The sequence below is a fragment of the Bacteroides sp. OM08-11 genome (assembly GCF_003438665.1).
In the GTDB taxonomy this organism is placed as follows: domain Bacteria; phylum Bacteroidota; class Bacteroidia; order Bacteroidales; family Bacteroidaceae; genus Bacteroides; species Bacteroides cutis.
On the sequence record NZ_QSTJ01000006.1, the window covers coordinates 143415 to 239555 of the forward strand.

The window sequence follows — 96141 nt, forward strand, 5'->3', positions numbered from 1 at the left end:
CCTTTGGTAAATCTACCGGCATTACTTATCCTTTGGGACTGGATCCCGGAGCGGATATATTTGCCAAATATGCATTGCGTAAAGCGGGTATCACCCGGAATGTGCTGATTGACAAGGAAGGCCGCATTGTTTTTCTTACCCGCCTGTATAATCCTGAAGAATTTGCTTCTTTGGTTAAGAAGATTGATGAGATGCTGAAATGAAGCATACTTCCTTTAGAATGAGAAGCATGTGCCTGCACGTAGCGCTATTACGATGTCGGTACCTTGGATACTACTTTGTTTCAACAGTTTTTTACCATAGATTCGTATTAATGGTTCCAGAAAGACTTTGAAACGGGAACTGACCTTGTAAGATGTCTGTACTCCCAACTCTCCTCCCATGAATAACTTGCTTTTATTCATGTCTTCGTCAGACACTTCGTCTGACGGAGCTAACCTCATGGAAGCTACCAAGCCCGCCAATAGTTGTACGTCGTACTTTCGTTCGGCATCGAATCCCATCATCAGATTACTTAAATTCAACAGATAGTCTACACTACCGCTTACCATATTGTAACTGGCTGCTCCCCCCTTCATGTCTACGGACAACGGACTAAAATCTACCGCCACCCGTGCCGATGAGATAGGAGTGAAGATACGTCCTGCCGCCAACATTGCCTGATAATTGAAATGACGTTTCAATTCGTAACGTTTAGGTTCCACCGGGATGGTAAAGCCTGCTGAACCACTGACGAAGAAAGAAGGTTTAAAGTCTTCTAAAGATAGCGAACGAGCCATCCGGCTTTCTTCATTCGACCTGCGTATTTCAATACCTATATTGATATTGAACAGATTATCCGTATATTTCTTTGCCAAATACCTGTTCTCCACTTTTTCATTGGTTTTTAAAGAATATGAAGCCATTGTGGTACGCGGTTCTATGAACAACGATACATCGTTGAACAGCTTGTACTTCAACTGCATGCCACCCGTGATACCCGTATATCCCCCTTTGGCGGGATGATATCCGCTTTCTTTTCTGATAAGTCCCAGTTCTCCACCAGCCAGCAGATTTATAGAGAACTTGGGGTCGGTTTGGCGTCCATTGAAGAAATATGTGGCATCCAACATGCCTTCCAGACGTCCACCCATATACGTTGACATTTCATAGAATTCTTCTTGAGGAGTGGTTTCGGTGGCTACAAGTACCTTTTTATGCCATGTATCGGCTGATTTAAAACCAGATAACCTTAGGCCAAAAGCAGGTATCAGCCACTTTCCCACGGACAGGCTGAAATGTGGCCCGATGGAGTTCGTCAACCCTATTTCGTCAGTTAAGCGTGATGCCTGTATTTGTCCGCCGGCAGCGAAACTGATGAATGTGTTATCTGGAAATTTATCTCCTTCAAGTGTACGTATTTTTCCGAAAGGTTTCCATGCCTTGAAACGGTAATTCATGCCCACTATGGCACCGTAGGTCATATCATATTTATGCCAGTTTTTTTGGAAAGAGTGATCTATTCCGTCACTTAAAACGGTGAAACGTGGCTCTATAAAAAAGTCTACTTGCGCTGTGGGGTGTAGCTTCAGTTGTATGCCCAGATGTAATTCACCTACATGTTCCGCATTACCTGCCAGTGAGGAATATTGGTAGCCGATACCTGCCACGGTCAGGAACTCAAAAAGGCGTCCGGGATTATAACCGCTTGTATAAGTGGTTACATTCAGCAAGTAGTCCAGTTGCAAGCCGAACCGCCGCAATGTCTCGTTGTCTATTTTCCGGGCGAGGTTCCCGGCAAGTAGCGATGCTCTCACAGTGTGTGAGGGTGCAAACTGCCAGTTAGCGGCAATGCCGCCGATGGGACCTGTACTGAAGTCGGCGCTACCGCGCGGTACCATCTTATCCATACCTCCGAACAGGGAAATATAGACATTGTTTTTCCATAATGTGTCAAAAGGTACGGCATCGGGATGGCGGTAACGTTTGGAAAATATTTCCTGTGTGGCGTCGAAACCGGTATTGTCCGTACTTGTGCTGTCACGGTGCTGTTCGGATTGCGTTTCCAGTTGTTTTTGCTTCTCCGGTGATATCGGCTCTTTCGGTTGTTGTGCAACAGCGGGTATTGTTCCCGTCAACAACATTCCGCAAAATAATGCGATTAGTTTCCCCATCCTCCCCAATATGTTTTTATGTTTCATATCTTATACTTCAATCTTCACGTTTAATAGAGTTTCCATCCTCCCTCTTCAAAATAATCCATGAATTCCTTACTGATTTCACCGTCATTGGTAGCTATTTTGTGGAACTTCTTATCTTTCTGGATAATGGCGTCCAGTATTTTACACGCTTCGTCAAAATCCAATGCATTGTCGTAACTCCATTCGTATAGTTTCTTGCTTCTTATGAAAAGTACCAGTTTCAAGTATTGCTTCAGTGAACTGTCGGGGATGGAGTCCAGAGCTGTTTCAGCTTCCCGGTTGTATGGGTCTGTCTCCATGGCCATACACATTACGACATTGTTCATGGGTGAGGAGTTTTTTACTTGTTGGAATACCTTTTTCCGTTCTTCAGATTCTTTTATATTGGCTGCTCCCCGGTAATCATAATATCCACCCAGACAGTTGGCAAAAGCCTTGATCATCTGGAAACGTTCGGTGTCGGGCAATTTGTCGGCCAGGATACTGGCATCTTCAAAGTTGTAGGCACGTATGTACATTGCCAATTGGTTGGCGACGATTGTTTCGGGGTTTACTTCTGTCTTTATCACACTGATACCGTCGTTGAAAGTATCTATCATGTTCACTTTGCGGGTGATGTCTATCAGCGGTTTCAGTACATCCACGTCGAAAGTGTCGCGCCGCAGAAGCGCCACGGCAAGATTGTTGGCGGCAAGTATCCATGGCTTTTCTTGCCCTTTCAGGTCGTAAGCCATAGTCTCCCTGTAAGCACGCCTGAATATCTTTTCCGCTTCTTTCGGATCTTTCACCATCTGGAAGAGGTGCCAGTATTCGTAGCGGGTAAACGACTTCTTGCCGTCCCGGTAGTCAGGGTCATTTTTGTAACGTTCCAGAATTTCGTCAGGATTCAGTTCACGGAAGATCTCATGCTTGTATTCGTATTGGACGGTACGCAACTTAGGTAACCGGTCTTTGATAACGGTGGCGTAGTAGGGGAGTCGTGATACAGCTGCAAACTGTGCGTCCGGATTTTTGTATTTTTGAGTGATCGCCCTGATGTCGGCGGCTTCGGCCTTTAAACTGTCTTGTTCCAGCAAGTCCGCCACTTCGTCCCAAGTGGCTACGCGTGTTTCGTTGGGATGTTTAAATACCCGTTTCCATTTCTCGGGTGGAATAACGGAGGTGATTTGCTGCAGGGCGTATGCGGTACGTCTTCGGGCAAGATCCAGGTTACTGGCATAACGTCCTTCGGGAGAAGATATACCTGTAATCTTGAATTCTTTCAGGGTGGTTCCTTCTCCATTGACAATATTCATCAAATCGGTTTGCAGTTTCTGCATCTGGGCGATATTGGTAGAGTCTTCAGGATCAAGTTCCGCCTTCCCCACAAGGAAAGTAAGTGATATGTTTCCGGCAGTGTTGCGTCGTTCGCGCCGGGGAGTTTCTTTATATTTATCGGGGTCTAGTTCAAAGTCGGGGAATGAGAATTCCAGAAATTGTAGAGGACGCTTTATCTTGCAAGTCGTCAGTTTCCATTCGTCCATATAGGTGGGGTGGGTGTAGTCGGCAATGATCACTTTGGTGAGTACGCTGTATATGCGTCTTGGATCGGGTATGGGTACTGAATCTTTCACAGTCAGGTCGAAACGTTCTTCGTTGAGGGTACGACGTTGGCTGATGAAGGCGGCGAGTTTATCGTTTTTCATATTATAGGCCATACGTCGGTCTTGCGTCAGGCCATATTCTTCACCGTCTATCACGGTAGGTTCGATATAACTTACCGTGTCCTCCGTAGTGCAATCCACTACGTATGGTTGCATGATAAGCCGCCGGTTGGGTGCTCCGTAGTTGCTGGGTATACCAATGGAATTATCCACAATGAGTTTGTTACCTACAATTTTGCCTGCTACAGGTTTGGGTTGCGGTTTCTTGCTTTCAGCTACAACTTCTACCTCGTCCAGGGCGATACCACCGTCAATGGAAAGATCGATCGTTTGTTTGTAGTTCACTTCGCGCAGTTCGCTTTTCATCGCTACGCGGAAGATGAGCGCACCGGTTTCGGCCACGCGTATCTCGTAATATCCATCGGCTCCTGCCACGGCATCAGCATCAGACATCATAGTACCTCCTCCGCCTTCCAGTTGTTTCAAGGCGTCGCGTGCGGCAGCCACCGTATTGAAGGCGAATACATATACCTTTTCTGTTACGGGAAATGGCCGTGCTTTCTTTTCGCCTTCGGGCAAGTTCAGTACTTTACCTGAAACAATGGAGATTTCTTGCGCCACCGTTGTTTGAAGCGTAACAAAAGCCATAGCCATACAAAATAGAATTTTACCCAATTCCTTCATATCCTTTTATATTTTTTAGCTCATAACTCTCACTGTTCTATTTACAGTTACTTTAGTATGTACGAAATTGACACTCCCAGCTTTATTGGCAACAGTTTATATCCGTTGGCGTTGGCTTGCGTCACGCCGTTTTCAACATAATCGTCCAGATTGTCGGTTTTGTAATGTTGTTTCTGATTGAAGTATACGGCACCGAAGCCTCCGTAAAATTCCACATTGAGACGTTTGTTCAAATTGAGTGCATAACCAAAAGTAATACCTGCGCCAAAGGCGTCACCTTTATAAACTTGTTCTCCCCATGTGATGTCGTAGGTGGTACCCAGAGCTGCTATACCTACATATTCGCGAGTCATGGGACGACCGTTGAACCAATAGCGGTATTCGGGTTGGAACCCCAGTATCTTGGCTTTGTTGCCATAGATGTTGACAGAACCGAAAGCGGACAGGTCGATACTGCTTCGTTCGCCCACAACAAATTCACAACCCGCATTGGGTGCCATAGCGGCAAGCATCAGTCCATTGGTCTTTATCGCTATTTGCTGGGCATGCAGGGCAGGGGCGGCGCAGAGCAAGAGCAGCGTGGCAAACACCAGTTGCATGGAACGGAGGAGGATCTGTTTCGGTTTCATTTCTTTCTATCTATTATAATCAATATCTTGATTTACATCATTATCCCAATCTATCAATGAAGAATGGGCCTGATTATCAGGGTTGAACTTGATATGTAATGTTTTTTGCATACCGGCTGTCAAGGTGATGACGGGACCGCTTGTAGCTTCATACACGATGTATTCCGTACCATTGGCGGTTATTTTTATTTCTTCTATGGCATTATCGGTAATCGTGGCGGGTGGAATTACGATGTGAGAAAACTGTGCTTGATCAGTGGTGTTACTGATTATGGTTTGTGACGGATCATAACCTACGGTAAAAGTCTTTGTTGAAGAAGCTTCGGGGGTTATTTTACCATCTGTCAGGTTCATGTAGCCATACTGTCCGTTACTGAAGGTCACGGCGATGGAGTTCAACTGATAGCTTTCAGTAGCAGAAGAGGTAGATACCAGAATGTTCAGCTTTGCCAAAGCATGCTTGAAAATGAAATAGGCATTTTCATTGAGAGGATTATCGGGAAGGGGCAGTCTGTAGTGATGAATAGGGTCATCGTAAGCATAGAGCAGGTCGGTGGCTGCATGTGTCCAAGGCTCGGTATTCCAAGGACTCTCAGTAGGGTTGTCGGCAAGATCGCTTTTTACGGGGATACCTACCTTACCATCCGCCATCACCTTTACCGATGTTGTATAGGGGCTGTAGGCATAGAGAAATGCCTGTTCCCTTCCGGCAGGAAAGTAGACTTTGGCGTGATCCGGATTACTCATTGCTCCATCTGCGTCTGTAACAAACTCCCAGTTATCGATGTAGGGATTGTTTCCTGGCAAGTCGCCGGAATTTCGCATACCGTATAAACCTATCCTACTACCATTGGGCATCAACATAGTGGCATCGGCGCGCGTCACCTCCACACTTATCTCTGCCAGACTTGCGTTCAAGCGAATCTCCACCGGTTCCTGCTCCCCGTTACCGGGGAGGGGAACCAATGAAGTTTCTTGTCCGCATCCTGACAACAGGAGCATGAAACTTAAGAGAGAGGATATGTTTACTATTTGTTTACTCATTACTTGATAGTTTGTTCTCTTTTATTCTACGGGAATGTCGATTGTTTCGTCAGCACCCCAAGGAATCAGTTCAGCGGTAGCTTCTACTTCCTGCAGGGCGTAGATGCCGAGGCGGATATTGTAGCTCTTGCCTTTTTCGAAGCCTTTTCCAACATTTTTCAGTTCCACATCGAATGTCTGGCTTTCGGGCTGTACACCATTGTCGCTTGCTTTGGGAACTACGGTCAGGCTTACGGTGTAGGTTGTATGTGGCTGCACGAGCAGATAACCTCTTATGGTAGGTGTTTCTGTTTGTTCCGGTACAAAAGCTTCGGTAACAACAGCATCGTTGTCGGGGTTGAGTATCGGTAAGTCTTGGGTTCCGGATCCCCATACCAGTCTGTTGGCATTTTCTGCCTGTAAGTCCAAATCCACAGTGGTGGGATGGGCCTTCAGCTTGATGTCCTTTACCGTTAGTTGTCCGGCAACTGCGGCCTTGTCGGCATCGCTTTGGTTTTTAGCCACTACTACGGAGAATTTCAACCATACCAGTTGGTGTTCGAAGGCCAGGTTGGGAATCCAGGGGTAGTCTTCTTTTCCGGTACTGCCACCCGAGTTCAGCTGTTTGTGGTACTTCAGTTGGCGGATGTATTTGGCGTTATAACCTTTCAACACCTCCGTGTTCATGGTTTGGGAGTCGTCTGTATAGATGGCGCCCGCCGGTATGTCCTGTGCCGAAGCTTTGCAGAACATGATATCCTGTGAACCATTGAAGTTCGTATACGAAATCTTGGAATCTGTTGCACTCACGCTTTCGCCTGTCACATAAGGTGCATATCCGTAGAAGTCGTAGTTATATTTTATTTTCATTGGGTAGTAGTACACGCCGCCCCATGTCGTTTTTCCTTTCAGCGTGATTTTGTTGAGTTGGTCTTTTTGGGCACCGTCTGCCTTCGATTTCTTCTCGGTGCTGCCGATACCTTCGATGTTGTTCAGCAAAATGCCGTAATTGTCTGTATCGCTCCATCCTGCCTTGTCCGAGGCCAGTGCAAGGATACCTACGGTGTTGGGATTTGTGAGGGAACCGGAAAGGTCGTAGAAGAAGTTGCTTCCGTCATCCTTTATCGGTGCACGTGTGATGATTGCATCGGCTGCCGTGTTGTCCGTACCGCCCAGTTGTATTACTACCTGTCCGTCCGGACTTATCCAGTCGTTGTCGGTGACTTCTTGTTTCGGTTCTTCACCGACGGGGTCATTGTCTTGCGAGCAGGCTGTCGTCAATGTGGTGGCTGCCAATGCCCATATCCAGATGTTCTTTTTCATAATCTTGAGTAATGAGTTTATTAGTCGTAAAACATGTGTTTTTTATCTTCTGTTAATAGAAACCCGCGTTTCCTCTTGCAGGGAACGCCCGTTTCTTCGAAGGGAAACTCCCGTTTCCTTAAGGAGAAACTGTCGTTTCCATAGAGGGAAACTGTCGTTCCCACAGTAAGAAACCGTCGTTCCCTTTAGGGGGAACGGAGTTGCCGTTGGTGGAGAACGTCATTTCCCCATAGGGAATACTTGTTATCTTTGAAAAAGGGTGTTGTCATATCGGGCGGACGAAGTTCTCTTCTCCCTTGATTGCGCAGGGAGAAGAGGGACTCCGGCTACGCCCGTTGTGACATGAATAGTTTCCGTGCTATGCAGGAAAATGGCAGGGATTATTCGGCGTCAATGTCGAAGTCGCCACCTGATACCCATTTAGCAAGTTCTGCTGTAATATCGATTCTTTCGAAAGAGAATACTTTGATATTTACGTTGTAAGAGTATCCGGCTGTGAATACGGTTTGTTCTCCTACTTTATTTTGAACACTGCTGAATGGCAATGTATAATTTACGGTACCTTCTTTAATTTTGTAAGTTTTGTTATCTCCAGTGGGATATCCTTCTGTATCGACAACTTTCTGCCGGAGTTTGATTTCCAGTGTCAATTCAGTGTCTCCTTCCGGAATCATCAAGCTTTCTCCTACCGGAGTCTTGGTTGAATACGTGTCGGCTCCTCCAGGGAAAGAACCTGAGTGGTCTTCACCTGAAGCGTCGAAAGCAACGGGAGCGGTGGCTGTCAAGGTTTGCATGGCATCTCCACTACGTTCTTGCAAAGCTAAATCTGACGTAGCTGATTCTGTTGTAGCGGCTGCATACGGATATGTTTTTCCCCCTTCTACTCCGTCAAGAACAATATTCATACCTGTCTTGACGTTTTTGATGGCGATACTTACAACTTCAACGGCAGTGCTGGATTGATCTTCAGCTTGTGCTTCTGCTGATTTGTTCTCTACCCATGCGCCTGAACCTCCGCCAGCTGTTGCATCCCAATAGTATTTTGCTGCGTCGGCTTTTGCTGCGGTAACAGAGAAAGTCAGTCGGGTGAGCAAGTGCTTGAACTCCAGAATAGGCTGTATGCCTCTACGTGCAGCCCATGCGCTGAAGCCTCTTTCCGGATCGGCTGCATTGAATGCGGTGATGTCACCTGCTTGTACACCGGGATAATTGGCTTCGCTTACTTCTTTGGTTTTTGCACCCAGCAAGTCCTCGGCTCCTGTAATGGTAATTCCAGTTACAGTTTTGGTAGCGTCGTCAAGGTTAGCTGATAAATCGTCTATATGATACCCGTAGAAGTCCATGTTGCCGGTAGGGTTGTAATATACGGCTTGGATGGTGCTTTGGTCTTTTAGGATATAGATACTTTTACCGCCTTGCAGTTCATTTCCTGATTGAGTTCCATCCCATGTCTGGGTCGGTGCCTTGAAAGTCAGATTATTAAAGATATACTCTTTCGGTTCGGTTGTACTTTCACTGTTTGTTGTCTTGTTGGTCGTTCCTTTGTCGTAAGCCACGACATGCAAGGTCTGCCCTTTCCACAGATTGGTTTGGTCCGTCATACCGCCTACCGTACCGCTGGAACGGGTGTTTACACTTACCGACGGGGCGTTGATGCCCAGTTCGATGGCTGCCGGCTTGGTGTTGTTGTCATCCGGATTGGGAGCTACCGCCGGATCATTGTCCTTAGAACAGCTGCTCAATACTGCGAGAGCCATTGCTGCATAGAAAAAATGCTTTTTCATAATCACATAAATTAAAATTAATAATAAAAAAGATATCTAATTCTCGAATTCTCCTTCTCCTATGTCGATGTCGAAATCTCCACCGTTTACCCACGAAACGGGTTGTACGTCTATCCGTATGTCCTGCGAACCGTGTACGCTGGCGGTGATGGTGTATTCCCGGCTACGCATAAATCCGTAGTTCAGGAAGTTACCGGTGTTGTCTTTGTTAATGATGATGTCTTTCAGGTTATGTGTCACAGTCGCCTTTACCGGTGGTACGCTTTCATCCCCGTCGCGGTAGTACTCCGTCTCTATGATGAGGCGGGCATTGTTTCCCGGTGGCGCCAGAAAGGTTCCCCCTTCCAGTTCGGTAGGCTTGTTCGTTTCTCCCTCTTCCACAGGTGGGTGCTTGGGGTGGTAGAGGGTGCCGTTTTCGTTCGTCCAGGTCTTTACCCGCCAGGCCGCTTCACCGTTTTCGCCTTCAGAGGGGTCACGGGCAAGTAATTCCGCACGTTCACCGTTTTCGGGAAAGTGGGCACCGAGTTGGTTGAGATCATAAGCTGCTACAGTGAAAGTTCCTTTGTGTACTGTTTCCAGCCGTACGGATTTAATACGTATAAAGTCGGAAGTTCCACCATTCAATACAGAACGGAACTTCACTTTCACGTATGCCATCTGATGTTGCATGCGTATGATAGGCCAAAGATTGAAATAGGCGGTATAGGTACTGTAATAATAAGTCTTTACTGTCTTCAACTCGTCGGGGTGCAATTGTTTCAGGCGGTTTACCAGTTCCTGATAGTCTCCGTAGTTCTTGTCGGGAGTCTTTTCAATCTCACTGATCAGTGTGCCCAAGTTGGTTGCGGAGGCGCACATCAAGTCTTGGGAACCGTCTACGGTGACGTCGAAGCTGATGCGGTCGGTAGTGCGTTGCACATCGCCTATCTGGGCATCGTCATAGCAGTAGGCGAAGAAATTGAACGGGTCGAGTTGTTGCTGTGTACTGTAGTAAGGGGCATTGGTGGTACTTATCCAGTTGACGAACGAACCGTTTCCTGCATAACGGGCACGCTTGCCGTGCTCCTTGCATTGTTCGGGACTGAGGTAGGGGTAACCGTTCTTGTCCCTTTGGGGATTGGCGGCATCTTGCATCATAGGTTCGTCGCAACTGCCGTCTACTAAACAGTAACGTTGATTTATGTCGTCAAGGCGGTGGGTGGTATAGACATTGTCACCGGCATTGTCGCGTCGGAAAGCATAGATGAAAAACAGGCCTTTCTGCATTCGTTTGCCGTAGTTGTCGGTGTCGGTGGGATCGATGACTCCTGTACCACGTGTCAATACATTGTAGACAGGGTCGCAGAAGGCCACCATCACAGGTATCTCGTTTTTGTCACCGGGAAAATCCGGTTCATCGGGGAGGACAGGTGTTTCGTCACCGGTGTACAGGTTGCCGCAACTGTAAAGGGTCAGCAACAGTACAAATGGCAATAAGAAACGAATTCTCATTGTATTGAGTGGGCTATATGTAGGTGATAATCGGTTTATCATATTTCAATGTCAATGTCTCCATCCGGATTAGTTGGGTCAGCGGGAATCCAACCCATACCATTGTCGTCGGGTACTATCTGGTCTTTCTCTATGATCAGTGGGAGATCCACTTCTACATTCACGTCATCTTTGCTGTAGCGCATATAGGTCTTGCCGTTGCGTATCTCGACAAGGCGTTCCGCTATCAGTTCATCCCGTATGTTGATACCGGCGTAGATATAGCGTCCAGTTCTTTTGGGACTTCCTGTTTCGTCTAATACCTGGTTGCCCTTGTCGTCCAGCAGGTCGGACCATACCTTTACGGCTACCTGTACGATGCCCGGACCGTTGAGATGGTTCTTGCTACCGCTGGGAATTACTCCCAGTGTGTTGAAGCGGGCGGTACAACGGTAGGTGTCTTCTGACTCTTTCACAAAGTCTTGTTGTGTGTCGTCTTCTCCGGTGCGAGGTTCTATGTCTTGCTCGTTTTCCGGTTTCACTATCTTGTACGCCATGCGGTAGAGCTTGGTGGTGTCCAGATAGGCTTCGCTGATGTTGAAACGTCCGCATATTCCGGATAACTCTACGATAGGGGAGTCAATGTCGTCTATGTCTATCTTTTCTCTATTTTTATTTGCTTTTAGTTGTATTTTGAAAGTAATGTTTACCTTCAGACTGATACGTTGCATATCGAAGTCAATGATGGTTTCTTGTCCCGAATTGACATTGACCCCTTTCTTCACGGCATGATAAATGGGTGTGGTAATATTTTCCAAATATTCATAGTTGGGATTGAAGTCTGGCAGGTCATTGTCATTTACGATGTCAGGTTTCTTGTTCCCCATACTTTTGATATGTAGGTAGAGTTCGTTTACCCTGGTTTGAGTATTGTTGATGTAGTTTTCTAAATTGTCTATCTCAATAGCAGTTCTTTCCGCTGTTTCAGGTTCAGATATAGGGACTGTACCTTCTCCCTTAGTATTGGCTGATATTTTCTGGTTATTGATGGCGAAGATATTGTATTCTCCACCCCGCAAGTAAAATGTATGGTTACTATTTGCTTCACTCTCTGAAAGTTTGGAGGAGCTCTGTTGATAGGTGATATTGTTTTCTTTAGTGGGGTCCTTAGAAGTATCAGCTATACCGTGAGTACGCCAAGTGTTGATGATACGACTTGCCACAATGTTTACTTCGTCGGGAATATCTGCTTTATTGACGTTATTCCAATTGAAACGTGCACGCACATTTGCTACGTGCGGATGTTCTACTTCCGGACAAAGTTCTACAGAGGTACAGGCTGATATTCCACATAGCGTGAAAAGTAGCGTCAGGAGATATGTAAGATACTGTCGCTTCATTCCATGCCCTCCTTTTCTTTAGTTCCTGTTTCGATGGGAGAAATGGTATCGTCTTTTGGTTTTACAGCCTCATTCGTTGTAGTGGATACATCGTCTTCTTGCTTTGTATTCTTTCCGTTTTTGTTCTTTTCCTCTTTCTTTTCCTTATTCTTATTCTTATTTTTTTCCTTATTGGCTCTCCGTTTTACTTTTTCTGCTTCTTTGGCTGCCCGTTTTATTTGTTTGGCAGTATCTTGTAATACGGCCTGCCGTTTCAAGGTTTCCTCGTATTCTTTCAGAGTTTTGCGCAGGACTTTTTCTTGTTCGGAACTCAGTGAGTCGGACAGTTGTATTCCTAATGAGTCGGCTACATGTTTACGTAATTTCTCTGCAGCTTCTTTCTCTGCTTGCTGTATACGTTCTTCCTGCATAAGTTTCCATTGCTTCAACTCTTCTTTGTTAAGTAAACTGTCAGGACTACTTCCGCCTTGCTTGCGTATGGCATCGGCAATGGAGTCAATACGTAGACGCATTGCATTAATTTTAGCATTGATGGCATTGCGTTTTTCGCTGCGTATCTGTATGCGGCGATAAATAGATTCTTTGTATTTGTCTCCAGCTGATATAAAGCGATAGACAAAAGCAATACGTAAGTCGGTCGGTACAGGAAATGGTACAAGGTGTCCTCCTTTACTTTTATCGGTGAGGTGTGGATAACAATTACTTTCAACGTCATGGATATAAACATCGTATGATGTATAGAGCAGACCGATGGAACCACCTAACTCTAAATCTATGTAGTGATTGCGGTATCCATAAAGCGGAGCGGTATAGCCAACACTGATACCTGCACCATAGGCGGTACCTTGTTTACCTTCCTTGCCTATCTTGAAATTATAGCTTGAAGCATTGGCATATACTCCCCAATAATAGGCACGATTTTGACGGGGCTGTTTACGTTGAGTGGTAAATACAGTCTCTTTGAGACGTGTCATCAAGTTGGTATCTTTCGTGACTCCACCACGTTGACGAGTGCGGAAATATTGTCGCCATTCCACACGAACGTCAAAAAGATTGAATACTATTGCCGGTTTATATTTTTGGCTTGTGTTCCAGTTCCATTTCAGATTGGTGCTGATGGTACGCTTGTTTCTGATGGTATTACCTAAATCAAACTCTACGCCAATATTAGGTATTGTCAATAACCAGTCGACTGCGTTTGTTTTAATCCCCCAACGGTTCTTGAAAGAGATGACTTCGGCTTTTGCATCTTCTTTTTTACCGCTCGTTACTTGCGCATATACGTCGTTCAAAGTTATTGATAAAAGAAAGCATACTACTATAGTTTTAGTTAAAAAAAAGTAGAGCCCTTTTTTCTTATATTGTGATAAAATCACTTTTTTTAAAATAAGTTTTTTTGTTCGTTTGCGGCATCAAAAATAAATGCTTTATTAGTATATGCAAAACTTTAGATTAACTTTTTTTGAGGGAAATGCTTTTTTTAACGTTCTATATGCAAAAAAGTGTGTTGATTGAATAAATTTGTCACTGTTTTCCGTGACAAATTTATTAAGGTAATAAAAAGAAAAGTGTAAATCCTATTCTAAGAATTTACACTTTTCCATTAAAAAAATATTTTTACTTTCCTTTATGCCGATTTGCACGTTTCTTACGGATTTCTGCTTTCATCTTTGCGGCTCCAGAGCCGTGCAGACCGGTGATGTAGGTCTTCTTTTTGGCTTTAGTTTTTATTTTGTTTTCTTCTTTAGGCTTGTCTTTCTTACCTTTGAAAACAATACCGCCCATCATTGCTTCTTCTATACTCATTATGAATTGGTTGATCGTTGATAATTAATGATTAGGCCACCGTTACTTTACCGGGAGGATTTCAATCCAATAATCATCCGGATCATTGATGAAATACAATCCCATGGTAGTATTTTCAAAACATACCCATCCATTTTCTTTGTGATATTGATGCACGGTTTCGTAGTCACCGGCTACACGGAAACAGAGATGACTTTCATTTTCTCCGAGCTCATAGTTCTGCGGATGATCTTTCAAGTAGGTTAGTTCTAATAGGAATCCTGTGTTACCATCGGTTAGATAAACCAACGTAAAAGAGCCGTCGGACGACTCTTTTCGGTGGTGTTCCTTGAGCCCCAATGCTTTTTCGTAGAAAGCAATGCTACGTTCCAGATTGGTGACGTTGATATTGAAATGATCAAATTTACTTTTTATTTCCATACTGTAATGGGAATTTATTTAATGGTTGCTTTTATTATTTCACCTACGTAGGTTCTCGGCATTCCATCCATGGCGGCAGGTGAAGGAAGTTTCTTGCATTCTAAGATAACGGATGGCTCGTCTTTTCCGGTAGGATAGAAACGTATAGTATACTTCTCAGCATTCTCCATTTGTTCGTAAGGTTGGTCGGGTGACAAGATACTGAAGACAACAGGTTTATCGTTGACTTTGCCCAATGAACCACCAGAGTTGGCTGTCATCATGGTCATGTTGAACGGTTCATTACCGATAACAATTACCAGTTTGCCGGCTCCTGTTTGAATAGCGTCAGCAGATAACTCGCTGGGAGCAATAACCTTATATTCAGCTGAGGTGGTAGGAGCAGCCGGAGTAGCAGGTACAAGTGGAGTAGCAGGAATAACTTTCTTTTGAATAATTACCGTTGTTCCGGAGTTTACTATCGCTTTTTCTGCTTTCTTTTCTTCTACTTTTTCTTCTACCGGAACTGTTTCTGTGGAGGTACTTAAAGCTTCAGCTGCACTTAAACAAAGCTCATCAACAAAATCCACCGTTTTTCTACGCCATTTGGCAAGTCCACGTACTAATTTGGTTTTGGCTTTATTTAAAGCATATTTATCGGTGATCCATTCTTCAGCTGTATATTTCTCTTTTCCGTCTCGATAACTAAAACGGATTTTTTCTATCTCGAGGATACATTTTTCCGGTAAAGCAATGATAGATGCAAAATAGTTAATTTTAGTTCGGTCTAGTGATAGAGCGCTGGAACTAAATACAATCCATTCATCGCCAGTTCCCACGATTAATCCTTTCTCCTTATCAGTATAAACGATGCGACTGGTATTTTCATTTTTAGCTAACCGGCCAGTCAGCCATTCCATCATACGGTTGTAGATTTCTTCCTGAGACATTCCAGGGATACTGAATTCTTTACTGAATACTACTTTACCGTCTACTTCGGGAACGGCTCCGGCTAAATATTTACTGTCGTCACGATCTGCATAGAGCATAGTGGGTAAACACAGGCAAAACAATGCCAAAAGAAGTTGTGTCAAATTTTTCATAATAGATATGTTTTATTTTAGTGATGAATTATAAACTTATGTTATTTCGGGAAAGGAAGCTCAAAACCCTGTCCCCGGTGGGATATTGTTAAGAAATGGCAACCGTGATTTTCAGCAAATGCACGAAATGCGTTCCCTCCCTGATAGTTCTCGCTAAAATGCATAGGCACAAAGATAGTATTTTTTATTTGTTCCACGAATTGTTCTGCGCCACGCATATAATCTTTTCCCATACGGTCGTCTACCGGAAACATGGTTACATCTAGTTGTGAAACTGTTTGTTGCAACAACTTCACCTCAGCAAGAAAATCACTTTCGGCCTTGTGTATTTCCTGCGGGGTAGATTCTTCACTCCAATGCCAGTTATTCAGGTCACCTGCATGAAACAGGCGGACATCTTGCAAGTCTATCAGGAAAGAAATGCCTACATCTGTAGAACCAAAAGCTTGAATACGGATATTGTCATCCTCATAGATGTCACCTTTATTGATATAGGTAGCATCTTCTGCTGATGCGCGCCGATGCTTCATTATATCTTTAGAGAAGATATAATGAATATCGGGTCGTTGGGTTTTCCATAAAAGAACTTCGCGGTTGAAGTGATCAGGATGAAAATGAGAAGAGAGTACATAGAGTACACCCGGTTTCTCCAGTAAATAATCATGTACGATTCCTTTGCCGGGCTCCTCTTCCGACGAGTCTTTATAGTAATCGATAATGACTGTCACTCCCTCCGCTTCAATCGCAAAACCACTATGATAAATGTAATCAAGTTTCATTTATGAGTTGAATTATAGTACAATATTACAAAAAACGCTACACATACTTCTGGTTTAGACTGTTATTTTATGTAAAAGTCTTACATAGGAACTTCAATTAGGAGAATATGCGCATCTTTCAAAATTTCCAGTTCAAAGCTGTTTGTCTCGTACACACCCATGCCGTCGCGACGGGAAAGCACCGTATCATCTATCTTGATTTCTCCTTCTATCAGGAAGATATAAACTCCGGCATGGGATTGATGCATGTGATAGCCTAACTTTTTGCCGGCTTCTATTTCTCCGATAGAGAACCAAGTTTGTTGAAGCAGTTTGGCAGGTGCATCGCCATCGGGTGATACGATGAGGGTAAGTTCATTTTTATGTAGGTAAGGGCGGATATCATAATCTTGATAAGCCGGAGGTGTATTCAGTTTTTCCGGCATTATCCAAATTTGAAGGAAGTCTACCGGATCGGTTTCGCTTCCATTCACTTCACTGTGATAGATACCTGTGCCTGCACTCATAGTTTGAATGTCACCTACGGTAATGGTACGGCTGTTTTGCTTACTGTCTCCATGTTTTAGTTTCCCTTTTAGCGGAATGGAGATAATTTCCATGTTTTTGTGAGGATGAGTTCCGAAACCTTTACCCGGAGCTACACTATCATCGTTCAATACACGCAGGGCTCCGAAGTTCATGCGGCGTGGGTTGTAATATTCATCAAAACTAAAGGTATGATGGCTGTCAAGCCAGTCGTATAATGAACGTCCACGGCTGTCAGCCTTGTCTATTACTTTTTTCATAATTCTGTGGTTTAAAATGGTTATTTTATATCAGTCGTAACAATCGGCCGATATAAAAAGATGCCGGAGCTTTATAATTTAACTTCATTCTCTAGCTTTTTATGGTTTATAAAGTCTTTGATATTCTGCAAAGTGGTAGAGGCGATGTTTGCCAACGCTTCACGTGTGAAGAAGGCCTGATGGGACGTAACAATGACATTATTGAATGAAAGCAGGCGTGCCAGTGTATCGTCGTCAATAATTTTGTCTGATTGATCTTCATAGAAGTATTCACTTTCTTCCTCATATACATCCAGTCCTGCCGAACCGATTTTTTTGTTCTTCAATCCTTCAATCAGAGCGTTGGTATGAATTAATTGTCCGCGTCCGGTGTTGATAATCATAACACCGTCTTTCATTTTACTGATGGAATAATCGTTGATGAGGTATTTGGTTTGTTCCGTCAGAGGACAGTGCAGGGAGATGATGTCAGAGTTATGATATAACTCATCCAACGTGGTGTATACTACTTGGTTTTCTCGGGCGAAGTTATAGTCAGGATATAAATCGTACGCAAGGATGTTCATACCGAAGCCACGCAGGATATGGATTAATTTTTTGGCGATCTTACCCGTACCGATGATACCTGCCGTTTTACCATACATATCAAAACCCAGAAGACCGTGCAAAGAGAAATTTCCATCTCGTGTGCGCCATGTGGCACGGGGGATTTTGCGATTTAGTGACAACATCAGGGCAACGGTATATTCTGCTACTGCATAGGGCGAATAGGCAGGTACACGTACTACTGTAATGCCATGTTCGGTAGCTGCTTTTAAATCTACATTATTATATCCCGCACAGCGTAAGGCGAGTAATTTAACGCCATTTTCCGCCAACTGCTGGATAACTTCTGTATCGGCAGTATCGTTTACGAAGATACAAACAGCATCTACGCCTTGTGTCAACATGACGTTATGTTTATTTAGATGTCCTTTATAATAACGGAGTTCAAAACCGAATTCTTGGTTTTTGTCATTGAATGAAGTCTCATCATAAGGTTTGCTACCGAAAAATGCAATAGTATATGCCATGATTTTCTTATTTTTAGAATTTTCTTATTCTTAAAGTAACGTATGTAAAGACGATAAAGTTCATTGAAATAATAGATGGTTTTCAATCCGCAAAGAAGAAACGTTTCTCTTGAAACAATTGATGTTTTCAATTAATTATCTTTCTATTATAAATAAAATGCACAAAAAAGTTTTTCATGTGCAATATTATTGTACCTTTGCGCCCGAAACAATTAAAAAAGATTTAGATGAGAAAAATTTCCTTGATTAGCATTGTGATGTTAATCGTTTCAATTCCAACTTTTGCAGGAGGCCTCCTGACGAATACAAATCAACACCCCGCATTTCTTCGTATGTTATCCCGTGGCGCAAATACTACCAGTGTAGATGCTGCTTTGTCTAATCCAGCGGGTTTGGCCTTTTTACCGAAAGACGGTTTTTATACGTCTTTGAGCATTCAGAGTGCTTTTCAAACAAGAAATATCGATGCTTCGTGTGAGGCTTTAGGTTTGGATAAGTATTATGAGGGTAAAGCGTCAGCGCCTGTTATTCCCAGCGTATTTGCTGCTTATAGGAAAGGAGACTGGACGATTTCCGGCTTTTTCGGTATTACAGGTGGTGGGGGAAAGGCTTCGTTTGATGACGGTCTTTCTATGTTCGATGCTATGGTAATAGCAGGATTGGCTGGCAATAATATTCCGAGCAAGACCTATTCGCTGAATAGTTATATGGATGGTAAACAGTACATTTATTCCGTACAGTTAGGTTTGACATATAAAATAACAGATTGGCTTTCTGCTTTTGCTGGTGGTCGTATGAACTATTTCAGTGGCGGTTATAAAGGAGCACTGAATGCCAGCGCTGCAGTTGATTTGTCCGGAGGAGCCATACCTGTTGGAACCGAACTTATTGGTATCGATTTGGATTGTAGCCAGACCGGTTGGGGATTTACTCCGGTCATCGGTTTAGATGCTAAATTGGGCAAACTGAATATTGGTGCAAAATATGAGTTCAAAGCTAACCTGAACATTGAAAATAACACTAAATTGAATTCGTTCCGGATGATAGGTGCTCCTGAAAGTGAATTAGAGGCTTACAAGCATGGTGTAAATACTCCGAACGATATTCCTGCCATGCTTTCAGTAGCAGTTGCCTATGAGTTTCTTCCTGTATTGCGTGCATCGGTAGAGTACCACTTTTACGATGATAAAAACGCTGGTATGGCTGATGGTAAACAAAAATATCTGACTAAAGGAACCAATGAGTATCTGGCAGGTATAGAATGGGATGTAATCAGCAGATTGACTCTGAGCGGTGGGCTACAGTTTACAGATTATGGTCTGTCTGATAATTATCAGTCTGATACCAGCTTCTCATGTGATTCTTACTCTTTGGGTATAGGTGCAAAATTGCAACTTTCGGAAAGAGCTGATTTGAATGTAGGTTATATGTGGACCAACTATGACGATTATACAAAAGTCTCTACAAATTACAATGGCACTGGATTGTCCGGTACAAATGTATACAGTCGTACTAACAAAGTTTTCGGTCTTAGTATAGACTATCGTTTCTGATATTTATTTCATAATCCGACCTTTATATAGAGAGAAAGCCGCTTCAAACACTATTTTGAAGCGGCTTTCTCGTTGTTAATCCGTTTTAGAACGAATACTGTACCAATAGATTTATGCGATTGGCATGATGTGTGGAGTTGTCGAAATTATTACGCCAACCACGGAGGTATTCTGCACCGACTTGCATGTTGGAAGTTACATTCCAGAACATGTTGGCTACAAAATATTGTCCATAATGATAAGTACTACCTACTGCATCGGGATAACCATTATCTGAGTAAAGACGGGACATACTATAAGTACTTGAAAGAAAAACTTTCGGACAGACATTATATTGTAAACCCGCATACCATCCTAACATCGGCAGTGCTTGCATCTTACCTTCTTTATCAGGATCGGGAACGATATCTACATTCAGATTACTGATATCGTTCAGATATTGCCCGATACCTTTTCCATACGTAGCTTGGCCAAATACTTGCCATTTCTTGCCAACATTGAATGTAGTAGAAGCCTGTACGCCGAAACCTGTAACGGAAGATGCTTTGTCACAGAATGAACTGGTATATGTCATACTACGAATAAGGGCACCTACACGCAGGTGGCTGCTATTATTCCAACCATACTGTGCGTAGGCGGTAAAATCCGGCATGCGTTGTTGGTTAATATTCAGATCACTGTTGGTAGTACCATCCACGGAAGGCATTTCAATTGATGCGTTGAAACGGAAGTTTTTCAAACCTTTGTATGTATAAGCTAATTGGGTAGTACGATAGAATGTTGCTCCGTTGGGACCTTGGAAGTCAATGGTGGAGGGTAGTGCACCCAAGTCCATAAAACCGCCGTAAGTATAACCTACTGTTATATCACGGAAAGATACGTATGCATTTTGTAGTTGGAAACCCTTGTTGGAACCATTTCGGAAATTACCTGCAGTATAAACGATAAAATCTCCTAATAGTTTGGTGTGCCCGACTAATTTCAGGAAAATTGTGGAAGTATTGGCGTCCATTTGGAACTGATTTTTGATTTTGCTACTATTGGGGATGAAAGCAGGAATAAAGTCAATATCATCGACAATGCCGCCGAAGTCATATTCGGCAGTAGCACGTACATAACCTCCGATACCCAGGGCAAATTTTCCTTTTCTGTCCATTAACAGAAAACGAGGGGCCTGTGGTTCATGAATGTGGGGTAATTGTGACTCGTTCATGATACGGATAATTTCGTTGCCTGCTTTATCCATGGTAACCAGAACAACTCCCTTGGAAGATTCGTCTTCGATAATCACTTTTTTCTGTGCATGGGTTGTGGACGTTGATAACCCGGCAATGCATAATAGAAACACTGTTTTTAAGATTGTTTTCATTTAAGTTAGGTTTTGGTGAATGTGCTTTCAACAACTTAATTTTAAAATGGTTTTGTGGTCACTGAAAGAAAATGTATCTTTGTAACCGATTTAACGATTGGAGAGTACTTCATTGCAGATAAGGTTATATAAAGATTAGCTTTGATCGTACATCGTTAATAGTTAAATCATAAATAAGTATGATGCCGTGAATAGCGGTCGTGTATTCTAGAACACCACGTAAAAAACAGGAATATGAAGCAAAAAGTATCTGTACCTTTCATGCTGTTGGGCATTTTGTTTAATGTCTGTTTGATAGCAGCCAACCTTCTTGAAACCAAAGTTATTCAGGTTTTCGGTATTACTGTAACAGCTGGTCTTTTGGTATTCCCCATTTCCTATATCATCAATGACTGTATAGCTGAGGTATGGGGATTTCGTAAAGCACGTTTGATCATCTGGAGTGGATTTGCCATGAACTTTTTTGTGGTGATGCTTGGTTTGATTGCTGTAGCATTGCCTGCCGCTCCTTTCTGGGATGGAGCAGTTCACTTTAATTTTGTTTTTGGTATGGCGCCACGTATTGTGATTGCCAGTTTGTCGGCTTTTCTGGTAGGTTCGTTTTTGAACGCATACGTGATGAGCCGGATGAAGATAGCAAGTGGCGGACGTAATTTCTCAGCTCGTGCTATTTGGTCTACGGTAGTGGGAGAAACAGCTGATTCGTTGATTTTTTTTCCGGTAGCCTTCGGTGGTATCATTGCAGGACGTGAATTACTGCTAATGATGTGTATCCAAATCGTTTTGAAGTCTATGTACGAAGTGTTGATTCTTCCTGTGACTATTCGGGTAGTAAAGGCAATTAAGAAGATAGATGGAAGTGATGTTTACGATGAAGGTGTATCTTATAAGATATGGAAAATCGGAGATATTTAGGAAATTGAAAATCGGAATTTAATTTGATATAATGAATAAGATGAATAATGAAACTGCGCTGGTTGTATTCAGTGGTGGGCAAGACTCTACTACTTGTTTGTTCTGGGCGAAACGTGAATTCAAGGAAGTATATGCGCTGAGTTTTCTCTATGGACAGAAACATCAGAAGGAGGTGGAATTGGCAAAGGAGATTGCCCGTAAGGCAGGAGTGGAGCTTAAGGTAATGGATGTTTCCTTTATCGGCCAGTTAGGGCATAATGCTTTGACAGATACCAGTATAGTGATGGATCAGAAAAAGCCTGCTGATAGTTTTCCGAATACATTTGTACCGGGGCGTAATCTTTTTTTTCTGAGTATTGCTGCTGTATATGCTCGTGAACATGGGATTAATCACATTGTGGCTGGAGTGTCTCAAACAGATTTCAGTGGTTATCCTGATTGTCGTGATACCTTTATCAAATCACTGAATGTTACGTTGAATCTCGCAATGGATGAACAGTTTGTTCTTCATACCCCTTTAATGTGGATTGATAAAGCTGAAACTTGGGCGCTGGCTGATGAATTGGGAGTACTTGAACTTATTCGTAATGAAACCTTGACATGCTATAATGGTATTCCGGGTGATGGTTGTGGGCATTGTCCGGCATGTAAGTTGCGACGTGAAGGATTGGAGAGATATTGGGGGATAAATGAAAAAAAACAATAAGAATATGACTGAATTGAAAAAACAACTTTCCCTTTTGGGAAGAAAAACAGAATACAAACAGAATTACGCTCCTGAGGTATTGGAAGCATTTGATAATAAACATCCTGATAACGATTATTGGGTACGCTTCAATTGCCCCGAGTTTACCAGTCTTTGTCCTATTACCGGGCAACCTGATTTTGCGGAAATACGTATTTGTTATATTCCTGATGTCAAGATGGTGGAGAGTAAGAGCCTGAAACTTTATCTGTTTAGTTTTCGTAACCATGGTGCTTTTCACGAAGATTGCGTAAACATTATAATGAAAGACCTTATTCGCTTAATGAATCCTAAATACATCGAAGTTACCGGACTGTTTACTCCTCGTGGAGGAATTTCCATTTATCCATACTCCAATTATGGACGTCCCGGAACCAAGTTTGAAAAGATGGCTGAAGAACGTTTGATGAGTAGGGAATAACTTTTATTTTTACCTATAAATAGCGATTGCCGCATATACTTATCAGAGTATTTGCGGCATCTTTTTTACCTGCATATAGCGATTGTGTGGTTTTCTTTTTATATAGACCTTTGTAGTGGTATTATTAACAATATAATAAACATTGTAAATTGAAAACAGCTACATTAAAAATCGTTCTTTTATTTTTCTTTTTATGGATATCTTTTTCTGTGTGCGCCCAACGGAATGATGGGATAATATCGGGGCGGATTATATCTACAGAAAAAGAAATTGTAGACTTTGCTACAGTCTATTTAAAAGGTACCCATTATGGAGGAACCACTAATCAGGAAGGTATTTATCATTTGAATGCTCCAGCTGGTAACTATACCTTAATTATTTCTGCCATTGGTTATAAAACAGTAGAACATTCTGTGATTTTGACAGCTGGTCAGAGAATCAAGCAAAATATAACAATTACTCCGGAAACTCAATTATTGGATGAAGTAGTGGTTATTTCTAATGGAGTGAGTCGGGTAAAAAAATCTGCATTCAATGCAGTGGCAGTTGATACGAAGGAATTACAGAATACAACAAAAAATTTGAGTGACGCTTTGACTAAAGCACCAGGTATGAAATTACGTGAATCGGGTGGGGTAGGTTCGGATATGCAATTAATGTTGGATGGTTTTAGCGGAAAGCATGTCAAAGTGTTTATTGACGGTGTGCCTCAAGAAGGGGTAGGTAGCTCTTTCGGGCTTAATAATATCCCTGTGAACTTTGCAGATCGTATTGAAATCTATAAGGGAGTCGTACCTGTAGGTTTTGGAACAGATGCCATCGGAGGAGTTATCAATATTGTAACAAACAAGAAACGTCGTCGTTGGTTTCTGGATGCTTCTTATTCATATGGTTCATTTAACACACATAAATCTTATGTTAATTTCGGGCAAACCCTCAAGAATGGTTTTGCGTATGAGATTAATGTTTTCCAAAATTATTCGGACAATGATTATTACATAAATGCTTCGGTAGAGGATTTTACTACAGGAGCGATTGACAAGGATAATAAGCTACGGGTGAAACGTTTTAACGATACTTATCACAATGAAGCCATCATTGGAAAATTAGGATTTATAGATAAAAAATGGGCAGATCGGTTGATGTTGGGATTTACTTATTCAAATATGTATAAGGATATACAGACCGGTGTACGTCAAGATATTGTTTACGGACAAAAACATCGTAAAGCTCATTCATTGATACCTTCGTTAGAATATAGTAAGCGTAATCTGTTTATAAAAGGACTTGATGTGGTACTGACTGCCAACTATAACAGGAATATGACGACCAATGTGGATACAGCTTCTTATAAATATAATTGGTATGGAGAGAGATATCCGTTGAATTCTCCGGGAGAACAATCTAACCTATATTCGCGGGCAGATAATAATAATTGGAGTGGTACGATGACCGTAAATTACCGTATTAATAAGATACAGACGTTGACTTTCAACCATGTACTGAATGCTTTTAAGCGTACCAATACCTCTTTGTTGGCCAAAGAAGAGCAGACAGAGTCTATTGCCAAGGAAACGCGTAAGAATATTTCCGGTTTGTCATATCGTCTGATGCCTTCCGAGCACTGGAATTTATCTGTATTTGGTAAGTACTATAAACAGTTTGTGGCAGGTCCTATAGCTACCTCGTCTAATCAGAGTGAATATGTCCGTACTACTCGAAATATAAGTTCCATGGGATATGGAGCGGCAGGAACCTATTTCATTATATCGGGATTACAGGCAAAGCTATCCTACGAAAAGGCATATCGTCTTCCCACTGTCGAAGAAATGTTTGGCGATGAAGATCTTGAAATGGGAGATATGGGTATCAAACCAGAGAATAGTGACAATTTGAATTTCAATTTAAGTTATAACCAGGTATTCGGCAAGCACTCCGTATATTTGGAAGGAGGATTGATCTATAGGAATACAAAAGACTATATCCAACGTAACATAACCGGTTTGAGTGGTGGAAAAAAAGCTGCAACTTATATAAACTACGGAAAGGTATTGGCGAAAGGGTATAGTATCTCCGCCCGATATGTTTTGGGGAAATGGCTGAGTGTGGGAGGAAACTTTACCCAGATGGATGTGCGTGATAATATGAAGAAATCCATATCCGGCAATACGGATAACTTGGTTTATGGTGAACGTATGCCGAACTTACCTTATATGTTTGCCGATTCGGATGTGACTTTTTATTGGCGTAATTTGGGGGAACAAGGAAATGTATTGACGATATCATATGATAATCAATACTTACATAGTTTCACATACTATTCGTCTAAAATAGGCTCGAATAAGGGAGACTATGTGGTCCCAAACCAATTTTCACACAATTTAGCCCTTTCTTACAGTTTGATGGACGGACGCTACAATGTGGCATTGGAATGCCGTAATCTGACAAACGAGAAGTTGTATGATAACTTTAGCCTTCAGAAAGCAGGCCGGGCTTTTTATGGAAAAGTACGTGTGTCTTTTTAATCATAGATGTGATATTAGTTTAATTTTAAAGGTAAAAACAAATGAAGAAAAATTTCTTATTGACCGGACTTTTCGCTACTGCGATGGCCGGAGTAGTATTGACAGCTTGTACAGATGTTGATGACCCAAGTAATGGTAGTGCTAATGAAGGTAAAGGAGAATACGTGATAGCATCTTCGGTAGAAGCGTCGGGAGGTAATAGTACCAATGTACTGTTGACTTCCGAGACACTGGATGGTGGAACAATTACTACTGTAAACAATGGTTTGGTGAATGATGGTGCTACTCAATGGGTGTTTTATAAAAAACAATATCTGTATGCTTTAACGTATAATCAGGGTAATGCAGGAACAACTCGCTCCTATATAATGAATGTGCGGAATGAGTTACAGGCCCGTTCTAAGGAGTTTGCGGTGAAACGATTCACTACTTATGGTACTTATAGTAAATATATCATGACTTCTTCTTCAGGAGACGGACCTACTGCATGGGCTGATAATAATGGATATGTACCGAAAGTTTTTCTGCTCTCTTATTTGGACGTGATGGCTGAAACATTTACGACGAATGATACACAAGACAAATCTTATTTGTCTGAAAACTTTCTAGGCAATGGTGAATATGTGACATTGGCTGGTCTGCTGGAACACGATAACAAGATTTTCAGTGTAGCTGTACCAATGGGGCTGAGCCAGTATGGAGTGAAGTATGAAGACGGTAAATGGGTGAAAAAGGGAAATGAAGATTTGGTTAAAACAGAATCTGGAGGTAGTGGTAGCAGTGCTTATAATAAGGATGAACTACAGTGGACACAATATCCGGACGAATGCTGGGTGGTTATCTTTAAAGATGAAACTTTAAAAGAGAAATCACTCATTAGGACTAATAAAATCAGTTATGCCTGCGGACGTTATAAGTCTCAGTATTATCAAACTATCTGGGCTGCAGATAATGGAGATATATATGTATTCTCTCCAAGCTATGCCAAGACAATGGGTGATCCTCGTCAACAAACTACTTTACCTGCCGGTGTGGTACGTATTCCCGCAGGGAGTGAGAATTTTGATGATTACTATTGTAATCTCGAAGAACAGACAAATGGAAAATCTTTCTTGCGTTGCTGGCATATAACAGGAGATTATTTCTTGTTGCTGATGTATGATCGTCCATTCAGTCAGACAGGGTTTACAGCCAATCAGCTTGCCATATTTAAAGCCGGTTCTAAAAAACTGACTTATGTGGATGGATTACCTTCTGCTGACCGGATTTCTTCTTTTGGTAATACACTATATGCTGAAAATGGCAGTGCTTATATAGCAGTGACTACTACAGATGCTAATCCCGCCATTTATAAAATTGATCCGGTAAATGCTACTGCGACAAAGGGGCTTAGCGTAGAGGCGACTCAAGTAAGTGGAGTAGGTAAGTTGGTACAGGTCGGTAAATGATGAAGAAAGTTTTTCGTAACATACACTTGTGGCTATCGGTTCCCTTCGGATTGATAATAACTTTAATATGTTTTTCGGGTGCCATGTTGGTATTCGAGAATGAAGTAATGGAGTTATGTCATCGTGACCTTTACTATGTACGGAAAGTAAAAGCCCGGACTATTCCGATGGATGAACTGATGGCAAAAGTTTCCGGTATATTGCCGGACAGTGTTTCTATAACGGGCATTAGTATTTCATCCGATCCGGAACGTACTTATCAAGTCAGTCTGTCGAAGCCACACCGAGCTTCCCTATCTGTAGATCAATATACGGGTGAGGTCAAAGGTCGTTCTGGACGTACTCCGTTTTTTCTTGCCATGTTTAAATTGCATCGTTGGTTACTGGATAGTATGAAACCGGATGGTGGAATATTTGTGGGGAAAGTAGTTGTGGGCACATCTACATTGATGTTTGTGTTTGTTCTGATATCAGGTATTGTTATTTGGTGGCCTCGTACAAAGAGGGTACTGAAAAACAGTCTAAAGATTACAGTAGGAAAGGGGTGGCGACGTTTTTGGTATGACTTACATGTAGTAGGGGGAATGTATACTCTTGTTCTACTTTTAGCAATGGCAATTACAGGATTGACATGGTCTTTTTCTTGGTATCGCACGGGCTTTTACAAAGTATTGGGGGTAGAGCTGTCCAAGCAACCCCACAGTAAGAATAAAGAAAACAGTCGGGCAAACAGTGTATATGGGCATACTGAAGGGCAGCGTTTGACACTGTATGCAAATTGGGAAAAAGTGTATGACAAATTGAAAACACATAATCCAGATTATAAACAAATCACCTTCTCTAAAGGTACTGCGACTGTATCTTTCAATCGGTTGGGAAATCAACGTGCTGCTGATCGTTATACTTTCAATCCGCATAACGGAGAAATAATCGGAACAACATTCTATGAAGATACGGATAAAGTTAGTAAAATTCGTGGTTGGATATATTCGGTTCATGTAGGAAATTGGGGAGGCCTGTTTACTCGTATACTAACATTTATAGCAGCCTTAATAGGTTGTACACTTCCGTTGACCGGATATTATTTATGGTTACGTCGGTTGAGACAGAGACGCGGTAAAATGTTGTATAAAAGGACAGGAACAGAACAATAAAATAAATGATGATAACGATATCTTCCGAATGATGGCAATAAATGAATAGATAAGCAAGGTTTATTGGTTAATTTCCATTTTCTTTTTACTTTTTTGTGATTCGATGTAACATAGGTTACCGTTTGCGCAAGATAAAACTTTCATCTAAGAAAAAGCAAGTATAAACTTTAAAATGTATAGAGATTATGGAAATGAATATGTTTTGCTATCAATGTCAAGAAACGGTTAAAGGAACAGGCTGCCTATTTGGAACATACTATGCGGTTGGGGTTTAATGATGAAAAATATTCATATTTTTATGCAACGTACATTGCCATTATCTATCGATTATCCTCTTTATCTCTTCTTCTGTACCACAGAATGGTCCGTGTGACTGAAGTTTGATTGTACACATGGCAGCTGCAAAACATCCTGCTTCTTCACAAGAGGTACCTCTATTACGCATATATAGATATCCCACCATATAAGTGTCACCACATCCCGTTGCATCTACTATTTGCATGGCAGGGTAGGCAGGTATTTCATAGAATTGCCCTTTAGTGTATATCAGTGATCCTTTATCTCCCAATGTGATCAATACTTCTTTCACTCCCCAATCCGCAATTAATAATGCAGCTTCCCTAGGATCGGAACAATGCGTGAGAACTTCCATTTCGGACTCGTTGGCTTTCAATATATGAATATATTTAAGGGCTTCTCTTTTTTCAGACCAGTCTACCGGTAATACTTTTTCATTGTCTACTTTTCGCAGAAAGCCTTGTACATCAACAGAAAGTAGTCCTTTCTTTGATAAAAACTTGATGAGCTCTAATGAAAAGTCATCGGCTAACAAGCTACCTAAATGAATGATTTTTGCATTAATATTCTGTAATCCCTCTACTGTAAACGGGTCGGCTTTGGCCGTTACGCGTTGGGTACGTTCATTCTGATTTTCTCCATATATATTTTCGAAGCATACAGAATGAGTGCTAGGTAAGATTTTTACTTCAATTCCTTCTTTTTTAATCTCCTCTATGACATTCATATCAGCATCAGCCAAAGCGGTTACTAATAAAAAATCATCTGCATTTAGATGTTTGATGGCATGGGCGAAATAGAAAGAAGTACCGCCTGGCATATCTACTGTACTATGGGGGGTAATAATCTTATCTTTAGTGATATACCCTATACAACATAAACTATGTATATCTTTTGTTGCTTTTTCTTCTGTCATAATTGTTTTTCTCATAATTAGGCTGCGAAGATAATGATTTATTGTAATAATATCTGTATCTTGTATACTTGTGAACTAAAAAAGTTAGGCTACATTTGTGCAGAATTAAAGTGGTTGGAAATATGAAATTCTCCATAATTTGCATCCTACTTTGATGATGACTTCGAGAAAAGGACGTTTGGGTACTATGTGGGATTTCTTATTCAAGAAGGAGGAAAGTATACGTCCTGATAAAGAGATTTCTGTTATCAAAACTGATCTTAAGAAGATTGCTGAGGATGAAAATGTTCTCGTATGGTTTGGGCATTCTTCTTGTTTTATTCAGATTGATGGTAGGCGAATTCTTGTAGATCCTGTATTTTGTACAGCTGTTCCTGTTTCATTGATTATCTGTTAATCACACACGATCATTGGGATCACCTTGATTATTATGCTGTCTTGAATGAGAGGTTTCCAGGTATCAATTTAGCCATTCTGGAGAATGGACAGTATAATGAAGATTGGAAGTATATCCATACATTACCAAAGTACTTGGGACAAATTGCCCGTGATTTGAATGTTGAAAAAGTACTGACTGTTCATCACTCTAAATATGCATTGGCGAGACATCCTTGGAATGAACCACTAAAAAATGTAATAGACTTGGCAAAGAAAGGTTTATTGGATGTTCTGATGCCGATGATAGGTGAGGTGGTCCGATGGAATTGATTTTAGAAAATTAGCGGGATTACCCCGCTAATTTATCATTTATTATTTTCTACTATTTTTTTTCATTGTTTCATTATATTTTTTTCATCGCTTACTTTTTTCTTCGGCTGCTGTATAAGCATTCTCAGGTGTATACTCTTATCTATATCACCGAGCCTACTATAGTATCTCTGTCTACATAAATCCTTTAAAACGAACGTCCTTTGAAAACACTGGATTGAGATAATGGTACCAAATTACCGTTCAATGTTAAATTATTGGAATGAAAGTTCGGACTAATTCTTGCTGACGCGCTATTACTGCCACGAGTCAATGTAATATGGACTTGCGCTGATATTCCAACACCTTGTACATTAAAACTACAGTTCATATTTCCTTTTTTGTCAGTAGATATTTTTAATCCTCTTACATTACCGTCTACAGTAATTCCACCTATTCCGTTAGGCCCGGCAATAGCACTATTGGAAGCTACTTGGATTGATGCGTGATTATCATCCATCATTACGAAATTTGTGATTGATGAAACAAATGCACTTCGTCCTCTTTTGAAAACCAGCTGGTCTGCCTCCAACACAAACTTTCCATCGTGCAATGCTTGTGAAGCCATTGCATATGCACGCTCTTCCTGGGCTTGGATACGCGCCTTCTCAGCATCACGCTGTGTTTTACGTTCTATACGTTTTACTTCACTACTGCTTTGTGCATAGCTCACGGTCGATAAACTTACTAATATAAATGTTAATAATGTAATAATTTGTTTCATAATTGTTCTTTTTTTATTGGTTCAAACTCTTTGGATAGTTAACAATCTGGAAGTAAAAAGTATGCAATAGTATTCTTAAATAAATGTAAGAGTTTACGCTTCTATATCAAATTCTATCAAAATGTTTTGGAAAAAAAAGTTTTAACTTGTTTTCTATTATTGTTTTTCTTATCTTAGAAACGTAATTATAATATTGGGGTACTAAATAAGTCCTGCCCCACAGGCAACGATTATGAGAATACAATTTGAGATCAAAGAAAAGCTGTCAGACATTGTTGATGAAATTCTGCAGTGTGACAGATGGACGACTGTTATAAAGGAAGAACTCTCGGGTAGGAAAGTGGTTGTTATCCGTGATAGGGATTACGACTCGGAAGCATCCGTCGAGATTTATGCCCGTGAGATTAATATTAAAACAGCATGGTCCAGTTATACGTACCGTTTGTTTACGATTGGAGATTGTGTTTGGTGTGAGTATAATGGTGCTTATCGCGGGTTGTTGGAACAGAAACTGTTACCTTCAATTACCCCTAAAGAAAGCCTGTTGGATTCTGAAGTATTGGATAGTTCTCTGTATGGGCGCGAGAAAAAGAAATTAAGGGAATATGCCGAAGATAATGTAAAGTTAAAACAGTTTCGTCGTCAGAACTTTAACGAGGATAGGATAGGCGTTGCTCCGTTCGATCATCCTAAAAAAGTGTATGATGAATTTATTAAGGAAGATTATATTTCTCCGTTGAAAGATAAAGAATAAACCAAAAAGCTCTGAAATTGTTTTGAATTTCAGAGCTTTAAGCGGTGCGTACGGGACTCGAACCCGTGACCCCATGCGTGACAGGCATGTATTCTAACCAACTGAACTAACGCACCATAATTTCATTTTATCATTGCCATCTCTCTCGATTGCGGTTGCAAAGGTAGGTATTTCTTTGAAATCTGCAATAGTTGTGATGAACTTTTTTTCAAGAAAAATAGCTGTATTTGTTTTATAGTCTCATTCTGAGAATATTGTAAAATAAAAAAAGTTTGTGATTGCAAACTGCCTTTTCTATTGCATGTAAGTGTACCACGATAGAAACTGAAAGATACTTTTTGAAGAAAACGAAACTTTTTAAGCCTTCTTTTAAACTTCTTGCTCGAAAACTTCGTTCTTTTGCAATAAATCGTTATTTTTGCGAACTCAAAACGAGAATGTTGTAATTAGATAACGATAAAAAGAGATTTTAGGATGATGAAAACAGCCAAACTGTTGCTTCACTGTCCCGACAAGCCGGGTATATTGGCAGAAGTGACAGACTTTATAACGGTGAATAAGGGTAATATTATCTATCTGGATCAATATGTAGACCATGTGGAGAATATCTTTTTCATGCGTATTGAGTGGGAATTGGAGAAATTTCTGGTGCCGCAGGAAAAAATAGAAGATTATTTTGCGACATTGTATGCTCAGAAATACGGAATGAGTTTCCGCCTTTACTTCTCAGATGTAAAACCACGTATGGCTATCTTTGTATCAAAGATGTCCCACTGTCTGTTCGACCTTTTGGCGCGTTACACTGCAGGTGAATGGAATGTGGAAATTCCTCTTATAATCAGTAATCATCCCGATTTGCAACATGTGGCAGAGCGTTTTGGTATTCCTTTCTATCTTTTCCCGATAACAAAAGAAACCAAGGAGGAACAAGAACAGAAAGAAATGGAACTTCTGGCTAAGTACAAAGTAAACTTCATTGTGCTGGCGCGATATATGCAAGTCATTTCGGGGCAGATGATTAATGCCTATCCCAACCGTATCATCAATATTCATCACTCTTTCCTTCCTGCATTTGTGGGAGCGAAACCCTATCATGCAGCTTTTGAACGTGGTGTGAAGATTATCGGTGCCACCAGTCACTATGTAACTACCGAACTGGATGCCGGGCCTATCATTGAGCAAGATGTAGTTCGGATTACTCATAAGGATACGGTACAGGATTTGGTGAATAAAGGCAAAGATCTGGAGAAAATAGTGCTTTCGCGTGCCGTTCAGAAACATATTGAACGTAAAGTTTTAGCCTATAAGAACAAAACCGTAATATTTAATTAATGGATAACTGATAATGGATAATTCATTGTTGTTTATTATCAGTTGTTGATTATCGATGATTAATTGTTAAAATGAAGGTTGCAATCGTTAAATATAATGCAGGTAATATACGTTCGGTCGATTACGCTTTGAAACGTTTGGGGGTAGAAGCTGTGATTACATCGGATGAGGCAGTGTTGTGCGCCGCTGATAAGGTAATCTTTCCAGGTGTGGGTGAAGCGGAAACAACTATGAATTTTCTTCGTTCCAGTGGTATGGACGTGCTGATAAAGACATTGCGCCAACCGGTTTTGGGCATTTGTTTGGGCATGCAGTTGATGTGCAGGCATTCAGAAGAAGGGGATGTGGATTGTCTTGGTATTTTTGATGTTGATGTCAAGCGATTTGTTTCCCGACGGCATGAAGACAAAGTGCCTCATATGGGTTGGAATACATTGAAAAAGACCAATAGTGAACTGTTCGAAGGTTTCACAAAGGAAGAGTTTGTTTATTTTGTCCATAGTTTTTATGTTCCTGTCAATGACTGTACGGCTGCCGTCACAGATTATATATTACCGTTCAGCGCTGCCTTGCACAAGGATAATTATTATGCCACGCAATTCCATCCCGAAAAAAGCGGGAGTGTAGGCGAACATATATTACAAAACTTTCTGGACCTATGATAGAACTTATTCCCGCTATTGACATCATCGACGGAAAATGTGTACGCCTTTCCCAAGGTGATTATGACAGTAAGAAGGTGTATAATGAAAACCCTGTCGAAGTGGCCAAGAAATTTGAAGACCATGGTATCCGTCGTCTTCATGTGGTTGATCTTGATGGCGCTGCCTCCCATCATGTGGTAAACTACCGTACGTTGGAACAGATTACTTCCCGCACTTCCTTGATAGTAGATTTTGGTGGTGGGGTAAAGAGCGATGAGGATTTGGTAATAGCTTTTGAGAGCGGAGCGCAGATGGTGACGGGCGGCAGTGTAGCCGTTAAGAACCCCGGACTCTTCTGCCATTGGCTCGATTGCTTTGGTGCGGGAAAAATCATTCTTGGTGCCGATGTAAAAGAGTATAAGATTGCCGTTAATGGCTGGAAAGATGAAAGCCCCTGCGAGTTGTTCCCTTTTTTGAAAGACTATGTAAACAAGGGTATCCGCAAAGTTATCTGTACTGATATCAGTTGCGATGGTATGCTTCAAGGTCCTTCGCTTACATTGTATAAGGAGATATTGGAAAAACATCCGGACCTTTACCTGATTGCCAGTGGAGGAGTGAGTTGTGCCGATGATATCCGTAAACTTCAGGATACAGGAGTGCCTGCCGTGATCTTCGGTAAGGCTTTGTACGAGGGACGTATCACCTTTAAAGATTTAGAGGACTTTTTATGATGTACAAATCATAATCTTAAACGATAAATAAATTAAGAGTGTTAGCAAAGAGAATTATTCCCTGCCTTGACATCAAAGATGGGCAGACCGTAAAAGGAACCAACTTCGTGAACCTGCGTCAGGCAGGTGATCCTGTGGAATTGGCGCGTGCCTACAGCGAGCAAGGGGCCGATGAGTTGGTGTTTTTGGATATCACTGCCAGTTTTGAAGGCCGTAAAACTTTTGCTGAACTGGTAAAGCGTATTGCCGCCAATATAAGTATTCCTTTTACTGTAGGGGGCGGTATCCATGAACTGGGCGATGTAGACCGTCTTTTAAATGCCGGTGCCGATAAAATCTCTGTCAATTCTTCCGCTATTCGTCGTCCGGAGTTGATAGACGAGATAGCCAAGAACTTCGGCTCTCAGGTTTGCGTGCTGGCGGTAGATGCCATGCAGACTGAAAAGGGGTGGTGGTGTTATCTGAACGGCGGTCGTGTGGAAACGGATAAGGAACTCTTTTCGTGGACAAAAGAAGCCCAGGAACGTGGTGCAGGAGAAATTCTTTTTACCAGTATGAACCACGACGGTGTAAAAACAGGATATGCCAATGAAGCTCTGGCAAACCTTGCCGACAGACTTTCCATCCCTGTCATTGCGTCAGGTGGAGCAGGTACTAAAGAGCACTTTCGTGATGTCTTTCTGCAAGGAAAAGCAGATGCTGCCTTGGCAGCCAGTGTTTTTCACTTCGGAGAAATTAAAATTCCCGATTTAAAATCGTATCTTTGTGCCCAAGGAATTGCGATGAGAAAATAATAGAGTAAATCGTAAATAGTTAAATCGTAAATAAAATGGATTTTGACAAAATGAACGGACTCATTCCGGCTATTATACAAGATGCAGACACCGCTAAGGTGCTGATGTTGGGTTTTATGAATCAGGAAGCATACGATAAGACGGTAGAAACCGGAAAAGTGACTTTCTTTAGCCGTACGAAAAACCGTCTTTGGACGAAAGGTGAGGAGAGTGGCAACTTTCTGAATGTGGTTTCCATGAAAGAGGATTGCGACCAGGATACATTACTTATTCAGGTACATCCTGTGGGACCTGTCTGTCATACCGGTACAGATACTTGTTGGGGTGAGAAGAACGAGCAACCCGTCATGTTCCTGAAAACTCTTCAGGATTTCATTGAAAAACGTCACCGTGAAATGCCCGAAGGGTCTTATACCACCAGTTTGTTTCAGTCGGGTGTCAACAAGATGGCCCAGAAAGTAGGCGAGGAGGCTGTTGAGACTGTTATCGAGGCCTGCAATGGTACAGACGAGCGTTTGATTTACGAAGGTGCCGATTTGCTTTACCACCTTATTGTGTTGCTTACTTCCAAAGGTTATCGCATTGAAGACCTGGCACGTGAGTTGGAAGAACGCCATAGCGTAAACTGGAAGAAACACTAAATTAAGGTATAGATCTATCATGATGGACGATACGCTGATAAGATATAAAGACGTAGATATACACCAGCAGGAGTTGTGTGTACTAAACGGTGTGAATCTCGAACTGCACAAGGGAGAGTTCGTATATCTCATTGGTAAGGTTGGTTCCGGCAAGACGAGCTTGCTTAAAACTTTTTATGGAGAACTTGATATAGCTTCGGGCGAAGCCTGTGTGTTGCACTATGATATGTTGCACATCAAGCGTAAGCATATTCCCGAGTTGCGACGCAAGTTAGGCATCGTATTTCAGGACTTCCAGTTGCTTACCGATCGCACGGTGTACGATAATCTTGAATTTGTACTTCGTGCTACAGGTTGGAAGAACAAAGGGGAAGTCAAAGATCGTATTGACGAAGTGCTACAGTTGGTGGGAATGGGTAATAAGGGATATAAGTATCCCAACGAACTTTCGGGTGGAGAACAGCAACGTATTGTGATTGCCCGTGCCGTGCTCAACTCTCCGGAGATTATTCTTGCCGATGAGCCTACGGGAAATCTGGATGTGGAAACCGGATTTGCCATCACCCAACTATTGCACTATTTGAGCGCTGCCGGTTCGTTGGTGATCATGACTACCCATAACATGCAGTTGCTTTGGGAATATCCGGGTCGGGTATACCGTTGTGCCGACCATCAGATAACGGATGTAACGGATATGTATACCACACCGGGAACAGCAGAAGAAAAATAAATAAATTTATATAACATTTTAATACAGGAACGAAAATGAAAGTTTTAAAGTTTGGAGGTACTTCAGTAGGTTCGGCTCAACGAATGAAGGAAGTGGCCAAATTGATTACCGATGGTGAACGTAAGATTGTGGTTCTCTCTGCCATGTCGGGTACCACAAACACATTGGTTGAGATTTCGGACTATCTGTACAAGAAAAATCCGGAGGGTGCCAACGAGATTATCAATAAGCTGGAGACTAAATACCGCCAGCACGTTGACGAACTCTATGCTACACCGGAGTATAAACAGAAAGGTCTGGAACTTATCAAATCTCATTTTGATTATATCCGTTCTTATACCAAAGACCTCTTCACACTGTTCGAGGAGAAAGTAGTATTGGCACAGGGTGAGTTGATATCTACCGCTATGATGAACTACTATTTACAGGAATGTGGTGTGAAGTCAATCTTGCTTCCGGCTTTGGAGTACATGCGTACTGATAAGAATGCCGAACCCGATCCTGTATATATCAAGGAGAAACTTCAGGTTCAGCTTGAGTTGCATCCCGATGCCGATATCTACATCACGCAAGGTTACATCTGCCGTAATGCATACGGTGAGATAGATAATCTGCAACGTGGTGGCAGCGACTATACCGCTTCTCTGATCGGTGCGGCTATCAATGCTTCCGAAATTCAGATTTGGACTGACATTGATGGTATGCACAACAATGATCCGCGTATTGTAGACAAGACGGCTCCCGTACGTCATCTTCATTTTGAGGAAGCGGCGGAGTTGGCATACTTCGGCGCAAAAATCCTGCATCCCACTTGTATTCAGCCTGCCAAGTACGCCAATATCCCTGTACGTTTGCTCAACACCATGGATCCTAAAGCTCCGGGTACACTGATCTCGAACGATACGGAGAAGGGCAAAATCAAGGCGGTAGCTGCTAAAGATAATATCACTGCCATCAAAATTAAATCCAGCCGGATGTTGCTGGCACATGGATTTTTGCGTAAGGTGTTCGAGATTTTTGAAAGTTACCAGACCTCTATCGACATGATTTGTACTTCCGAGGTAGGAGTATCCGTATCTATCGATAACACCAAACATCTGAATGAAATCTTGGATGATCTGAAGAAATATGGCACTGTGACAGTAGATAAGGATATGTGCATCATTTGTGTGGTAGGTGACCTTGAATGGGAAAATGTAGGTTTTGAGGCTAAAGCACTCGATGCGATGCGTAACATACCTGTACGTATGATTTCCTTTGGCGGTAGTAACTACAATATTTCTTTCCTAATTCGCGAATGTGATAAGAAAATAGCGTTGCAGTCGTTGAGCGATGCGTTGTTCAACGGAAAATAAAATATCTTTTGATCTTTCGGGCACGGATTATGTATGCAGATTTCACATGGATAAAGAATGAAAAGAAACTGTGAAATCCGTGTAATCCGTGTCTGAAAGAAATTATAAATAACTTCTTTCACACCCTTTTTTACTAAACAAAGATTACATCCTGTTATATGAAAGGAACATTCCCTATTGATAAATTCCGTGAACTGAGTACCCCTTTCTATTATTACGATACAAAGGTATTGCGTGATACCCTTTCTTGTATTCGTACCGAGGTTGCGAAGTATGAAAATTATTCGGTGCATTATGCGGTGAAAGCCAATGCCAATCCTAAAGTGCTCACCATCATTCGCGAAAATGGTTTGGGGGCTGATTGTGTGAGTGGTGGAGAAATCCGTGCTGCTATTAAAGCTGGTTTTCCTGCCGGAAAAATAGTGTTTGCCGGAGTAGGTAAAGCTGATTGGGAAATTAATTTGGGTTTGGATTATGATATCTTTTGTTTCAATGTAGAGTCCATTCCTGAACTTGAAGTCATTAACGAACTGGCGGCAGCCAAAGGTAAAGTTGCCAATGTGGCTTTCCGTATCAATCCCAATGTCGGTGCCCATACCCATGCCAACATCACTACCGGATTGGCGGAGAATAAGTTCGGTATCAGTATGGAAGATATGGATCATGTCATCGATGTAGCTCAGGAAATGGGAAATATCAAGTTCATCGGTTTGCACTTTCATATCGGTTCGCAAATTCTTGATATGGGCGATTTTGTAGCCCTGTGTAATCGTGTCAACGAGTTGCAGGATAAATTTGAAGCGCGCCGCATCCGTATCGGGCACATCAATGTAGGCGGTGGTCTCGGTATAGATTATGCTCATCCCAACCGTCAGCCTGTTCCCGATTTCAAAAAATACTTCTCTACCTATGCCGAGCATCTGAGACTCCGCTCTTATCAGACGCTTCATTTTGAATTGGGGCGTGCGGTAGTGGGGCAATGCGGTTCTCTCATTTCGCGTGTGCTCTATGTGAAGCAGGGTACCAATAAGCAATTTGCTATTCTCGATGCCGGCATGACAGACCTGATCCGTCCTGCTCTTTATCAGGCATTCCATAAGATAGAGAATATCACCTCCGATGCTCCGGTGCAGACTTATGATGTGGTAGGTCCTATTTGCGAGTCCTCCGACGTTTTTGGTAAAGCCGTCGACTTGAATGCCGCACAGCGTGGCGATCTTATCGCCCTCCGTTCCGCCGGCGCATATGGTGAGATTATGGCTTCGGGTTATAATTGCCGCCAGTTGCCGCAAGGCTATACTTCGGAAGAACTGGTGTAATAGGATAATGATTATCCCTATACTTGCTATTTGTGATGAATAATCGTACATTCGGATTTTAATTCTTGAATTCTCAACTGTTTTGTAATCATGTTGCGAAGATACGGCACGGTAAACGCAAGATTGTCTGTTTTTGTCTGTTTTTGTTCGTTAGGGTTCGTTATAGTTGGATAAATGACTGAAGAAGACTGAAAGTATAGAGGGTACGATGGTTAAGCACTACGGTTCTAATGTTCTACTTGGCAGTTCTAATGTTCTACATTAGAACCGTGAAGTAGTACTCTATTTTCCGAAAAAATGCAGTAAATGCAGAAAATGCAGTGTACTCCTTTCCTCACACACACGCGCACGCGTATATATATAATAGCTGCTATTCAACAGGAGTATCTCGGCAGGAGTATTTCATCAACTTTTACAGTAATGGTCTTCGCTTGCCGTTTCATATGTTTCCTCGTGTCCTGACAGGCGGCACAGCCGATCGTTCCCGACCATTTGTCTTCATCCGCATTAATAATGTACGCGCGTGTGTGTGAGGAAAGGAGTACACTGCATTTTCTGCATTTACTGCATTTTTTATGTTTTGAACAAGATGTGCTTACTTAATTATTGAAGAGATTTATTTCTGTAAAAAATGTTATAGAACGAACAATTTAAAGACATCTTTGTTACATTTGTAATCATTTCAATTTACTTAATAAATACAATTATGATAACAGAAAAATTACAGAATGCAATTAATGAGCAGATTACGGCTGAGATGTGGTCATCTAACCTTTATTTGGCAATGTCTTTCTATATGGAGAAAGAAGGTTATTGCGGTATGGCTTCCTGGTTGAGAAAGCAGTCATCCGAGGAGAAAGACCACGCTTGCGAAATGGCATCTTACATCATTAAGCGTTGCGGCAAGGCCAAATTGGATAAGATTGATGTTGTTCCTAACGACTTCGGTACTCCGTTGGAAGTATTTGAACAGGTGTACGAGCACGAATGCCGCGTATCAAAAATGATTGATAATCTTGTTGATATTGCCGCTGCTGAAAAAGATAAGGCCACTCAAGATTTCTTGTGGGGTTTTGTTCGTGAACAGGTAGAAGAAGAAGCTACTGCCGCCGGCATCGTAGATATGATTAAAAAAGCCGGTGCTGCCGGAATTTTCTTTATAGACGCAAAACTGGGCGAACGTAAATAAGAATAAAAAGTGATACAATGATAAGGTGATAAAGTGATAGAGTAATATCGTTTTATCACCCTATCACTTTGTGTATCTATATTACTCTTGTTTATTTCAGCACTCCCAATTCTTTTCCTACCTTGATAAACGCCGCTATACACTTATCCAAATGTTCTTTTTCGTGTCCGGCAGAAATCTGTACACGGATGCGTGCCTGATCTTTGGGAACCACGGGGTAGTAGAAGCCGGTAACGTAGATACCTTCTTCTTGCATGCGGGCGGCATAGATCTGAGACAGTTTGGCATCATATAGCATAACGGCGCAGATGGCGCTTTGGGTAGGTTTGATGTCGAAGCCGGCAGCAGTCATCTTATCACGGAAATAGTTGACGTTCTCCATCAATTTGTCGTGCAATGCATTGCTCTCCTTCAGCATTCTGAATACTTCAAGGCTGGCGCCGATGATGCCCGGAGCCAATGAATTGGAGAACAGGTATGGACGGCTACGTTGACGCAGAAGGTCTATGATTTCCTTACGACCGGTGGTAAATCCACCCAAGGCGCCGCCAAAGGCTTTTCCTAAAGTTCCGGTGTAGATATCTACACGGCCGTATGTCTTATACAGCTCGCTTACGCCGTGTCCGGTAGGACCTACCACACCGGCAGAGTGAGACTCGTCCACCATGACCAATGCATCATATTTCTCGGCAAGATCGCATATCTTATCCATTGGGGCAACATTACCGTCCATAGAGAATACACCGTCCGTTACGATAATACGGAAACGCTGTGCCTGGGCCTCTTGCAGGCATTTTTCCAGTTCTTCCATGTTGGCATTGGCATAACGGTAGCGTTTTGCTTTGCAAAGACGTACACCGTCGATGATGGAAGCGTGGTTCAATGAATCGGAAATGATGGCATCCTCGTCGGTGAACAACGGTTCGAATACGCCTCCGTTGGCATCGAAACAGGCGGCGTAGAGAATAGTGTCTTCAGTTTTGAAGTAATCGGAAATGGCAGCTTCCAGTTCCTTGTGGATATCTTGTGTTCCGCAGATAAAGCGTACGGAGGACATTCCGTATCCGCGGCGATCCATCATCTTTTGAGCGGCGGCAATCAGGTTGGGGTGATTGGATAAACCCAGATAATTGTTTGCGCAGAAGTTCAGAACTTCTTTGCCTTTCACTGTGATAGCAGCTTGTTGTGCACTCTCGATAAGGCGCTCTTCTTTGTAGAGTCCGGCCTCTTTAATTTCAGCAAGTGTGTTGCTGAGGTAGTCTTTCATTTTACCGTACATAGGATTTAATATTTAATGGTGATACATGTTTATAACATGCTCTGCAAAGGACACTATTTTTATTGGAATAAACAATATCTTTTTGATAGAAAAATGAAAAAAAAGTGTGTATATTTGCGCCTTAGTAATTATAAACACCTTATTTATAAGTCGAATGAAAAATATTTTGGTAATTGGAGCCACCGGACAGATCGGTTCGGAACTCACGTTGGAACTGCGTAAACGTTATGGTAATGATCATGTTATAGCCGGATATATTCCGAGTGCTATGCCTCAGGGGGAGTTAAAAGCATCAGGACCTTCGGCCATTGCCGACGTGACGGATCGCCAGTCTATTGAAGTGGTAGCAAGACAATTCAAGATTGATACAATTTACAATCTGGCAGCATTGCTTTCGGTTGTAGCCGAAAGCCGTCCCGCCATGGCTTGGAAAATCGGTATAGATGGCCTATGGAATGTGCTGGAAGTGGCACGCGAATATGGTTGCGCTGTGTTCACTCCGAGTTCTATCGGTTCGTTTGGAGAGTCTACGCCACATGTGAAGACACCTCAAGACACTATTCAACGTCCACGTACCATGTACGGTGTAACAAAAGTGACTACTGAATTGTTGAGCGATTATTACCATACGAAATATGGCGTGGATACCCGTGCGGTGCGTTTTCCGGGAATTATTTCCAATGTAACTCCTCCGGGTGGCGGTACTACCGACTATGCAGTGGATATTTTCTATTCGGCTGTGAAAGGCGAGAAGTTTGTGTGTCCTGTGAAGGCAGGTACCTATATGGATATGATGTATATGCCTGATGCCCTGAATGCGGCTATTACGCTGATGGAGGCTGCTCCGGCACGTTTGAAACACCGGAATGCATTCAACATCGCTTCCATGAGTTTTGACCCGGAAGAAATTTACCAAGCTATCAAGAAGCATGTGCCCGGCTTTGAAATGGAATATAACATCGATCCCCTGAAGCAATCGATTGCTGATAGTTGGCCTGACAGTCTGGATGACTCTTGCGCTCGCGAGGAGTGGGATTGGAAACCCGAGTTTGATTTGGAATCTATGACGGTGGACATGCTTGAGAAGTTAAGAGCTAAACTAAATAAGTGACCATAGAGGTCCGTAAAGGATGAAAAAATTAGTAATGGGATTTTTGTTACTCGCTTTATGCGTTTCTTGTGGAAACCGTAAAGTGAAAATGGATCCCTTCTCTACTATTACTGAAATGGTGGATTCGGCCAATCATAAGGTCGATACACTACAACAGGTAGAGGTAAAGGAAGAACCGAAACCGCTGGAAGCTGACGAGTTGTTTGATGATTTTATCTTCAACTACGCTACGGACGATACCTTGCAAAAGCAAAGGACGGTTTTTCCTTTGCCTTATTATAACGTTGATACCCCATCGAAAATCGAAAAGAAGTATTGGAAACATGATTATCTGTTTGCGAAACAGAACTATTATACATTGCTTTTCGATAAGGAAGCCGATATGGATATGGTGGGGGATACGGCGTTGACATCTGTACAGGTGGAATGGATTTACCTCAAAACCCGTATGGTGAAGAAGTACTACTTTCAGCGTATCAAAGGAATGTGGATGCTTGAAGCAATCAATCTGCGCCGGATAGAAAAGGGGGAAAATGAAGACTTTGTAGACTTTTATACCCGTTTTGCTACAGATAGCCTGTATCAGAGCCGGCACATTAGTGACCCATTGCAATTTATCACCATAGATCCTGATGATGAATTTGCTATCCTGGAAACTACGCTTGATGTAAACCAGTGGTATGCTTTCCGCCCGTTGATGCCTGTTGATAGACTTTCCAATATCAATTACGGACAAAAGAACGAAGACCGGTCGACCTCCAAAATCCTGAAAGTGAACGGTATCGGCAATGGTTATTCCAACATTTTCTATTTCCGGAAACGGGGAGGGGAATGGGAAATGTATAAATATGAAGATACAAGCATTTGATTTTAATAAAGAATTTGATTAATAATGATTTGCAGAAGAAAGAATATACCTAACACATTTGGATTTGATGTGAAAGCCGCCACTTTTGTGGAGTATGGTTCAGTAGAAGAATTAAAAAAACTGATTGATAATGGGTATGTTACTTCTCCTTTTCTGCATATCGGGCAAGGCAGTAATCTGTTGTTTGTTGGCGACTATAAAGGTACGGTGCTACATTCGTGTATACATGGGGTGGAAGTAACGGCGGAGGATGAAGTCAGCGTATCGGTGCGTGTAGGAGCCGGTGTGGTGTGGGATGATTTTGTGGCTTGCTGTGTGGAACACGGATGGTATGGTGCCGAAAATCTTTCGTTGATACCTGGTGAGGTAGGAGCGAGTGCGGTACAGAATATCGGAGCTTACGGTGTGGAGGTGAAAGACCTGATTGCTTCGGTGGAGACTGTGAACATTCAGGGTGATAAACGTGTTTATTGTGTGGACGAATGTGAGTATGCTTACCGTAAAAGCCTTTTTAAACGTCCGGAAATGAAGTCGGTATTTGTCACCCATGTCAATTTTCGATTGAGTAAAAAAGAACAGTATACGTTGGACTACGGTACTATACGTCAGGAGTTGGCGAAGTATCCTGCAGTTGACCTGAAAACTTTACGTAAAGTGATTATCGATATCCGTGAGAGCAAGTTGCCCGACCCGAAGATACTGGGTAATGCCGGGAGTTTTTTCATGAATCCTATTGTGTCTCGTGCCCGATTTGAGGAATTGTTGCGTCAATATCCGGCAATGCCCCATTATGATGTGGATGCCGGCCGTGTGAAAATACCTGCGGGGTGGATGATAGATCAATGTGGCTGGAAAGGTAAGGCGTTGGGATCTGCTGCCGTTCATGATAAACAGGCATTGGTACTGGTCAATCTGGGTGGGGCGGAAGGAAAAGATGTGGTAGCCCTTTCGGATGCTGTGAGAGTGTCGGTGAAAGCGAAGTTTGGTATTGAAATTTATCCGGAAGTTTGTCTGATTGAAAGTTGATAATGGATAATTGATAATGAACAATGAAACTGAGAATATTAGGGAGCGGAACTTCTACCGGGGTGCCGGAAATAGGTTGTACGTGTCCTGTTTGTACTTCTGCTGATCCTCGTGATAACCGTTTGCGTGCATCGTCTCTGCTGCATACGGATGATGCGGTGATATTGATAGATTGTGGTCCCGATTTTAGGGAACAGATGTTGCGTACCTCTTCTTATGAGAAGATTGACGGTGTGCTCATTACACACGAGCATTACGACCATGTGGGCGGTTTGGACGATTTGCGCCCTTTCTGCCGTTTCGGGGAAATACCTGTTTATTCGGATACTTATACGGCTACTCATTTGCGGGCAAGAATGCCCTATTGTTTTGTGGATAAAATATATCCGGGAGTACCTCGTATTTATCTTCAGGAAGTAGAGGCGGGTAAATCATTTTATATTCATAATACGGAGGTGATGCCTTTGCGTGTGATGCATGGTAAATTACCGATATTGGGATATCGTATTGGCGGATGTTTGGGATATATCACGGATATGCACACGATGCCCGAAGAAGCTTATGAACAATTGAAAGGATTGGATGTTCTCGTAATGAACGCTCTGCGTCCTCAGCCGCATCCCACACATCAAAGTATATCCGAGGCGCTGGTAGCTGCGGAACGGATTGGAGCGAAAGAAACCTACTTCATCCACATGAGCCATCATGCCGGACTGCATGCTGAAATCAGTAAGCAACTTCCGTCTCATGTTCATTTTGCTTATGATGGCCTTGAAATAGTTTTCTAAACTTTTTAAAACATTTGTTTTGTTTTATTAGTAGAAATGTTTATTTTTGCCAGATGTTGATGAATTGAATACCATGAAGCTCCGACTCCTTATACGAATAGCAGTCATTGTATCCGTACTTTTATTATGTACGGGTTTCGGTGTGTATTCGTTTTATCGCTTGAATGCAGTAGATAATCAAAAAGATTTCAATCTTTATACTTTAGTTCCGCAGGATGCTGTTGCTGTACTCGAAACCGATCGGGTATCAGATTTGGTAGAAGATATCAATCAGCTGAATTGCAGTAAGGACAATCATTTCTTATATGTATCCGAACTTTTTGTTTATCTGAAGAATTATCTGCATACGTTGGCTGGAGATATTCCGCATGGACTTAGTAAACAGATGAATAAGGTACTTATAAGTTTCCATGAGCCTGATACACCTTTGAACCAAGTGTTGTATTGTAGTTTGGGATCGGGCGATTACGGGTTGGTTGAGTCATTTATTCAGAAATATTGTTCCAGTACATTCCCTTCTAAATACTTCGACTACGGGGGCGAGGAAATACGTATCTATCCAATGAATGACGGACGTTTTCTTGCTGCATATTTTACTGAAGATTTCTTAGCCATCAGTTTTCAAAAGCGTTTGATAGAACAGGTTATCGATGCCCGTCATTCTAAAAAATCACTAATGGATGTTTCTTCTTTTCGTACTATGCATGCCGGCAAGAATAGTAATGTGGCAGCCACCGTTTATATGCGTATGAAGGAGGTTGATATGGGTAAAGATACAGATGGTATCCGTGCTCAAACTCATCTGGGTAGTTGGGCGGAATTTGACATGAAGTTTAATGAGGGGGCTATCTATTGTTCGGGCGTCAGCCATGGGACGGATAGTACTCAGACGTTTATCAATGCGCTGCGTAAACAAAAACCAATAGAAGGCTTTCCGGGTGAATGGTTGCCTGCATCTACTTTCTTTTACGACCAGTGGGCTATTTCGGATATGGAATCGATGTTTAACTTCACTGCGCGGCAGGAATATGCAAAGGCCACGTATTCTGATTATATCAAGCAGAGAGATGAAGAGTGGATGCATTTTTTTAAGGAATATGCTGGAGAAAATATCATGTCCTGTCTTTTTCAATCGAAAGATACAACGGATGTCCATCCTTGTGCGGTGATGAGTATTCCGGTGAAAAATGAGAGTAGGGCGGAGCATCGCCTGCAAAATTTATTGTATGTAACTCCGAAAGAGGAAGATGCTCCGACTGTACCTAAATCTTTGCCGAAATATGCCTTGTATCCTCACGCAAGAAGGTTTCAGCAGTATTTGTTACCTCGGAATACGATGTTGACACAACTCACAGGTATTACAAAATCCGCTCTTTACACTTATGCTTGCTTCTATCGGGGGAACTTACTGTTGGCGCCAGATGCGCAGAGTCTTTCGGCCTATATCGATGCGATAGAAAGTAATGAAATTTTGGATGGAACTTCAGTTTACGAAGAAAGTGCAGGGAGTCTTTCACCGGTTTACAACTTTGCAATGATGGTGGACATGGAGAAAATGATGGACCAGCCTGAAACTTATGTACGGTTAGTGCCTAATTTCTTTTTTCGTCAGGCAAAATTCTTTCGTCATTTTATGATTGCCGTACAGTTTACGTGTGTGGAAGGAGTGGTTTATCCGAATATCGTGTTGCTTTATAAGAACTGAAAAAGGATAATGTAATCTATATTATCCTTTTTCAATTATCAGTTAAAACGGCAGGTCGTCCTTGACGTCTCCAGCCAGAAATTCCGGTGCGGCAGTTGGTGCCGGCGGTGGAACAGGAGCGCCTGGTGCAGGTGCGGCGGCGTTTACGCGTTCTACTTTCCATGCACGGATACTGTTGAACCAGCGATCTTGCCATTGGCGTGCATCTACGTCGAAAGAAACGGTCAATTCTTCACCCATCTGGATGTTGAATTGATCAATTTTGTCTGCTCCGAAAACATCGAAACACATTTTGCGGGGATATTGACCATGATCTTCAATCACGTATTCCTGTGCCTTCCATTCGTTACCCGTCTTTGAAACTCCACCTCTGGGCTGGAGTATAGCGATAATCTTTCCTGTAAATTCCATTGTTCTCTTTTTTAATGATGCGGCGAAGTTACAATTTTTTAGGAATATGAGACGAATAAACGACTGTTTTTTCTTGCTATTTCTTTGTCATAGGGAATTCTTTTTTTAACTTTGTCCGTTAGTTAACAAGAAGGATAAAATTAAAACTTAAATATACAGAATATATGAAATTTATCGTTTCGAGTACTGCGCTCTCCAGCCATTTGCAGGCTATCAGCCGCGTGATTAATTCAAAAAATGCGCTGCCTATTTTGGATTGTTTTCTATTTGAACTACAGGATGGAACTTTGTCAGTAACTGTTTCCGATAGTGAAACGACCATGGTTACTACGGTTGAAGTGAACGAAAGTGATATGGACGGACGTTTTGCCGTAACTGCCAAGACATTGTTGGACGCTTTGAAGGAAATTCCTGAGCAACCGTTGGCATTCGACGTTAATCCGGAATCATTGGAAATAACAGTACAGTATCAGAATGGTAAATATAGTCTGGTGGGGCAGAATGCTGATGAATTTCCGCAATCAGCGATGTTGGGTGAAAATGCCGTACGTGTGGAAATGGATGCACAGATTTTGTTGGGAGGTATCAACCGCGCCGTATTTGCTACGGCTGACGACGAACTTCGTCCGGTGATGAATGGTATTTATTTTGACATCACGACAGAAGATATTACGATGGTAGCTTCCGACGGCCATAAGCTGGTACGTTGTAAAACGTTGGCTGCCAAAGGTAACGAACGTGCTGCTTTTATCCTTCCCAAGAAACCGGCTTCATTGATGAAGAATCTGTTGCCGAAGGAACAAGGTGCGGTAGTTGTTGAGTTTGACGAACGTAATGCGGTGTTTACGTTGGCAAGCTACCGAATGGTGTGCCGCCTGATTGAAGGACGTTATCCGAACTATAATTCCGTAATTCCGCAGAATAATCCTTATAAGGTGACGATAGACCGCCAACAACTGGTTGGTGCATTGCGCCGTGTATCTATCTTTTCTTCACAGGCAAGCAGTCTTATCAAGTTGCGTATGCAAGAGAACCAGATTGTAATTTCGGCACAGGATATCGATTTCTCTACATCCGCTGAAGAAAGTTTGATGTGCCAATATGCGGGTAATCCGATGAGTATCGGTTTTAAATCTACTTTCCTGATTGATATTCTCAATAATATTTCTGCCGATGAAGTTGTTATCGAATTGGCCGATCCGTCACGTGCCGGTGTCATCATTCCGGTAGAGCAGGAAGAAAATGAAGATTTATTGATGCTGTTGATGCCGATGATGCTGAATGATTAATAATAATTTATCATCACAAGGACATTAGTTCATTGAACCACAGATTATACAGATTTCCACAGATTATTTTCCAAATATATGATTTATCTGTGCTAATCTGTGTAATCTGTGGTTTCAAAGTTTTCATGTACTTGCAGTGAACTTATATAAAGAAATACATAATGAAATTAAACTTGAAGAACCCTATTGTCTTTTTCGATTTGGAAACTACGGGTACCAATATCAATACAGACCGGATAGTAGAAATTTGTTATCTCAAGGTATATCCCAACGGTAATGAGGAGTCCAAGACTATGCGTATCAATCCCGAAATGCATATTCCTGCCGAGGCATCCGCCGTTCACGGTATCTATGACGAGGATATAGCAGATTGTCCTACTTTTAAGGAAGTGGCGCGAAACATAGCGAATGACATTGAGGGATGTGACCTTGCCGGTTTCAATTCCAACCGTTTCGATATCCCTGTGCTGGTCGAAGAGTTTCTGCGTGCCGATGTGGATATTGATATATCTAAACGTAAATTTGTGGATGTGCAGGTTATTTTCCATAAGATGGAACAGCGTACTTTGTCTGCCGCTTACAAATTTTATTGCGGTAAGAACCTGGAAGATGCCCACACTGCGGAAGCCGATACCCGTGCTACCTACGAAGTACTGATGTCACAGCTTGACCGTTATGAGGAATTGCAGAATGATATAGCTTTCCTTGCAGATTACTCCAGTTTTAATAAAAACGTAGATTTTGCCGGTCGTATGGTCTATGATGAAAAGGGTGTGGAAGTCTTTAACTTCGGCAAGTACAAAGGTATACCCGTATCGGAGGTGTTGAAGCGTGATCCCGGTTATTATAGTTGGATACAGAACAGTGACTTTACACTGAACACCAAAGCTGTGCTGACCAAGATCCGTTTGCGTGAGATGACTCAAAAATGACAATTTTTTATCTTGGTAGCATTTTTACATCAATTGAAGACAGTTCACGCAATTAGTAATTAGTAATCACATAATTTTCATGGCAAATACTCTGAAAGGAAAGAAAATCGTATTGGGTATCACAGGAAGCATCGCCGCATACAAGGCCTGCTATATTATTCGCGGACTGATAAAACGGGGAGCAGAAGTGCAAGTTGTAATAACCCCTGCCGGTAAGGAATTTATTACACCTATCACTCTGTCCGCCCTGACCAGCAAACCTGTTATTAGCGAGTTCTTTGCACAACGTGACGGTACTTGGAACAGCCATGTGGATTTGGGACTGTGGGCAGATGCCATGTTGATAGCTCCTGCAACCGCTTCTACTATCGGAAAAATGGCAAATGGCATTGCCGACAATATGTTGATAACCACTTATCTTTCGGCAAAGGCTCCTGTATTCGTTGCTCCCGCCATGGATTTGGATATGTATGCCCATCCCTCCACACAGAAGAATTTGGATATGTTGCGTTCTTACGGAAATCATATCATTGAACCGGGTACGGGCGAATTGGCAAGCCACTTGGTTGGTAAAGGACGAATGGAGGAACCGGAGGTTATTATCCGTCGTTTGGAAGAATACTTCGCAAAGACAGAAGGTGATTTGTTAGGAAAGACCATTTTGATAACTACCGGACCGACTTACGAGAAAATTGATCCGGTACGTTTCATCGGTAATTATTCTTCCGGTAAGATGGGGTTTGCACTTGCCGATGAATGTACCGGCAGAGGCGCGAAGGTTATATTGGTGACGGGTCCTGTCCAGCAGCAGACACATTATCCGGTTTTTATGAGGCAGGATGTGGAGTCGGCAGAACAGATGTTCAATGCCGTCACTTCATTGTTTGGCAATGTGGATGCCGCTATCCTGACCGCAGCTGTAGCCGACTATACACCGGAACAGGTGGCAGATCAGAAAATCAAACGGGAAAAGACAGGTGAAATGACATTGAACCTGAAGCCTACGCAGGATATAGCTGCTTATCTGGGAAATCTTAAAGCGTTGTATCCGGAGAAAGTATTGGTAGGTTTTGCTCTTGAGACAAATGATGAACAGCATAATGCGGAAGATAAACTGAACCGGAAAAATCTGGATTTTATCGTACTCAACTCTTTGAATGATAAGGGGGCGGGTTTCCGTTGTGATACCAATAAAGTAAGTATCATAGACCGGAAAGGTAAGACGGACTACCCTTTGAAATCCAAAGTTGAAGTGGCTGCTGACATCATAGACCATCTGGTAGAGGTACTGAAGAGTAAATGATCAATTAGTATATCATTAAATTGTAAATGTAGCCATGTTGTGTTCACTTTACATACAGAATTACGCTCTTATCGAGAAACTCGATATAAACTTCGGTAGTGGTTTCTCCGTGATAACAGGAGAAACAGGTGCCGGAAAATCTATTATTTTGGGTGCCATCGGTTTGTTGCTGGGACAACGTGCCGATGTAAAATCCATCCGTTTGGGTGCTTCAAAATGTGTGATTGAAGCTCGTTTCGAGATAGGCGCATACGGCATGCGTCCATTCTTTGAGGAGAATGAACTGGAGTATGAAGACGAATGTATTCTTCGTCGTGAAGTTTATGCTTCGGGCAAGAGCCGTGCTTTTATCAACGATACTCCCGCTTCATTGGTGCAGATGAGGGAACTGGGTGAACAACTGATCGATGTCCATTCACAACACCAAAATCTGTTGCTGAACAAAGAAGGCTTCCAACTCAATGTGCTGGATATATTGGCGCACGATGAAGAAGCCTTGTCGGCCTACCAGTCTCTCTATCGGGAGTGGAAGCAGACGCAGCAGGATTTGGAAGAACTGATTGCACGAGCCGAGCAAGATAGGGCGGATGAAGATTATGTCCGTTTCCAGTTGGAACAGTTGGAAGAGGTACATTTAACTGCTGGTGAGCAAGAGGAACTGGAACAGGAAGCCGATACCTTGAGTCATGCAGAAGAAATAAAAGCAGGTTTGTATCGTGCCGACCAAATTATGATGTCGGACGAAGGAGGATTGCTTTCTGCTTTAAAAGAGTGTCTGAACACGATGCAAGGTTTACAAAAAGTCTATCCGTCGGCAGAAGAACTTGCCGAACGGCTGGAAAGTACTTATATCGAATTAAAAGATATTTCCCAGGAAATTTCCGATAAGGGAGAAGAAATAGAGTTTAATCCTGTCCGTCTGGATGAAGTGAATGACCGGCTTAATTTGATTTATTCGTTGCAGCAGAAACACCGGGTATCTACGGTAGGCGAGCTGTTGGCTTTGTCAGAAGAATATGCAGCCAAACTTTCTAACATTACGTCTTCGGATGAGCGGATAGAAGAACTGAAAGCCCGTTGCGAATCTCTATATAATAAAGTGAAAAAACAAGCTGCCGTATTGACAAAAGCCCGTACTGCTGCAGCCTGTGAAGTTGAGAAGCAAATGGCGGCGCGTCTGATGCCGTTAGGCATGCCCAATGTCCGTTTCCAAGTAGAAATAGGAGTGCGTAAAGAACCGGGTGTGCATGGTGCGGATACAGTGAACTTTTTGTTCTCCGCCAATAAGAACGGAACTTTGCAGAGTATCTCCTCAGTGGCTTCCGGTGGTGAAATAGCCCGTGTGATGTTGTCAGTCAAGGCAATGATAGCCGGAGCGGTGAAACTGCCTACTATTGTGTTCGATGAAATAGATACCGGAGTCTCCGGTGAAATTGCCGACCGTATGGCAGATATCATGCAGGAAATGGGTGATCATGACCGTCAGGTTATCAGTATTACTCATCTGCCGCAGATTGCTGCGCGTGGACGTGCTCACTATAAAGTGTACAAACAAGATAATGAGACAGAGACAAATAGTCACATCCGTTGTTTGACCGATGAAGAGCGGATAGAGGAAATAGCCCACATGCTAAGTGGTGCTGCTTTGACCGAAGCGGCTTTGAATAATGCGAAAGCTCTGTTGAAAATCAAGAGTTAAGAATTCATCGTTGAAAAGAGATTGGAGTTGGTATTAAGAAATAATCCCAATCGTAAGTTGTAAATAGTAAAATCATAAGTAAAAAGATGACAGATAAAAGTGAAATGATTTTCGGCGTTCGCGCTGTGATTGAAGCCATTCAAGCAGGGAAAGAGATAGACAAAATATTGGTTAAGAAAGATATCCAAAGTGATTTATCCAAAGAGCTGTTTGCTGCTTTAAAGGAAACTTTAATTCCGGTGCAACGCGTTCCGGTAGAACGTATCAACCGCATTACACGTAAGAACCATCAGGGAGTGATAGCCTTTGTCTCGGCCGTTACTTACCAGAAGACGGAAGATCTGGTTCCGTTCCTTTTCGAGCAAGGCAAGAACCCCTTGTTTGTTATGTTGGATGGTATAACAGATGTCCGTAATTTTGGTGCCATTGCCCGTACGTGTGAATGTGCGGCGGTGGATGCGGTGATAATTCCGGCCAAAAATAGTGTGTCGGTGAATGCTGATGCGATGAAGACCTCGGCAGGTGCGTTGCATACATTGCCCGTTTGTCGTGAACAGAACCTGAAAGACACCTTGCAATATCTCAAAAATAGCGGTTTCCATATTGTGGCGGCTACTGAAAAAGGAGATTACGATTATACAAAGGCAGATTATACCGGTCCCATGTGTATCATTATGGGGGCTGAGGATAAAGGTGTTTCATACGACAATCTGGCATTGTGTGACGAGTGGGTGAAAATTCCCATGCTCGGTTCCATAGAGTCGCTTAATGTGTCTGTTGCAGCAGGTATTCTGATTTATGAGGCTGTGAAACAACGTATTACGGTCTCTTAGAAATAGATGATGTAAATACATGATACATTTACTTCAAGTGTATATACGATATAACAATGAATGAAATATGAGAAAAAAAGTATTCTTGATGCTTGCCCTCTGTCTCTTGGCTCAGTGGAGTGTAGCTCAATCGCCCAAATGGGTTGAAAAAGCCAAGCGCGCCGTTTTTTCGGTGGTGACATACGATGAGAATGATAAAATACTGAATACCGGAAACGGTTTTTTCGTCACGGAAGACGGTGTCGCTTTGTCCGATTATACACTTTTCAAAGGTGCGCAGCGCGCTATAGTAATGAATTCGGAGGGTACGCAGATGCCGGTAGTTTCTATTATGGGAGCAAATGATATGTATGATGTTGTCAAGTTTCGTGTAGGTATTACTTCCAAAAAAGTTCCCGCACTGGCCTTGGCAACTGTAAATCCTCCTGTTGATGCCACTGTGTATATACTTCCATATTCCACACAGAAAGACCGTTCTTATACTTCCGGCCAGGTGAAAGCGGAAGATAAGTTTTCTGATAAATACTATTATTACACGCTCAATGTACATCTGAAGGATAAGATGGTAAGTTGTCCTGTGATGACTGAAGAAGGGCAGGTGTTTGCATTAACTCAGAAATCCTCCGGTAAAGATACTGCCACAATATGTTATGCGGTAGATGCTAATTTTGCAATGGCACAGGCTGTGAATGCATTCTCCTTCAGTGATATGTCTTTGAAGAATATCGGCATCAAGAAAGCTTTACCCGATACCGAGGAAACGGCTTTGGTTTTCCTTTATATGGCTTCTTCACAGCTTTCTCCTGAAAAATATTCCCAATTGCTGGATGATTTTGTCGCTCAGTATCCGAATAGTGCGGATGGCTATGTCCGTCGTGCCACGCAGCAGATATACGTGTCCCAAGATGAGGCTTCCATGGCTAAAGTGGTAGCTGATATGGACAAGGCTTTGGACGTGGCAAATAAGAAGGATGATGTTTATTATAACCGTGCCAAGTTGATTTATAATTATATACTGGGACAGCCGGAAAAGGTATATAAAGATTGGTCCTATGATAAGGCTTTGGAGGAAATAAAGAAAGCAATAGCCATTGAGGAACTTCCGGTCTATGTTCAGTTGGAAGGCGATATCGAATTTGCCAAACAGAATTATGCTGCAGCACTTGTGTGCTATGAGAAGGTAAACCAAACTAATCTGGTATCGCCGGCTACTTTTTTCAGTACTGCCAAGACTAAAGAACTGATGAAAGCTCCCGTTCAAGATGTGTTGGCTCTGATGGATAGCTGCATGTCACGTTTCACAGAACCGTATACCACCGAAGCTGCGCCTTATTTATTGGAACGTGCGAGAGTTCGTATGGATGCAAATCAAGCCCGGGGAGCGATACTTGATTATGACGCTTATTATAAAGCCGTGAAGGGTAACGTGAATGATGTATTCTATTACTATCGCGAACAAGCTGCTATGAAAGCAAAGCAGTTCCAGCGTGCGTTGGATGATATGGCGAAAGCTATCGAGCTAAATCCGAAGGAACTGACCTACTATGCCGAATTGGCAGTAGTTAATATGCGTGTAGGACGTAATGAAGCGGCCTTGAAGGCTTTGCAAGATGCTTTGGCAATAGATCCTAAATATGCCGAAGCTTATCGTCTGATGGGAATTGCCCACTTGCAGATGAAGAAGAAGCAAGAAGCTTGCGAAAATTTTGCCAAAGCGAAAGAACTGGGTGATCCTAATGTTGATGAGTTGATTCAAAAACATTGCAAATAAGAAGAGAAAGTATAAAAAAGATAAAGGCTCTGTTTTCGCAAGCAGAGCCTTTATGTGGGGAAACTCCCCCCTACTGAAATAAAAGTTAAGTCTAGGTATAACAGGTTATGAGTGAAATTTCTTTTGTGTATTTGTATAGTAAATGCACGGATTTCATGAATACTGCATCTATTGACAGATTTTTTTTGAATATAGTGAAAAATGTTTTTGAGGTATAGCATATTGGCTTTTTACTGTAGTCAAAAAAATATGATATACCTGATATGAACCGATAAAAGAATAAAAAGATTATGAAGAAAGTAATTTGTAGCCAAAAGGCACCGGGCGCAATAGGCCCCTACAGTCAAGCGATTGAAGCTAATGGTATGGTGTTTGTATCCGGTCAGTTACCTATTGATGCGGCGACAGGAGTGATGGCGGAAGGAGCCGAAGCACAAGCCCGTCAATCTTTAGAGAATGTGAAGCACATTCTGGAAGAAGCAGGACTGAGCATGGCAAATATCGTGAAGACTACCGTTTTTCTGGCGGATATGTCTTTGTTTGCAGATATGAACAAGGTATATGCCACTTATTTTGACGGTGCTTTTCCCGCTCGTTCGGCTGTTGCTGTGAAAACGCTTCCGAAGGATGCCTTAGTGGAGATTGAGTGTATCGCGGTTCGCTAACAAATCCGCAACAATAAAACTGCTGCCTCCTACAAAGATAAAATCTTCCGGGAGGCTTTTTTCTTGTGCAGCCTGTACGGCAGAAGGTACATCCGGATAGCAATCTCCTTGTAATCCTACATAAGAAGCAAGTTTATACAACTCATTTTCGGGTAACGCACGTTTTACACTGGCTTTGGTGAAGTAGTAGGTAGCATCCCGAGGCAGTAACGCCAGCACGCCACTGATATCTTTATCATTCACCATACCTATTATAATATGTAAGTGACGGTAAGGCTGTTGTTTCAATTGTTCCACGATATATGTAATCCCTCCGACATTATGACCGGTATCACAAATCAGGGTAGGAAATTCCTGTAACTTTTGCCAGCGTCCCATCAACCCCGTCAATTCACAAACCCTGGCAAATCCGTTGCGTACGATTTGTTCATCGATACGGTAACCTGCTTCTTTTAATAAAGGTAGGGCAGTGAGGAGAGTACGGGTATTTTTCTTCTGATACAAACCTTTCAATTCGCTTTCCACACCGGGATAATCTTCACGGTCATTTTCTTCAGCGAGGAAAATCGGTGCGTTTACCTCTCGCGCTTTGTTCAGGAATACAGGTTTGGTTTCAGGAGTGGTTTCTCCGATAACTACTGGAATACCACTTTTGATGATGCCTGCTTTCTCTCCTGCAATCTTGGCTAATGTATTTCCTAAGTATTGCGTATGGTCAAAACTGATATTGGTAATGATACACAAGTCCGGCCGGATAATATTAGTACAATCCAGTCGGCCTCCCAATCCTACCTCAATGATGGCTACATCTACTTTCTCATCAGCGAAATAACAGAATGCCATAGCGGTGGTCAGTTCGAAGAAGGAAGGATGGAGCGGTTCAAAGAAACTACGTTCATTCTCTACGAATCGTACGACGTATTCTTCCGGAACAGGTTGTCCATTGATGCGTATCCGTTCGCGGAAATCTATAAGGTGAGGAGAAGTATAAAGTCCTACACGGTAACCTGCTTCTTGTAGTATAGCCGCTAATGTGTGCGAACAAGAACCTTTACCATTGGTGCCTGCCACGTGAATACTATGGAATGAGCGATGGGGATGTCCGAAGTGTTCATCTAGTACCTTGGTATTTTCCAATCCTTCTTTGTAAGCAGAGCCACCCACTTGCTGGAACATAGGTACACTGTTATATAAGTAAGTTAAAGTGTTCTGATAGTCCATGTTTTATGAAAATTAACAAGAAAGCAATCTTTTCTTTCTTTTAAATTGTTATCTTAGGAGCAACAAAGATATAAACAATTTAAATCTAACGAGTATGGGAACAAAGAAAAACTTTGTGATTGATACAAACGTTATCCTTCACGACTATAACTGTCTAAAGAATTTTCAGGAGAATGATATTTATCTTCCCATTGTAGTACTTGAAGAGCTCGACAAATTCAAGAAAGGCAACGAACAGATCAATTTCAATGCCCGTGAGTTTGTTCGTGAACTCGACCAGATTACCGACGATAGTCTTTTTACGAAAGGTGCTCCGTTGGGTGAAGGGTTAGGACGTCTTTTTGTTGTTGCCGGTGCCGTAGATTCTCCCCGTGTACACGACTCTTTCCCTGAGCGTATTCCCGATCATCAGATATTGTCGGTTGTAGATTGGCTCACTGAAAAGAAACCGAAAATGAAATCTATCCTTGTCACCAAAGATGTCAATCTGCGTATGAAAGCACGTTCTATCGGACTTTTGTGTGAAGACTATATAAATGATAAGGTAATCAATGTAGATATATTCGAAAAATCCAATGAAGTGTTTGAAGGTGTGGATCCTTCTTTGATAGATCGTATCTATTCATCCAGGGAAGGGTTGGATATCAGTGAATTTGACTTTAAAGATATTCTTCATCCTAATGAATGTTTTGTATTGAAGAGTGACCGTAGTAGTGTGTTGGCGCGTTATAATCCTTTTATTCATTCTGTATGCCGTGTCAATAAGACAAAGAATTACGGGATTGAACCTCGTAATGCTGAACAGAGTTTTGCTTTTGAAGTGTTGAATGACCCCAATATTAAATTGGTTGCTCTTACGGGGAAAGCGGGAACTGGTAAAACTTTGTTGGCTTTGGCTGCTGCGCTTGGTAAATTGACCGATTATAAACAAATTTTGTTGGCACGACCTATTGTTGCTCTTTCCAATAAAGATTTAGGCTTCTTGCCCGGTGATGCTAATGAAAAAGTAGCTCCTTATATGCAACCATTGTTCGATAATTTGAATGTCATCAAGCATCAATTTGCATCCAATTCAAGTGAAGTGAAACGTTTGGAAGATATGCAGAAAAGTGACCAACTCGTTATCGAAGCATTAGCTTTCATTCGTGGACGTAGCTTGAGCGAAACTTATTGTATTATTGACGAAGCACAAAATCTTACTCCACACGAAATCAAAACCATCATTACACGTGCGGGAGAGGGTACTAAAATGGTATTCACGGGAGATATCCAGCAGATTGACCAACCTTATCTGGATAGCCAGTCCAATGGACTTGTCTATATGATAGACCGTATGAGAGATCAAAATTTATTTGCTCATGTAAATTTGGTAAAAGGAGAACGTAGCCAGTTGAGTGAATTGGCAAGTAATTTAATGTAAAATTTTATCTATTTCTTATTCGCTTTGATAAAAATAGTGTATCTTTGCGATGCCTAAAACAAAAACTGTCAAACGAAATGAAGCGAAACTTTTTTCATCGGTACCTTTCCGCGAAGGTATTGCCGATATGGACTGTTCTATTGATTGATGTACTTATTATTGTTGTATCCAGTTTATTGGCCTATGCGCTGCGATATGATTTTAGGAGTCTTTTTATGGAATCATCTTCCATAGATACAACGATTGTATGGACTGTCATTGTCAATTTAATCTTTTTTAGGGTATTTCGTACATACTCTAATGTTTTGCGCTTCTCATCGTTTGTCGATATCATGCGTATTTTTGTATCTCTTACGGTATCTTACGCTTTGCTGTTGATATCAAGTGTGCTGGTTAAGAGTTTTATGGGAATAACATTTGCACCTGCTACGGTATTGTTTATGTCCTATATTATCAGCTTTGCTATGATGGCATGTTCTCGCGTTGTCGTAAAGATATTTTTCGAAGCTTTGAATTTTGATGGTTCACATAGTGCCAATGTTTTTATTTATGGAGCTAAAGAAGCCGGAGTAAATATTGCAAAGTCATTGCGTGTCAATTTGCGTAACCACTATCGTTTACGCGGTTTTATAGCAGATGAGTCGGAACTGGTTAATAAAGTGATGATGGGTGTCAAGGTCTATCCTAATGACGATACATTGATTGACAATCTGGAAGATCGTGATGTTCATACTATAATCGTATCTCCTGCCAAGATGGAAGCGTTGAAAAAGTCTGATATGGCAGACCGCTTGTTGGCACACAATATCAAACTGCTGACCGCTCCTTCATTAAGTGAGTGGAACGGTCAGTTGTTGAATCGTACCCAGTTGAAGGAAATACAGATTGAAGATCTTTTGCAACGTAATCCCATTGAAATAGATATTCATAAAGTTGCTTCCCATTTGGAAGGTAAGCGTGTGATGATTACCGGTGCTGCCGGTTCCATTGGTAGCGAAATCATGCGTCAGGTAGCTTCTTTCAATCCTTATAAGCTAATTCTGGTGGATCAGGCAGAAACTCCTTTGCATGATATACGTTTGGAGTTGCAAGATCGCTGGAGGGATATAGATGCTGCAACTATCATTGCTGATATTTCCAATGCAACTCGTATGGAAGATATTTTCAAGGAGTTTAAGCCGCAATATATTTTCCATGCCGCGGCCTACAAGCACGTACCGATGATGGAGGATAATGTATCGGAATCCATTCAGGTGAATGTTTTTGGAACACGTACAGTGGCTGATTTAGCTGTGAAATACGGTGCGGAAAAATTTGTAATGATTTCTACGGATAAAGCGGTAAATCCTACCAATGTGATGGGGTGCTCCAAACGTATCTGTGAAATCTACGTGCAGTCATTGGCAAAGAAGTTACAACAGGAGGGAAGACATGCTACTCAGTTCATCACTACGCGTTTTGGGAATGTATTGGGTTCTAATGGTTCTGTTATTCCTCGTTTTCGTGATCAGATACAACGTGGTGGTCCTGTGACCGTGACTCATCCCGAAATTATAAGGTATTTTATGACTATTCCTGAGGCTTGTCGCTTGGTACTTGAAGCCGGAAGTATGGGGAATGGGGGAGAGATTTATATTTTTGATATGGGTAAACCGGTGAAGATTGTAGAACTTGCTAAACGGATGATTAGTCTTTCGGGACGTATGGATGTGAAGATTGAATTTACAGGTTTGCGCCATGGTGAAAAGTTGTATGAAGAATTGCTTAACGTAAAGGAACTTACGAAACCCACCTACCATGAGAAGATTATGATTGCCACCGTGCGTGAGTATGATTATGATGAAGTGAAGGAACGTATCCAAAAATTGATTGATGTCAGCTATACTTATGATCAGATGAAGATTGTGGCTGCTATGAAAGATATCGTTCCCGAATTTATTAGTAAAAATTCTTGTTTCGAGGCGTTGGATAAAAAGAATTGATAAGATGTTATTATAAGGAAATCACTTATAAATATAACGCCCCGTAACAATATTATGTTACGGGGCGTTGCTTTATTTTTTAGTCTGCTTCTTATTTGTGTGATGAGAAATATTTCAAGAATTGTGTACGTTCGAATGTATTTATACCATTCAGGTCGTTTACATTCAACATTCCCTTAAATTGTTTGATATTCTTCATGCCTTTACGTTCCATCCAGTCATTTAAGAAATGGATAGTTTCGTTAATAGTACCGTATGAATTTTGGTATAGTACACTACAAATCTCCACAGCTGATGCACCTGCAAGTATAGCTTTTACAACACCTTCAGGGCTGTGTATACCCCCTGATGCTGCATAGTCCAGTTTATCCACAGCGGCTGAGGCAATACCTATCCAGCGCAAAGATTTAGCTAAATCACTTTCATTGCTGAATACATTACCTGAAGTCTGAACTATTTTTTCAATATCGATATCAGGTTGGTAAAAACGGTTGAACATGACCACTGCTGCAGCTCCATTAGCGTATAACTGGTCAATGAGCGCAATCGGATTAGTCAGGTTGTCACCCAATTTCATGATAACGGGGATATTGATTGTTTTTTTGATATGACTGAGTATATCAATATGGCGTTGTTCAAAAGTACCGTATGCATATTGTATGTCAGTTTGCAAGGCAAGTATATTAACTTCCAGGGCATCTGCACCGGCTTCTTCTATTTTCTTGGCAAATTCAATCCAGTCATTATTCTGATAGCAGTTGATACTGGCAATAATAGGAATATCGCAAACCTTTTTGCTTTCCTTAATCAATTCCAGATATTCGCCCAGCTTATGTTCACGGATGTATCCCACCAGATAATCACTGCCTTCCGGATACATATTGGGATCACCAAGCCAATCGGCTTCCAACATGATTTGCTCTTCAAAAAGAGATTTTAGTACGATAGCTCCTGCACCTGACTCATAAAGTCTTTGATTCTTCGCAGCACTGTCGGTCAGTCCGGAACTGCTGATAATAATCGGGTTTCTAAGTTTTAACCCGGCAAAAGTAGTTTCTAATGTTGCCATGATAATTAGGTTATTAATAGTTTCTTTCTCCAAAAATCTTACTTCCTACGCGTACCAATGTACTTCCGGCGGCAATAGCTTCATGGTAGTCGTGCGACATTCCCATAGATAATTCACAAAAAGTCTTTTCGTTGATGAACCACGTGGACTTTACTTCATTGAAGAAGTTACTTATAGAACAAAATTCAGCTTTGATTTGTTCTGTATTATCCGTATTTGTAGCCATACCCATCAATCCACATATCCGAATGTTTTTGAGCTCTTTCCACTCTCCGGTTGTCAGCATTTTCCTGCATTCGTCAAAGCTGAAACCGAATTTAGTTTCTTCCTGAGCGATATGTAGTTGTAACAGACAGTTTATAGTTCTGTTTACTTTCGCAGCCTGTTTATTAACTTCTGTGAGTAGTTTATAGGAATCAATACCATGAATCAGACTTACATATGGCACGATATATTTAATCTTGTTGGTTTGCAGATGCCCTATGAAATGCCATTCAATATCTTTGGGCAGACTCTCATACTTGGCAGTCATTTCCTGCACCTTACTCTCTCCGAACACACGTTGCCCGGCACGATAGGCTTCCTCTATCGCCTCGTTAGGGTGAAATTTGGAAACAGCAACCAATCGTACCCCTTCAGGCAATTCGCTCAATACTTGTTTTAAATTCTCTGCGATCATCTTATTAAGGTATAAAGCATGAGGGATGAAGTATAAAGTATAAGTTGTGAAGATGTATTAAGTCATAAATTGTGTGGTATACATATACACTACATCGCAATTCATACTTTATACCTCATATCTGCTCTTAAACTTCCGGTTTGTCATTAGGTTCCGCACTATACGGGTATACATCCATGATGGCTGTTTCAGCTACCGATGCAATCTGATAATCAGCCATTGTACCCTTCATACCCTCATCCAGTTTCTTCACTGCATCCCGCAAGTCGGCAGCTTGTACAAGTACTTGGGTAGATGTTTTCTTTTCAGCCCCACTCTTCTCGTCCAAAGTGATGAACACCAGTTTGCATTTAAACCAGCGGTCGGCAGCATCTTCTTCTGAAGGGAACAACTCACTGTAATTAGCCCGTTTGATATCCGATACCGTAAATTCACCGGAGATAAACGGTGTCATTTCTTCTATAATACGTGCTTCTGCTTCTGTAAAGCTGAGTGCATCTACTAAATATGGTTCGGTAACTTTCTTGTTCATTCCGTTTTCCATTGTTTTCTCATAACGGATTTTACACTCAAACCAAGTATGCATTGCCATAATCTTCTGATTTTTAATTAATAATGTTTGTTGTTTTTTGACATATAAGATTACTTCTCCTTGCTTGAAAATGACAGTTCCATCTATCATGCTGAACTTGTCGAAGCATCTTCTTCTTTCTTAAATCAAGAATGAATGTACAAAGATAAATGAAAAAGAGGAAAAAATACTTTTTCTGTATAAAAGAAGATTATGTTTTTGAAGAACTTTTTGTTGGGTGCCGGGTATTAAAGTTTAATTCATAATTGATACTGATAGGCATTACCTATCATTCCTATTTTTTTATTATATTTCCTAATTCAAAATTGAGTAAACGAAAAACACATCCTTAGTTCTGAATAATCCGACGGGACTATACGTTGGCGTTTTTGTCGGAATAACCGTTCTTTGGCGGCGTAAAACCAATAAAACAACAAAATTATGGCAGTAGTCGCTTATTTAAGAGTGAGCACGGAAAAACAGTTCCTGGAAAACCAACGTGCAGAGATTTTACGTTTCGCAGATAGAAACGGTTTGATTATCGACAAATGGTACACTGAGACAGTCAGTGGAAGTGTGAGTAGTAAGAATCGAAAATTGTCGGGAGTACTGGATCGTATGAAACCCGGTGATTCGTTGATTGTAACTGAAATTTCGCGTTTGAGTCGTACATTACTTGAGATTATGACTATCCTTAATTCTTGTATTAAGAAAAGAGTGGTATTGTATAGTACCAAAGAAGGATACATCTTTCAAAATGATATCAATAGTAAAGTACTTGGATTTGCTTTTGGATTAATGGCGGAGATTGAACGTAATCTGATTTCTATGCGTACAAAAGAAGCTTTGGCACGCAGAAAGAAAGAGGGGGTATGTCTGGGACGTAGAAAGGGGGATGCGCCAAAGATGAATATGCTCATCGATAACCGGCGTTTGGTGATGATGGAACGAAGAAGGGGAGCATCCTGTTCTGCTCTCGCCAAACAAATGGGAGTGTCTAGAACAACGATGTTCCGCTTTCTGCACAAAAGGTAAAACGTGATTGTTATTCGGGCGAATTATTATTCGCCTGAATTTTATACAACCGGTATTTCTTTGTCATCTTTTCCCATTTTGTATTTTTCTGTTACTCGTTTATGAAGGTTTTTCAGTTCAAAGGAGAGCATGATGCGGAAGAAACCGATAATCAGGAAAGCAAACGAAATCATATAAACTGCATAGATAGCGCCTACTGCCGGTTGCCACAGGATAATGAATGAACAGATGATGGCAAGGATACCGAATGCGATATACCATCCCCAGTCTTTGGTTCCATATCTTTTTAAATCCATAGCATAACCTACAGAAGAGAACCCCCGGAACATTAACCAGAAAGCGATGATAAATGGAATTACTTCCATACTCAATAGAGGATAAGCTATTAGATAGAAGCCCAAGATCATGTCTATGATACCTCCTGCCAGATACCATCCCCAACTTGATATCCGTTGCCGGTTGCTCACAGCAAAGGAAATCTCCAGCAAACCGCTGAACAACATGGAAATGCTGAACAGAACGCTCAGGATTGCATACCCGCTGAGCGGGGCGAACATTAGGCACAAGGCCACTACGATATACAGGATACCGAGAATAAGTGAAATCCACCAATTTTTCACTTCCTGTTTCATTTCATCAAAAATAGTTTTCATGTGAATTTTTAATTTTAAATGATTGTTATAAATTGATTAGTGAAGTAACAACTCATTTATAGAAAAAGTTTTTGTTGAACTTTTCCTATGTTTAATTTGTTATATTGGTATATAATTTGATAAAACTATGGCTACAACAAAATTTAAAGGTCAACCGGTAAAGGTTATCGGTGAATTTATAAAGGTGGGTAAAGCAGCGCCCGACTTTGAATTGGTAAAGACGGATTTATCTTCGTTTTCACTGAAAGAACTCAACGGAAAAAATGTAATCCTAAATATTTTTCCGAGTTTGGATACTGGCGTATGTGCAACTTCAGTACGTAAGTTTAATAAACTGGCTGCTGGTTTATCCGATACGGTAGTATTGGCTATCTCCAAAGATTTGCCTTTTGCACATGCCCGTTTTTGTACTACAGAGGGCATTGAGAATGTGATTCCATTGTCCGATTTCCGTTTCTCTGATTTTGATGAGAATTATGGGGTACTTATGGCCGATGGTCCATTGAAAGGTCTGTTGGCACGTTCAGTTGTGGTAATCGGTAAAGATGGGAAGATTGCCTATACGGAACTTGTTCCCGAAATTACACAGGAACCTGATTATGATAAAGCTATTGAAGCGGTAAAGAAATAACACTAGACTTAATGCGATAATGAAAAACGGTGAGTAAGAAATAAATCTGCTCACCGTTTTTTCGTATTGATATCATCGCTAGTTTATTTCTTTTTCTTCATCCCTTTATACACCAGAAAGGTTATAACCAACACTACGATTATTATGATGGCATAACCGATTTCATGGCTGTATTTAGTTGCCATGATGTAGACATCATTAGTCGTTTTTAGGTCTGTAAAACGATAAATAAGATAACCAAGCAGTGCAAGTATCGAATTCCATATTCCTGCACCAAGTGTTGTGTATAGCAAGAAAGGACCTAACTTCATACCGGCCAGTCCTGCCGGAATACTGATAAGTTGGCGTACTGCCGGAATGAGACGCCCCAAAAATGTAGATGCCGCACCGTGTTTTCTGAAGTATTCCTCGGCATGGTGTACCTTTTCTTCATCAATGAGACACATGTGCCCCAAACGGCTGTTGGCAAATTTGTAAACAATAGGACGACCTAACCAACGGGCTAGATAATAATTAATCAATGCCCCCAAGTCTGCACCGATAGTGGCAAAAATGATAACCAGAAATATATTCATACTCTCGTCTGCCATAGACTTCCATGCGGCTGGTGGAACAATTACCTCTGAAGGAAATGGGATGAATGAGCTCTCAATAGCCATAAAAAGCGTGACTACCCAATAGTTCAGGTTTTCTAATACCCATTTGATGAGTTCTGCTGATGATTCCATTTTTTGAATTTACTTTTTTTATTGTATTGCACTTATAATATTCTTCATCATTTTTGCCAATTCATCTTTGTCTTCCCCTTCCAGTACTTTCTCAATCTTTTTCAACTCTTCCTGGTCGAGCGGATGTTTACAAAGCTGGTTGTACTTCATAAAGTTCTCTTTATCTCTGAGGAGTACGTAGAGTGAAGCCAGTCTTTCATTAATTTTTTCAAAACCCGGTTCCATCTCTTTGACACGTTCAAACGCTAGTTTGGCGTAGCTTAATTGTCCCATTTCCATGCTGTACATCCCTATTTCATTCCAAGTATCAGCGTATGGTGCAATTTTCAAGGCTTTAGCCCATTTCTTCACAGCTTTTTCGTAATCACCATTTTCCATAAAAGCACGGCCTTCCAGCAGATAAGGATCAACCTCTTCCGGACCTAACTCATGAGCTTTTTTGAAGTACTGGGATGCCTTGCGTTTTTTCCCTAATTTAAAAAGGCAGAGTGCTGTATGAGCATAGAGTGAAGGCATAATAGGAGAATCTTCTTCCTGAATTTCTAGGGCTTGTTCCAAGTGACTGTATGCTTCTTCCCATTGATTGGTAGCCAATTTACTAAGCCCCATGAACATATGTAGGAAATCTGAAGAAAGAGCGTGATGTTTTTCTGCCAGAGTATAATTCTCATATGCACTTTCTTCATTTCCGAGTTGGTAAAAGGCATGTCCTCTCATCATGTAGGCATCTGCGAATTCTTCATCCGCGACAATGGCATAGTCGCATGCTTCAATAGCTTTGTCGAACATTTGCTGGTCAAAGTAACAACGTGCCAGCCCCAGCCAATAAGAAGCCGAATAAGGATCCTTGTCAATCAGCTTATTATAAAAGATAGCAGCTTTTTCTGTCAATCCTTGTGCATAGAAACAGTCAGCGGTGACAGCGGTAAATGCTTCATTTTCCGCATATTTATCGAGTCCACGGTTTAGCCACTCCAACGCTTTTTCAGGATATCCCATATCAAGGTACATATAGGCCACGTCCACGATATTAGCCAAATCTTCCTTATCCTCTATCGTGTCAAGAAGTTGCTCGGCATCATCTATTTTACCTTCGTTCAGCATGAGGTTAGCTTTCAAAACCTTTACTTCAGGTGAATAATTATCAGAAATCTGGTCAATGACTTCCTGAGCTTTATCTTTGTTATGCGAATCCATTAAAAGATAAGCTTGTTCTACCAACAATGCCGTATTGCCAGGGTGCAAGTTTAAACCGTATTCTACGACTTCATTGGCTTGTTGTACTTTATTATGGACAGCATACCAATCTGCCAAGTCTGCAAAATCATCTGCATCCGCATAGAAAGGCTGATTGTTTTCACAGGCAGCTTCATAGTTTTCCGCCAGTTCTTGCAATTCCCTGTCTCTACCGGACAGCAGGTTTTTTTTACTCATTTATTTTTTTTACTCCTTATGCTTTATTTGTTGATTTTGCCCCAAGTATCTTTCAAACTTACTGTACGATTGAATACCATTTTCTCCGGTGTAGACTCGCGGTCCACATTGAAGTAACCGATACGCTGAAATTGCAGGTAGGTAAGAGGTTTCATACCGGCAGCATATTTTTCTATGTAGCAACAAGGTAATACATGAAGAGAGTCGGGGTTAATCATTTCCTTCATGGCAGTCAGTGCATCACAATTCTTTTCTTCACGGATGGCAGCAAGTTCATCGCGTGGATTTTCCACTTTCCACAGACGGTCGTAAAGACGTACTTCGGCCTGTAGGCAGTGAGCGCAACTTACCCAGTGAAGCGTACCTTTTACCTTACGGTTAGCTTCTGGCATGCCACTCTTGGTATTTGCATCGTATTCACAATACACTTCTTCAATCTCTCCTGCGTCGTTCTTCTTGCAACCTGTACATTTTACGATATAAGCATTCTTAAGGCGTACTTCCTGCCCTGGAGTCATACGGAAATATTTCTTCGGTGCATCTTCCATGAAATCATCGCGTTCCATCCACAATTCACGGCTGAATTCTATGATGTGGTTACCTTCTTCCGGACGCTCCGGATTATTGATAGCTTCCAATTCCTCAACCTGTCCCTCGGGATAGTTGGTGATGATAAGCTTCACCGGATTTAGTACGGCGGATATACGGGTGGCACGGGTATTTAAGTCTTCGCGAACTGCACTTTCCAACAACGCAAATTCGTTGAGGGCATCGTAGGTGGTGTAACCTATTTTATCGATAAATTTATGTATAGACTCTGGTGAATAGCCACGACGTCGGAAACCGCAGATAGTCGGCATACGGGGATCATCCCAACCCTTTACCAAACCTTCTTTTACCAGTGTCAATAGATTACGTTTACTCATCAGCGTATAACTGAGGTTTAACTTATTGAACTCATACTGGTAGGGGCGGTTGTCATTCAAATCCTTGCCTTCCTTTACCCAATCTACAAAAAGATCGTATAGCGGACGGTGGGGGACAAACTCCAGCGTGCACAATGAGTGTGTCACACCTTCAAAGAAGTCACTCTGTCCGTGGGCAAAATCATACATCGGATATGCTTTCCAAGTGGTACCCGTACGATGATGCGGATGATTTACCACACGATAGATAATCGGGTCACGGAAGTGCATATTAGGACTTGCCATATCAATCTTGGCCCGTAATACCATGGCACCTTCTTCAATTTCTCCGCTGTTCATCTTTTGGAACAGTTCAAGGTTTTCCTCGATAGGGCGGTTGCGGTAAGGGCTTTCCACACCCGGTTGAGTAGGAGTACCTTTTTGAGCGGCAATTTGTTCGGATGTCTGCTCGTCTATATAGGCTTTACCCTCTTTGATAAGACGGATGGCAAAGTCCCATAATTGTTGAAAATAGTCAGAAGCGTAATACTCGTTACCCCATTGATAGCCTAACCATTGGATATCTTCTTTGATGGCTTCTACATATTCCACATCTTCCTTGGTGGGGTTAGTATCATCGAAACGTAGATTACAGATGCCACCATGTGCAGCTGCAATGCCAAAATCAAGGCAGATGGCCTTGGCGTGTCCTATGTGAAGGTAACCATTAGGTTCCGGCGGGAAACGTGTCTGTACTTTACCTCCGTTTTTACCTTCTTTCAAGTCGTTTTCTACTATTTGTTCAATGAAGTTCAGGCTCTTCTTTTCACCTGTTTCTTCGTTCTTAATTTCTGCCATAGTGCTATCAATTATTCGTACGTGGGGGCAAAGATAGTGCAAATAGAGGGCAGGACAAAATGAAATCCTTCATTTTTCAATTCACGGGGATATATCCGCTCTTTTTGATGATTGCTTGTCCTGCGGGAGATAGTACAAACTGTAAAAGCGGAGTAATATTTTCGATATTTTTTTTGTTATAATAATAGTACAGCGGTCGTACGATAGGGTATGATTTATTGATCGCATTTTCAAGGGTAGGGGTGGCATAAAGTTTGCCGTCGTATGAAATGGCAAGTGTCTTGATGCGGGGAGAAATATATGCAAGTCCCACATATCCGATGGCGCCTATCGTTTGGCTGACTGACTGTATGATGGCACCCGTTGCCGGCATGGAAAGGCTGCTACTCATATAGTTCTTGTTTTTCAGTACACTTTCTTTAAAAAATTCGTAAGTACCGGAAGAAGTCTCTCGCGAATAAACTACAATTTTCCGGTCATCACCACCTACTTGTTTCCAATTCGTGATTTTCCCTCGGAATATATCTTCCAATTGTTGTCGTGTGAGCTGATTCACCGGATTGGAAGGATGAACCACTACTGCAAGGGCATCGTAGGCTATGGGTACTTCCTCCAATTCTTCGCCGGCAGTTTTGGCTTTCATCTTTTCACTGAACTTAATCCCCCGTGAAGCCATGGCGATATCAGTCGTTCCGTCCAGTAGGGCAGAGAGTCCTACTCCTGTTCCTCCACCTGTGACAGTGACACGTGCATCAGGATTTAATATCATAAACCGTTCGGCTGTCTGTTGGGCGATGGGAAGTACTGTGTCGCTACCTTTGATACGTTGCGCTTGTATATCGGCAGAAACTATTCCTAATATGAAAGTGAGGATGATAATTTTAGTTTTCATTATGTTCAACGTTTCTATTTGATAATTCTATTTCTTTTGCTTTTTTATAAAATCTCAATTCAATGATTGGTTTCTATTCATACTTAACAACCTGAACAGTATTTGTTTTGCAAAGAAAACAAATTGATGTTACATTTGTTTTACAAAACATAACAATGTGATCTTGTAATGAAAATGTAACATTTTTGAAATGTTTCTTTCAAACGGTAGTCACATCGCCTTAACATCAAGCGGTTTTCTTTGCATCAGAAAATCAATTAAGTAATTATGAAAAAGCTTTTTGAGAAGATAATAGAAGGTATTCTGGCTTGTAGCGGTTTTGTAACAAGTCTTACCATCGTACTTATCGTCTTATTCCTTTTTTCAGAGGCGTTGGGTTTGTTTAGTAGCCGTATTATTGAAGAAGGTTATGTGTTGGCTTTAAATAAGGGGAATAAGGTTTCTGAACTAACTCCTGTCCAGATAAAAAATATTTTCGACGAAGAGATAACAAACTGGAAGGAAGTCGGTGGGGAGGATCTCCCTATCCGGCTTTTTCGTTTGGAAAACATTACACAATATTATACAGAAGAACAGTTGGGGGCATCCTACGAGAATGCAGGCTCCTGCATCACGGAACTCGTAGAAAAGACTCCGGAAATCATAGCCTTTGTTCCCGGGCAATTTATAATTCATCCCGACTCTGTTCATTTGTTAAAAGATAATACCATTTCGGTGAAAGATGTTTTTGCCGGTGCCGAGTGGTTTCCTACAGCAACCCCTGCACCTTTGTTTGGCTTTCTGCCGTTAATTACGGGTACATTGTGGGTAAGTTTCTTTGCTATTCTGTTTGCATTGCCTTTTGGTTTGTCAGTATCTATCTATATGTCCGAAGTGGCAAATTCGAAGATACGTAATATGATGAAACCCATCATTGAACTATTGAGCGGTATACCTTCCGTTGTTTATGGCTTCTTCGGGCTGATTGTTATAGTTCCTATTTTGCAGAAAGTGTTCAACTTGCCGGTAGGCGAGAGCGGATTGGCGGGGAGTATCGTACTGGCGATAATGGCATTGCCAACTATCATCACGGTGACGGAAGATGCCATGCGTAATTGTCCCCGCGCCATGCGTGAAGCCAGTTTGGCTCTCGGAGCCTCACAGTGGCAGACTATATATAAGGTGGTGATACCTTATTCCATATCTGGTATTACATCAGGAGTTGTACTTGGAATCGGGCGTGCTGTTGGTGAAACCATGGCAGTACTCATGGTGACGGGAAATGCAGCAGTCATTCCTCATACTATTTTGGAACCTTTACGAACTATTCCTGCAACGATTGCCGCCGAACTGGGTGAGGCCCCTGCCGGTGGCGCGCACTACGAGGCATTGTTCCTTTTGGGAGTTGTATTGTTTTTTATCAGTCTGTTGATAAACTTCACGGTAGAAGCTGTATCTTCGGGCAAGAGAAAGTAAGCGTATGATAAATAGAAAACATCTTTCACAAAACATAGCATTCGGCTTGTTTCGTTTGCTGAGTCTGAGTGTAGTGCTGATACTCTTTGCTATTCTTGGTTTCATAGTGTATAAGGGTATCAGAGTTGTCAGTTGGGACTTCCTTACTACCGCCCCTGCAGATGGGATGACTGGAGGAGGTATTCTACCAGCCATTGTAGGTACTTTCTGCCTGATGATAGGGAGTGCGCTATTTGCTTTTCCGGTAGGAGTGATGAGTGGCATTTATATGAACGAATATGCTCCCAAAGGATGGATAGTACGGTTTATCCGCATGATGACGAATAATCTGAGTGGTATTCCTTCTATTGTTTTTGGTTTGTTCGGTATGGCGCTGTTCGTCAATTATATGGATTTTGGGGATAGCATTTTGGCCGGTTCGCTGACTTTAGGTTTGTTAAGTTTGCCATTGGTTATCCGTACTACAGAAGAAGCTTTGAAAGCTATTCCCGATAGTTTGCGTGAAGGTAGCCGTGCTTTGGGAGCTACCAAATTACAAACTATCTGGCACGTCATTCTTCCTATGGGTATGCCTAATATTATCACTGGATTGATTTTGGCCTTAGGACGTGTGTCTGGTGAAACGGCACCAATCCTTTTCACTTGTGCTGCCTATTTTTTACCACAACTTCCCACTAGTGTTTTTGACCAGTGTATGGCATTACCCTATCATTTGTATGTCATTTCTACAAGTGGTACGGATATGGAAGCCCAACTTCCAATAGCATATGGCACAGCTCTGGTATTGATAGTTATTATCCTTTTGGTAAATCTTCTGGCCAATATTTTGCGAAAATACTTTGAGAAGAAAATAAAAACAAACTGATATGATAAATAAAATAGAAACACGTGATGTAAACTTCTGGTATGGCGATTTTCATGCATTGAAGGGCATCAGTATGGATATTGAAGAGAAATCCGTGGTTGCCTTTATCGGTCCTTCAGGATGTGGTAAGTCTACCTTTCTTCGTTTGCTCAATCGGATGAATGACTTGATTCCTGATACCCGTTTGACCGGTGAGATCCGTATTGACGGACGAAATATTTATGGGAAGGGGATACAAGTTGACGAGCTACGCAGAAAAGTAGGTATGGTGTTTCAACGCCCAAATCCTTTTCCTAAAAGTATTTTTGAAAATGTGGCATACGGGCTTCGTGTAAATGGTATTACTGACAAAGCCTTTATCCGTCAGCGGGTAGAAGAAACTTTGAGAGGTGCCGCCCTGTGGGATGAGGTAAAAGATAAATTGAAAGTTTCTGCATACGCCTTGTCCGGCGGACAACAGCAGCGTCTTTGTATAGCCCGTGCCATGGCAGTGGCTCCTTCTGTCTTGTTGATGGATGAACCGGCTTCAGCACTCGATCCTATCTCTACAGCGAAAGTGGAGGAACTTATTCATGAGCTTAAAAAGAAATATACCATTGTCATTGTCACTCATAATATGCAACAAGCGGCTCGTGTCAGTGACAGCACTGCTTTTTTCTATATGGGAGAAATGGTAGAATTTGGTGATACGAAGAAGATATTTACAAATCCCGAAAAGGTAGAAACACAGAATTATATCACGGGACGCTTTGGATAAATTCACCGAAAAAGATATAGTGATTATTCAAACTTAAAATATAAAATTATGGTAAAGTTTATCGAATCGGAACTCGTCTTGTTGAAAAAAGAAATAGACGAAATGTGGACTTTGGTTTATAATCAGCTTGATCGTGCCGGAGAAGCCGTACTTACTCTTGACCGGGAACTGGCGCAACAAGTATTGGTACGCGAACGTCGCGTCAACGCTTTCGAGTTGAAGATAGATAGTGATGTGGAAGACATCATAGCACTCTATAATCCTGTTGCCATCGACCTGCGTTTTGTACTCGCCATGTTGAAGATTAATACGAATTTGGAGCGTTTAGGCGACTTTGCGGAAGGTATTGCCAGGTTTGCTCTCAACTGCAAAGAACCTGTGTTGGATGGTGAATTGGTTCAGAAGCTCCGTTTGGGAGAAATGATAGCCGAAGTACTTTCAATGCTCGAATTGGCTAAAAAGTCACTTCAGGACGAGAGTCAAGAATTAGCGACATCAGTATTTGCCAAAGACAATCTGTTGGATGAGATTAATGCTGATGCTACTGTTATCCTTGCTGATTATATTAACAGGCATCCCGAAAGTGCCCTCTCTTGCCTGAATTTAGTGAGTGTATTCCGTAAATTGGAGCGTTCCGGTGACCATATCACCAATATAGCAGAGGAAATAGTCTTCTTTATTGACGCAAAAGTGTTAAAACATAGTGGACGTACAGAAGAACGCTATTTGAATGAGGAAAAATAAGTGGATTTTTAGGATAATTTTAGTGTTTCATGGAAAATAACTCTATATTTGTCCACTGAAAACGATTGCGGATGTAGAAAAGTGCTTTGAAATGATAATAAAATCAAAAGAAATTTCAAAAAGATGTTATATGACATGTTTTTTAATTTGGTTAGTATCACGAAAAGCGCCTATATTTGCAACGTTATCCTGAAAACAATCTTTTTACCTTAAAAAAAAACTAATACCTATTGAAAACTGAAAAAGGAGGCTTTGTGAAAAGCTTCCTTTTTTTGTGCCCGTATGTGGGCGGTTTTTATCTTTTATTTCATATTTGTAAATCAGTGTGTTAACGTTTTATCGAAATGAGAGCATATTAGTGGAATACCGTTTTAGAACCATATTTAGAACCACTTTTAGCACCTGATTTAGAACGGTATGGATGAACAGATTTTTCTTGATTGGCAGGTACATTTCAATCTGCGGAAACCTAATAGCCGTAGGGCAACTCTTATTTATGCGGTGGCAACGCTGTGGGGGCAGCAGATAAAAGTCAGTACGGGGGTTAAGGTCTATGCTTCCCATTGGGATAAGAACAGACAGATTGCCCGTATGGGTGGCGGTTTGAGTGGTCTTGATAGCCGAAACAATGCCATAGTCAACACCAAAATAATGGAAGTGACTGTTCAGATTGAAAGGTTAAAACAGTATCTTTGTGAGCATGTAGAGTTGTTGACCGATGAGGCTAAGGTCAAATCTCTATTTGTAGATTGCGTTAACCCAACTATTAAGAAGACTATGGCGGCAAAGAAAAATACGAACCCACTAAAGGCAACTGCGGTGTTTACCAAAGTAATATCAGACCATTGGAATTACGAGAAACAAGGTACGAGGCAAAAGATAGCTATTGTTCGGGACTTCTGTAAGTGGTTGGAAAGTAATGGCGGTGATACACTTGAAAACGTAAGTAAAAAAACATTAGCACTCTATGAACGGCATCTGAATATTACCCCTACAACGAGGTCAAAGATAGGGGCAGAGTATAAGACCGTCAAAACCAAAATGGGGCATATAATGAGTGTAATACGTACAGCAAAGAAATTTGAAGACTTTCCAAGTAATATTAATGTGGGAGTTGAAAATTATGAACTTCAAACTAAGAAACTGAAAGATGATGATTTAAGTCGGAGTTTTGCACTGGCGTATAGTGAAGTTGAACAGTTGTATGCTTGTCAAAACTTATCGGATATTGATACGGAGATTAAAGATTTATTTGTATTGCAGTGTGAAATGGGGCAGCGTATCAGCACGATGTTACTATGGCTGAAAGGGGAGTATAAGGAAACTGATGATTTCTTTGATATGATTTCAACCAAGACATCCAAAGGGGTATCTATTCCCATTACTGCGAGAATACGCGAGATACAAGAGAAATATAAGGGCGGTATGAAGTTGATGGATAAGGAGAACGAAGATACCATTATTAATATCATAGACCGTAACATTAAGAAAATTGCCAAAGTTGCAGGATTGGCAAGATTGCACACATATCAATCGCAGATAGGTGATAAAACGTATGACCATACCGAGCCTATTTGTGATTTGATGCGCAGCCATATTGCTCGCCATACTTTCATTACCCAACGACTGCGTGAGGGTTGGACTAAAGATGAGGTGAAAATTGTATCGGGGCATGATAGTGATGATATGATAGACCGCGTATATGCCCATTTGACGAAAGAGGACAAGAAACGACAACTGACTAAGCGTATTAATAAGGTAGAAGAAACGGGTAAATGTAGCGGTACTGTCAATGTGGGGTTAGGGTGTTCTAATAGTCAAACGCTAATTGATGAGGTAAAGAGGCAGGCGGTGGATATTTACGAAAAGGAGCAGGCGATACAAGAGCAATCAGAGCGGTGTCGGCAACTGTCTGATGTGAACGCAGTGGTACAGCAACATGATGAGTATATAACAGCCCGTTTCCAAGAATTGATTGAATATGGGTCTCTTAGTGGGTTTGATGATAATGAAGTTGATGATGATTTGGATGTGGATTTATCCGATAGAGGACTGAAATAACACTGTTAGATAGGTGTGTCTTATTTAAAATTGTGCGGTTACAGAATTTATCAAAATCCCCTTTTGGCATATTTGTAGCTTGGTTTATTAGAGTTAGGAGAGGTTAAAAATGAAATAAGAATACGCAAGTATGGTACTATGTATCCTCGCTCTTAAAATTGGCGTATGTTTTAACTTATCTACCTTACAGCCGTTTGCCATGTGTATAAGATTTTTTCCAGAAAAAAAATAGTGGGGCTAAATATTGACTTTCCTACTTATCTAACTACTTATTTATATATAATATAATGAGTAGTATATGAAAGAAGAAACCAAAAAGAAAATTAGTATGCGCCTGCGAGGACGAAAGAAATCGGCAACCCATTGCAAAAACATTTCCCAAAGTCTTCAATGCTTGAAGAAGACTAAGGAGCATAAAGAACATCTTAGTGCTTCCCTAAAAGAATATCATAAAAATAACAGAGTAAAATCAGAAAGGCATGAGAAAGAAAAAGAGTATAATAAGCATTGATAAGTTGACCCTTTGCTATCGGGCAACGGATGAAGTTATAAGGAAATTGAATGAATATGATAAATTGGAAGACAGTGATAATAGTTTTACGCTTGTACGTGTGCCAAGTGATGAGGCTTTGTTTGCCAATAGTTTTCATGTAATGATTAAGTTTCCTTTCGGCGAAGCCGGACACGGCTTCGTTGAAAGGAAATTCGCTACATTAAAAACAAAACTGCGTAGCATGGGGGATGATAAAGTTAACTATGTGTGGTTATACATAGAGAATTGGGCCTTCTATGAGGTATTTGGCATATATGACAGTGGTAAATGTAATTGGTTGGCTTGTGTGGACTATATTGCGGATGAATTAGGATTAAGCCTCAACAACATTACGGATTTGCACGTGGCATTAGATACAAATATTAATTTTGCGAAGAAAATCAAACATGCGCAGTTTAATGATGATTATGAGGTGATATTAAACGGAAAGGCGCGTTTAGACAAGAAAGAAGTGTTAGATGAAATTTTGCACATACAAACGGGAGACCAATGTCGTTTAAGGACTTTAACTATTTGTATAAATCCCAAGAAACAAGACGGACTATCATTAAAAATATATGATAAGAAGAGAGAGTTGGAAAAATCAAACAAAAAGTATATACCGCAATGGAACGGGCTTAAAGATAAAGACTATCGGGTAGAGTTGACGATAAAGAATGAGCATTTGAAAGAGTTTTATCAATGGAAAGGTGAAGCTGTCCCCGATGAATTACTAATGGCTACGTTGGCATCACAATCGCAAAGTCAAGATTTGCTCTTTGATATGCTATATTATTTTTCCAATAGATTATTGCGTTTTCGCTATAATGGAAAGGGAGTATCAATTTTTCAACTTTGATACTAAGGTCGCTTTTGATGGGGGTATTAGCAAAGCCCCCTGCAAAAGTAGCCTTTCTTGATTTAATTAATTATAGATTAAAGTTTTATATGGTACAAAATGCGTAGCATTATATTATTATGTATTCAAATAATAATTGTATTCAAATAAATCTATGATGATATAAAAGAATACATTTAAATTGTATTCAAAATATTCTTTGATTAATTTGCATACAATAAAGAAAAGAACTATTTTTGTGGTATAATTAAAAAGTCAATATATGAGAGCTATAATATATGCACGTGTTAGTTCAACTACTGATAGACAAACCACCGATAGACAAGTGGCAGACTTGAAAGCCTATGCCGAATATGCTAAAATGGAAGTTGTAAAAATATTTAAAGAAAAGGTAAGTGGGGCAAAGAAAAATGCGGAACGCCCTGTTCTCGTTGAGGCTTTGGAGTATTGTCAGACGGAGCATATTGATATGCTGTTGGTGTCGGAGTTAAGCAGATTGGGACGTAATGCCTTTGAGGTGTTGGAAACCGTTAAAGGGCTTGTGGATGATAAGATAAATCTTTTCATGCAGAAAGAAAAGTTTACACTGCTTGATGATGATAAACAACCGTCCATGTTTGCGCCCATTATGCTTGCAACCTTGTCAACCTGTGCACAATTGGAGCGAGAGAACATTAAATTCCGTCTTAATTCGGGACGGCAGCAGTATATTGCCAAAGGTGGGCAGCTTGGACGGAAGATAGGCAGTACGAAAAGTGTAGACAAAAAGAAAGAAGAGTATAAAGAGGTGATTAAATTGCTTCGACAAAGCTTATCAGTGCGAAAGGTGGCGAAATTGACTGATGTGTCAGCCTCAACAGTTCAGCGTCTTAAAAAAGAGTTTGGGTTATAAAAAAAGTCTCCATTTGGAGACTTTTTGTGTTATACTTTAATCGGGAATGTATTGTATTGTTCCGTTGATTATTGTTTCGGCTTTTGCCCCATAGTTGGTAAAACTAAAGTTTTTAAGTTCAAGTGTTAAGTTTTTACCATTAATACTCTTTACGATTATGTCTCCGTTGGGCTTTGACGCGCCATAGGTTTCTTCATCACTCATGCTTCCTTCTAAAAAGTAAAATAGACGCTTTGTGGAAACAACTAAGTGAGTACCTGCTTTTAAGTCGCTTATGTTTGTAAATTCTTTGATTTGATTACTTTCTGTGTCTTTGTATTGTTCAATGTGAAATTGAAAATAATATCCCGTTAAATCATCTTTATCCTCTGAAAATACGGTTCTAAAAGTAATTTCGTTACTCGGAGCAATTGAACTCGCTGAATAGTCCATGTAATCGGCTCTGATAACATGATAGTTGTTGATTGTACCCGTAGCGGCATGTTTTACAGACACCATACTGCCATTATTATCTCCCTCTGCGTCATCATCGCTACTACAAGCCGTAAATGTCAGTGCAATAAAGGCTGCAATAGCCATAAATGACATTTGAACCACATCAATAAATTTCTTTTTCATATAAAATAAGATTTTGTGTGTTCGACAGACCCAACCGAACGATTAATATAAAAAGAAAGAGCGCAGGCACTGTTAATATATCGGTATCAAGCATCGCCAAACGCTCCTATCACAATACACAACAATAGCCCACGCCCCATATAGGTGCGTGAGCATTTAGTGTATCCTTGTGATAGTTTGAAATTGGCGATTTCGATACCAAGGATTATACTAAACGCTCTTCGTTATCTTAAAATGTTGGCACAAAGGTACGAAGATTTTTTAATATAAAAGAAAAAAACTCTATCTTTGCCATATAAACGGACACCGTTATTAGCACCATTTTTGTTAAAATATTGATTTTAAGTATAGGAATAAAAGCTTCCTTTTTTTCTTTATATGTAATTCCCTTTTTCGTATCTTTGCCAAAAGATTTTCTCAATTGTAATACAGTTCAATCATAGATAAAGTTATGTTTTCCGGAATAGTAGAAGAATGTGCTACGTTGGTGGCGATGGTTAAAGACCAGGAAAATGTGCACTTCACTTTCAAGTGCTCATTCGTAAATGAATTAAAAATCGACCAGAGTGTTTCTCATAATGGTGTATGTCTGACTGTTGTCAGCATGACGGATGACACTTATACAGTGACGGCCATGAAAGAGACTTTAGACCGTTCCAATCTCGGCTTATTGAAAGTAGGGGATAAAGTGAATGTTGAACGTAGTATGATGATGAACGGTCGTTTGGATGGGCATATCGTACAAGGACACGTAGACCAGACTGCAACATGTATTGATATAAAGGATGCAGAAGGTAGTTATTACTTTACTTTCCGTTACGCTTTTGATAAGGAAATGGCAACGCGAGGTTATATAACTGTAGACAAAGGCTCTGTAACGGTAAACGGTGTCAGTCTGACGGTATGTAATCCTACGGACGATACTTTCCAGGTCGCTATTATTCCCTATACCTTTGAACATACTAATTTCCATACTTTTAAGATAGGTAGTGTGGTAAATCTGGAGTTCGATATTATTGGTAAATATATCAGCCGGATGATTCAATATAAATAAAAAAACTTGTCTCATGACCGATTTTTTGCAATTAGCCGTCTCCCGGCAGAGCGATCGTGCTTACGATATGTCTCGCTCTGTAGAAATGGAGAAATTGGAACGCATATTGGAGGCTGCCCGTTTGTCACCTTCTGCTTGTAATGCCCAACCTTGGCGGTTTGTGGTAATTACAGATCCGGAACTTTCTGTCAAAGTGGGTAAGGCTAGTGCTGGTTTGGGAATGAATAAGTTTGCCAAAGAGGCTCCTATCCATATTTTAGTAGTAGAAGAATCGATGAACGTCACAGCTTTTCTGGGTGCTAAAATCAAGGATAAATATTTTCCATTAATAGATATAGGTATTGCTGCTGCGCATATTACATTGGCGGCGGAAGATGAAGGGTTAGGATCTTGTATCATGGGTTGGTTCGATGAGAAAGAGATAAAGAAACTCACCGGCATTCCAGTCCATAAACGTTTGTTACTCGATATAGCTATCGGATATCCGTTGAAGGAAAAGCGGAAAAAGTCACGGAAACCGAAAGACAAAGTTATTTCATATAACCACTATTAGGGTTTTATAAGTCCTTCAGTAATACCTGACTGGCGCTTTTGTAATATTCTTCCCGCGCTTTCATTAAAATATTCCATTGACCGTGGAATTCTTCATCTATATCGATCTTGAAGTCTTCCGAACCGTGTGTATCCAGCCTGTCTATAAGGAGTGCCACATTCAGTTTATTGATATCCATAGATGGTTGATAAGCAATATCTTCGCTCTTTTCATCAGTTACCACTTCGTGTATCAGGTTGATTTCCTGCAACTCATAGAGAGTTTGATTAGTCAGGCGTATAGGTATCTGGCATTCTTCGGATATTTCTTCGGCGGTATAGGGTGGTTTATCTTTTCCAAAGCGTTTAGCTATGAGTGACATGATGAGTACGGAGATAAAATCGCGATAACGACGGCTGATATTACGTGTATCTTTGTCGAAACTGAAGTTCTTGATGTTCTGTCCGGCATACGTCAGTTCTGCACCGAAAAGACAGATTGTCCAGGAAATTTGCATCCACAGCAGAAACATGGGGAGAGCTGCGAAACTACCGTAAATGGCGTTATAACGCGATACCCACAACTGGCTACTGATATAAAGGAACTGGAAAGCCTGATGTGCCGTACCGGCGAGGATACCCGATATAAGTGCATGTTTCAGTTTTACTTTTGTATTAGGCATAAAGACGTACAGGGCAGTAAACATTAACCAGGTCAACACAAAAGGAATGAGGCGGATTAAGAACTTTCCGATAGGGGCGAGTAGGGTGAAGTCTTCTACATTCTTCAACATCGTACTCATGAATATGGAAAGACCTCCGGATACTACCAATAGAATAGGTATCAACAGAAGCATGGACGAATAGTCGGTAATTTTGCGATACATGCTACGTGCTTTCTTTACTTGCCAGATACGGTTAAAGGTGATTTCCATGTTGTTAATCAGATTGAGTACTGTCCAAAACAACATGATTAAACCAACTCCGATGAATACTCCGCTTTTTGTTTGCGACAAATAAGAGTTGACGAACTGGAAAATTATCTCCGTTGTTTCCGACGGACCGCCAAAGCCGATAATGATTTGATTTTCCATCAAATTATCAAAACCGAAACCACGCGCAATGGCAAATAGGATGGCTAAAATAGGGACAATGGCAAGTAGTGTACTGTAGGTCAAAGCAGAGGCTTTGTTTACAATCCGGTCTTTCGTGAAACGGTTGATACAGAGATAAACAGTCTTGATAATATTATATAAGGAGAAGGTCGTTTTGTTGACTTCATCTTCCGTGATACGCCAAATGTCGTAAGTCAGGAACTTCCAAAGGGCTGCAATACGCTGGTTCATAGTGAAGCAAATTCAAATTACTTTAAAAGAAAAAGCAGTCGGTCTGTAAGCCGGGTTCTGTTCTTCTGTTCATAAAGATGTCTTTCTTTGGAATTATTCATTCTTAATTATTACATTCTTCATTGAAGAAGTGTCTGTCATTTATCTGAGCCGCATGTCACCATACAGGCTTTAGCGGTCTACCCTCCGACATGGAGCGAGCAACTCTCATTACGCCGGTTTACATGACCTTACAACTCCTAAGACATACAGCCCTTGTGTCACCACAAGACTGGTAGGCTCTTACCCTACCTTCTCACCCTTACCATGGCTCGAAAGCTCTGGCGGTTATTTTCTTCTATGTTACTCTGCCCTCACGGACAGCTTTCTGTTAGGAAGTAGGATGCTCTATGTTGCCCGGACTTTCCTCATACGTACGAGACGCAAGCGACAGACCGACCAACTGCTTTATGGGATGCAAAGATAGCAATTTTAGATTAGAGGACGAAAAACTTTCGGATAATTCGTGAGTTAATTCCTTACCTGCTGAGTTATCGTTGTCTTGATTTTATTAATTGTTTAAAATACTTGAAAATATGTATATCTTCCGGAGTATATTTGTAGCTTTGCTAATACTAATAACTCCAAATCAATTGAATTAATGAAAAAACTATCCTTTTTTTTCACCGTATCACTGTTTATTTCCCTTTTTGCTGTCGCATCAGAAGTTGGTGATCGTACAATTCCTGTGGAAGTAGCTCAACTTTCTGACAGTTTAAAACATAAATTCGCACCGGACAAACGTGTAGCTTTGTTTGATGTAGACTATTCTTTCTCGGGAAAGAATGTGATGTTGCGCGGTGTTACAACCTCTCCTGAGGCGAAAGCGGCTTTACTTGATGGATTGGCGAAAGCAAATTACAAAGTGATGGATTGTTTACAACTACTTCCTGATGAAAAAGAATTAGAAAGCAAAACCTATGGCATTCTCAATATATCAGTCTCCAATCTTCATATTAAGCCTGACTTCTCTTCAGAAATGGTGACTCAGGGATTGATGGGTATGCCGGTACGTATCTTGCAACGTGATGGTTGGTATCGTATTCAAACACCGGACAATTACATCGCGTGGATTCATCGCGTTGGAGTTCATCCTGTAACCAAAGCGGAACTGGCTGTCTGGAACAGTGCGGAAAAAATCGTAGTAACTTCGCATTACGGTTTTGTATATTCCCAACCCAATCGGGACTCCCAAACCGTTTCTGATGTGGTAGCCGGTAATCGACTGAGATGGAAAGGAACAAAAGGTGCTTTCTATAAAGTGGCTTATCCTGATGGTCGTGAAGGATATATCCCCAAATCTGTTTCCATGCCCGAAAACAAATGGCGTGCTAGCTTGAAGCAGGATGCCGGTAGCATCATTCGTACATCTCATACCCTGATGGGGATACCTTATCTTTGGGCGGGCACTTCTTCCAAAGGTGTAGATTGTAGTGGTTTCATACGTACCATTCTTTTCATGCATGATATTATTATTCCCCGTGACGCTTCCCAGCAGGCATATGTGGGTGAACATATCGATATAACCTCCGATTTTAGTAACCTCCAACCGGGAGATTTAGTTTTCTTTGGAAGTGAGGCAACCCCTGAACGCAAAGAACGCATCATACATGTCGGAATGTATATCGGTAATAAACGCTTCATTCATTCTCAAGGTGATGTGCATATTAGTAGTTTTGACCCGGCTGATGAGTTGTTTGATGGATACAACCTCAATCGCCTTTTGTTTGCAACACGCGTATTGCCGTTTATAAATAAGGAAGTGGAGCTTAATACAACGGATACTAATGAATATTATAAATGAGGACGCTATGTCCCTAATTTATTATTTATAATTCAATCAAGAACATGTATGTTATGCAAAACAGAAGAGATTTCCTGAAGACCACTGTCTTTGCCGCACTTGGTTCCGGCATGGTTGTTCATAATATCTTTGCCGGAGAGAATAAAGGTTCCGCTTGGTTCAATATCAACCGTAAATCCGGTGTGATACCCAAGATGAAATTACGTTTCTTCCCTTATGAATTGAAGTTACGCCATGTATTTACCGTTGCCACTTACTCACGAACTACTACTCCCGATGTGCAGGTAGAAATAGAATATGACGGTATTATTGGGTATGGTGAAGCTTCCATGCCTCCCTATCTGCAACGCGAATTGGGTACGATGGATAGCGTGATGGCCTTCCTGAAAAGAGTACAGAATCTTATCGGACAATTTTCAGATCCTTTTCAACTGGAAGATATCCTTACTTATATAGATAGTCTTTCACCGGGTGATACCGCCGCAAAAACGGCGGTAGATATTGCTCTGCACGATCTTGTGGGTAAGCTATTGCAAGCGCCGTGGTACAAAATCTGGGGGTTGGATAAAGATAAAGCTCCTTCCACTACCTTTACTATCGGTATAGATACCACTGATGTGGTACGTGAAAAAACAAAAGAATGCGCCGGACAATTCAATATTCTCAAAGTGAAGTTGGGGCAGGAGAATGATAAGGAAATGATCGAAACCATTCGTTCGGTCACCGATCTACCCATTGCCATTGATGCCAACCAAGGCTGGAAAGATAAGCGTCATGCTCTCGACATGATTTATTGGTTGAAAGAAAAAGGTATTGTCATGATAGAACAGCCGATGCCGAAAGAACAGCTGGATGATATTGCTTGGGTGACACAGCAAAGCCCGTTGCCGGTGTTTGCCGATGAGTCTATCCAACGGTTGAAAGATATTGTCGCTCTGAGAGGTGCTTTTACAGGCATCAATATCAAACTGATGAAATGTACGGGTATGCGTGAAGCTTGGAAGATGGTGACTCTGGCACGTGCATTGGATATGAAAGTGATGGTGGGGTGTATGACGGAAACATCCTGTGCCATTTCTGCGGCTTCACAATTCTCTCCGGCTGTAGACTTTGCTGATTTGGATGGTAGTCTGCTGATTGCCAATGATCGTTTCAAAGGTATGGAGGTGGTAAGAGGAAAAATAACGTTACCCGATTTGCCGGGTATTGGGGTTGTGAAATTACAGTAGTTTTTTTATGTCTTCAATGTCAGTCTTTTAACATGTCAGTAATCGTACATAAATGCTAATTTGTCAGTCCCTGCCGTTAATCGCTGTTAAGCTCTAAATATCCACTGTTAAAAGAGAACAAAAAAAAGTGACAAGCTGAATAACTGAATGATTTTTGTCGTTATTTTAACGTCGAAATGTTAAATGAAACTCGAATATTAACAGTTTAAAAAGAATAGAAGTAGTATGAAACAGACAACAAAAAACATCCTTGGAGTTGCAGCAATCGTAATCCTCAGTTCGGGGGTAGCAGGTGTCACCACCTATAAGATGCTGCAAAAGGAAAGCCCCGCTGCTTTCAGCGAAATGTTTGAGCAAAACCCCAGTGTGCGTTTGGCTTCTTATAGTGCGAGCGATGCCCAACCGGTGGATTTGACACAAGCGGCAGAAAATTCAGTTCATGCTGTTGTACATATACGCTCCACTCAGGCTTCCAAAGTACAGGAAGTAGAGGTAAGAGACCCTTTTGCAGATATCTTCGGTGATTTCTTCGGCGGGCGTGGCGGTACACAGAAGCGTCAGATACAGACTCCGGAACGTACCGGTTTCGGTTCAGGTGTCATTATCTCTAAAGACGGATATATCGTAACGAACAATCACGTGATTGCCGGTGCAGATGAAATCAGTGTAACCTTGAACGATAACCGTCAGTTCAAAGGGCGTATCATAGGTACGGATGAAGAAACGGATTTGGCTTTGATTAAGATTGAAGGTGATGATTTCCCGACAATTCCGGTGGGTGATTCGGATGCTCTGAAAGTAGGAGAGTGGGTACTTGCAGTAGGTAACCCTTTTAATTTGACCTCTACTGTAACTGCCGGTATCGTCAGTGCAAAGGCACGTGCCTTGGGTATGGGAGACAAGAGTATCGAATCTTATATTCAGACAGATGCTGCCATCAATCAGGGTAATAGTGGCGGTGCATTGGTAAATGCAGCCGGTGAGCTGATTGGTATCAATGCAGCTTTGTTTTCTCCGACGGGTTCTAATACCGGTTATGGATTTGCTATCCCTACCAGTATCATGAAAAAAGTAGTTGCCGATATCAAGCAATTCGGTACTGTGCAACGTGTTAAGTTAGGTGTAAGTGTCACTACCCTTACCGAAGAACCGGGTGATACTCAGGTTGCCGATAAAGATGGTAAGAAATGGAGCGAGATAAAGAGCGATGCCCGTAAGAGATTTGGTGTAGTAGATGGTCTTTGGGTGCGTGAAATTGTTGACGGTGGTTCTGCTGCCGGTTCGGATATCAAGGTAGACGATGTTATCATCGGTATAGACAATAAAGCTATCCATAAATTCGCCGATTTGCAGGAAGCTTTGGCTAAATATCGTCCGGGTGACAAGGTGAAAGTTAAACTGATGCGTGACAAGAAGGAAAAGACTGTAGAAGTTACATTGAAGAACGAACAAGGTACGACGAAAGTTGTGAAAGATGCCGGTATGGATATTCTTGGTGCAGCATTCAAACCCGTATCCGATGATTTGAAAAAACAACTCAATTTAGGTTATGGCTTGCAAGTTACCGGTGTTTCCAATGGTAAGATGGCAGATGCCGGTATCCGTAAAGGGTTTATTATCCTGAAAGCTAACGGCCAGCAAATGCGTACCGTAGAAGATTTGGAGAATGTGATGAAGGCAGCTGTGAAGTCTCCCGATCAGGTACTCTTCCTCACGGGTATATTCCCTTCAGGTAAACGTGGTAACTTTGCGGTTGATTTGACTCAGGAATAAAAAGTTTTACGATTTGATGATTTACGATTTGATGATTGAAGTTCGTTTTGATTTATGAAGTGTAAAGTATTAGGTATTAGTATAAAATATAATGTGGTAACTTTAATCGTAAATCGTACATCGTCAAATTGTAAATTATTCAATTGTAAATCCAAAGGGTTGTAATAATCGCAAACAAAGACGAAAAGAGAGGATGCCGGTAAAACATTTGCCGGCATCCTTTTTGTTATGGGTGATTAAGATATAAATAAGGTGAAAAAGTTAGGCTAGGATTGTTCGTATCAAAATAAATTGTCGTAACTTTGTCACCCAAATCTGTTTTATAAGAATGAGACAACTAAAAATTACAAAAAGTATCACTAACAGAGAGAGCGCTTCTCTTGACAAGTATTTGCAGGAAATCGGCCGCGAAGACCTCATTACTGTCGAAGAAGAGGTAGAGCTCGCTCAGCGCATCCGCAAGGGTGACCGTGTTGCACTGGAGAAGTTGACACGTGCCAATCTGCGTTTCGTTGTATCTGTAGCCAAACAGTACCAGAACCAAGGTTTGAGTTTGCCCGACTTGATTAACGAGGGTAATTTAGGACTGATTAAGGCTGCCGAAAAGTTCGATGAAACACGTGGCTTCAAGTTCATCAGTTATGCAGTATGGTGGATACGTCAGTCCATTTTGCAGGCTTTGGCAGAACAGTCGCGCATCGTGCGTCTTCCGTTGAACCAGGTAGGCTCGCTGAATAAAATCAGCAAGGCTTTCTCTAAGTTTGAGCAGGAAAACGAGCGTCGCCCGTCTCCCGAGGAACTTGCCGATGAACTGGAAATCCCTGTTGACAAAATCTCTGATACGTTGAAGGTTTCCGGACGTCATATTTCGGTGGACGCACCTTTCGTTGAAGGAGAAGACAACAGTCTTTTGGATGTGTTGGTCAACGACGATTCTCCTATGGCTGATCGCTCTTTGGTGAACGAGTCTCTTGCGAGGGAAATTGATAGAGCTCTTTCTACGTTAACCGATAGGGAAAAAGAAATCATACAGATGTTTTTCGGTATCGGACAACAAGAAATGACATTAGAAGAAATCGGCGACAAATTCGGTCTCACACGTGAGCGTGTCCGCCAGATTAAGGAAAAAGCAATCAGAAGATTAAGACAAAGTAATCGTAGTAAATTGCTCAAATCTTATTTGGGATAAATAAGAAATATCAGTTTTCGACAAATAGAAGAAATCTAAAAACCGGTCTGTCTTTTAAAGATAGCCGGTTTTTTTTCTATCTTTGCAACGAGTTAATATGCTGATATGTCAATGCTCGGTTGGTAATTCTGTATTGTGGCGTAGCAATTAGCACATTATCGCATCATCACATTAACACATTATTATTATGAAGTACGTAAAAATAGTATTTGCAGTAGCGCTTGTATTCACTTTGTGTTCGGCTTTCACTATGAAAGGAGGTCATAAACCGGTCTATGCTTTCGGGGTAGCGGCATCTTTCAATGATACAGTAGTGTATTATACTGAAATCCAGCAGTTGGACAGTGTTTCTTTGGATAAGAATAATTTTTTACCTAGACGTGAGATGTACAGCTATCAGCTGAAGAACTATCTGGAATATGATTTGAATAAACCTGATTATACTTGTATGATTTATTTTGCCGAAAGCAAAACTAAACTAGAGAAAGAAGCCGCGAAAGTAAAGGCAAAATATAAAAAGACTACCTTGTCTCTACAAGCTATTGATCCGGCGTCATTCACCTTTAAGAAACCTGAAGAATAATTCTTTATTCCTCCTGTTCCCATGAAGTTGCGTATCTGTTTCTTTTTGTTGTTAGGGCTGACATTTTTTCTGTCCGCGTGTGATAATGATGATCCTGAACCGGGAAAGGGGAAAGGTACGCGAACTGTTTTGGCGTATATCATGGCGGATAACAATTTATCGAAGTTTTCTGCTGATGATATCAATGAAATGATGGAAGGGATGAAACAGGTCAATGCATCCGGTTGTAATCTTCTGATATATACAGATGAACAATATTCTACTCCGGCGCTTTATCATATCTACAAGAATAAGAAAGGAATAGTACAGAAAGAAGCGATCAGGGAATATGAAGAGCAGATATCTACAGATGCCGCGGTGATGCAGGAAGTTATACAACGTGCGTTCTCGGAATATCCGGCTGACAGTTACGGGTTGATAATTTGGTCGCATGGCGAAGGTTGGATACCCAGTCCTCTGCCTGTAAAGAAGAATGTCTCTACGCGTTGGATAGGGCAAGATACCACAGATGGCACTCACTATCTGAATATAACCGATATGGCTTCTGTATTCGAAACAGTACCTCACCTGGATTTTATATTATTTGATGCCTGTTTCGGTCAGTCAATAGAAGTTGCTTACGAACTGCGTAAGTATACTGATTATATCATTGGTTCACCAACAGAGATACCGGGACCGGGTGCCTCCTATGATAAGGTTGTACCTGCTATGTTTAAGGAAGCGAATGTCGGTATAGAGATAGGAAAAGCCTATTATGAACCTTATGAAGCTAAATATACAGGAGCTATTCCGAGTGATAATTCCAACTGGACTGGTGGGGTTTCAGTTTCTGTAATAAATTGTGCCGCTTTGGAAGAATTAGCGTCCGTGACGAAACAAACCCTTACCGAAGTGGAGCGGAATACGCTTTTAGACGGCAACTTGTTTGATTATGATAAACGTAGCAAATATAGTTCGGGGTACGTAGGATACTATGATATGAAGCAGTTGATGCAATACCTTTCGGCTGATATGAATGCATGGACTTCTGTTGCTGATGATGTTATTATCTATTGGAGGTCTACCCCCAAAAATTTTTCCGGTATCATACAATCTATGTTCCCCCTTCCCCAAGAAGCTACCTGTGGTATGTCTCATTATATTCCTGTTTTCCCCACATCTGCCGCCACTACTGCTTATCGCTCCACTGCATGGTATGAAGCTGCCGGCCTTTCCAAACTGAATTGGTAATATCCCTGATTTCATTGTAAATTACTTGTTTAACATTATTTTCCAATGGAAATTATTGTATATTGGAAAATATTGTTTCCTTTGTATCATCAAATTTAAAACAAAGAAGTATGAAATATGTAATTATTGGTGGTGTGGCAGGTGGTGCAACGGCTGCTGCCCGATTAAGAAGAGCGGATGAGCAGGCTGAAATCCTTTTATTAGAAAAGGGGAGGTACATTTCTTATGCCAATTGTGGTTTACCTTACTATATAGGTGGGGTTATAACCGAGCGGGAAAAATTGTTGGTACAAACCCCTGAATCCTTTGGCAAACGTTTTCGTATTGATGTACGTGTACAGAACGAAGTAATTGCTATTCATCCGGAAAACAGAACTTTGGTTATTCGTAAGTCCGACGGACAAGAATATGAAGAGACTTATGATAAGCTTTTGCTTTCTCCGGGTGCCAATCCTGTGAAACCTCCTTTAGAAGGTATTGATTCCGAGGGTATTTTTACTCTTCGTAATGTAGAAGATACCGATCATATCAAGGCTTATATCACAAACAAGCAAGTAAAACGTGCTGTAGTGGTAGGTGCAGGTTTTATCGGATTGGAAATGGCTGAAAACCTGCACCATGCCGGTGTTACCGTCTCTGTCGTCGAAATGGGAAATCAGGTCATGGCGCCTATCGATTTTTCCATGGCCACCTATATCCATCAGCATTTGACGCAAAAAGGCGTTTCCCTTTATCTGGAAGAAGGTGTCACACACTTCGAGCGTACAGAAAAAGGAATAACTGTTTTCCTGAAAAGTGGCAAGACAATTCCTGCCGATATGGTATTACTCTCTATCGGTGTACGTCCGGCGACGGCATTAGCGCAACAAGCCGGTTTGAAACTCGGTGAAACAGGCGGAATTTGGGTAGACGAACATTTGGAAACCTCTGTAAAGGATATCTATGCCGTAGGTGATGCCATTGAATACCCTCATCCGTTGACCGGAAAACCATGGCTCAATTATCTGGCCAACCCCGCTAACCGTCAGGGGCGTATTGTTGCCGATAACATGGCATTCGGTAATACTGTTTCATACGAAGGTGCTGTTGGGACCTCCATTGCTAAAGTTTTTGATATGACTGTGGCATCAACGGGACTTGCCGCCAAGCGGCTCAAGCAATGGGGGATGGAATATCAAAGTTCTGTCACTCATTCTGCCGCTCATGCCGGTTACTATCCCGATGCGTTACCATTGACATTGAAACTTACTTTCCATCCCAAAACCGGTAAAATCTATGGTGCGCAATGTGTAGGATACGATGGGGTTGATAAGCGTATTGACCAGATTGCCATGCTCATCAAACATGGTGGAACAGTTTATGATCTGATGGAAACGGAACATGCCTATGCACCTCCTTTCTCATCTGCCAAGGATCCTATTGCCATTGCCGGATATGTAGCTTCTAATATAATCAGTGGTGCCATGCCTGTTATCTCCTGGCGCGAACTGGTAGCAAAAAAGAATGAAGTGATGTTGATCGATACCCGTACTCCTGAGGAGTTCTCATTCGGTACAATTCCAGGGGCGATCAATATTCCCCTGGACGAGATGCGTGAACACCTATCGGAAATACCTGCAGATAAACCGGTTGTATTGTTTTGCGCTGTCGGTTTGCGTGGCTATCTGGCACAACGGATTTTGATTGGACGAGGCTATAAAAACACTCTGAATTTGATTGGTGGTTATAAAACCTATTCCACAGCAGTGGCACCGGTGGAGACAGTTGAGGTTTCTCCTGTTTCTATGCCGAAAATTCCGAATAACTCCACTAAAGAACCGTTGAAGATTAATGCATGTGGCCTGCAATGTCCGGGTCCCATTATGCAGGTGAAAAAGGCAATGGACTCTATATCTGTAGGAGAACGTGTGGAAATTATTGCAACCGATGCCGGTTTTGCCCGTGATGCTTCTGCTTGGTGTGATACCACCGGAAATAAGCTGATAGAGAAATATGAGGAAAAAGGACGTTACACGGTGTTGCTCGAAAAAGGAGATAGCTCTTGTGTCTGTTCATCCGGTATGCCTTCTGCAGGAGGACGGGGAAAAACGTTGATTTTGTTCAGTGACGATTTGGATAAAGCATTGGCAACTTTTGTACTTGCCAACGGTGCAGCCGCAACGGGACAGAAAGTCACGGTCTTTTTCACATTTTGGGGATTGAATGTGTTGAAAAAAGTACAGAAACCCAAAGTAGCGAAAGATTTTTTTGGAAAGATGTTCGGTATGATGCTTCCGTCGAGTTCTCTGAAGTTGAAACTGTCGCAGATGAATATGTTCGGCATGGGTAGCCGGATGATGCGTTTTCTGATGAAAAGGAAAGGTATAGATTCTTTGGAAGCGTTACGTTCACAGGCATTGGCTCAAGGGGTAGAATTTATAGCATGTCAAATGTCTATGGATATGATGGGCATCCGGCGCGAAGAGCTCCTTGATGATGTTACTATCGGTGGGGTAGCTACCTATATGGAACGTGCGGACAAAGCGAACGTAAATTTATTTATATAAGAATGATATGGAAACTTTATGTAGGATACGTGATATTTATCGGGCTATTGCTGAGTTTGAAACGCAATTTATGCATAGCTATGATCTTTCGTTGAACGAGGGAATGTTACTTTGTACTTTACTCGACCATCCCAAACTGACTTCCAGTGAAATAGCGGAAGCGTTGGGCTTGTCGGCATCCAATACTTCCAAAGTTATTCGTTCGGTAGAGGAAAAGAAACTGGTCGCTCGTTTAGTAGGTAAGATTGACAAGCGTCAGATGCATTTTGCGTTGACACCCGAAGGCAAGGAGCGTATTATGGCAATAAAGAGTGATACTCCTGCGATACCTCCTTTATTGCAATCCATAGTCTCTTGATATCTGGGTTCATTCATGGTGATAGGGCCCCCCATTCAGTATCGTCATGGCGCGGTATAACTGTTCTACGAAAATGAGCCGCACCATCTGATGTGAAAACGTCATACGTGAAAGAGACATTTTCTCGTGTGCGGCTTCATATACTTTGGGGGAGAAGCCGTATGGCCCTCCAATGACGAAAACGAGCCGTTTGTTTACGGTATTCATCTTGCGCTTCATATAGTCTGCAAACTCTATGGAGCGCATTTCTTTTCCTCCCTCGTCCAGCAACACCACTACATCTCCCGGCTGAAGCGCCTTCAATATCAATTCACCTTCCTTTTCTTTCTGTACTTCCATAGAAAGGCTTTTAGTATTTTTCAGTTCAGGAATAACCTCCATCTCAAACGAAAGATATCGTTTGGTACGTTGTACATAGTCATTGATAGCTGTAATAAAGTGTTGCTCTACGGTTCGTCCTACGACGAGTAAGATCGTTTTCATGTGATTTTGCTTATTTTTCTGCAAAAATAGTTCTTTCTTGTGATAATTTCATTTTTAAGCATATTCAATTGCTCCATCCTATTACCGGAATGAAGTTAACTTATCTATGTGTAATTAGTTAACTCCTTACTGTCTATTAAGTTAACTTGATAGTATTTATTAAGTTAACTTCCTTACACTTATTTAGTTAACTTCCTTCCCGTAATGATGTTAACTTCCCGTTTTCTTCCTTTCCTTCACGAGTGCCGATACCATGTATTTCCCTTTGGCAATCACTTCTCCCCATCTTGTGGAGTGTATCACCTGCCATACATACCCTCTCAGCCTTCCGTAATCAGACAGCCTGAGTATTGCATTAACCTCTTCCGGGTTGGTAATACGCATTTGCTGCAGAGTGAACATCAGCCCGTCATAGTTATGGGTCTGCCTGTTGTATGCATATCCCGGCGGTGGCAGGAAAGGACTCCCTGCAGGACTTCCTCCTTCCCTGACTGCTATGCTTTCCTCTACTTTACTTTGCTTTACTTTACTTTGTCCCGGATTGTCTTCATTTGCGGGTGTATTGTCTTCATGCTGCATGCAATTTTTCTGATTTTGCGCGCATCCGTTTCCTTTTCCCTGTTTATTCCCCCCTCCGGTCTGCTTGTTTTCTTCTCCCGTTTGGTTGCCTTCCTTTTCGGTCTTGGCGTTATTATCCTCCCCTTTACCTCCGTTGTCCTTTTCAACCAGCAGATAGGGTAGGGAACCCGTCTCCCTTTTCCTCCGCTTGGTGGCCTCCATCCATATCTTCTGTATCCCCGCCGAAGTCAGTACATGCTGTTCCTCATAGCATTCCCTGTCGAAGAACCCTTTCTCCACCAGGATATTTACAATACTCCCCATGTGTTTTTCCTCAATCCCCGTCTTATGTGAGAAGAGCGTGCATTGCTCTTCCCCCCACGGGAGGTAATATCCCTTTTCCTTGTACATCTTGCACAGCAGCTTCATTACCGCCGCTTCCCCCTCGAGCCCGTATTTGGCTTCCACCAACTCGATGGGGCCGTCCTCAAAGAAATTCACATTCAACGGGAAATACATGATTCCCCCATAATTCATTGCCATACTTCAACTCTTTATTTTTTGTTTTCCATTCTATAATCCGGTTCGTTACTTTCGTCTTTCCATTTTCAACCGGCTACCTGTCTCCACTCCAGGAAGTTCTCTATCAGGAAGCTCCTCCATGCCTGCAAGTCTATGTCCCAGTATACCACCGTTCCCGTCACGTTCAGTATGTCATACTCTTTCCTGAACGCTTCCCTGTAGGGAAGCAGCGTCGCCTTCACCAGCTTGAACGTGCCGTCCTGCCTGTGGTACGCCACCAACGCGCACCCGTATTGCATGTAGTCGATGAGTTCCTCGACCCTCTGCACCATCCATCCCGCACAGTTCTCCGTGTATCCCTTTTCCGTCATGATACGTATTTTCCAGAGTTTTCTCTTTGCCCCGTGAAGTGAGGCTTTCTTTTTACTCATTGCCATTCTCTCAATTTTTAGTTGTTTATAAATCGGTCAATTAATACTTGTTTAACAGGTGTTTGGCAGTACACAAAAAAAGATGCCGCCTTGTTTTGGAAGAAGCGGCATCTTTTCTTGGTTTGGCCTTATCCCTGCAACAGTGCTGCAAAGATACGTCCCTTTCGTGACAGGTTGTCCACCGATATTTACGGGCGGTTCTATAGGTTGTTTTTGTTATTTCTTTTTATTGTTTTCCTTTGGTTTCTTACCGGTTTTTTCCCGCAGTAATTCCTTCCTTATTTCCGTGATGTCCTGCTTTATGGTGTTGTACGACAAGGGTTTCCCGTTCCTGGTCTCCAGAATTTTCAATCCGGTGAGGAACCTGCATAGCGTTGCCGTCCCATAACTTGGGTCCACTCCCATGTCCCCCGCAAGGAATGAGGCCAGGAATTCCCTCTCTATCCTCGTCCGTTCTCCGCATACTCCTGTGATATTCCCTCCCGGTGTGGGTCCGGGTCTTGTGCTAACTTTTTGTTTGACAGTTCCATTACTCTTGTTCTTTTTGTTTACAGCCGTTTTTTTTACTTGCTGTTTTCTTGATTTTCTGTTTCATTTTTAAAGTCTTTATGCCGGTATTTACCGTTGGATAAAGTGTCATTAATAACGAAATTACGGCTAATGGCCGGAATACGCAACAAAAGGGGGATTGTTTTATTGTAAAAATCTTGTAAGATGTTGTATTATAGGATGGTATGTGCTAAATGCAGGGGTGTCTTTTAAACGTTCATTTAAAAAACGTCAGGATATTTCAATAAAAAGAGAGAAAAAAAACTGATAAAGAAATGGAAACCGGGGAGAATATTTTTAGATACATATATTGTTATATATCAATTATTTACAACGAAATATTAATTGCGATAAAAATATTTTTATTAAACATTTTGCACAGTTCGGAAATACCCCGTATCTTTGTGGACATTAAATGAACGATTAAAAAACGTTTTTCCGTTTCAACTCGTTTGTTTACAGTAATTTACCCATGTGGTAATGTACAGTTACAGAAACTCAGTTGGCAAGAGGGGCTCAATACTTGCCGTATTTTACATGAGGTGTCCGCAAGTGATTGAAATTCAAGCTTATGCAAGTGTTTCAAAGCCCCGAGAGAATACCCTTTTCTGAAATAATCCGTATTGGTCATTATAATGGACGCAGATAAAGAGACCGCACTATGGTATGCCATGCGTGCCACCTACCGCCGTGAGTTGGACGCCGTTCGCCTGCTCGAGAAGGAACATTTGGGATGTTTTGTTCCTATGCAATATAAGGTATGTATCAAGAAAGGTCGTAAAGTGCGTATTCAGGTTCCGGTAATCCGAAACTTGATTTTTGTTCATGCCTGTTCCTCCGATTTGAAGCGTGTCAAGTCCAAGGTCGGTTATTTACAATATATCACTGATACCCGCAGTGGTCAGAAAATTATCGTTCCCGATGTCCAGATGCAACGTTTCATAGCCGTTGCCGGTACTTACAACGACCATCTCCTGTACTTCCAGCC

General features: G+C 41.5%; 88 protein-coding genes, 1 tRNA gene, 1 other RNA gene and 1 pseudogene (1 of these 91 cut by a window edge). 54 read left to right on the forward strand and 37 right to left on the reverse strand.

Annotated elements, in window-relative coordinates; translation table 11 throughout:
- On the forward strand, positions 1-203 hold the 3' end of the coding sequence (locus tag DXC10_RS12000; protein WP_101543234.1) for a TlpA disulfide reductase family protein. It extends 325 nt beyond the left edge of the window; the window shows 203 of its 528 coding nt (coding positions 326-528); the start codon falls outside the window, past its left edge; the stop codon is at positions 201-203.
- Between the two features lie 12 nt (positions 204-215).
- Here the strand turns inward: DXC10_RS12000 and DXC10_RS12005 are convergent, their stop codons facing one another.
- From DXC10_RS12005 to DXC10_RS12075, 15 genes are all read right to left on the reverse strand, one after another.
- The gene (locus DXC10_RS12005) at positions 216-2180 is read right to left on the reverse strand and encodes an outer membrane insertion protein (protein ID WP_233519937.1); all 1965 of its coding nucleotides are present in this window, start codon (positions 2178-2180) and stop codon (positions 216-218) included.
- Positions 2181-2203: 23 nt separating this feature from the next.
- A complete protein-coding gene (locus DXC10_RS12010; RefSeq protein WP_233519939.1) occupies positions 2204-4507 on the reverse strand; it encodes a hypothetical protein in 2304 nt (767 codons plus the stop codon).
- 47 nt (positions 4508-4554) lie between these two features.
- On the reverse strand, positions 4555-5136 hold the full coding sequence (locus DXC10_RS12015) for a DUF3575 domain-containing protein (protein ID WP_233519940.1): 582 nt from the start codon (positions 5134-5136) through the stop codon (positions 4555-4557).
- A gap of 6 nt (positions 5137-5142) precedes the next feature.
- A complete protein-coding gene (locus tag DXC10_RS12020) occupies positions 5143-6180 on the reverse strand; it encodes a fimbrillin family protein (protein ID WP_101543235.1) in 1038 nt (345 codons plus the stop codon).
- Between the two features lie 21 nt (positions 6181-6201).
- The gene (locus DXC10_RS12025) at positions 6202-7482 is read right to left on the reverse strand and encodes a fimbrillin family protein (protein ID WP_117737926.1); all 1281 of its coding nucleotides are present in this window, start codon (positions 7480-7482) and stop codon (positions 6202-6204) included.
- A 380-nt stretch (positions 7483-7862) separates the two neighbouring features.
- Positions 7863-9266 (reverse strand): fimbrillin family protein, encoded by a 1404-nt coding sequence (locus tag DXC10_RS12030; protein WP_117737927.1) that lies wholly within the window; start codon positions 9264-9266, stop codon positions 7863-7865.
- A gap of 36 nt (positions 9267-9302) precedes the next feature.
- Positions 9303-10799, reverse strand: a complete 1497-nt coding sequence (locus tag DXC10_RS12035; protein WP_233519942.1) for a hypothetical protein — start codon at positions 10797-10799, stop codon at positions 9303-9305.
- Entirely contained in the window at positions 10796-12136 is a 1341-nt protein-coding gene (locus tag DXC10_RS12040; RefSeq protein WP_117737928.1) for a hypothetical protein, read from the reverse strand. The genes DXC10_RS12035 and DXC10_RS12040 overlap by 4 nt, the downstream gene beginning before the upstream one ends.
- On the reverse strand, positions 12133-13512 hold the full coding sequence (locus tag DXC10_RS12045; protein ID WP_117737929.1) for a DUF3575 domain-containing protein: 1380 nt from the start codon (positions 13510-13512) through the stop codon (positions 12133-12135). Before DXC10_RS12045 ends, DXC10_RS12040 begins: the two co-directional genes overlap by 4 nt.
- 241 nt (positions 13513-13753) lie before the next feature.
- The gene (locus DXC10_RS12050; protein ID WP_101543241.1) at positions 13754-13942 is read right to left on the reverse strand and encodes a hypothetical protein; all 189 of its coding nucleotides are present in this window, start codon (positions 13940-13942) and stop codon (positions 13754-13756) included.
- A 42-nt stretch (positions 13943-13984) separates the two neighbouring features.
- Positions 13985-14362, reverse strand: coding sequence for a VOC family protein (locus tag DXC10_RS12055; protein ID WP_101543242.1), 378 nt, complete (start codon positions 14360-14362; stop codon positions 13985-13987).
- Between the two features lie 14 nt (positions 14363-14376).
- Positions 14377-15444, reverse strand: coding sequence for a DUF4468 domain-containing protein (locus DXC10_RS12060; RefSeq protein ID WP_117737930.1), 1068 nt, complete (start codon positions 15442-15444; stop codon positions 14377-14379).
- Positions 15445-15485: 41 nt separating this feature from the next.
- A complete protein-coding gene (locus DXC10_RS12065; RefSeq protein WP_117737931.1) occupies positions 15486-16223 on the reverse strand; it encodes an MBL fold metallo-hydrolase in 738 nt (245 codons plus the stop codon).
- Positions 16224-16303: 80 nt separating this feature from the next.
- Entirely contained in the window at positions 16304-17008 is a 705-nt protein-coding gene (locus DXC10_RS12070; protein ID WP_101543245.1) for a pirin family protein, read from the reverse strand.
- Between the two features lie 71 nt (positions 17009-17079).
- Positions 17080-18081 carry a 2-hydroxyacid dehydrogenase gene (locus DXC10_RS12075; RefSeq protein ID WP_117737932.1) on the reverse strand — a complete coding sequence of 334 codons (1002 nt, stop codon included), beginning with the start codon at positions 18079-18081 and terminating at the stop codon, positions 17080-17082.
- Between the two features lie 227 nt (positions 18082-18308).
- Here DXC10_RS12075 and DXC10_RS12080 point away from each other — a divergent pair, with 227 nt between their 5' ends.
- Positions 18309-19634 carry an OmpP1/FadL family transporter gene (locus DXC10_RS12080; protein ID WP_101543247.1) on the forward strand — a complete coding sequence of 442 codons (1326 nt, stop codon included), beginning with the start codon at positions 18309-18311 and terminating at the stop codon, positions 19632-19634.
- 85 nt (positions 19635-19719) lie between these two features.
- Here DXC10_RS12080 and DXC10_RS12085 read toward each other — a convergent pair whose 3' ends face one another.
- Positions 19720-21003 (reverse strand): porin, encoded by a 1284-nt coding sequence (locus DXC10_RS12085; RefSeq protein WP_101543248.1) that lies wholly within the window; start codon positions 21001-21003, stop codon positions 19720-19722.
- Between the two features lie 234 nt (positions 21004-21237).
- On the opposite strand from DXC10_RS12085, the gene DXC10_RS12090 reads away from it, so the two are divergent.
- The 6 genes from DXC10_RS12090 (at position 21238) to DXC10_RS12115 (ending at position 28211) form a co-directional block, all read left to right on the forward strand.
- Positions 21238-21918 (forward strand): queuosine precursor transporter, encoded by a 681-nt coding sequence (locus tag DXC10_RS12090; protein WP_101543249.1) that lies wholly within the window; start codon positions 21238-21240, stop codon positions 21916-21918.
- A 40-nt stretch (positions 21919-21958) separates the two neighbouring features.
- The gene (gene queC / locus DXC10_RS12095) at positions 21959-22624 is read left to right on the forward strand and encodes a 7-cyano-7-deazaguanine synthase QueC (protein WP_101543468.1); all 666 of its coding nucleotides are present in this window, start codon (positions 21959-21961) and stop codon (positions 22622-22624) included.
- Positions 22625-22628: 4 nt separating this feature from the next.
- The gene (queF, locus tag DXC10_RS12100) at positions 22629-23084 is read left to right on the forward strand and encodes a preQ(1) synthase (RefSeq protein ID WP_101543470.1); all 456 of its coding nucleotides are present in this window, start codon (positions 22629-22631) and stop codon (positions 23082-23084) included.
- 233 nt (positions 23085-23317) lie between these two features.
- Positions 23318-25609: a TonB-dependent receptor gene (locus DXC10_RS12105; protein WP_180949204.1), complete on the forward strand. Its 2292-nt coding sequence runs from the start codon at positions 23318-23320 to the stop codon at positions 25607-25609.
- Positions 25610-25650: 41 nt separating this feature from the next.
- Positions 25651-27057 (forward strand): DUF4374 domain-containing protein, encoded by a 1407-nt coding sequence (locus DXC10_RS12110; RefSeq protein ID WP_101543253.1) that lies wholly within the window; start codon positions 25651-25653, stop codon positions 27055-27057.
- Positions 27057-28211, forward strand: a complete 1155-nt coding sequence (locus tag DXC10_RS12115; RefSeq protein WP_101543473.1) for a PepSY domain-containing protein — start codon at positions 27057-27059, stop codon at positions 28209-28211. Before DXC10_RS12110 ends, DXC10_RS12115 begins: the two co-directional genes overlap by 1 nt.
- Before the next feature lie 316 nt (positions 28212-28527).
- Here the strand turns inward: DXC10_RS12115 and DXC10_RS12120 are convergent, their stop codons facing one another.
- Positions 28528-29424 (reverse strand): PfkB family carbohydrate kinase, encoded by an 897-nt coding sequence (locus DXC10_RS12120; protein ID WP_101543255.1) that lies wholly within the window; start codon positions 29422-29424, stop codon positions 28528-28530.
- A 136-nt stretch (positions 29425-29560) separates the two neighbouring features.
- Here DXC10_RS12120 and DXC10_RS12125 point away from each other — a divergent pair.
- Positions 29561-30132 (forward strand): annotated as a pseudogene (locus DXC10_RS12125) (MBL fold metallo-hydrolase); the annotation flags it as partial.
- Positions 30133-30319: 187 nt separating this feature from the next.
- Here DXC10_RS12125 and DXC10_RS12130 read toward each other — a convergent pair.
- Positions 30320-30895, reverse strand: a complete 576-nt coding sequence (locus DXC10_RS12130) for a DUF4251 domain-containing protein (RefSeq protein ID WP_101543257.1) — start codon at positions 30893-30895, stop codon at positions 30320-30322.
- Positions 30896-31127: 232 nt separating this feature from the next.
- On the opposite strand from DXC10_RS12130, the gene DXC10_RS12135 reads away from it, so the two are divergent.
- Positions 31128-31649: a hypothetical protein gene (locus tag DXC10_RS12135; RefSeq protein WP_101543261.1), complete on the forward strand. Its 522-nt coding sequence runs from the start codon at positions 31128-31130 to the stop codon at positions 31647-31649.
- Positions 31650-31691: 42 nt separating this feature from the next.
- Here DXC10_RS12135 and DXC10_RS12140 read toward each other — a convergent pair.
- Positions 31692-31765 (reverse strand) — tRNA-Asp (locus DXC10_RS12140).
- 358 nt (positions 31766-32123) lie between these two features.
- On the opposite strand from DXC10_RS12140, the gene purU reads away from it, so the two are divergent.
- From purU to DXC10_RS12185, 9 genes are all read left to right on the forward strand, one after another.
- Positions 32124-32981 carry a formyltetrahydrofolate deformylase gene (purU, locus tag DXC10_RS12145; protein WP_101543264.1) on the forward strand — a complete coding sequence of 286 codons (858 nt, stop codon included), beginning with the start codon at positions 32124-32126 and terminating at the stop codon, positions 32979-32981.
- Positions 32982-33052: 71 nt separating this feature from the next.
- Positions 33053-33643 (forward strand): imidazole glycerol phosphate synthase subunit HisH, encoded by a 591-nt coding sequence (gene hisH / locus DXC10_RS12150; protein WP_117737933.1) that lies wholly within the window; start codon positions 33053-33055, stop codon positions 33641-33643.
- Positions 33640-34359 (forward strand): 1-(5-phosphoribosyl)-5-[(5-phosphoribosylamino)methylideneamino]imidazole-4-carboxamide isomerase, encoded by a 720-nt coding sequence (gene hisA, locus DXC10_RS12155; protein ID WP_101543270.1) that lies wholly within the window; start codon positions 33640-33642, stop codon positions 34357-34359. The genes hisH and hisA overlap by 4 nt, the downstream gene beginning before the upstream one ends.
- Positions 34360-34397: 38 nt before the next feature.
- Complete coding sequence (gene hisF / locus DXC10_RS12160; RefSeq protein ID WP_101543272.1) at positions 34398-35153, forward strand: imidazole glycerol phosphate synthase subunit HisF; 756 nt, start codon at positions 34398-34400, stop codon at positions 35151-35153.
- 35 nt (positions 35154-35188) lie between these two features.
- On the forward strand, positions 35189-35794 hold the full coding sequence (hisIE, locus tag DXC10_RS12165) for a bifunctional phosphoribosyl-AMP cyclohydrolase/phosphoribosyl-ATP diphosphatase HisIE (protein ID WP_101543274.1): 606 nt from the start codon (positions 35189-35191) through the stop codon (positions 35792-35794).
- 19 nt (positions 35795-35813) lie between these two features.
- Positions 35814-36524, forward strand: coding sequence for a cell division ATP-binding protein FtsE (locus tag DXC10_RS12170; RefSeq protein ID WP_180949202.1), 711 nt, complete (start codon positions 35814-35816; stop codon positions 36522-36524).
- Positions 36525-36559: 35 nt separating this feature from the next.
- Entirely contained in the window at positions 36560-37879 is a 1320-nt protein-coding gene (locus DXC10_RS12175; RefSeq protein WP_101543277.1) for an aspartate kinase, read from the forward strand.
- Between the two features lie 158 nt (positions 37880-38037).
- On the forward strand, positions 38038-39198 hold the full coding sequence (lysA, locus tag DXC10_RS12180) for a diaminopimelate decarboxylase (RefSeq protein ID WP_101543279.1): 1161 nt from the start codon (positions 38038-38040) through the stop codon (positions 39196-39198).
- A 706-nt stretch (positions 39199-39904) separates the two neighbouring features.
- Positions 39905-40387, forward strand: a complete 483-nt coding sequence (locus DXC10_RS12185; protein ID WP_101543281.1) for a ferritin — start codon at positions 39905-39907, stop codon at positions 40385-40387.
- 91 nt (positions 40388-40478) lie between these two features.
- Here DXC10_RS12185 and kbl read toward each other — a convergent pair whose 3' ends face one another.
- Positions 40479-41666, reverse strand: a complete 1188-nt coding sequence (gene kbl, locus DXC10_RS12190) for a glycine C-acetyltransferase (RefSeq protein ID WP_101543283.1) — start codon at positions 41664-41666, stop codon at positions 40479-40481.
- 154 nt (positions 41667-41820) lie between these two features.
- Here kbl and DXC10_RS12200 point away from each other — a divergent pair, with 154 nt between their 5' ends.
- From DXC10_RS12200 to DXC10_RS12220, 5 genes are all read left to right on the forward strand, one after another.
- The gene (locus tag DXC10_RS12200; RefSeq protein ID WP_101543287.1) at positions 41821-42777 is read left to right on the forward strand and encodes an NAD-dependent epimerase/dehydratase family protein; all 957 of its coding nucleotides are present in this window, start codon (positions 41821-41823) and stop codon (positions 42775-42777) included.
- Positions 42778-42796: 19 nt separating this feature from the next.
- The gene (locus DXC10_RS12205; RefSeq protein WP_101543288.1) at positions 42797-43645 is read left to right on the forward strand and encodes a DUF4348 domain-containing protein; all 849 of its coding nucleotides are present in this window, start codon (positions 42797-42799) and stop codon (positions 43643-43645) included.
- Between the two features lie 24 nt (positions 43646-43669).
- Positions 43670-44671: a UDP-N-acetylmuramate dehydrogenase gene (gene murB, locus DXC10_RS12210; RefSeq protein ID WP_101543290.1), complete on the forward strand. Its 1002-nt coding sequence runs from the start codon at positions 43670-43672 to the stop codon at positions 44669-44671.
- 23 nt (positions 44672-44694) lie between these two features.
- Complete coding sequence (locus DXC10_RS12215; RefSeq protein ID WP_101543292.1) at positions 44695-45459, forward strand: MBL fold metallo-hydrolase; 765 nt, start codon at positions 44695-44697, stop codon at positions 45457-45459.
- Positions 45460-45532: 73 nt separating this feature from the next.
- A complete protein-coding gene (locus DXC10_RS12220) occupies positions 45533-47164 on the forward strand; it encodes a DUF3352 domain-containing protein (RefSeq protein WP_101543479.1) in 1632 nt (543 codons plus the stop codon).
- 42 nt (positions 47165-47206) lie between these two features.
- Here the strand turns inward: DXC10_RS12220 and DXC10_RS12225 are convergent, their stop codons facing one another.
- Positions 47207-47575 (reverse strand): DUF3127 domain-containing protein, encoded by a 369-nt coding sequence (locus tag DXC10_RS12225; RefSeq protein ID WP_101543295.1) that lies wholly within the window; start codon positions 47573-47575, stop codon positions 47207-47209.
- Between the two features lie 164 nt (positions 47576-47739).
- Between DXC10_RS12225 and dnaN the strand changes: the two genes are divergently transcribed.
- The 7 genes from dnaN (at position 47740) to DXC10_RS12260 (ending at position 56067) form a co-directional block, all read left to right on the forward strand.
- Positions 47740-48864 carry a DNA polymerase III subunit beta gene (gene dnaN, locus DXC10_RS12230; protein WP_101543297.1) on the forward strand — a complete coding sequence of 375 codons (1125 nt, stop codon included), beginning with the start codon at positions 47740-47742 and terminating at the stop codon, positions 48862-48864.
- 161 nt (positions 48865-49025) lie between these two features.
- Positions 49026-49796: a 3'-5' exonuclease gene (locus DXC10_RS12235; RefSeq protein WP_101543298.1), complete on the forward strand. Its 771-nt coding sequence runs from the start codon at positions 49026-49028 to the stop codon at positions 49794-49796.
- 79 nt (positions 49797-49875) lie between these two features.
- Positions 49876-51099, forward strand: coding sequence for a bifunctional phosphopantothenoylcysteine decarboxylase/phosphopantothenate--cysteine ligase CoaBC (gene coaBC, locus DXC10_RS12240; RefSeq protein ID WP_101543300.1), 1224 nt, complete (start codon positions 49876-49878; stop codon positions 51097-51099).
- 34 nt (positions 51100-51133) lie between these two features.
- On the forward strand, positions 51134-52798 hold the full coding sequence (gene recN, locus DXC10_RS12245) for a DNA repair protein RecN (protein WP_117737934.1): 1665 nt from the start codon (positions 51134-51136) through the stop codon (positions 52796-52798).
- A gap of 86 nt (positions 52799-52884) precedes the next feature.
- Positions 52885-53631, forward strand: a complete 747-nt coding sequence (gene rlmB / locus DXC10_RS12250; RefSeq protein WP_117737935.1) for a 23S rRNA (guanosine(2251)-2'-O)-methyltransferase RlmB — start codon at positions 52885-52887, stop codon at positions 53629-53631.
- A 67-nt stretch (positions 53632-53698) separates the two neighbouring features.
- On the forward strand, positions 53699-55402 hold the full coding sequence (locus tag DXC10_RS12255) for a tetratricopeptide repeat protein (RefSeq protein ID WP_117737936.1): 1704 nt from the start codon (positions 53699-53701) through the stop codon (positions 55400-55402).
- Between the two features lie 290 nt (positions 55403-55692).
- Positions 55693-56067 (forward strand): RidA family protein, encoded by a 375-nt coding sequence (locus tag DXC10_RS12260; protein ID WP_117737937.1) that lies wholly within the window; start codon positions 55693-55695, stop codon positions 56065-56067.
- Here DXC10_RS12260 and DXC10_RS12265 read toward each other — a convergent pair.
- The gene (locus DXC10_RS12265) at positions 56035-57288 is read right to left on the reverse strand and encodes a folylpolyglutamate synthase/dihydrofolate synthase family protein (RefSeq protein WP_101543310.1); all 1254 of its coding nucleotides are present in this window, start codon (positions 57286-57288) and stop codon (positions 56035-56037) included. The two genes, DXC10_RS12260 and DXC10_RS12265, sit on opposite strands and share 33 nt — an antisense overlap.
- 94 nt (positions 57289-57382) lie before the next feature.
- Here DXC10_RS12265 and DXC10_RS12270 point away from each other — a divergent pair, with 94 nt between their 5' ends.
- Together DXC10_RS12270 and DXC10_RS12275 are read left to right on the forward strand one after the other, a co-directional pair.
- Entirely contained in the window at positions 57383-58708 is a 1326-nt protein-coding gene (locus tag DXC10_RS12270) for a PhoH family protein (RefSeq protein ID WP_101543312.1), read from the forward strand.
- 77 nt (positions 58709-58785) lie between these two features.
- Positions 58786-60690: a nucleoside-diphosphate sugar epimerase/dehydratase gene (locus tag DXC10_RS12275; protein ID WP_101543315.1), complete on the forward strand. Its 1905-nt coding sequence runs from the start codon at positions 58786-58788 to the stop codon at positions 60688-60690.
- Positions 60691-60781: 91 nt separating this feature from the next.
- Here the strand turns inward: DXC10_RS12275 and DXC10_RS12280 are convergent, their stop codons facing one another.
- The 3 genes from DXC10_RS12280 to DXC10_RS12290 all read right to left on the reverse strand — a co-directional run bounded on the left by DXC10_RS12280 (position 60782) and on the right by DXC10_RS12290 (position 63030).
- Entirely contained in the window at positions 60782-61759 is a 978-nt protein-coding gene (locus DXC10_RS12280; protein WP_101543318.1) for a dihydroorotate dehydrogenase-like protein, read from the reverse strand.
- A 13-nt stretch (positions 61760-61772) separates the two neighbouring features.
- Positions 61773-62438, reverse strand: a complete 666-nt coding sequence (locus tag DXC10_RS12285; RefSeq protein ID WP_101543322.1) for a YggS family pyridoxal phosphate-dependent enzyme — start codon at positions 62436-62438, stop codon at positions 61773-61775.
- A 127-nt stretch (positions 62439-62565) separates the two neighbouring features.
- On the reverse strand, positions 62566-63030 hold the full coding sequence (locus DXC10_RS12290; RefSeq protein WP_018668061.1) for a DUF4494 domain-containing protein: 465 nt from the start codon (positions 63028-63030) through the stop codon (positions 62566-62568).
- Between the two features lie 420 nt (positions 63031-63450).
- On the opposite strand from DXC10_RS12290, the gene DXC10_RS12295 reads away from it, so the two are divergent.
- The gene (locus DXC10_RS12295; protein WP_101543326.1) at positions 63451-64044 is read left to right on the forward strand and encodes a master DNA invertase Mpi family serine-type recombinase; all 594 of its coding nucleotides are present in this window, start codon (positions 63451-63453) and stop codon (positions 64042-64044) included.
- A 41-nt stretch (positions 64045-64085) separates the two neighbouring features.
- On the opposite strand, the gene DXC10_RS12300 is transcribed toward DXC10_RS12295, so the two are convergent.
- Positions 64086-64697 (reverse strand): HdeD family acid-resistance protein, encoded by a 612-nt coding sequence (locus tag DXC10_RS12300; RefSeq protein WP_101543328.1) that lies wholly within the window; start codon positions 64695-64697, stop codon positions 64086-64088.
- 127 nt (positions 64698-64824) lie between these two features.
- Between DXC10_RS12300 and tpx the strand changes: the two genes are divergently transcribed.
- Positions 64825-65328, forward strand: a complete 504-nt coding sequence (gene tpx / locus DXC10_RS12305; RefSeq protein ID WP_101543330.1) for a thiol peroxidase — start codon at positions 64825-64827, stop codon at positions 65326-65328.
- A gap of 83 nt (positions 65329-65411) precedes the next feature.
- Here tpx and DXC10_RS12310 read toward each other — a convergent pair whose 3' ends face one another.
- From DXC10_RS12310 to DXC10_RS12325, 4 genes are all read right to left on the reverse strand, one after another.
- Positions 65412-66056: a DedA family protein gene (locus DXC10_RS12310; RefSeq protein ID WP_101543334.1), complete on the reverse strand. Its 645-nt coding sequence runs from the start codon at positions 66054-66056 to the stop codon at positions 65412-65414.
- Positions 66057-66074: 18 nt separating this feature from the next.
- Positions 66075-67490 carry a tetratricopeptide repeat protein gene (locus tag DXC10_RS12315; RefSeq protein WP_101543337.1) on the reverse strand — a complete coding sequence of 472 codons (1416 nt, stop codon included), beginning with the start codon at positions 67488-67490 and terminating at the stop codon, positions 66075-66077.
- Between the two features lie 23 nt (positions 67491-67513).
- Positions 67514-69253 (reverse strand): glutamine--tRNA ligase/YqeY domain fusion protein, encoded by a 1740-nt coding sequence (locus tag DXC10_RS12320; RefSeq protein ID WP_117737938.1) that lies wholly within the window; start codon positions 69251-69253, stop codon positions 67514-67516.
- A gap of 76 nt (positions 69254-69329) precedes the next feature.
- Positions 69330-70145 (reverse strand): PstS family phosphate ABC transporter substrate-binding protein, encoded by an 816-nt coding sequence (locus DXC10_RS12325; RefSeq protein WP_101543343.1) that lies wholly within the window; start codon positions 70143-70145, stop codon positions 69330-69332.
- Between the two features lie 267 nt (positions 70146-70412).
- Between DXC10_RS12325 and pstC the strand changes: the two genes are divergently transcribed.
- The 8 genes from pstC (at position 70413) to DXC10_RS12365 (ending at position 78310) form a co-directional block, all read left to right on the forward strand.
- Positions 70413-71600, forward strand: coding sequence for a phosphate ABC transporter permease subunit PstC (pstC, locus tag DXC10_RS12330; protein WP_101543347.1), 1188 nt, complete (start codon positions 70413-70415; stop codon positions 71598-71600).
- Between the two features lie 4 nt (positions 71601-71604).
- Positions 71605-72465, forward strand: a complete 861-nt coding sequence (gene pstA, locus DXC10_RS12335; protein WP_117737939.1) for a phosphate ABC transporter permease PstA — start codon at positions 71605-71607, stop codon at positions 72463-72465.
- Position 72466: 1 nt separating this feature from the next.
- Positions 72467-73222, forward strand: coding sequence for a phosphate ABC transporter ATP-binding protein PstB (pstB, locus tag DXC10_RS12340; RefSeq protein ID WP_101543351.1), 756 nt, complete (start codon positions 72467-72469; stop codon positions 73220-73222).
- Between the two features lie 48 nt (positions 73223-73270).
- A complete protein-coding gene (gene phoU, locus DXC10_RS12345) occupies positions 73271-73966 on the forward strand; it encodes a phosphate signaling complex protein PhoU (RefSeq protein ID WP_101543353.1) in 696 nt (231 codons plus the stop codon).
- Positions 73967-74383: 417 nt separating this feature from the next.
- Positions 74384-76027 carry a tyrosine-type recombinase/integrase gene (locus DXC10_RS12350; protein WP_117737940.1) on the forward strand — a complete coding sequence of 548 codons (1644 nt, stop codon included), beginning with the start codon at positions 74384-74386 and terminating at the stop codon, positions 76025-76027.
- Between the two features lie 298 nt (positions 76028-76325).
- A complete protein-coding gene (locus DXC10_RS12355) occupies positions 76326-76538 on the forward strand; it encodes a hypothetical protein (protein WP_117737941.1) in 213 nt (70 codons plus the stop codon).
- On the forward strand, positions 76507-77418 hold the full coding sequence (locus tag DXC10_RS12360; RefSeq protein WP_147331306.1) for a hypothetical protein: 912 nt from the start codon (positions 76507-76509) through the stop codon (positions 77416-77418). Before DXC10_RS12355 ends, DXC10_RS12360 begins: the two co-directional genes overlap by 32 nt.
- Before the next feature lie 262 nt (positions 77419-77680).
- Positions 77681-78310 (forward strand): recombinase family protein, encoded by a 630-nt coding sequence (locus DXC10_RS12365; RefSeq protein ID WP_117737943.1) that lies wholly within the window; start codon positions 77681-77683, stop codon positions 78308-78310.
- Between the two features lie 36 nt (positions 78311-78346).
- On the opposite strand, the gene DXC10_RS12370 is transcribed toward DXC10_RS12365, so the two are convergent.
- Positions 78347-78928: a hypothetical protein gene (locus DXC10_RS12370; protein ID WP_117737944.1), complete on the reverse strand. Its 582-nt coding sequence runs from the start codon at positions 78926-78928 to the stop codon at positions 78347-78349.
- 451 nt (positions 78929-79379) lie between these two features.
- On the opposite strand from DXC10_RS12370, the gene DXC10_RS12380 reads away from it, so the two are divergent.
- Positions 79380-79982 carry a riboflavin synthase gene (locus DXC10_RS12380; protein WP_101543355.1) on the forward strand — a complete coding sequence of 201 codons (603 nt, stop codon included), beginning with the start codon at positions 79380-79382 and terminating at the stop codon, positions 79980-79982.
- Between the two features lie 13 nt (positions 79983-79995).
- Complete coding sequence (locus DXC10_RS12385) at positions 79996-80535, forward strand: nitroreductase family protein (RefSeq protein ID WP_101543358.1); 540 nt, start codon at positions 79996-79998, stop codon at positions 80533-80535.
- Positions 80536-80539: 4 nt separating this feature from the next.
- Here DXC10_RS12385 and DXC10_RS12390 read toward each other — a convergent pair whose 3' ends face one another.
- Together DXC10_RS12390 and rnpB are read right to left on the reverse strand one after the other, a co-directional pair.
- Positions 80540-81859 (reverse strand): YihY/virulence factor BrkB family protein, encoded by a 1320-nt coding sequence (locus DXC10_RS12390; protein WP_101543360.1) that lies wholly within the window; start codon positions 81857-81859, stop codon positions 80540-80542.
- A gap of 30 nt (positions 81860-81889) precedes the next feature.
- Positions 81890-82305, reverse strand: an RNA gene (gene rnpB, locus DXC10_RS12395) — RNase P RNA component class A.
- Positions 82306-82499: 194 nt separating this feature from the next.
- Between rnpB and DXC10_RS12400 the strand changes: the two genes are divergently transcribed.
- The 8 genes from DXC10_RS12400 (at position 82500) to DXC10_RS12435 (ending at position 92610) form a co-directional block, all read left to right on the forward strand.
- Entirely contained in the window at positions 82500-83702 is a 1203-nt protein-coding gene (locus DXC10_RS12400) for an NlpC/P60 family protein (protein ID WP_117737946.1), read from the forward strand.
- Between the two features lie 53 nt (positions 83703-83755).
- Complete coding sequence (locus DXC10_RS12405) at positions 83756-84931, forward strand: dipeptide epimerase (protein WP_117737953.1); 1176 nt, start codon at positions 83756-83758, stop codon at positions 84929-84931.
- Positions 84932-85156: 225 nt separating this feature from the next.
- Positions 85157-86704: a trypsin-like peptidase domain-containing protein gene (locus DXC10_RS12410; RefSeq protein WP_101543363.1), complete on the forward strand. Its 1548-nt coding sequence runs from the start codon at positions 85157-85159 to the stop codon at positions 86702-86704.
- A 328-nt stretch (positions 86705-87032) separates the two neighbouring features.
- The gene (locus tag DXC10_RS12415) at positions 87033-87893 is read left to right on the forward strand and encodes an RNA polymerase sigma factor RpoD/SigA (RefSeq protein WP_002561589.1); all 861 of its coding nucleotides are present in this window, start codon (positions 87033-87035) and stop codon (positions 87891-87893) included.
- A gap of 187 nt (positions 87894-88080) precedes the next feature.
- Positions 88081-88476 (forward strand): hypothetical protein, encoded by a 396-nt coding sequence (locus tag DXC10_RS12420; RefSeq protein WP_101543365.1) that lies wholly within the window; start codon positions 88081-88083, stop codon positions 88474-88476.
- A gap of 21 nt (positions 88477-88497) precedes the next feature.
- Positions 88498-89706 (forward strand): clostripain-related cysteine peptidase, encoded by a 1209-nt coding sequence (locus DXC10_RS12425; protein WP_117737947.1) that lies wholly within the window; start codon positions 88498-88500, stop codon positions 89704-89706.
- A 110-nt stretch (positions 89707-89816) separates the two neighbouring features.
- Positions 89817-92252, forward strand: a complete 2436-nt coding sequence (locus tag DXC10_RS12430) for an FAD-dependent oxidoreductase (RefSeq protein ID WP_117737948.1) — start codon at positions 89817-89819, stop codon at positions 92250-92252.
- 7 nt (positions 92253-92259) lie between these two features.
- Complete coding sequence (locus DXC10_RS12435; protein WP_101543372.1) at positions 92260-92610, forward strand: MarR family winged helix-turn-helix transcriptional regulator; 351 nt, start codon at positions 92260-92262, stop codon at positions 92608-92610.
- A gap of 9 nt (positions 92611-92619) precedes the next feature.
- Here DXC10_RS12435 and rlmH read toward each other — a convergent pair whose 3' ends face one another.
- The 4 genes from rlmH to DXC10_RS12455 form a co-directional block, all read right to left on the reverse strand.
- Positions 92620-93093: a 23S rRNA (pseudouridine(1915)-N(3))-methyltransferase RlmH gene (rlmH, locus tag DXC10_RS12440; RefSeq protein WP_117737949.1), complete on the reverse strand. Its 474-nt coding sequence runs from the start codon at positions 93091-93093 to the stop codon at positions 92620-92622.
- A gap of 210 nt (positions 93094-93303) precedes the next feature.
- On the reverse strand, positions 93304-94194 hold the full coding sequence (locus DXC10_RS12445; RefSeq protein WP_117737950.1) for a DUF4373 domain-containing protein: 891 nt from the start codon (positions 94192-94194) through the stop codon (positions 93304-93306).
- A gap of 65 nt (positions 94195-94259) precedes the next feature.
- On the reverse strand, positions 94260-94610 hold the full coding sequence (locus tag DXC10_RS12450; protein ID WP_101543378.1) for an SH3 beta-barrel fold-containing protein: 351 nt from the start codon (positions 94608-94610) through the stop codon (positions 94260-94262).
- A gap of 241 nt (positions 94611-94851) precedes the next feature.
- The gene (locus DXC10_RS12455; protein WP_158557854.1) at positions 94852-95067 is read right to left on the reverse strand and encodes a hypothetical protein; all 216 of its coding nucleotides are present in this window, start codon (positions 95065-95067) and stop codon (positions 94852-94854) included.
- Between the two features lie 721 nt (positions 95068-95788).
- Here DXC10_RS12455 and DXC10_RS12460 point away from each other — a divergent pair.
- On the forward strand, positions 95789-96141 hold a 353-nt coding region (locus tag DXC10_RS12460), incomplete at its 3' end, for a UpxY family transcription antiterminator (protein WP_117737951.1).

Coding starts and splice junctions, on each gene's coding strand:
- DXC10_RS12005 (WP_233519937.1), bottom strand. CDS start 2,180: ATGAAACATAAAAACATATTGGGGAGGATGGGGAAACTAATCGCATTA.
- DXC10_RS12010 (WP_233519939.1), bottom strand. CDS start 4,507: ATGAAGGAATTGGGTAAAATTCTATTTTGTATGGCTATGGCTTTTGTT.
- DXC10_RS12015 (WP_233519940.1), bottom strand. CDS start 5,136: ATGAAACCGAAACAGATCCTCCTCCGTTCCATGCAACTGGTGTTTGCC.
- DXC10_RS12020 (WP_101543235.1), bottom strand. CDS start 6,180: ATGAGTAAACAAATAGTAAACATATCCTCTCTCTTAAGTTTCATGCTC.
- DXC10_RS12025 (WP_117737926.1), bottom strand. CDS start 7,482: ATGAAAAAGAACATCTGGATATGGGCATTGGCAGCCACCACATTGACG.
- DXC10_RS12030 (WP_117737927.1), bottom strand. CDS start 9,266: ATGAAAAAGCATTTTTTCTATGCAGCAATGGCTCTCGCAGTATTGAGC.
- DXC10_RS12035 (WP_233519942.1), bottom strand. CDS start 10,799: ATGATAAACCGATTATCACCTACATATAGCCCACTCAATACAATGAGA.
- DXC10_RS12040 (WP_117737928.1), bottom strand. CDS start 12,136: ATGAAGCGACAGTATCTTACATATCTCCTGACGCTACTTTTCACGCTA.
- DXC10_RS12050 (WP_101543241.1), bottom strand. CDS start 13,942: ATGAGTATAGAAGAAGCAATGATGGGCGGTATTGTTTTCAAAGGTAAG.
- DXC10_RS12055 (WP_101543242.1), bottom strand. CDS start 14,362: ATGGAAATAAAAAGTAAATTTGATCATTTCAATATCAACGTCACCAAT.
- DXC10_RS12060 (WP_117737930.1), bottom strand. CDS start 15,444: ATGAAAAATTTGACACAACTTCTTTTGGCATTGTTTTGCCTGTGTTTA.
- DXC10_RS12065 (WP_117737931.1), bottom strand. CDS start 16,223: ATGAAACTTGATTACATTTATCATAGTGGTTTTGCGATTGAAGCGGAG.
- DXC10_RS12070 (WP_101543245.1), bottom strand. CDS start 17,008: ATGAAAAAAGTAATAGACAAGGCTGACAGCCGTGGACGTTCATTATAC.
- DXC10_RS12075 (WP_117737932.1), bottom strand. CDS start 18,081: ATGGCATATACTATTGCATTTTTCGGTAGCAAACCTTATGATGAGACT.
- DXC10_RS12080 (WP_101543247.1), top strand. CDS start 18,309: ATGAGAAAAATTTCCTTGATTAGCATTGTGATGTTAATCGTTTCAATT.
- DXC10_RS12085 (WP_101543248.1), bottom strand. CDS start 21,003: ATGAAAACAATCTTAAAAACAGTGTTTCTATTATGCATTGCCGGGTTA.
- DXC10_RS12090 (WP_101543249.1), top strand. CDS start 21,238: ATGAAGCAAAAAGTATCTGTACCTTTCATGCTGTTGGGCATTTTGTTT.
- queC (WP_101543468.1), top strand. CDS start 21,959: ATGAATAATGAAACTGCGCTGGTTGTATTCAGTGGTGGGCAAGACTCT.
- queF (WP_101543470.1), top strand. CDS start 22,629: ATGACTGAATTGAAAAAACAACTTTCCCTTTTGGGAAGAAAAACAGAA.
- DXC10_RS12110 (WP_101543253.1), top strand. CDS start 25,651: ATGAAGAAAAATTTCTTATTGACCGGACTTTTCGCTACTGCGATGGCC.
- DXC10_RS12115 (WP_101543473.1), top strand. CDS start 27,057: ATGAAGAAAGTTTTTCGTAACATACACTTGTGGCTATCGGTTCCCTTC.
- DXC10_RS12120 (WP_101543255.1), bottom strand. CDS start 29,424: ATGACAGAAGAAAAAGCAACAAAAGATATACATAGTTTATGTTGTATA.
- DXC10_RS12130 (WP_101543257.1), bottom strand. CDS start 30,895: ATGAAACAAATTATTACATTATTAACATTTATATTAGTAAGTTTATCG.
- DXC10_RS12135 (WP_101543261.1), top strand. CDS start 31,128: ATGAGAATACAATTTGAGATCAAAGAAAAGCTGTCAGACATTGTTGAT.
- purU (WP_101543264.1), top strand. CDS start 32,124: ATGATGAAAACAGCCAAACTGTTGCTTCACTGTCCCGACAAGCCGGGT.
- hisH (WP_117737933.1), top strand. CDS start 33,053: ATGAAGGTTGCAATCGTTAAATATAATGCAGGTAATATACGTTCGGTC.
- hisA (WP_101543270.1), top strand. CDS start 33,640: ATGATAGAACTTATTCCCGCTATTGACATCATCGACGGAAAATGTGTA.
- hisIE (WP_101543274.1), top strand. CDS start 35,189: ATGGATTTTGACAAAATGAACGGACTCATTCCGGCTATTATACAAGAT.
- DXC10_RS12170 (WP_180949202.1), top strand. CDS start 35,814: ATGATGGACGATACGCTGATAAGATATAAAGACGTAGATATACACCAG.
- DXC10_RS12175 (WP_101543277.1), top strand. CDS start 36,560: ATGAAAGTTTTAAAGTTTGGAGGTACTTCAGTAGGTTCGGCTCAACGA.
- lysA (WP_101543279.1), top strand. CDS start 38,038: ATGAAAGGAACATTCCCTATTGATAAATTCCGTGAACTGAGTACCCCT.
- DXC10_RS12185 (WP_101543281.1), top strand. CDS start 39,905: ATGATAACAGAAAAATTACAGAATGCAATTAATGAGCAGATTACGGCT.
- kbl (WP_101543283.1), bottom strand. CDS start 41,666: ATGTACGGTAAAATGAAAGACTACCTCAGCAACACACTTGCTGAAATT.
- DXC10_RS12200 (WP_101543287.1), top strand. CDS start 41,821: ATGAAAAATATTTTGGTAATTGGAGCCACCGGACAGATCGGTTCGGAA.
- DXC10_RS12205 (WP_101543288.1), top strand. CDS start 42,797: ATGAAAAAATTAGTAATGGGATTTTTGTTACTCGCTTTATGCGTTTCT.
- murB (WP_101543290.1), top strand. CDS start 43,670: ATGATTTGCAGAAGAAAGAATATACCTAACACATTTGGATTTGATGTG.
- DXC10_RS12215 (WP_101543292.1), top strand. CDS start 44,695: ATGAAACTGAGAATATTAGGGAGCGGAACTTCTACCGGGGTGCCGGAA.
- DXC10_RS12220 (WP_101543479.1), top strand. CDS start 45,533: ATGAAGCTCCGACTCCTTATACGAATAGCAGTCATTGTATCCGTACTT.
- DXC10_RS12225 (WP_101543295.1), bottom strand. CDS start 47,575: ATGGAATTTACAGGAAAGATTATCGCTATACTCCAGCCCAGAGGTGGA.
- dnaN (WP_101543297.1), top strand. CDS start 47,740: ATGAAATTTATCGTTTCGAGTACTGCGCTCTCCAGCCATTTGCAGGCT.
- DXC10_RS12235 (WP_101543298.1), top strand. CDS start 49,026: ATGAAATTAAACTTGAAGAACCCTATTGTCTTTTTCGATTTGGAAACT.
- coaBC (WP_101543300.1), top strand. CDS start 49,876: ATGGCAAATACTCTGAAAGGAAAGAAAATCGTATTGGGTATCACAGGA.
- recN (WP_117737934.1), top strand. CDS start 51,134: ATGTTGTGTTCACTTTACATACAGAATTACGCTCTTATCGAGAAACTC.
- rlmB (WP_117737935.1), top strand. CDS start 52,885: ATGACAGATAAAAGTGAAATGATTTTCGGCGTTCGCGCTGTGATTGAA.
- DXC10_RS12255 (WP_117737936.1), top strand. CDS start 53,699: ATGAGAAAAAAAGTATTCTTGATGCTTGCCCTCTGTCTCTTGGCTCAG.
- DXC10_RS12260 (WP_117737937.1), top strand. CDS start 55,693: ATGAAGAAAGTAATTTGTAGCCAAAAGGCACCGGGCGCAATAGGCCCC.
- DXC10_RS12265 (WP_101543310.1), bottom strand. CDS start 57,288: ATGGACTATCAGAACACTTTAACTTACTTATATAACAGTGTACCTATG.
- DXC10_RS12270 (WP_101543312.1), top strand. CDS start 57,383: ATGGGAACAAAGAAAAACTTTGTGATTGATACAAACGTTATCCTTCAC.
- DXC10_RS12275 (WP_101543315.1), top strand. CDS start 58,786: ATGAAGCGAAACTTTTTTCATCGGTACCTTTCCGCGAAGGTATTGCCG.
- DXC10_RS12280 (WP_101543318.1), bottom strand. CDS start 61,759: ATGGCAACATTAGAAACTACTTTTGCCGGGTTAAAACTTAGAAACCCG.
- DXC10_RS12285 (WP_101543322.1), bottom strand. CDS start 62,438: ATGATCGCAGAGAATTTAAAACAAGTATTGAGCGAATTGCCTGAAGGG.
- DXC10_RS12290 (WP_018668061.1), bottom strand. CDS start 63,030: ATGGCAATGCATACTTGGTTTGAGTGTAAAATCCGTTATGAGAAAACA.
- DXC10_RS12295 (WP_101543326.1), top strand. CDS start 63,451: ATGGCAGTAGTCGCTTATTTAAGAGTGAGCACGGAAAAACAGTTCCTG.
- DXC10_RS12300 (WP_101543328.1), bottom strand. CDS start 64,697: ATGAAAACTATTTTTGATGAAATGAAACAGGAAGTGAAAAATTGGTGG.
- tpx (WP_101543330.1), top strand. CDS start 64,825: ATGGCTACAACAAAATTTAAAGGTCAACCGGTAAAGGTTATCGGTGAA.
- DXC10_RS12310 (WP_101543334.1), bottom strand. CDS start 66,056: ATGGAATCATCAGCAGAACTCATCAAATGGGTATTAGAAAACCTGAAC.
- DXC10_RS12315 (WP_101543337.1), bottom strand. CDS start 67,490: ATGAGTAAAAAAAACCTGCTGTCCGGTAGAGACAGGGAATTGCAAGAA.
- DXC10_RS12320 (WP_117737938.1), bottom strand. CDS start 69,253: ATGGCAGAAATTAAGAACGAAGAAACAGGTGAAAAGAAGAGCCTGAAC.
- DXC10_RS12325 (WP_101543343.1), bottom strand. CDS start 70,145: ATGAAAACTAAAATTATCATCCTCACTTTCATATTAGGAATAGTTTCT.
- pstC (WP_101543347.1), top strand. CDS start 70,413: ATGAAAAAGCTTTTTGAGAAGATAATAGAAGGTATTCTGGCTTGTAGC.
- pstA (WP_117737939.1), top strand. CDS start 71,605: ATGATAAATAGAAAACATCTTTCACAAAACATAGCATTCGGCTTGTTT.
- pstB (WP_101543351.1), top strand. CDS start 72,467: ATGATAAATAAAATAGAAACACGTGATGTAAACTTCTGGTATGGCGAT.
- phoU (WP_101543353.1), top strand. CDS start 73,271: ATGGTAAAGTTTATCGAATCGGAACTCGTCTTGTTGAAAAAAGAAATA.
- DXC10_RS12350 (WP_117737940.1), top strand. CDS start 74,384: ATGGATGAACAGATTTTTCTTGATTGGCAGGTACATTTCAATCTGCGG.
- DXC10_RS12355 (WP_117737941.1), top strand. CDS start 76,326: ATGAAAGAAGAAACCAAAAAGAAAATTAGTATGCGCCTGCGAGGACGA.
- DXC10_RS12360 (WP_147331306.1), top strand. CDS start 76,507: ATGAGAAAGAAAAAGAGTATAATAAGCATTGATAAGTTGACCCTTTGC.
- DXC10_RS12365 (WP_117737943.1), top strand. CDS start 77,681: ATGAGAGCTATAATATATGCACGTGTTAGTTCAACTACTGATAGACAA.
- DXC10_RS12370 (WP_117737944.1), bottom strand. CDS start 78,928: ATGAAAAAGAAATTTATTGATGTGGTTCAAATGTCATTTATGGCTATT.
- DXC10_RS12380 (WP_101543355.1), top strand. CDS start 79,380: ATGTTTTCCGGAATAGTAGAAGAATGTGCTACGTTGGTGGCGATGGTT.
- DXC10_RS12385 (WP_101543358.1), top strand. CDS start 79,996: ATGACCGATTTTTTGCAATTAGCCGTCTCCCGGCAGAGCGATCGTGCT.
- DXC10_RS12390 (WP_101543360.1), bottom strand. CDS start 81,859: ATGAACCAGCGTATTGCAGCCCTTTGGAAGTTCCTGACTTACGACATT.
- DXC10_RS12400 (WP_117737946.1), top strand. CDS start 82,500: ATGAAAAAACTATCCTTTTTTTTCACCGTATCACTGTTTATTTCCCTT.
- DXC10_RS12405 (WP_117737953.1), top strand. CDS start 83,756: ATGCAAAACAGAAGAGATTTCCTGAAGACCACTGTCTTTGCCGCACTT.
- DXC10_RS12410 (WP_101543363.1), top strand. CDS start 85,157: ATGAAACAGACAACAAAAAACATCCTTGGAGTTGCAGCAATCGTAATC.
- DXC10_RS12415 (WP_002561589.1), top strand. CDS start 87,033: ATGAGACAACTAAAAATTACAAAAAGTATCACTAACAGAGAGAGCGCT.
- DXC10_RS12420 (WP_101543365.1), top strand. CDS start 88,081: ATGAAGTACGTAAAAATAGTATTTGCAGTAGCGCTTGTATTCACTTTG.
- DXC10_RS12425 (WP_117737947.1), top strand. CDS start 88,498: ATGAAGTTGCGTATCTGTTTCTTTTTGTTGTTAGGGCTGACATTTTTT.
- DXC10_RS12430 (WP_117737948.1), top strand. CDS start 89,817: ATGAAATATGTAATTATTGGTGGTGTGGCAGGTGGTGCAACGGCTGCT.
- DXC10_RS12435 (WP_101543372.1), top strand. CDS start 92,260: ATGGAAACTTTATGTAGGATACGTGATATTTATCGGGCTATTGCTGAG.
- rlmH (WP_117737949.1), bottom strand. CDS start 93,093: ATGAAAACGATCTTACTCGTCGTAGGACGAACCGTAGAGCAACACTTT.
- DXC10_RS12445 (WP_117737950.1), bottom strand. CDS start 94,194: ATGGCAATGAATTATGGGGGAATCATGTATTTCCCGTTGAATGTGAAT.
- DXC10_RS12450 (WP_101543378.1), bottom strand. CDS start 94,610: ATGGCAATGAGTAAAAAGAAAGCCTCACTTCACGGGGCAAAGAGAAAA.
- DXC10_RS12455 (WP_158557854.1), bottom strand. CDS start 95,067: ATGCGGAGAACGGACGAGGATAGAGAGGGAATTCCTGGCCTCATTCCT.